This is a genomic window from Sphingobium sp. PAMC28499 (assembly GCF_004795815.1).
Classification (GTDB): Bacteria; Pseudomonadota; Alphaproteobacteria; order Sphingomonadales; family Sphingomonadaceae; genus Sphingobium; species Sphingobium yanoikuyae.
Window position 1 is genome coordinate 512,501 of sequence record NZ_CP039248.1, and the last position, 112,874, is coordinate 625,374.

Here is a 112,874-nt window from a genome sequence, read left to right on the forward strand (position 1 = left end):
GATCGGCATCCAGTGGGGGGCGATCGGCCTGGCCTGGGCATGGCTGGGCGCCTTCCCGATCCTGACCATCGTCACCGCAAGGCTCGCGGGCGGGCCGATGGGGCTGCGCGCGATCGATCTGATCCGTGCCGCCGCACCGGGGCTCGGCTGTGCCATCCTGATGGCTGGCGTGGTGCTGGTGATCGACCGCCTGCTGCCGCCGCTCGCCGCGCCGATCCGGCTGGCCATCCTGGTGCCGGCCGGCGGCATCGCCTTCCTGGCGGCGCTGATGCTGTGCGCGCGCGGCACGTTGATGGAGCTGGTGCGCCTGATCGTGCGCCGCGCGCCGCCGGTGCAGGCGCCCGCCTGACGGACCGGCGGACGCCCGACCTTCCTCAGGCGGTCTGGATATAGTCGCGCAGGGCGGCGGCTTCCGATTCGATATTGTCGATGCGGAACTTCACCAGATCGCCGATCGAGACCAGACCGATCAGGTCACTGCCCTTCACCACCGGCAGATGGCGGATGCGCCGCTTGGTCATCAGCGACAAAGCGTGGATCACCGGCATCTGGTCGTCGATGGTGATCGCGGGCCGGGTCATCACATCGGCGACCGTGTGGTTCAACGCCTCTGCCCCTTGCTGGGCCAGACGATAGACGACGTCGCGTTCGGAAAAGATGCCGACCACCTGACCGCCATCGACCACCGGCACGCAGCCGATGCGCCGATCCGCCAGCAAGGTCACCACCGACAATACGCTGTCGGTCGACTGGACCTGGACGACGTCGCGCCCCTTGCCCTGCAAGATTGCCGCGATGGTCATGGCCGCTCTCCTTTTGTGGACTTACTGTCTCTGCGCTTGATGATCCCACTTTCGCGGCGCAAAGAAAAGGGAGGAGAGCAAGAGAATGACAGAGAAAAAGGGCCTGGACGATCCCCGGATCGCGGCAATCGCCTGGTCGCGATTCCGCCGGATCATGCTCTGGATGGCGCTGATCGGCGCATTATGCGTCGGCGCGGCCTTGCTGTTCCTGCGGCTATGGACCGGGCCGATGCCGGTTCACATGATCATCGCCACCATATTGGGCGTCTGGTTGACCTTCATGCTGGGAACGGGCTTGATGGCGCTCGTCTTCCTCTCCGCCGGGACGGGGCATGACGACCAGGTAATGGACCGGCTGAAGGACGAGGTGCCGCTTGACGATTGATCCCCATCGCGAAGTGATATTGCGGGTCGTGCCGCGCCCGGCCGACATCAACAGCAATGGCCATATCTTTGGCGGCTGGGTGCTGAGCCAGATGGATATTGCCGGCGGCATCGTCGCGGGGCGAATCGCCCAGGGCGCGGTGGCGACGGTCGCGATCGAGAGCATGAAGTTCATCTCGCCGATCCTGATGGGCGACCTGGTGTCGGTCTATGCGCAGGAAGAGAAGCGCGGCCGCACATCGGTGGCGATCCGCATCGACGTGGTGGCGACTCGCGGTGGCGGCGCGGAAACGGTGGCGCTGACCAGCGGCGTCTTCACCTTCGTCGCACTGGATGAGACCCACCGGCCCCGCCCCATTCCCGGCGACTGAAGCTCAGCGCAGTTTCTGGTCGTAGCTGTAGCTGATTTCGCCATTGGCGGGAATGGTGGCGCGCCAGACCCAGCTATTGCCGCGGCGCTCCATCTGCGTCGGACGCGGCGCGATGTCGTGGGGAATGAGGATTTCCGCCGTCGCATCAAACGGCCGCGCATTGGTGAGGGTCAGCGTCCAGCGCCGCGCCTTGGCCGACTGGCCGCCGATGAGCGCCAAGATGCGGACATCGGAGCTCTGGGCGATGTCATAATCGACCCGTTCCCCTTCCGCCTTGTCGCCAATGTCGGTTTCGCCCGCGAGCAGGCGCTGGCCATCGATCGTCTCGAACAGGGCGACCCGGCCCGAAGGCATGGCGAGTCCCAGGCCGTCCGCCTTGCGATTCTGCAATCGCAAACGCAGCGTCATCGGGCGTGACCGGCCATTGCCGTCGCGATAGTCGATGGTCGCAGCATAAAGGCGTTCGACCAGCACTTCGGGCTGGCGCAGCAACGCGACCTGCTTCTGTCCCCTGGCCGCAACGTCGACGGTCATCGGGACGCGATAGAGTTTGAGGTCACCGACATCCTCCGGCGGCGGCGGCGGCGGAGGAGGAGGAGGCGGTGGTGGCAGGGCAGCCATCATCGGCGCGGGTGCGCGCATCGATGTCACGACAATTTCCTGCGCCGAATCCATCATCGCCTCGGTCTGCGGCATGTCGATCGGGAACAACGCCCACTGCGGATGGGTGCTGGTGATGTCCATCGGCCAGCAGCGCAGCTGCAGCGGTCCGCCGGTCGAACGGGGTTGCACCTTGCGCCCCTGTTTGTTGGGCTGGCCGGCGATGACGCTGAGCCGGGCGTCGGCAAAGCCGGTGACGCCGCCATTGGCCACGGTCAGCCAGGCCATGAGATCGAGATGGCGGCCATCATCCTGCATGTCGGCGACATAATTGGCGGCCCAGTCGAAGCCCTCGGCCAGATAGGTGAGTTGCAGCGTGACGCGGGCGGACCGGGCGCTGGTGGCGATCACCGATAGCGTCGGACGCGGCGACAGGTCGGTCGGCACGCGCGGATAGAGCATGCGTTCAGGCAGACCGCTGCACCCCAGCGCCTCATAGCCCTGCGCCGTCTGGACGATGACGCCGCCCATCGGCCCGGCGCTGATGATCGCATCCTGCTCGCTGACCTTGCCGGTCTTGCGGTCGGTGCGGCGCAGGGTGACGCTGCGCTTGAGATAAGCGTCGACCAGACCGGCGGGCGAGAGCAGCCGGGCATCGCGATTCTTCTCCCGCACGCCCTGCGGCATGCCGGAGAGGATGGCGGTTTCGGGCATCAGCCCCTCTGCCACCCCCTCGAACCGCACCACCGAGTCGCCCTTCGGCAGGTCGATGATGCGCGTTTCGTTGATCAGCGCATAGCCGCCAGGCCATTTGGGATCGATCGCGCCCTTGGCGCGATCGGGCTGGCGATAGACGGTGACCGAGACCGAATCGGCCTTGGCCGAAACCACCGTCCCCGCCCGCGCTGGCGCGATGCCGAGGCAAAGTAGGAGAAGGACAAGGACGCGCAACAGCACGGCGCCGGCCCGGTCAGTAGCGCGAATCGAAGGTGACGCTGAGATCGACCGAGCCATTGGCCGGCACCGGCACGCTCCATTCCATCCGGTCGGCGGAGACGCGCTTGCCTTCGAGGCTTTGTGCGGTAACGCGGGTGTCGCCCCACAGCCCCTGCTGGGCGAGGTCGACCGTCACCGCTTCGGGCCGGGCATTGGTGAGCGTGTAGCGCATCCGCGTTTCCCAGCGCTGGCTGCCCTTCTTCGTGCGCTGCTCGACGGTCGGGCGCACCTTGACGTCGAATGCCTCGCCGGTGCGCAGCGCCATGGAGGAGCCCATCGGCGTATGGTCGATGCTGTTTTCGCCGATGAACTGCGGATCACCGCGCGCGTCGCGCATATAAACGCGGATCGTGCCGGCCGGCAGCTGATCGCCAAGGCCGCCCTGTTTCGAGGTCGAGAATTTGAGCACGCTCGACGCGCTCACCGGTTCGGTCGAACTGCCCATCCAGCTATTGAGATATTCATAGGTGGCACGCGCCGGCGCGCCCTTCACATCGAGGAAGCTGACCTGCTTCTGCTGGGCATTGGCGATGGTCGTGCGATCAGCCAGCGGATAGAGATAATAGTCGCCCAGCCGCTCGCGCGGGCCGCTTTCGGTGCCGGCCTGATCGATCGCGCCGCTCCCCCCCGTTCCCGGCGACTGCCACCAGTTATGCCTTCCGCCGCCATTGGCCGGATTGCCGGCGACCAGGATGGTCTTCGCATTGGTGAAGCTCGTGCCCGTATTGTTGGTGAGCGTGACCCAGCCCTGCATGTCCATCGCGCCCTTGGCCGCGTCGAACAGCGCGACATAGTCGGCGGTCCAGCCCAGATTGGGCGTCAGATAGGATAATCGGGCGGGCACGGTGCCGCCGCGCGCGGCCTCGATCGTCACCGACAGGGTCGGGCGCGCACGCAGATTGGGCGGCACCCGGTCAAAGATCACCCGGACCGGCAGGCCATCGTCGCGCAGCACCTCGATCCGCGAACCGATCTGCATGACGATGCCGCCATTGGCCGCGAGTATCTTGGCGCGCTCGCGCGTCTCGGCGCCGGTCGCGGGGTTGGTGCGGACCAGCGTCACCTCCTGCCCCACCGCCTTGTCCATCAGCTTGTCGGGCGAGAGCAGGTCGAAATCGAAATTCTGCTCGACGATGGAAAAGCCGGGGCCGGAGAGATTGACCGTCTCGGGCCGGATGCGGGCCGAGACGTCGGGAAATTCGATGCGGTTGCGGCCGGCATTGACGCTCAATTGCCGGTCATCCTGCACCAGCGACGGACCGCCATTATAGATGGTGACGGCGACATCGCCCTGGGCAGTGGCGCCGGTGGGATCGACAGCAGCGGTCTGGGCAAAGGCGGCGGCCGGCAGCAGCAGCGCCAGACCGGTCAACAGGCGGACAGTCGTCATCAGGTCTGCACTCCCAAGACCTTGAAGAGAGCCTGATTCACGTCATCGGTGAAAGCGCAAAGCGCTTCCGCCTCAAACGATCAGGCTCTCATGCGACGATCTTCTGCCCCAAGCGGCTATATTTGCAAACAAAAAGGGCGGCGCCGGGATGGCACCGCCCTTTTTGCTTTAGGGGTTGCTCGAAAGCCGCGCTTATTCGGCGGCTTCGGTCGCCGGACGGGCGCGACGGGTGCGCTTGCGGGGCGCTTCCTCGGTCACGTCCGTGTCGCTGTCATTATCGGCGCGGGCGATCGAGGGCGGCAGGATGCTGACATCCAGGCCTTCATTCGCTTCGGTCGGCGCGGCATCGGCCTTGCGCGGACGGCCACGGCGCGGCTTGGGCGCTTCGGCGGCCGGTTCGGCCGCGAGTTCTGCGGGCTGTTCGGCTGCCACCGGCTGCTGCTCGGCGCCCTCCTCGGCCACCGGGCGGTCGCGGCGGTTGCGATCGCGACGGTTGCGGTCGCCCCGGTCGCCCCGGTCGCCCCGATCATTGCGGTCACCGCGATCCTGGCGCTCGCCGCGCGGTTCGCGACGGTCATAATCGCGTTCGGCGCGCTCGGGCTGTTCGGTGCGGCCCTCTTCGGCGCCGTCCTCATTGCCCTCGAACTCTTCGCCCTCATCGTCGAAATTCTCGTCATTCCGGCGGAAGCGCTGCTGCTGCTCCTCCTGGCGCGAACGATTGTCGGCCAGCACGCGGAAATAATGATCGGCGAACTGCAGATAATATTCGGCGTTCACACGGTCGCCGGCCATCTGGGCATCGCGCGCCATATTCTTGTATTTCTCAAGAAGCTGGGCCGCATTGCCGCGGGCGCGGTTGTCGATACGGTTGCCGTTGTCGCCACCACCCCGGTTACCGCCATTGGGACGACCGTTGTTGTTATTATTCCGGCCGCGATTGCGGCGACCGGCCTGCCGGTTGTTGATCAAGACATGATCCTTGCGTTCGCTATGATAATATTCACTGAAAACACTGTTCAGCTGCTATCCCCAAGCACCGCCCCTTCCGTGGGGCCGGATGTGGCTCCGCCAGACATGATCCGAACCGGACCACGCCCTCAGCCACCAGAGGCGCTTGCGCAGCAGCGCCATCTTGACTTTCAGGAGCAGGAAAATGCCTTATCCATCAATGGCCTGATAAGGCCATGTCGCCGGAATAGCGGTTTTCCTGATCCCGATGTAATGGCATTCACGCGATAAACCAAGCAATTTTCGCTGTGGTGGCGTGAAATCCCGCCTTCTTATTCGCCCGGCGTGGCAACGAGGCAGCGATCATGCCCCGCAAGGTCACGGCGCAGCGAGACGCCCAGCCCCTGTGCCCGCAGCAGCGCCGACACGCTTTGCCCCTGATCATAGCCGATCTCGATCGCGGCCATGCCGCCCGGCGCGATCAGCGCGGGCAGTTGCGGCGCGATGCGGCGATAATCGTCCAGCCCGTCGGCGCCAGCAAACAGCGCGCTGGCCGGATCATGCAGCACATCGCCGGCGAGTGGCGCGTCGGTCGCGATATAGGGCGGGTTGATCAGCAGCAGGTCGAATGGCCCGGTCACGCCGGCCGCCCAATCGCCCAGCTGGAAGCACGCGCGCGTCCCCATGCCCAGCCGATCGGCATTGCCCTGCGCCACCGCCAGCGCGGCGGAAGACGCGTCGATGCCCAGCCCTGTCGCATCGGGCCACTGGTCGAGCGCGGCGAGCAGCAGCGCGCCCGATCCGGTGCCCAGATCCAATATGGTCGCAGGCGCACGATCACGGAAGTGATCGACCGCCGCCTCGATCAGCGTCTCGCTGTCGGGGCGCGGGATCAATACGTCGGGCGTGACGGTCAGGCTGATCGTCCAGAAATCACGGCTGCCCAGAATATGGGCGATCGGCGCGCCGGCCAGCCGCTGCTGCAAATGGACAGCGAAAGTGACAGGGACAGACAGATCGCGCTGGCGCAGCAACAGGTCGTTGCGACCGATGCCCAGCGCATGGGCCATCAGCAGTTCGGCGTCGAGCCGGGGGGTGTCGCTGATCGTGCTTAAGCTGACAGTGGCGTCGCGCAGCGCATCGGCGACGCTCACGCCACCCCGTCCAGCTGGGCGAGGCGCGCGGCCTCATCCTCGGCCACCAGCGCGTCGATCACTTCGGCAAGGCCCGGCCCTTCCAGGATTTCGGGCAGGCGGTGCAGGGTCAGGTTGATGCGGTGGTCTGTCACGCGGCCCTGCGGGAAATTATAGGTGCGAATGCGCTCCGACCGGTCGCCCGATCCGACCATCGCCTTGCGCGCGCCGGCCTGTTCGCTCTGGGTCCGCTCCCGCTCCGCCTCATAGATGCGGGCGCGCAGCACCTGCATCGCCTTGGCCTTGTTCTTGTGCTGCGAACGCTCATCCTGCTGGGTCACGACGATGCCGGTCGGCAAATGGGTGATGCGCACGGCGGAATCGGTGGTGTTGACGTGCTGGCCACCGGCGCCCGACGCGCGGTAGATGTCGATCTTGAGGTCGCTATCGGCGATCTGGACATCGACCTCCTCCGGCTCGGGCAGGATCGCAACGGTCGCGGCGCTGGTATGAATGCGGCCGCCGCTTTCGGTGACCGGCACGCGCTGGACGCGATGGACGCCGCTCTCGAACTTCAGCTTGGCGAAGACGCCGGTGCCGTTGATGCTGGCCACCACTTCCTTGAAACCGCCCTGTTCCGAAGCGTTGGCGGAGATCATCTCCATCTTCCACCCCTGGGTATCGGCATAGCGCTGATACATGCGAAACAGGTCGCCGGCGAACAACGCCGCCTCATCCCCGCCGGTGCCGGCGCGGATTTCCAGCATCGCCGGGCGGGCATCGGCCGAATCCTTGGGCAGCAGCTGCAGCGCCAGCGCGCGCTCGGCATCGGGCAACTGCCCCTTGAGCAGCTGCATTTCCTCCTGCGCCATTTCGCGCATCAGCGGATCGGCATCGCTGTCCTCGCCGCCGGCCATCTGTTCGAGCGCACGCAGTTCCTGACGCAGCCGGCGCACTTCATGCGCGGCCCGCGCCACCGGCTCGATCTCGGCATATTCCTTGGACAGTTTCACGAACGCATCGGGCGCGAGGTCGGCGCGCGTCATCGACGCCTGCACCTCGTCCCGGCGCGCCTCGATCTGCGCGATGCGTTCGGCGGAAATATGCATCAGAGCGCCGTCACCGTGCCGATCAGCGCATCCAGTGCGACCGCCTGCTGCTCGCCCGTGCCCAGGTTGCGGACCGCCGCCTCGCCCCGCGTCAGTTCGTCGTCGCCCAGGATGATCGCCCAAGAGGCACCCGACGCGTTGGCGCGCTGCATCCGCTTCTTCATATTGCCGCGATAGCCCATGTCGCAGGCGATGCCGGCGCGGCGCAGATCGGCGATGATGCCGGTCGCCTTTGCTTCGGCCGCCTCGCCCATCGGGATCAGCACGATCTGCGGCTTGTCGATCGCCGGCTGGTCGATCAGCATCGCCAGCCGCTCGATCCCCGCTGCCCAGCCGACCGCCGGGGTCGACGGCCCGCCCAAATTCTCGATCAGGCCGTCATAGCGGCCACCGCCCAGCACCGTGCCCTGTGCGCCGAGGCGATCGGTGATGAACTCGAACGCGGTGTGGCGATAATAGTCCAGGCCGCGCACCAGCCGCGAATTGCGTTCCCAGGCGACACCGGCAGCGTCGAGGCCGCTCGTCACCTTGTCGAAGAAGCTGCGCGCCTCGTCGGTCAGATAGGCGTCGATGTCCGGCGCGCTGTCGGCGATCGGGCGGTCGCGCGGATCCTTGGAATCGAGGATGCGCAGCGGATTCTTTGCCAGCCGGTCGATGCTTTCTTCCGACAGCTCGCCGCGATGCGCCTCGAAATGGGCGATCAGCGCGGCGCGCCAGGCTTCGCGGCTTTCCGCGTCGCCCAGCGTGTTGAGGTTCAGGGTCACGCCCTCCGACACGCCCAGCTCGCGCAGCAGCTGGTCGGCCAGCACCAGCAGTTCGACATCGGCCGCCGGCTCGCCCGCACCCAGGATTTCGGCGTCGAGCTGGTGGAACTGGCGGAAACGGCCCTTTTGCGGGCGTTCATAGCGGAACAGCGGGCCGTGGGTCGCGACCTTCAAGGGCGCATATTGCTGCCAGCCCTCGGTAATATAGGCACGCGAAATGCCGGCGGTGAATTCGGGGCGCAGGGTGATGCTGTCACCACCGCGATCCTCGAACGTGTACATTTCCTTCGACACGACGTCGGTGCTTTCGCCGAGCGATCGGGCGAACACCGCGGTCGATTCAAAGACGGGTACTTCAACCCGCTGGAATCCATAGAGTTTGCGCACCCGGTCAAAGGTGGCGACGACATGGGCGAAGCGTTCCTGGAACGCCTCCGCCGTGCCGCCCAACATGTCCTGCGTTCCGCGCACCGGGCGCGGCGTTTCGATCTTCGCCATGGGGCAGCGCCTTTAACGATAATCGCGGCCCAAGGAAACGCGCTTTTTATGGCGGCATAAGGGGTGGACGCGGGCGATTCGCCCCGCCATGCTTGGGACAGACGGGCCGTCCGGCCCCCGTTCCTTTTCTGGAGACCGTCATGATCCGCAGCCTTGCTGCCGCCCTTTGCCTTTCGACCGCGATTGCCAGCCCGTTGCTGGCGCAGGATGTCATCCGTTCCAAGCCGACCGCCCTGCCCGTCGACAGCGCCAAGCCGATGCCCAAGGATGTCCCCTATCCGGGCGGCACGATCCGCCTTGACGTCGACGCCACCGACACGGTGCAGCGCATCTACCGCGTGAAGGAAACCATTCCGGTCGCGTCGAGCGGCCCGATGACCCTGCTGATGCCCGAATGGTTGCCCGGCAATCATGCCCCGCGCGGTCCGATCGAGAAGCTGACCGGCCTGACCTTCACCGCCGACGGCAAGCCGATCAGCTGGAAGCGCAATCCGCTCAACGTCTATGCGTTCGAGATCGACGTGCCGGCCGGCACCAAGCAGGTCGTGGCGCAGTTCCAGTTCCTGTCGGCGACCGCGACCAACCAGGGCCGCGTCGTCGTGACGCCCAAGATGCAGAATATCCAGTGGGAAGATGTCTCGCTCTACCCGGCCGGCTTTTATACCCGCCAGATCCCGGTGCAGGCCAATGTCACCTATCCCGCCGGCTGGCAGGCGGCGACCGCGCTGCGCGGCAAGCGCACCGGCGACACCATCGCCTATGACGTGATCGACTATGAGGCGCTGCAGGACTCGCCGGTCTTTGCCGGCACCCATTTCAAGGCGGTGGACCTGGGCCATAACGTCACGCTGAACATCGTTGCCGATGATGCCGACGAACTGGTGTTCAACACTGACCAGATCGCCAAGCACAAGAAGCTGGTGGCCGAAGCCGGCGCCGCATTCGGCACCTATCATTTCGACCATTATGATTTCCTGCTGTCGATCACCGACGAGATGGGCGGCATTGGCCTGGAACATCATCGCTCGTCCGAGAATCAGGTCGAGCCGGGCTATTTCAAGAAGTGGGATTCGGGCGAGGCGCTGCTCGACCGCAACCTGCTGCCGCATGAATTCACCCATAGCTGGGACGGCAAGTTCCGCCGCCCCGACCTGCTGTGGACGCCCAATTTCGACGTGCCGATGCAGGACAGCCTGCTGTGGGTCTATGAAGGCCAGACCCAGTTCTGGGGCTATGTGCTGGGCGCGCGTTCGGGCATGTTCTCCAAGCAGGAGACGCTGGATGCCTATGCCCAGATCGCGGCGAAGCTGGACACCACGCGCGGCCGCGAATGGCGCCCGATGGTGGACACCACGAATGATCCGATCATCTCGGCCCGCCGTCCCAAGGGCTGGGCCAACTGGCAGCGGTCGGAGGATTATTATAATGAAGGCCTGATGATCTGGCTGGAAGTCGATGGCATCCTGCGCCAGCAGACCAGGGGCGCCAAGGGCATCGACGATTTCGCCAAGGCCTTTTTCGGCATCAAGCCGGGCGACTGGGGCCAGGTCGTCTATAATCGCCAGGACGTGATCGACACGCTGAACGGCGTCGCCCCCTATGACTGGGCCGGCCTGTTCCACAAATATGTCGACAGCCCCACCACGGAAACGCCCAAGGGCGGCTTCACCCTGGGCGGCTACAAGCTGGTCTATACCGATACGCCCAACGCCATCACCAAGGCGGCCGAAGGCGCACAGAAGACGGTCGACCAGAGCTTTGGCGTGGGTCTGACGGTCAAGAATGACGGCGATATCGCGGCGGTGATCTGGAACAGCGCGGCGTTCAAGGCCGGTCTTGCGGTAGGATCGAAGATTATTGCGGTGAACGGCAATGAATATTCGGCCGACGCATTCAAGACGGCGCTGACCGAGGCTAAGGACGCCAAGAAGCCGATCCAGCTTATCCTAAAGCAGGACAAATATTATCGCACCCTGACCCTCGCTTATTCGGATGGCCTGCGCTATCCGCACCTTGAAAAGACCGGCACCGGCGAAGGCAGCCTCGACAAGCTGCTGCAGCCGCGCACCTGAAGATTTCCAAGCAACCGCATGTAAAAGGCGAAGATGCATGAATATTGACCTGATCCCCGTCGGCGAAGATCCGCCAAACAGCCTGAACGTCATCATCGAGGTGCCGGTTGGCGGCGAACCCGTGAAGTACGAGTTCGACAAGGCCTCGGGCGCGCTGTTCGTCGATCGCATCCTGCACACGCCGATGCGCTATCCGGCGAATTACGGCTTCGTGCCGCACACCCTGTCGCCCGATGGCGATCCGCTCGACGCGCTGGTCATCGCCCGTTCGCCGTTCGTGCCCGGCTCGGTCGTGCGTGCGCGCCCGATCGCCGTGCTGAACCTGGAAGACGAAGCCGGCGGCGACGAGAAGCTGGTCTGCGTGCCGGACAACAAGACCTTCCCTTATTATAACAATGTCGGCGAGAAGGACGATCTGCCCACCATCGTGATGGAGCAGATCGAGCATTTCTTCACCCACTATAAGGATCTGGAAAAGACCAAGTGGGTGCGCATCGGCACCTGGGGTGGCGCGGAAGACGCCAAGCGGATCACGCTGGAAGCGATCGAACGCTATCAGGCCGAGAAGAAGAAGGGCTGAGTCCCTTCTCGGTATAGCCGATTGAAGAGGGCCGCGCGGAACATCTCCGCGCGGCCCTTTTCTTATGGGTCTAGATTAATCGATCGGCCTCCAGGGCGAGGGCCAGCGGATCGCGGCCGCGCGGGGTGCGGGCGTGGAGCCGTGCGTCAGCCTCCACCAGCCGAGCGACGCCCATGTCGAGCTGCGCTTGCGGCAGGGTGAAAGGCAGGCGCAGGAAGCGTTCGAACGCACCATTGACGCCGAAGCGCGGCCCCGCCGCAATGCGCACGCCATGATTGCCCGCCAGCGCGGCGAGCGCGCTCGCCTCCGCGCGGGGCAGTTCGGCCCAGAGCGACAGGCCGCCAGCCGGCGATTCCACCCGCCAGTGCGGCAGATGTTGTTCCAGTTGCGCCAGCAGATGGTCGCGCCGGTCGCGCAGCATCGCCGCGCGTGGCCCCAGCCCCTCGTCCGCGTCCATCAACTGGGCGACGGCGAGCTGCTCGACCACGGGGCTGGCCATGTCCATCGTCGTGCGGATGCGGCCGAGCGCGGCCACGGTCTGCGGATCGGCACGGATCCAGCCAACCCGAAGCCCGCCCCAGAAGATCTTGCTGGCCGACCCCAGGGTGATGACATGACGGCCGGACGGATCATGGCAGGCGACCGGCGGCGGCGGCGATCCGTCGAGCCCCATCGCCACCATCGTCTCGTCGATCACCAGCGGCGTGTGGGTGCGCATCGCCACCGCAACCAGCGCGCGGCGGGTCGCCGGGTCCATGCTGCGTCCGGTGGGATTGTGGAAATCGGCGATGATATAGGCAAAGCGCGGCGCGGTCTGGCGGAAGGCCGCGTCCATCGCGTCGATATCCCAGCCATGGACCGGCAGGCCGACCGGCACCGGCACGACATTGGCCCGCTGCAACGCCTGGATCGCATTATGATAGGTGGGATGATCGATCACCGCCCGATCACCCGGCCCCGCCAGCCATTGCAGCAGCAGCGAGAAACCCTGCTGCGCGCCGTTGGTGATCATGATCTGGTCGGGATCGGTCGGGCAGCCGCGCCGCTCATAATGGGCGGCGATCGCCCGGCGCAGCACCGGCAGGCCAAGCGGATCATAGCCCAGATCGCCCAGATAGGCGGGCAGCGCCTCGACCGCATGGGCATAGGCGAGGCCCACGCCCGGCGCGGCCGGCAGCGCGGCATGGGTCCAGTTGAGCAGATTGTCGCCGGTGACCCCGTCGATGTCGGGCGTCGGCGTTTCGACCCGGCCGGGTGGCAGGCGGGTGACGCTGCCCGACCCCTGCCGGCTTTCCAGATAGCCCTCGTCGCGCAGCCGGTCGAAGGCGGCGGCGATGGTGGTGCGGCTGAGCCCCAGCGCAGCGGCCAGTTCCCGTTCGCCCGGCAACCGGACATTGAGGCCGATCCGTCCGTCCAGCACCAGCATCCGCAGCGCCTGCGCCAATTGGCGATAGGCTGGCTCGGCACTGTCCTGCGCGCGCCAGGCGCCCAGCAACCGCAACAGCGAGGGAGGCCGAAGGAAGGAAGTGGACATGGCGATCAATCCAATCAGAGAGATTTGAAGGCCACTTACGCGCCATTGGTCCTTTTGTAAAAGGCCAATTTGGCTAGGTCTGATGCCCATGATGATGACCCGCCGCCTCTTCCAGCTCTTCTGGGGCCTTGTGCTCTACGGCTTTGCCATGGCGCTGATGCTGCGCGCCAATCTGGGGCTCGATCCCTGGGATGTGCTGCATCAGGGGCTGGCGCCCAAGCTCGGCCTCAGCTTCGGCATGACGGTCAACCTGGTCGGCGCGGTCGTGCTGCTTCTCTGGTGGCCATTGCGGCAGCGGCCGGGGATCGGCACGGTCTGCAACATTTTGGTGATCGGCACGGCGGTGGACATCAGCCTCCATTATCTGCCGACGCCGGACGGCTATGCGATGCGCGCCGCCTGGCTGGGTGCGGGGATCATACTGAATGGCATTGCCGGTGGCGCCTATATCGGCGCTGGCTTGGGGCCGGGTCCGCGCGACGGATTGATGACCGGCCTGTGCCGCCGCAACGGCTGGCCGGTCAAATGGGTGCGCACCGGCATCGAGATCGTGGTGCTGGCGACCGGCTGGATGCTGGGCGGCACCGTCGGCATCGGCACCATCGTCTATGCCGCGACGATCGGCTGGATCGTCCACCATGCCCTGCCCCTCTTCACGATCACGCCGCCCGAGCGCCCGGCGATCGCAGGATAAGTTGCCCCCTGACCGGCCGACAGAAACCCGTCGGCCGGTCCTTTTCCCGTTGAAAATGCGACGCACCTTCCTTGACCGGACCGGCCTTGACCGGACCGGGCAGTCGGGCATGATCCCGCCTCCGCCATTCCCGACGATCAAGGAGTCCCCGCCGATGCGCGCCTTCCTCGCCGCTGCCCTTACCCTGCCCTTCGCCGTCGCGGCCTCCGCCGCGCCGCCGGAGCAGGCGCTCGCTCCCCTCGCCTTCGAACAGATTGCGCCCGCCGGCACCAAGATGCCGCGCTTCAAGGTGGATGCCGCCTGGCCGGCCATGCCCGATGACCTGTTGCTGGGTCAGGTCAGCGGCGTTGCGGTCGGTCCGGACGATTCGGTCTGGGTCGTGCATCGGCCGCACAGCCTGACCGCGACTGACACCGGCCTCGCCGAATCGCCCGCCACCGCCGTCTGCTGCAAGCCGGCCCCGCCGGTGGTGCGCTTCGCCCAGGATGGCCGCTATCTGGGCGGCTGGGGCGGCGCCGACAGCGCGCCCACGGTCGACGGCGTCAATCAATGGCCCGCCAGCCTGCACGGCATCTTCGTCGACAAGGCCGGCAGCGTCTGGTTCGGCGGCAATGGCAAGGGCGACCATGTCGTCATGAACTATACGCCGGAGGGCAAATATATCCGCAGCTTCGGCCGGCGCGACAAGACCGGTGGCAATGACGCGACCGATCAGCTGGGCAACCCGTCCGACGTCAATCATTCGGACGGCATGGTGCTGATATCCGACGGCTATGTGAACCGCCGGGTGATCGGCTTCGACGACCGGACCAACAGCTACAAGGGCCGCTGGGGCGCCTATGGCAAGCCGCCGAGCGGCCCGGTGCTGCAAGGCGCGTTCGACCAGAGCCATGCCGTCGATCCTAGCCGGGTTGCCGATCCCAAGTCCGCCATCTTCAACAGTATCGTCCATTGCGTGGTGCCGACGAAGGACGGCCACCTCTATGTCTGCGACCGCAACAACAATCGCGCGCAACTGTTCAAGCGCGAGAAGGATGGCGGCCTGACCTTCGTGCGCGACCTGGCGATCGCGCCGGAAACCGGCGGCACCCACACCGTCACCGACATCGCCTTCTCGCCCGATCCGGAACAGACCTATCTCTATGTCGCCGACATGATGAACGGCCGCATCTGGGTGCTGGAGCGCAAGACCCACACCGTGCTTGGCGCCTTCGGCCGGATCGGGCGGCAGGCCGGGCAATTCACCTGGCTGCACAGCATTGATACCGACAGCGCCGGCAATATCTATGCGACCGAAGTGAATACCGGCCGCCGCGTGCAGAAGCTGGTCTTCACCGGCATCGAATGAAGGGAAACCTCGCAACGTGGCGACCGAACTCTACGACCTGACCGTCCCCGCCTTCCTGCGCGGCCTGCGCGTCCTCTCCACCCTGCTCGACAAGGGCGCCGCCTTTGCCGCCGAACAGCGGATCGATCCCGCCACGCTGACCGGCGCCCGCCTGATCGAGGATATGCGTCCGCTGACCGCGCAGGTGCAGCTTGCCACCGACAGCGCCAAGGGCGCGGTCATCCGCATCGGCGAGCTGGAGCCCTTCCCCCTGCCCGACACGGAGGAGACGTTCGCCGACCTGCAGGATCGCATCGCGCGGACCATCGCCTTCCTGGAATCGGTGCCACGCGACCGGATCGACGGGCGCGAGGAGGCGACCGTCACCCTCAAGACTTCGCGCGGTGAATTTTCCTCCACCGGGCGCAGCCATGTGCTGACCTTCTCGCTACCCAATTTCTATTTCCACCTGACGACCGCCTATGCCCTGCTGCGCCAGGCCGGCGTGCCGCTGGGCAAGCTGGATTATCTGGGCGGACTATAATCAGCCCGCGACCAGCCGGACATAGGCGCTGGAGACCCAGCCGCTGGTGCAGGGGCCGGCATAGGCCTGCTTGCGGTCGACCGGTTCGCGCACGCCGCAATCGGTCGGTGCCGCGCCTTCGGTCGCTGGCGGCGGGATCACCACGCCCAGCCATTTCTGGTCGATGCTGCGGGTGCAGACATGCACCCGTGCGCCTTCGGCCAGCTGCGCCAGCGCCTTCGCCTCGGCAAAGGGCGCGGACCGGACGCTCAATCCCTGCGGCCCGACACGGGTCGCCTGCCCCATCGCGCCGCAGGCATCCAGCCGGGGGCCATCCTCGCCGATCGTCACCGGCCGGGCCAGGGTCGCCTCGATCCGGGTTTCGGGCATCGCTTCGCGCGGGGCGCCGGCCAGCGAGCTGTTGGGCAATTCGTCGGCCACTTCGCTGCTGCGCGAGCAGGCGGAAAGCAGCATCAGGGCAAGGATCGGGACAACACGCATGAGCGCCTGATAAACCGCCCCAAAGCCGGGTGGAAGACGCCATGTTTCGCTTTAGTTTCGAGGCGCCATTCCCTATATGCTGGGTATGAGCGACGAACAGCAGAACAGCCCCAACAGCAATGAATATGGCGCCGACAGCATCAAGGTGCTGAAAGGCCTCGACGCCGTGCGCAAGCGGCCCGGCATGTATATCGGCGACACCGACGACGGGTCGGGCCTGCACCATATGGTGTTCGAGGTCAGCGACAATGCGATCGACGAGGCGCTGGCCGGCCATTGCGACCGGATCGTCATCACGCTCAACCCCGACAACAGCGTCAGCGTCGAGGATAATGGCCGCGGCATCCCGACCGGCATCCACAAGGAAGAAGGCGTGTCGGCGGCCGAGGTCATCATGACCCAGCTGCACGCGGGCGGCAAGTTCGAGAACACGTCGGACGACAATGCCTATAAGGTATCGGGCGGCCTGCACGGCGTGGGCGTATCGGTGGTGAACGCCCTGTCCGAATGGCTGGACCTCAACATCTGGCGTGACGGCAAGGAACATTGGATGCGCTTCGCCTATGGCGATGCCACCGCGCCGCTCAAGGTGATCGGCGATGCGCCCGAGGGGAAGAAGGGCACGCGCGTGACCTTCCTTGCCTCGACCGAGAAGGTGCCGGGCGATGGCGGCACGTTCAAGAACCAGACCGAATATGATTTCGACAAGCTGGAGCATCGCTATCGCGAGCTGGCTTTCCTCAACAGCGGCGTGCGCCTGTTCCTGGTCGATGCGCGCCATGAGGAGAAGAAGGAAGTCGAGCTTTATTATGAGGGCGGCATCGCGGCCTTCGTCAAATATCTCGACCGCAACAAGAATGCGCTGATGCCCGATCCGATCGCGATCGCCGGCACCCGCGACGACGTCACCATCGACGTCGCGCTGGAGTGGAACGATTCTTATTACGAGAATGTTCTCTGCTTCACCAACAACATCCCGCAGCGCGACGGCGGCACGCACTTGGCTGCCTTCCGCGCGGCACTGACCCGGACCCTCAACAGCTATGCCGAAAAGACCGGCCTGCTGAAGAAGGAGAAGGTGAGCCTCACCGGTGAGGATATGCGCGAAGGCCTGACCGCGATCGTCTCGGTCAAGCTGCCCGATCCCAAATTCTCGTCGCAGACCAAGGACAAGCTGGTCAGCTCCGAAGTGCGCCAGCCGCTCGAAAGCCTGATGGCCGACAAGATGGCCGAATGGCTGGAAGAAAATCCCGGCCACGGCAAGATGATCGTCCAGAAGGTGATCGACGCCGCCGCCGCGCGCGAGGCGGCCAAGCGCGCGCGCGAACTGACCCGCCGCAAGGGCGCGATGGACATCGCCTCGCTGCCCGGCAAGCTGGCCGACTGTCAGGAACGCGATCCCGCCAAGTCCGAACTCTTCCTGGTCGAGGGTGACTCGGCCGGCGGGTCGGCCAAGCAGGGGCGCAACCGCCACAATCAGGCGATCCTGCCGCTCAAGGGCAAGATCCTGAACGTCGAGCGCGCGCGCTTCGACAAGATGCTCTCGTCCAAGGAAGTCGGCACGCTGATCCAGGCGATGGGCACCGGCATTCGCGACGATTTCAACCTGGACAAGCTGCGCTACCACAAGATCGTCATCATGACCGACGCCGACGTCGACGGCGCGCATATCCGCACGCTGCTGCTGACCTTCTTCTATCGCCAGATGCCGCAGATCATCGAGGCGGGTCATCTCTTCATCGCCCAGCCGCCGCTCTACAAGGCGAGCCGTGGCCGGTCCGAAGTCTATCTGAAGGACGAAGCCGCGCTGGAGCAATATCTGGTCGACAATGGCGTCGACACGATGGCGCTGGAAACCACCGGTGGCGTGCGCACCGGCGACGATCTGCGCAGCCTGATCGACCATGCCCGCCGCATGCGCGCGGTGATGCGCTATGTGCCGCGTCGCTACGACCCGGCGATCATCGAGGCGCTGGGCCTGACCGGCGCGCTTGATCCCGAACTGTCCGAAGCACAGCTGGCCGAACGGCTGGCAACCGCCGTCGCCTGGATCGCCTCGCATGATCCCGAGGGCAAGTGGACCGGCCGCATCGCCGAGGGCGGCGGCTTCCATTTCGAACGGCTGTGGCGCGGCGTGACCGACCATCATGTCATCGAACATGGCTTCCTGGGCTCGGCCGAAGCGCGCAAGCTGCACGGCACCGCCAGCGAAGAGGCGGAAAGCTATGCCAGGGGCAGCCGCCTGGTTTCGGCCAAGGCCGTCGCCGCGCAGGATGAACTGGGCGAGGACGAATTGCCCGCCGTGTCGGCCAAGGGCGTCAACATCTCGCGCCCCAGCGAATTGCTGGAAGCGATCCTGACTGCCGGCCGCAAGGGCCTGTCGATCCAGCGCTACAAGGGTCTGGGCGAAATGAACGCGGAACAGCTGTGGGAAACCACGCTGGACCCGGACAATCGCTCGATGCTGCGCGTCGAGGTGGAACAGGCCGACGTCGCCGACGAAATCTTCACCAAGCTGATGGGCGACGTGGTCGAACCGCGCCGCGAATTCATCCAGGACAATGCGCTGAACGTCGCCAACCTGGACGTCTGATAAGGATGACGATGCCCGCCCGCGCCCCCACCCGGCCACCCAATCAGGATAATCTCTTGGGCGGCCGGGTGGTGGCGCGGGCCGGTGCGGCGCTGTGCGCCGTCAGGCGCACCCAAAAACCATGACCGATCTGCCACGCTGCAGCTGGGTAGGGCCGGACCCGCTCTACCGGGATTATCATGACGCGGAATGGGGCGTGCCCCAGCATGATTCGCGCATGCTGTGGGAAATGCTGATGCTGGAGGGGTTCCAGGCCGGGCTCAGCTGGATCACCATATTGCGCAAGCGCGAGGGGTTTCGCGCCGCCTTTGCCGGCTTCGATCCGGACAAGGTCGCCGCCTTCGGCCCCCATGATGTCGAACGGCTGATGGCCGATCCCGGCATCGTCCGCGCCCGCGCCAAGATCGAGGCGACGATCAAGGGCGCGCAAATCTATCGCGCGATGCGCGACGCCGGCGAGGATTTCGCCGCCTATGTCTGGTCCTTCGCGCCCGACGGGCCGATCATCGGCGACGGCAAGAGCTTCCCGACCCAGACGCCGCTGTCGGAGGCGATCTCCAAGGATCTGAAGAAGCGCGGCTTCAAGTTCGTCGGCCCGACCATCGTCTATGCCTGGATGCAGGCGATCGGCATGGTCGACGATCATGCCGCCCATTGTTTCCGGCGGGCCGGCGCGTGAAAGTGACGGCGATGGTGACAGGGCTGCTGGCCCTCGCCGCCTGCTCGGGCGATCCGGTGCCGCCGAACAGGGTCGACAATCGCACCGACAAGGCAATCGCCAACGCCGCCCCGGCGCTCAACCAGGCGATCGTCGCCAATGAGAATGCCGCGCCCGAACCGGCCCCTGCCCCGGCTGCGCAACCGGCGCCCGCCGCTGTTTCCCGTGAAACACCGCCTCCCCCGCCACCGCAGGAGGAGTATCGCGCGATCGGCACCGAGCCTTTCTGGGCGGTGATCGTCACCGGATCGGTCGCGACCTTGCAGCGGCCCGATCATCGTCCGCTGCGCTATCCCGTCACCCGCACCGACGATCCCCGCGCCATCCGCTTCATGGGCGATGGCTTTGCCATGACCGTCACCGAAGGCCCGTGCAGCGACGGGATGAGCGACGCCATCTGGTCCGACCGGGTGCAGCTTTCCTTCGGCGAAGGCGTGCTGAAGGGCTGCGGCGGCATCAAGGACGGCGGCGAATAGGCGGGATCGCCGCCATCGCTCGTCTAACCCGGCAAACAGGGAGCATGTGACGATGAGCGACCAGTCCAAAGCCGATGTTGCGCGGCGCAACTTTCTCCTGACCGCCGGAATCGCGCTCGCCGCGACCGGCACGACGGTCTCCGCGCAACTTTCCGTCCAGCCGCCCGTGCCGCCGAGCGGGCCGAAGAAGAAGCTGGGCATGCTGTTGTTCGACGGGTTCGAGCTGCTCGACGTGTTCGGGCCGCTGGAAATGTTCGGTATGCTCAAGGACCGGGTCGAGATTGTCATGATCGCCGACAAGGCCGGGCCGGTGCGCAGCGGCGCCGGACCGCAGACGATCGCCGACCATGGCTTTGCCGATGCGCCCAAGCTCGACATCGTGATGATCCCCGGCGGCCTTGGCACCCGGCGGGAGGTGAACAACCCCGATTTCCTCGCCGCCGTCCGCACGCTGGCGCAGGATACGCCGCAGGTCGCCACGATCTGCACGGGCTCCGGCCTGCTGGCGAAGACCGGGCTGATCGACGGGGTGAAGGCGACCAGCAACAAGATGGCCTGGGCCTGGGCGACGGCGCAGGGGGCCAAGGTCGCCTGGATCCCCCATGCCCGCTGGGTGGAGGACGGCAAGTTCATCTCCTCCTCTGGCATTTCGGCAGGAACGGACATGGCGCTGGGCCTGATCGCCAAGCTCTATGGCAAGGACATGGCCCGCTGGGTCGCCAACCGGACCGAATATCGCTGGCAGGAGGATGCCAGTGACGATCCCTTTGCCAGATTGAACGGGTTGCCGGGGGAAGCCCAAGCCTTACCCCGTCATCCCCGCGGAAGCGGGGATCCATTCGGCGCTACACAGGCGTGGGAGTGCTGAATGGATCCCGGATCAAGTCCGGGATGACGATAGTGGAGAGTGGTGGTTCCTACCCCCCTCAATCCGCGCGCATGGCCTCCGCCACCAGCGCCTCCGCCTCGATCAGCAGCGCATCCTCGGCATCGCGCTGCGCCACCTGTTCGCGGCCGATCAGGATCAGCAGCGGCACGGCGAGCGGGCTGACCCGGTCGAGCGGCATATGCAGCATGGTCGATGCCGCCCGGTCGATCAGGTCGCCCAGCCGCCCGACATCGGTCATCCGTGCCCGCGCATCGGCCCAGGCGGCCTTCAGCAGCAGATGGTCAGGCTGATATTTGCGCAGCACGTCATAGATGAGGTCGGTGGAGAAGGTCACCTGCCGCCCGGTCTTGCGCTTGCCGGGATGCTGGCGCTCGATCAGGCCGGAGATCACGGCGACATCGCGGAAGGCGCGCTTCAATAGGCTCGACTGCTCGACCCAGTCGACAAATTCATGGTCGAGGATATCGGCGGAAAACAGGCTCTGCGGATCGGTCACGGGCTTGAGGCCATAGACCGCCAGCGCATAATCGTTCGACACGAAGCCCAGCGGCATCAGCCCTTGGCTCTCCATCCGCCGGGTCAGCAACATGCCGAGCGACTGGTGCGCGTTCCAGCCCTCGAAACTGTAGCAGACCATATAATGGCGCCCCTCATGCGGGAAGGTCTCGACCAGCAATTGCCCCGGTTGCGGCAAGGCGGAGCGGGCGCGCTGCACCTCCAGCCATTCGCGCACATCATCGGGGAAGCGGTGCCAGGCGTCGGGTTCGGCCAGGAAATGGCGCACCCGGTCGGCCAGCCGGGTCGACATCGCCATGCGGGTGCCGCCCCAACTGGGGATGCGCGCGCTCTTGCTCGTCGCGCGGACCACCAGGTCGCTGGTGTCCATCCGCACCACCTCCAGCGCCATGCCGGAGAAGAAGAAGCTGTCGCCCGGCCGCAAGGTGGCGGCAAAGCCCTCCTCCACCGTGCCGAGCTTGCGCCCATTGGCGAAGCGTACCGCCAGCGCGGGCTGATCGACGATGATGCCGGCATTCATCCGGTGCTGCTGGATGAACTTCGGGTGCGACACCCGCCATGTGCCGTCAGCCTCGCGCACCAGCCGCTTGAACCGGTCATAGGCGCGCAGCGCATAGCCGCCGCCCTCGATGAAATGCAGGACATGGGCAAAGCCCTCGTCGGTCAGCGCGCTATAGGGGGTGGCGGAGCGGACCTCGGCCAGCAATTCCTCCTCGCGGAACGGCCCGGCACAGGCGATCGCCATCACATGCTGGGCCAGCACGTCGAGCGCGCCGGGGCGGAAATCATCGGCGTCCCGCTCCCCCGCCTCGACCGCGTCCAGTGCCGCCCGCGCCTCCAGATATTCGAAGCGATTGCCGGGGATCAATATCGCCTCCGACGCCATGTCGAGCCGGTGATTGGCGCGGCCGATGCGCTGGAGCAGGCGCGAGCTGCCCTTGGGCGCGCCCATCTGGATCACGCAGTCGACATTGCCCCAGTCGACGCCGAGGTCCAGCGAAGCGGTCGCCACCAGCGCGCGCAGCTTGCCCGCCGCCATCGCCGATTCGACCTTGCGCCGCGCCTCGATCGACAGGCTGCCATGATGGATGGCGATCGGCAGGTTCGCGTCATTGACCGACCATAATTCCTGGAAGATGAGTTCGGCCAGGCCGCGCGTGTTGCAGAAGACGAGCGTGGTCTGCCGCGCCGCGATCTCCGCCATCACCTGGCTCGCGGCATATTTGCCCGAATGGCCCGACCAGGGCACCCGCCCCTCCGGGATCAGGATGGTGACGTCGGGCTCCGCCCCCGCCTCCCCCAGCACCGGCGTCACCGCATCAATATCGCCATCGGGCGCCAGCCAGGCGCGATAGGCATCGACATCGGCCACCGTCGCCGACAGCGCTACCCGGCGCAGGTCCGGATTGATTGCCTGCAACCGCGCGATCGACAGGTTGAGCAGATCGCCGCGCTTCTGCGTGGCAAAGGCATGGACCTCATCGACGATGACGGTGCGCAGATGCTCGAACAGCAGCGCCGCGTCGGGATAGCTCAGCAGCAGCGACAGGGATTCGGGCGTGGTCAGCAAGATGTGTGGCGGCCGCACCCGCTGCCGCGCCTTGCGATCCGACGGGGTGTCGCCGGTGCGGGTCTCCACCCGGATCGGCAGCCCCATTTCCTCGATCGGCGTCAGCAGGTTGCGCCGCACATCGACCGCGAGCGCCTTCAAGGGCGAGACATAAAGGGTGTGCAGCCCGTCGGCGGGATTGTCGATCAGGTCAGCGAGCGTCGGCAGGAAGCCCGCCAGCGTCTTCCCCGCCCCGGTCGGCGCGACCAGCAGCGCATGCTCCCCCCGCTGCGCCGCCGCAAGCATGTCACTCTGATGCCGCCGCACCCGCCAGCCGCGCGATGCGAACCAGTCGGTGAGGATGGGAGGGAGCGCGGGCGGCATTGGGGGAGATGTAGGGGCTGTGGCGGATGGGGGGAAGTGGTGCATGCGTTCACCCCGCGCACCGGACATCGGGAATCGGGCATCGGGGGAAACCCCAATAGCCAATATGGCCGCCCCGACTAGGCTTCGTTCCGTCACGTCCATCGCGAACGAGGATACCAGCATGTCGACCCGCAAGAGCCCGCCCGAACTCAATCGCTATGTCCTGCCGATCCCGGAGCGCGTGCCGCCGCACGACACGCCGATGAACGCCAAGGAGGCGCAGAGCCCGCCGGCCAAGGAGTTTCTGCGCCCGCCGGCCGGCGCACCCAATGTGCTGATCGTGCTGATCGACGATATGGGCTTTGGCGCCAGCAGCGCCTTTGGCGGCCCCTGCCTCATGCCGACGGCCGAACGAGTCGGGAAGGAGGGCATCCGCTTCACCCGTTTCCACACGACAGCGCTCTGTTCGCCCTCGCGCCAGGCGCTGCTGTGCGGGCGCAATCATCATACGGTAAACATGGGCGGCGTCACCGAAGTGGCGACCGCCATGCCCGGCAATACCGGCCTGCGCCCGGATACCTGCGCGACCGTCGCCCAGATCCTCAAATATAATGGCTACAGCACCGGCGCCTTTGGCAAGATGCACCAGACACCGACCTGGGAAACCAGCCCGTCCGGCCCGTTCGACCATTGGCCGATCGGCGACGGGTTCGAGAAATTCTATGGCTTCCTGGGCGGCGACACCAATCAATATGCCCCGCCACTGGTCGATGGCGTGACCCCGATCGAGCCGCCCAAGACCATCGAGGAGGGCTATCACCTGACCGAGGATCTGGTCGATCAGGTGCTCAACTGGACCGGATCGTTGCAGACCTTCACCCCCGACAAGCCCTGGTTCGCCTATCTCTCCTTCGGCGCCACCCATGCGCCGCACCATGTGCCCAAGGAATGGGTCGACAAGTACAAGGGCAAGTTCGACCATGGCTATAACAAGCAGCGGGAGATCACCTTCGCAAAGCAGAAGGAACTGGGCGTCATCCCCAAGGATGCGGAACTGACGGCGCCGACCGAATGGCTGCCCGAATGGGACGAACTGACCGACGATGATCGCAAGGTGTCCTGCCGCCTGGCCGAAACCTATGCGGCCTTCGCCACCCATACCGACCATCATGTCGGCCGCCTGCTCGACACGCTGGAGGCACGCGGCGTGCTGGAAGACACGCTGGTCATCTATATCCTGGGCGACAATGGCGCGTCCGCGGAGGCGGGGCCTTACGGCACCTTCAACGAACTGGCCTACCAGAACAGCATCGGCATGACGACGGCGGACATCCTGCCGCGGCTCGACGAGATTGGCGGGCCCAATTCCTTCAACCACATGCCCTCGGGCTGGGCCCATGCGATGAACGCCCCCTATCAGTGGAGCAAGATCGTCGCGTCCCACTGGGGCGGCACCCGCGTCGGCATGACGATGCGCTGGCCCGAGAAGATCAAGGCCAAGGGCGAATTGCGCCACCAGTTCCACCATCTGATCGACGTCGCGCCGACCATCCTGGAACTGGCCGGGGTGCCCGAACCCGATTTCGTCAACGGCATCCAGCAAAAACCGCTGGAAGGCGTCAGCATGGCCTATCTGTTCGACGAGGCCGAGGCGGAGGACCGGCACACGACCCAATATTTCGAGATCGGCTGCAATCGCGGCATCTATCATGACGGCTGGACTGCCATGACGATGCACCGCCTGCCCTGGCCCGACAAGCGCGAGACGGTGGGCGAGATCGAGGATGACATATGGGAACTCTATGGCCCCGACGACTGGACCCAGGCGCATAATATCGCGGACCAGAATCCCGACATGCTGCGCAAGTTGCAGGACCGCTTCCTGATCGAGGCGGCCAAATATAATGTCCTGCCGCTCGATCCCCGCCAGCGCGAACGCTTCGACGCCCGTGTCGCCGGCCGGCCGGACCTGCTCAACGGCCGCACCTCCATGACCTTCCTGCCGGGGATGACCCGGATGAACGAGAATACGGTCCCGAACGTCAAAAACACCAATTTCACCGTCACCGCGAAGGTGGAACTGGGCGCGGAGCCGGCCAATGGCGCGATCATCGCCCAGGGCGGCAAGTTTGGCGGCTGGAGCTTCTACATGAAGGACGGCGTGCTCGCCTATGCCCATAACTGGGTGGGGCTGGAAACCTTCATCGTGCGCGCGGACGAACCGCTGGGCAAGGGTAGCCACGACCTGCTGCTCGACTTCGCCTATGATGGCGGCGGCGCCGGCAAGGGCGGCACGGTGACCTTCACCGCGAACGGCAAGGCGATCGGCACGGGGCACATCGAAAAAACCGTGCCGGCCATCTTCTCCTTTGACGACTTCATGGACATCGGCCACGACAATGGCGAGCCGGTGGTGGAAGATTATGGCCCGACCGGCGGCACCTTCACCGGCGCGATCGAAATGGTCCGGATCGACCTCAACGGCGAATCCCACCATGACCATGATCTGTCGCTGAAGGCGAAATACGCCAAGCAATAAGGGACGATGCCGGCGCACGGGGACATGCGGCCCCGTGCGCCGGTGCCGTTGTCGACCGAGATTCCGTCGATCTCGTTCGAAACAATCATACCCCGACAAGAAAGATTATATCACTCTCCGCTGGCCCCCTGCCCTGCTCCTGCGTTACACCATGAGCGGCACAGCAGAGGCCGCCAGATGCAGGAGAATGACATGACCGGCGAAACCCCGCCCCCCGTCACCGAAGCCGATCTGACCGGCGTCGAGCCGCCCCATAATCGCCGCCGCCCCAAGGCGCCGATCCTGGAGATTGACGGCCGCAAGCTGAAGCCCGCAACCCTGATGATGGGCCATGGCTATGACCCGACCCTGTCCGAAGGATCGCTGAAACCCCCGATCTTCCTCACCTCCACCTTCGCCTTCGAGAGCGCGGCCGCGGGCAAGCGTCATTTCGAGGGGGTGACCGGCATCCGACCCGGCGGCGCCGAGGGCCTTGTCTATTCGCGCTTCAACGGCCCCAACCAGGAAATTGCCGAGGATCGGCTGTCGGTGTGGGAGGAAGCGGAGGATGCCCTGCTCTTTTCCAGCGGCATGTCGGCGATCGCCACCACCCTGCTCGCGCTGGTGCAGCCGGGTGACGTCATCGTCCATAGCGCGCCCCTCTATGCCGCGACCGAATCGCTGATCGGCCGAATTCTCGGCCGATTCGGGGTGCAGTGGCTCGATTTCCCCGCCGGCGCGACCGAGGCGGAGATCAGCGCGGTGATCGAGAAGGCCAAGGGGCTGGGCCGCGTCGCCATGCTCTATCTGGAAAGCCCGGCCAATCCGACCAATGTGCTGGTCGATCTGGAGGCGGTGGTCGCGCGCCGCGACGCGCTGTTCGCCGGCGAAGATCATGTCCCGCCGATCGCGATCGACAATACCTTCCTGGGGCCGCTGTGGCACCGGCCGATCAACCATGGCGCCGACCTCGTCATCTACAGCCTCACCAAATATGCCGGCGGGCATAGCGATCTGGTCGCCGGCGGCGTGCTCGGCTCCAATGCGCTGATCAACAGCATTCGCCTGATGCGCAACACGATCGGTACGATCCTCGACCCGCACAGCGCCTGGATGCTGTTGCGGTCGCTGGAGACGCTGGAATTGCGGATGAGCCGTGCGGGCGAGAATGCGGAAAAGGTCTGCACCTGGCTGAAGGACCAGCCGCAGGTGGAGAAGGTCGTCTATCTCGGCTTCCCCGAGACCGAGCGGCAGGCCGACATTTATCGCCGCCATTGCACCGGCGCCGGCTCCACCTTCTCGCTCTATCTGAAGGGTGGCGAGGCGGAGGCCTTCGCCTTCCTTGACGCGCTCAAGATCGCCAAGCTGGCGGTGAGTCTGGGTGGCACCGAGACGCTGGCCAGCCATCCCGCCGCGATGACCCATTTGTCGGTGCCGGCCGAGCGCAAGAAGGCGCTGGCGATCGGCGACAATATGGTGCGCATCTCGATCGGCTGCGAGGATGCCGACGATCTGATCGCCGACTTCGCCCAGGCGCTGAAGGCGATAGGATAATGGAGCGCCTGCGCCCGGTCATCCTGATCGCCCAGCCCCATCTGGCGCCGCTGCTGCCAATCCTGGCGATGCAATATGACGTCATGGGGCTATGGGAGGAGGCCGGGCGCGCCCGCCTTGCCGAGGCGGAAATACTCGTCACCGCCGGCGAGTTCCGGCTCGATCCCGCCATGCTGGCGGCGATGACGCGGTTGCGGCTGATTGCCTGCTTCACCGTCGGCTATGACGGGGTCGACTTGGACTGGGCACGGGCGAACAACATCGCCGTCAGCCATGCGGGCGACGCCAATGCGGAGGATGTCGCCGACCATGCGATCGGCCTGATCCTCGCCCATCGGCGCCAGATCGTCAGCGGCGACCGGGCGTTGCGCGCGGGCGAATGGCTGCCCGGCGGCAAGACCATCACCCGATCGGTCGCCGGCGCCCGGCTGGGCATCGTCGGCATGGGCAGCATCGGCATCGCCATCGCGGCGCGCGCCGACGCCATGCGCATGACGCCCCGCTGGTGGGGGCCGCGCGACAAGCCCGGCCTTGCCTGGCCGCGCAGCGAGAGCCTGGCGGCACTGGCGGCCGAGAGCGACATATTGGTCGTCGCGGCGCGCGCGACCGACGACAATCGCGGCATGATCTCCGCCACCATCCTCGATGCGCTTGGCCCCAATGGCCTGCTGGTCAATGTCGCGCGCGGGCAGCTGGTGGACGAGGACGCGCTGATCGACGCGCTGCGCGCCGGCCGGCTGGGCGGCGCGGCGCTCGACGTCTATGCGCAGGAACCGACCGATCCGGCGCGCTGGGCCGATGTCCCCCATTGCATCCTGACCCCCCATACCGGCGGCGCGACCGACGCGGCGGTGGCGCAGATGGCGCAGATGCTGCTCGCCAATATCCGCGCCTTCGTGGCGGAGGAACCGCTGCCCAATCGCGTGCTCTGAACCAAGCCGCAACGCCGCGCGTTGAGCGCCGACACGGCCGACCGGGCCGGACGGGAGAGCGACAGGGATGGCCAGCGGGTCGAGACGATGGGTGGTGCGTGGGCTTGTGGGCCTGATCCTGCTTTGCGCGATCCTGCTGCTGGTCCTCGCCGCCTTTCCCTGGGGCTGGATGAAAGGCCCAATCGAGCGCCGCCTGTCCGACCGCATCGGCAAGCCGGTGACGATCGGCGCGATGGCGCGGGCGGACAGCCTGTCCTTCCACCCCATCGTCACCCTGCGCGACCTGCGCGTGCCGCAACCCGGCTGGGTCAGACCCACTTTGCCCGACCTGGCCCGGATCGGCGAGATCCGCGCCGGCTTTTCGGTCTGGGGCCTGCTGACCGGCGGGCCGGTGCTGGAGCGGCTGGAAGCGCGGCGCGCCCGGCTCCATTTCTATCGCGACGCGCAGGGGCGCGAGAATTGGAGCGGCGAGCGTAGCAAGGGCAGCGACAGGCGCGGCGGCCGTCCGGCACTGCACAGCCTGATCGTCGCCGACAGCCGCATCGCCTATCGCGACGACAAGCGCGGGCGATCGGTCGATGCTGCGCTGACCGTCGATCCGCGCGGCCTGCGCCTGTCAGGCAACGGCGATGTGCGCGGCCATGCCGTGATCGTCACCGCGACCGGCGGCCCGATCCTCGACAACCGGCCGGGCCAGCGCTGGCCGTTCGACGCGGCGATCAGCGGCGACGCGGTCGGCTTCACCCTCAAGGGCACGATGGATGGCCCGCTCGACATCGGCCATCTGCGCGGCGAGGCGACCGCCCATGGCACGGACCTCGCCCTGCTCGACGCCATCATCGAGGCCGGCCTGCCCGGCACCCAGCCGGTCCGGCTGACCGCGCGGGTCACGCGCGACCGGCCGGACTGGATCGTCGAGGGGCTGAAAGGCACGATCGGCCGGTCCGACATTGCCGGCCATGCCACCATCCGCAAGCGTGACGGCCGCACCCGGATCGACGGCGCGCTCAGCGCCGACCGCTTCGATTTCGACGATCTGGCGAGCAATGCCGGCAAGGCGAAGGCGGCGGCCAAGCGCGCAAGGCTCGGGCCGCGGCTGATCCCCGATACGGCGATAGACCTCGCCACCGTCGATCACACGGACGGCAAACTGGACCTTCAGGTCCGGCAATTGCTGTGGCCCGGCCCCAGCCCGTTCCGCTCGCTCCATGGCACGATCAGCCTGGAACGCAGCCAGCTGTCGGTCGAACCACTGACGCTGGGCCTCACACGCGGCACGCTGTCGGGCCGGATCGGCGTCGATCAGCGGAATGGCGGGCCTCTTCTGGATATCGCCATGGCGATGCGCAGCGCACGGTTGCTCGATTTCTTCCCCGACGCCCGGATCGACGGCGCGCTTATCGGCCGGGTCGCGATCAAGGGACGGGGCAGAACCATCCGTCAAGCGCTGGGCACATCGACCGGCACGATCGCGCTCGTCGCCCGCGACGGCCGCATCCCGGACCGCACCGCCGCGCTGATGGGGCAGGATGTCGGCCGGGGCCTGACCCTGTCGAAGCGCAAGGAAGCCGTCCTGCGCTGCATCATCACCCGGCTGGACGTGCGGGACGGTATCGCCCGGCCGGGGCCGGTGCTGATCGACACGTCCCGCGCCCAGACCCATGCCACGGGCACGATACGGCTGTCGGACGAGCGGCTGGCCCTCGCACTGAGCGGCGTGCCCAAGCAGGACAGCCTGTTGCGGCTGAAGGGCAGCGTGCCGGTCGGCGGCACGATCAAGACGCCCGATATTCAGCTGCCCAGGGACGCCCGATCGGCCAAGGGCATAATCCGGATGATCGGCGATGCGATCGGCGGCGAGAAGCAGCCGACCGTGGGCGACGCCGATTGCGACGCGCTCGCCCGCACAGCGATGCGGTGAATCCTAGCTCCAGTCCACCCGCGTCCAGCCGCGCTCGGCCGCCAGCCTGGCGAGCGGCGGGTGCGGGTTGGACGCGAAGGCCTCGTCGGCGAATTCCAGCATCGGCGCGTCCGACACATGGTCGGAATAGGCGCGGATATGCGCCTGGCTGCGGTCGATCGCCTCGGCTGCCATCCACGCCTTGATCATCCGCAGCTTGCCGGTGTCGTAGCAATTCTCGCCGGAAATCTTGGCGCGGACATAGGGCAGATCCTGCCCGACATGGTCGGTCGCGATCACCGTGTCGAAGCCCAGCCGCCGCGCGATCGCCTCGACATAGAGGCGGTAGGAGGCGGTGGCGAGCACCAGCCGATAGCCCGCCGCGCGGTCCTTGGCGATCTGCTCCAGCGCGCCGGCGCGGACATTCTTCGCCATCACCTTGTCGGCATAGCTTTCGATATGCGGCTGCAGCTTCGCCCGGTCGGCGCGGCCGCCGATCATCAGCCACTGGTTGGTTTCCTTGAGCGTCTGGCGGCTGATCAGCTTCACCACATAGGCCAGCATGACGAAGGGAATGAGCGGCAGGAAGATCAATCGCCAAGGCGCCATATGGGCGGCCACATGGATGAGAAAGCCGGTATAGGTGCCCGAAAAGGTCACCGTGCGGTCCATGTCGTAAATCGCCAACCTGTATGTCATGCCGTGTCCGAAACTTTTATCCCTGCCCGTCGTTCTGTCTGGCGGATGGGCCGTTTCGGCTTGCCGCGCAACCGATAATGGACCACTAATCCCTCCACATGAACAAAGCCGCTGATCTCGTTGAGGAAAGCCGCGACGACGGCGGCAAGGTCATACGCCTGTCCGGTACCTGGTCGATTGCCTGTTTGCACGACATGCCGAACCGGCTGGATGCCATTTCCGGCCCCATCGCCTGCATCGACGTCGCCGATATCGACCATATGGACACGATCGGCGCCTGGACCATCCATCGCACCGCCAAGCGGCTGGAGACGGAGGTCTGCGGCGGCAGCACGGACTGCAAGCGGCTGATCGGCGCGGTCGGCAAGATCGACGAGCCGGTCGATATCCGCCCGACCTATGTCTCTCCCTTGAATCGGGTTTTGGGCCAGATCGGCGAGGCGGTGATCAATTCCGTCAACACGCTGGTCGGCCTGCTCGGCTTCTTCGGCGGCGTGCTGGTCACGGTCTGGGGCCTGATCCGCCATCCCAGCCGCTTCCGCATCAATGCCGTGGTCCAGCGGTTCGAGGTGGTCGGCGTCTCGGCGCTGGGCATCATCGGCCTGATGAGCTTCCTGATCGGCATCGTCATCGCCCAGCAGGGCGCGGTCCAGTTGCGCCAGTTCGGCATGGAAATGCTGACCATCAACCTGGTCGGCCGCCTCACCTTCCGCGAACTGGGCGTGCTGATGACCGCGATCATGGTGGCCGGCCGGTCCGGCTCGGCCTTTGCGGCCCAGCTCGGCACGATGAAGCTGACCGAGGAGGTCGACGCGATGCGCACCATCGGCGTGTCGCCGATGGAGGCGCTGGTGCTGCCGCGCACCCTGGCGGTGGTGGTGATGATGCCGCTGCTCGGCTTCTATTCCTCGATCATCGCGATCATCGGCGGCGGCTTCCTGTGCGCCGTGTCGCTCGACATTCCGCCGATCACCTTCGTCCAGCGCCTGCGCGAAGTGGTGCCGATCCACGATCTGTGGGTGGGCCTGATCAAGGCGCCGGTGTTCGGCCTCATCATCGGCATCAGCGGCTGTTTCCAGGGCATGCAGGTCAAGGCCAATGCCGAGGAAGTCGGCCTGCGCACCACGGCGGCCGTGGTCCAGGCGATCTTCCTGGTGATCGTGCTCGACGCCTTCTTCGCCGTCTTCTTCACCTGGGTGGGCTGGAACTGATGACCACCGATGAACGCCAGGCCAAGGAAGAGCGGATCGAGCGCGCGGTCGCGTCGGACGATATCGCCATCTCGGTGCGCGGCCTGAAGAACAGCTTCGGCGACCAGACCGTCCACGAAAATCTCGACCTCGACGTGCGCAAGGGCGAGATATTGGGCGTGGTTGGAGGATCGGGCACCGGCAAGTCGGTGCTGATGCGGTCGATCATCGGCCTTCAGGTGCCCGACGAGGGCGAAGTCCATGTCTTTGGCGAGGATATGGTCGGCCGGCTGGACGATGACGAGGCGCTGGCGATCCGCAAGCGCTGGGGCGTGCTGTTCCAGGGCGGCGCGCTCTTCTCGACCCTCACCGTGGCCGAGAATGTCGAAGTGCCGATCCGCGAATATTATCCCAATATCGGCCCGGTGCTGCGCGACGAGATCGCCGCCTACAAGATCCGCATGACCGGCCTGCCGGCCGAGGCCGGCCCCAAATATCCGGCCGAACTGTCGGGCGGCATGAAGAAGCGCGCCGGCCTGGCCCGCGCCCTGGCGCTGGACCCGGACCTCTTGTTCCTCGACGAGCCGACCGCCGGCCTCGACCCGATCGGCGCGGCCGCATTCGACGACCAGACGCGCAAGCTGCAGGAGACGCTGGGCCTCACCGTCTTCCTCATCACCCATGATCTCGACACCCTCTATTCGATCTGCGACCGTGTGGCGGTGCTGGCCGACAAGAAGGTGATCGCGGTCGGGACGATCGACGAATTGCTGGCGCTCGATCACCCCTGGATCCAGGAATATTTCAACGGTCCGCGTGGCCGCGCCGCAACCGCGGCGGTCACGCGCGAACGCGGCAAGGCCGCTGCCGAAAAACAAGCGGACGGAAGGCAATAGGATATGGAAACCCGGTCCAATCATGTGCTGGTCGGCGCGGTCACGCTGCTGCTGCTGGCCGCCATCATGGCGGCGGCCTTCTGGTTCTCGCGCCTGTCGCAGGGCGACAACAAGGAATATGACATCTTCTTCAAGCAGTCGGTAAACGGCCTCGCCAAGGGATCGGGCGTCAATTATTCCGGCGTCCCTTCCGGCCAGGTCGAGAAGATCGAGTTGTGGAAGCGTGATCCCAGCTTCGTGAAGGTCCGCATTTCGGTGAAGGACGGCACCCCGGTGCTGCAGGGCACGACTGCGACCATCGCCGGCGTCGGCTTCACCGGCGTCAGCGAGATCGTGCTGGACGGCGCGGTCAAGGGCGCGCCGCCGATCCTCTGCCCGGCCGAGAATATCACTTCGGCCTGCCCCGACGGCGTGCCGGTGATCCCGACCAAGCCGGGTGCTTTGGGCGAACTGCTCAACAATGCGCCGCAGCTGCTGGAACGGCTGTCGACCCTGACCGAGAAGCTCACCGAGCTGCTCAACGACAAGAATCAGCAGTCGATCTCCGGCATCCTCGCCAATCTCGACCGGGTGACCGGATCGCTGGCCGATCGCAGCCCGGAAATCGCCGCGACCCTCGCCGAAGCGCGCATCGCGGTGCAGCGCACCGGCGTCGCCGCGCAGCAGATTGGCGAGCTGGCCGCGACCACCAATGGCCTGATCAACGACGAAGGCCGTCCGCTGATGGCCGACCTGCGCAAGAGCGTCGCCTCCGCCAGCCGCAGCATCGACACGCTCGACAAGACGATCGCCGAAGCGCAGCCGGGCGTGCATGCCTTCAGCAACCAGACCATGCCGGAAGTGAACCGCCTGGTTCGCGACCTGCGCGAAATGTCGCGCGCCTTCCGCGGCGTCGCCGAAAAACTCGACCAGCAGGGCGCGGGCTCGATCGTCGGATCGCCCCAGCTGCCCGACTATAAGCCATGAAAGGGAGCCGGATGATGGTCCACAAGAAACTGGGTGGCGGATCGCTGGCGCTGGCCGCTGCAATCGCCCTGTCCGGCTGCGTCTCGATCGGCAGCAAGCCGCCGCAGCAGCTGCTGACGCTCGACGCCGCGCACAAGGTGCCGACCGGCGCGCAGAGCAATGCCGGCGGCGGCCGCAGCCTGATCATCGTCGATCCCGAAGCCGCGCGCGTCATCGACACGGTGCGCGTGCCGGTGCAGGTGACGCCGACCTCGGTCGCCTATGTCACCAAGGTGCAGTGGGCCGAAACGCCCCGCCATCTGTTCCGCCGCCTGCTGGCCGAGACGGTGGCCGCGACGACGGACCGGATCGTGCTGGACCCCGGCCAGTTTTCCGGTGACGGCGGCCAGCGCCTGAGCGGCGAGCTGATCAGCTTCACCATCGACCAGGCCAGCAACAATGCGGTCGTCACCTTCGACGCGGCGCTGATGACCCCGGCCGGCGTCGCGATCGCGCGCCAGCGCTTCACCGCCAGCGCGCCGGTCGGCGGCAAGATCGACGCCGGCAGCGTCGGCGCGCCGCTCAACAGCGCCGCCAACAAGGTGGCGACCGACGTCGCCGCCTGGGTCGCGGCGCAGAAGGACTGATCGGCCCGGCCGGGGTGTGAACGCCCCGGCCGCCGCCTTTCCCTTATCCCTCCAGGCTCTTGCTCGCCTGCTCGGTCACGTCCTTGGACAGGCCGGGCTCGTTCAGGATGCGCTGCAGTTCCGCCCGCATCAGTGCGGCGCGGCCTTCATCGAAGCGCTTCCAGCGGCCAAGCGGCGGCACCAGCCGGGCGGCGGTCTGCGGATTGAGCTTGTCGAGCGCGATGATGCAGTCCGCGACCAGCCGATAGCCCTTGCCCGACTTGTGGTGGAACGCCCACTGGTTGCCGGCAAAGGCGCCGTAGAGCGACCGCACACGGTTCGGGTTATTGAGCGTGAACGCCTTGTGCTGGCCCAGCTGCGCAACCAGTTCCACCGTATCGGGATGGAAGGCGAAGGCCTGGGTCTGGAACCATTTGTCCAGGGTCAGCGCATCGTCGCTGTAGCGATTATAGAAAATGTCGAGCGCCGCCTCCCGTTCCGGGCTGGTGCCGCTTGCCAGCGTCGCCAGCGCCGACTGGCGTTCGGTCATGTTGTCGGCCTCGCTATACTGGGCATAGGCGATCGCCGGGCCGTCTTCGGCGCCCGAGGCGACCAGATAGAGCAGCGCGACATTGCGCAGCTTGCGCGCGCCCTTGGCGGCCGGAGAGACCGCGAAGGCGTTCGCCTTGGTTCTGGCATGAATATCGCGCCACAGCGGCTCCAGATCGGCGCCCAGACGCGTCTGGAGGGCATCGCGGGCGGCATGGATGGCATCCGGGTCCACCTGCTTCATCTGATCGCCCAGATAGGCTTCGCTCGGCAGGCGCACCGCCTCCGCAACAAAGGCTGGATCGAGCAGCGGATCGGTGATGGTGTTGCGCACCGCGTCGACCACCGCGGTCACGTCGACGCTCTGGCCCGCCACCTGGCCGACCAGCACATTCACCATCAGTTGCTGCATCGCCTCATAACGGGCGAAGGGATCATCATCATGCGCCGACAGGAAGGCAAGGTCGGCCTGGCTGCGATTGGTCTCGACGATCACCGGCGCGGAAAAGCCGCGGTTGATCGACAGGATCGGCAGGCTGGCGAAATTGTCGAACGTGAAACGCTGCTGCGCCTCCGTCAGCATCAGCAACTGGTCGCCATGATGGCTGCCGGTCGCCGGATCATAGAGCGCGACGCGCAGCGGGATCGCCATCGGCCGCTTGTCGGGCTGGCCCGGCGTCGGCGGCACGCTCTGTTCCAGCAGCAGTTCGGCGGTGCGGCTGACCGGATCATGGCTCAGCAGCGCGCGGACATGGGGCGTGCCCGCCTGCTCATACCAGCGGCGGAACTGGCCAAGGTCGATCTCGCCGCCCTCCTCCATCGCGCGGACGAAATCCTCGCAGGTCGCCGCCTCGCCATCATGCCGGTCGAAATAGAGGTCGGTGCCGGCGCGGAACCGCTCCGCGCCCAGCATCAGCGCCATCATGCGGATCAGCTCGGCGCCCTTGTTATAGATGGTCGCGGTGTAGAAGTTGCTGATTTCCATATAGGATTCGGGCCGCACCGGATGCGCCAGCGGGCCGGAATCCTCCTGGAACTGGGCCGCGCGCAGGATGCGCACATCCTCGATCCGCTTGACCGCATGGCTGCCCATGTCGGCCGAGAAATTCTGGTCGCGAAAGACGGTGAAGCCTTCCTTCAGCGACAGCTGGAACCAGTCGCGACAGGTGACGCGATTGCCCGACCAGTTGTGGAAATATTCATGCGCCACCACGCCCTCGACGCCATCATAGTCGATGTCGGTCGCGGTCTCCGGATCAGCGAGAATATAGCGCGAATTGAAGATGTTGAGGCCCTTGTTCTCCATCGCGCCGAAATTGAAGTCGGCCACGGCGACGATGTTGAACACGTCCAGATCATATTCGCGGCCATAGACGCGCTCGTCCCAGGCCATGCTGTTCTTGAGCGCCTGCATCGCATGATCGGTGCGCGGCAGATCGGCCTCGCGCACCCAGATGCCCAGCGCCACTTCGCGCCCGCTCATCGTCACGAAGCGATCTGCGTTACAGGCGAGGTCGCCGGCCACCAGCGCGAAGAGATAGCAGGGCTTGGGGAAAGGATCATTCCACAGCGCCCAATGGCGGCCGCCCTCCAGATCGCCCTGCTCGACCGGATCGCCATTGGCGAGCAGGATCGGGTAGCGCGCCTTGTCGGCGGTCAGCTTCACGCTGTAGCGCGACAGGATATCCGGCCGGTCGGGGAAGAAGGTGATGCGGCGAAAGCCCTCCGCCTCGCACTGGGTGCAGAGCAGCCCGCCGCTGGCATAAAGGCCCATCAGCTTGCTGTTGCTCTCCGGCGCCAGCTCGACCAGCACCTCGACCTTGTGCGTCGCGCCGCCGAGGGGGACGACCAGCGCGCCGGCCTCCAGCATCCATTCCGTTTCGTTGAGTGTGCGGCCGTCGACCTTCACCGCCAGCGGCACCAGTCCGTCGCCGTCGAGTCGCAGCGGCCGGTCATGGTCGCCATTGCGCGCCACCGACATGTCGGACCAGACCCGCGTCCGCGCGGCATCCAGGTCGAAGTCGAGGGCGATGTCGGGGATCAGCCAGTCGGGCACGCGATAATCGGCGCGGCGGATGATGGCGGGAGCGGCGGCTTGGGTGGATTGGATATCGGCCATGGCACCAGCCTAGTGCCTGATTCTGTGAGGGGGAAGCGCTTTGCACATCCCCCTCATCCGGAACCGAACCGATGCGGCGTTTTTAGATCCGCTCGCCCGACAGGCGCTGGCACAGCATGTCCAGCTGGTCGAGCGTCGAATAGCGCAGCGACAATGTGCCCGGCCCATCACCGCTGTCGGCAATTTCGACCTTCAGGCCGAGAATATCGGCCAGATGCTGTTCCAGCGCGGCGATATCGGCATCCTTGCCACCGGGAGTTGCGCCGCGCGACTTGGGCTCGGCATCCTCGCCTTTCTTGGTCTTGCGCACCAGTTGCTCGGTCTCGCGGACCGAAAGCCCCTTCTGCTCGACCATCAGCGCCATCGATTCGCAGCCCGGCACGCCGATCAGCGCGCGGGCATGGCCCATGCTGATCCGCCCGTGCGACACCGCCTGCTGCACCGGATCGGGCAGGTCGAGCAGGCGCATCAGATTGGCGATATGGCTGCGCGACTTGCCGACGATGCGGCCCAGCGCTTCCTGGCTATGATGGAATTCGCCGATCAGCTTGCGATAGGCCTCGGCTTCTTCGATCGGGTTGAGGTCCTCGCGCTGGATATTCTCGACCAGCGCGATTTCCAGCGTTTCCTGCTCGTCGAAGTCGCGCACGATCGCCGGGATGCGATGCAGCTGCGCCTTCTGCGCCGCGCGCCAGCGCCGCTCGCCCGCGACGATCTGGAAGCCGCCGCCATGGGGACGGACGATGATCGGCTGGATCACGCCGCGCTTGGCGATGCTGTCGGCCAGCTCCTGCAGCGCGTCCTGGTCGAAATGGCGACGCGGCTGTTCGGGGTGCGGCTGGATCAGCGCGACCTCGATATTCTGCACCGCCTTGCTCGACGGCGCGGCGCTGTTGGCGCTCGCCGCCACCGGCTCTTCCCGGCTGACATCGCCCAGCAGCGCCGACAGGCCGCGGCCCAGACCGTGCGGCCGCTTTACCGGCTTCTGCTTTTCCCCAATTTCGTCGCTCAAGCCGCTACCTCCTGTCGGGGAAGACGCGCGATCAGTTCGCGCGCCAGACGCATATAGGCTTCCGACCCCGAACAGCGGAAATCATAGATGAGCGCCGGCACGCCATGGCTCGGCGCCTCGGACAGGCGCACATTGCGCGGAATGACGGTGGTGAAGACGAGGTCGCCCAGCACGGCGCGCACATCGTCGGCGACCTGATCGGTCAGCCGGTTGCGACGGTCATACATGGTCAGCGCCACGCCCAGGATCGACAGGCCGGTGTTGAACCGGCTGCGGATGCGCTCGACCGTCTGCAATAGCTGGGACAGGCCCTCCAGCGCGAAAAATTCGCACTGCAGCGGCACCAGCAGCGATTGCGCCGCCACCATCGCATTGACCGTCAGCAGGCCGAGCGAGGGCGGGCAGTCGATCAGGCAGATGTCCCAGCGCCCGGCGGGCGCCTCGGACAGCACCCGCTCCAGCCGGTGGGTGCGCTGCTCATAATCGATCAGCTCAATCTCCGCCCCGGACAGATCCTGGGTCGCCGGGATCAGGTCCAGCTTGGGCACGCGGGTGGTGACGACCGCCTCGTCCAGTTCGCAATTGCCGACCAGCAGGTCATAGCTCGACCGTTCGCGGTCGGCATGATTGACGCCCAGCCCGGTCGAGGCATTGCCCTGCGGATCAAGATCGACCAGCAGCACGCGCAGCCCCGTCGCGGCCAGGCCGGTCGCCAGATTGATAGCCGTGGTGGTCTTGCCGACTCCGCCCTTCTGATTGGCGATGGCGATACAAATCATCCTCGACCCTTCTTTTTGACAGGTTTGACGGATCGCGCGACGATGATGGCGCTGTCGGCGTCGGTCACGCTGCGTTCCACATGAAACGCACCTTGCCATGCCGGACGCGCGGTCTCCAGTTCATTCTGCGCATTTCGTCCCTTGGGCAGCACCCAAATCGTCTTTTCATCGGACAGATGCTGCGCCGACTGGAGCAATTTGGGCAGCGGCGCATAGGCGCGGGCGCTGATGACGGCCGACTTGGTCGACGGCGCGACCTCGACCCGTCCGCCAAAGACGGAGGCGTTGGTCAGCCCCAGCTCTGCAATCACATCATTGAGGAAGTCGATCCGCTTGCGGCGCGATTCCACCATGATCAGCGGCCGGTCGGACATGCTGGCAACGACCATGCCGGGCAGGCCAGCGCCCGAGCCGAGGTCCATCCAAGGCCCCTCGCCTGCATCCTTGGCGTGCAGAAGCAGCTGGGCCGAGTCGACGATATGCCGCGCCCAGACATGAGGGCGGGTCGATTCGGCGATCAGATTCTGCTCGTCCATCGCGGACAGCAAAAGCGACACATAGCGCTCCAGCCGATCCCATGTTTCACGTGGAACATCAAAATGCGCATCGAGCCAGGCCCGCGCTTCGTCTTCGGTCATGCTGCCTTCCGCCGCACATGGACAAGGATGGCGGCCAGAGCCGCCGGGGTGATGCCGCGGATACGGCCCGCAGCGGCTAGCGTGTCGGGACGCGCCCCGTCCAGCCGCTCGATCATCTCGGTCGACAGGCCGCCGACGCTGGCAAAGTCGAAGTCCGCCGGAATGGCCACGCGCTCGTCCCGACGCAGGGCGGCAATCTCCGCATCCTGTCGTTCGAGATAGGGCGCGTAATGGGCGTCCTCCAATATCTCGGCGCGCAGGTCCGCCGGCGCCTCTGCCAGGCTTGGCGCCAGCGTCACCAGCAGCTCCGCCTGCACTTCCGGGAAGCGCGCCCATTCGAACAGGCTGCGCCGCGCGCCATCCTGCCGCACCGCTGCCCCTGCCCGCGCCATCTCGGTCGCGGTAAAGGGGCGCGCCAGTTCCGCTTCGATCGCGGCGCGCGCACTGGCCCGTGCGGCGAAGCGCGCCGCCCGATCCGGACCAATGATGCCATGGGCCAGGCCGATGTCGCCCAGCCGCGTCTCGGCATTGTCGGCGCGCAGCCGCAGCCGATATTCGGCCCGTGCGGTCAGCATCCGATAGGGTTCGGTCACGCCCTGCAGCACCAGATCATCGATCATCACGCCGATATAAGAACTGGCCCGGTCGAGGATCATCGGCGCCTCGCTTCGTGCTCGCGCCGCGGCATTGGTGCCGGCGACCAGCCCCTGGGCGGCTGCCTCCTCATAGCCGGTCGTGCCATTGATCTGCCCCGCGCAGAAGAGGCCGGGCAGCGCCCGTACCTCCAGGCTGGCATCCAGCGCGCGCGGATCGATATGGTCATATTCGACCGCATAGCCCGGCACGACGATTTCTGCCTGCTCCAGCCCGCGCATCGACCGTATCATGGCCAGCTGTACATCGGCCGGCAGCGAGGTGCTGATGCCATTGGGATAGACCAGCGCGTCGTCCAGCCCTTCGGGCTCCAGGAAAATCTGATGGCCGTCGCGATCGCCGAAGCGGATCACCTTGTCCTCGATCGACGGGCAATAGCGCGGCCCCCGCCCCTCGATCGCGCCACTGAACAAGGGCGATCGCCCCAGCCCTTCGCGGATGATCGCATGGGTCCGCTCATTGGTGCGGGTGATGGCACAGGCCAGTTGCGGCAGCGGGCGATGATCCGACAGCGGCGACATGGTCCAGCCCTCGCCGTCCGACGCCTGCTCCTCCAGCACCGCCCAGTCGATGGTGCGGCCGTCGATGCGCGGCGGCGTCCCGGTCTTCAGCCGGCCGATCGGCAGGCCGATCTCGCGCAACTGCACCCCCAGCGCGGTTGCCGCCCGCTCGCCAGTGCGACCCCCGACATCCACATCCTCACCCCGGAACAGCTTGCCGCTCAGGAAGGTGCCGGTCGCTAGCACGACCGAGGGCGCCTCCAGCGTCTGGCCATCGGTCAGCGTCAGGCCCGCCACCGCCCCTTCGCGGACGATCAGGCTGACCGCCTCGCCCTCGACGATCTCAAGGCCCGCCTGGGCGTCGAGCATCTGATGGATCGCCGCCTTGTAGCGCTTGCGGTCGGCCTGCACGCGCGGCCCCTGCACGGCGGCGCCCTTGCTGCTGTTGAGCATGCGATAATGGATGGCACCGGCGTCAGCGGCACGGCCGATCAAGCCGTCGAGCGCGTCGACTTCACGGACCAGATGGCCCTTGCCCAGACCGCCGATCGCCGGGTTGCAGGACATGGCGCCCACGGTCGCCCGCTCGAAGGTCAGCAGCGCCACCGCCGCGCCCTTGCGCGCTGCCGCAGCGGCCGCCTCGCAGCCGGCATGGCCGCCACCGACCACGATCACATCATAGCTTGTTCGCATGGCGGCCCCATATCAGATTCAGGGGCCTGCGGTCAAAAGCGTTCCACGTGGAACATCGTACTATTAGCCATCACACGCGGAAATTTCGCTTACTTCCCGATACAGAATCCCGAGAAGAGACGGTCGAGCATATCCTCGGTCCCCGCCTGTCCGGTCAGCGCATCGATCGTCCGCCGCCCCAGGCGCAATTCCTCCGCCAACACCAGCAGGTCACGGGCCGCGCCTGCGGCGAGCAGATGGTCGTGCAGTTGGCGCACGCCCTCCCGTTGCCGCGCATGCAGGGCATAGTCGCCCTCGCCCGGCAGCAGCGTCGCCGCCCGATCGAGCAGCATCGCCACCAGCGCGTCCATCCCCTCGCCCGTTCGCGCCGATAAGCGAAGACCCGGCCGCTCGAAACCGTACAGCGCGACATCGCTCTGCGCCGCGATCAGCAGCGCATCCTCGCGCGGTGCCTCGTCCGGCTCGCCCAGCCACAGGATGATGTCCGCCGCCTCCAGCGCGGCGCGTGCGCGGTCGATGCCGATCGCCTCGATCGCGTCGCCGGTCTCGTCGCGTAGTCCAGCCGTGTCGGTGAACAGGAAGGCGGTGCCGCCGATCGCGGCGGGCACTTCGATCCGGTCGCGGGTGGTGCCGGCAATGTCGGACACGATCGCCGCCTCGCGCCCCACCAGCCGGTTGAGCAAGGTCGACTTGCCGGCATTGGGCGGCCCGGCCAGCACCACCCGGATGCCGTCGCGCAGCCGCTCGGCCGAAGGTGCCGCCAGCAACGCACCGACATCGTCCGCCAGTGCCATCACCCCTTGCCCGATCCGCGCCTCGATATCGGCGTCGGGCACATCATCCTCATCAGAGAAGTCGAGCGCCGCCTCGGCCATCGCCGACAGGTCGAGCAGCCGCATCCGCCAGCCGTCGATCCGCTGCGAAAAATGGCCTTCCATCATCGCCAGCGCCGCACGCCGCTGTTGCTGCGTCTCCGCCGCCAGCAGGTCCGCCAATCCCTCAACCTCGTTCAGGTCCATGCGGCCATGGGCAAAGGCGCGGCGAGTGAATTCGCCCGGAGTTGCGCGGCGCAACTGTGGCATTGCCTCCAGTGCCGCTTCGACCGCTGCGATCACCGCGCGGCCGCCATGGCAATGGAGCTCGGCCATATCCTCGCCGGTGACGGTACGCGGCCCCGGCAACCACAAGAGCAGCGCCCGGTCGAGCGGCGTACCGTCGCGCGGATCGCTCAGCAGCGCCAGGCTCGCCATGCGGGGGGTGGGCAGTCGCCCGGCCAGTGCCTGCAACGCCGCGCCCGCCATCGGGCCGCTGACGCGCACCACGCCAATCCCCGCCGGCGGCGCACCGCTCGACAGGGCGAAGATCGTCTCGCTCACTTAATCCTTCTTGTCGCCATTCTTGCCTGCCATGCCGGACAGGCCGATATCCATCATCTGCTTGAACAGCCGCACGCCGGCATCGCCCATCGGCGAGAAGCTCTTGAACAGCGTCTCCATCTGCTCGACGCTGCCAATGCCATCCATGCTGTCCAACATGGTCTTGATATATTTGTCGTGGATGGGGCTGACGTCCGGCAGGCCCAGAAAGGCGCGCGCCTCGGCCGGGGTGCAATCCACGTCGACGGTCACTTTCATCTGCTGCCCTTCCCTGTCGCGGTCATCCGCCTGTCGCTCCATCTCATGCCGCAAACAGGCCGGCGATGGCAAATTTTTTGGGCGCGACAGCGCGCTTGCACCCCTCGCCCAAGGCGCCAATATGCGCCTCGACCAACAGACTCCCCAAGGCGGAAGGATATCCCATGGCAGACTATATTCCGATCAAGACGCTGGAAGGCGACGGCCAGTTCGACGCCTATGTCGCCACGCCGGACAGCCCGGCCAAGGCCGCGATCATCGTCATCCAGGAGATTTTCGGCGTCAATGAGGGCATACGCCGCAAGTGCGACAGCTGGGCCCGCGCCGGTTATCTGGCGATCGCGCCCGACCTGTTCTGGCGCATCGATCCGCATATCGAGCTGGACGCTGACGTCCCCGAACAGATGCAGCAGGCGCTCGACTATATCCCCCGCTTCAACCAGGATCAGGGCGTCCGCGATATCGAGGCGACCATCCGCGCCGCGCGCGCCATGCTGGAAGGCCCGGCCAAGGTCGGCGTCGTCGGCTATTGCCTGGGCGGTCGCGTCGCCTTCATGACCGCCTGCCGCACCGATGGCGATGCCTTTGTCGGCTATTATGGCGTGGGCATCGACGGGTTGCTGGGCGAACAACATGCCATCGGCAAGCCGACCATGCTACATATTCCCACCAATGACGGCTTCGTCCCCGCCGATGTGCAGGCCAAGATGCATGACGGGCTGAAGGACAACCGCCACGTCACCCTGCATGACTATGAAGGGCTGGATCATGGCTTCGCCGCCGAGATGGGCGATCGCCGCGTCGAGGAAGCCGCGCAGCTGGCCGACCGCCGCACCGCCGACTTCTTCGCGCAGGCGCTCGCCTGATGTCGGACGAAGCATACCGGATGATCGTCCGGGCCCATGGCGGCCCCGAGGCGATCGAACGCGAGCGTTTCGATCCGGGCACGCCCGGTGAAGGCGAGGTGTTGATCGCGCAGGATGCGGTCGGTCTCAACTTCATCGACACCTATTATCGCACCGGCCTCTACCCCGCCGCCCTGCCCCTCACGCTGGGATCGGAAGGTGCGGGCCATGTCGTTGCGGTGGGTGCGGGCGTCAGTGGCATTGCCGTGGGCGACAAGGTCGGCTGCGCCGCCGGCCTGGGCGCCTATGCCACCCACCGCATCGTCCCGGCCGATCGAGTCGTGCGCATCCCCGATGCAGTCAGCACGCGCGACGCCGCCGCAATGATGCTCAAGGGCATGACCGCCTGTTATCTGGCCGAGGACATGATCGACCTGCTGCCCGGCGATGTGGCGCTGGTCCATGCCGCCGCCGGTGGTGTCGGATCGGTGCTGGTGCCCTGGCTGCGCGACAAGGGCGTGGTCGTGATCGCCCATAGCGGATCGCCCGAAAAGGCGGCCAGGGTCGAAGCCGACCACAGCCTGTTCGGCCCGCTCGACGATCTGGCGGCGCAGGTGCGCGACCTGACCGACGGCAAGGGTGTCGCCGTTGCCTATGATGGCGTCGGCAAGGATAGCTGGGCCGCATCGCTCGCCAGCCTCCGCCGCCGCGGCCTGCTGGTCAGCTATGGCAATGCATCGGGCGCGGTGCCGCCTATCAGCCTGCTCGACCTCAGCCGCAACGGCTCGCTCTATGTCAGCCGCCCGACCCTGTTCGACTATGTCGCGACGGCGGAAGATCTGGCCAACACCGCCGAACGCCTGTTCGACCGGATGGCACGCGGGATCGTGTCAGCGCAGATCGGCCAGAGCTTCGCTCTCGCCGACGCCGCGGACGCCCATCGCGCGTTGGAAGGGCGCCAGACGACCGGCAGCACCATCCTGATCCCCTAAGCCTCTGGCTCATCTACATAATCTCATCAGGGGCGGCATGACACATGCCGTCCCTTTTTTTGTGCAGGCGGTCTGCCTGCCCTTCCCTATTGATCGTCATTTGCAGTATCCGACAGGAGATGCATCCGTCCCGGAAGAACAAGAACATGCCCCGATTGGCCCAGTGGATCCTGTTGCCATGGTGGACCCTGCAGCTGGCGACTGGGGCCAAGTCCTTTCTCGACAATCCGCTGATCGGTTCGTCCCGGCTCAATGCGCTGGGCCTCCATGTCGGGCGCGTCAGGCTCGCCCAATGGATGACAGCCCGTCGTCGCTCGCGTCTCGCCGCAAATCTTTCCGCAGCCGATCGTCATGCCTTTGATCGTGACGGTTTCATCGAGATTCGCGACTTCCTGCCGCCGGAGCAGTTTGCTGCCCTGCGCGAGCAGATTGCGGCCTATCAGGCTGTTCCACGTGAAATGGTGCAGGGTCATACCATCACCCGTCGTTACGCGCTGGACGGGGCTGCACGGCGCGCCATGCCCGCTATGGCCCGCTTTCTCGATCATCCCCGCTGGCGCGCGCTGGCGCGCTATGCCGCCGGCTTCAACGTCGAGCCGCTGATCTACATCCAGACCATTCTCACCCATCGTCGGGACGGCGCGCCCGATCCGCAGACCCAACTGCACGCCGATACCTTCCATCCCGCGATGAAGGCCTGGCTGTTCCTGGAGGACGTCCCGGCCGAAGGCGGCCCCTTCACCTATGTGCCCGGATCGCATCGACTGACCCCCGCGCGCGCGGCGTGGGAGAAACAGCGCAGCCTGACAGCGCGATATGGCGATTGCCGTCTGTCGGCGCGCGGCTCGCTGCGGATCGACGAAGCGGAACTGGCCGGTCTTGGCCTCCCCCCGCCGCGCCAGTTTCCGGTCCCTGCCAACACATTGGTGATCGCCGACACGTTCGGCTTCCATGCGCGGGGCGAAGCGGCGCAGCGTTCCACCCGCGTCGAACTCTGGGCCTATGGCCGGCGCAACCCCTTCCGCCCGCTGGTGGGGCTCGACATTTGGAGCCTGCCCGGAATCACCGAACGGCGCATCAACCTGCGCTGGGGGCTGCGCGATGCCGTGGCACGCTGGATCGGCCACCCCTGGCGGCCCGCAGGCATGAAAAGGCCCGCCGACGACTGAGCGTGGGCGGGCCGATCGCGATAGCGTCGATCAGATCGATCAGAAGAGCGTCAATATGCCCACCGACCGATCCATGATGCCGTCATAGATCATCGAGCAGGCCACATAGACGATCACCGCCAGGCCAAGATAGGCCAGCCAGCGGAAGCGCTCGATATATTTGGCGATGATGTTCGCCGCGATGCCCATCATCGCCACCGACAGGATCAGGCCGATGATCAGGATGCCGGGATGCTCCCGCGCGGCACCGGCCACGGCCAGCACATTGTCCAGGCTCATGCTGACGTCGGCGATCGCCACCGACCAAGCGGCGGCGGCAAAGCTCTTGGCCGGGCGCACGCCCGACACATCATCGTCGCTCGGATCGTCAGGCGTATGCGCGCCGGCATTGGGCCGCAGCTCGCGCCACATCTTCCAGCTGACCCACAGCAGCAGCAGGCCGCCCGCCAGGATCAGGCCGACAATCTGCATCAGCTGGCTGACCACCAGTGCGAAACCGATGCGCAGCACCAGCGCAGCGATGATGCCGATCAGGATGACTTGCTGGCGCTGCTTGGGCGGCAGGCCGGCGGCCAGGGCACCGACGACGATCGCATTGTCGCCAGCCAGCAGGATATCGATCATCAGCACCTGGCCAAAGGCGGCCAGGGCGCTGGGCGTCCCGATATTGCTGAAGTCGTTGACGATATGCTGCCAGATATCCGCCGGGGAACCGAGTCCCTGGGCGGCCGAAGCGGCGGTGGCGATAAGGTCGAGCATGACGGCCTAACGTCCCTGTATGTGAAAATGAAGAAAGCCGGACCATATACATGGCCCGGCTCTCACCGCAAAATATATGGCAGGGTGGCCGCACATCCGCGCAGCCGCCGCCGCGCTTACTGGTTCATGGTCGCGAAGAAATCCTCGTTGGTCTTGGAATCCTTCATCTTGTCGAGCAGGAATTCCATCGCGTCGACCGTGCCCATCTGCATGAGGATGCGGCGCAGCACCCACATCTTGCTGAGCGTCGGCTTCTCGACCAGCAGTTCCTCCTTGCGGGTGCCGGACTTGCCGACGTCCAGCGCCGGGAAGATGCGCTTGTCCGCAACCTTGCGGTCCAGCACGATTTCCGAGTTGCCGGTGCCCTTGAACTCTTCGAAGATGACTTCGTCCATGCGGCTGCCCGTGTCGATCAGCGCGGTCGCGATGATCGAGAGCGAGCCGCCCTCCTCGATGTTGCGCGCGGCGCCGAAGAAGCGCTTCGGGCGCTGCAGCGCGTTGGCGTCGACACCGCCGGTCAGCACCTTGCCCGACGACGGCACGACAGTGTTGTAGGCGCGGCCGAGGCGGGTGATCGAGTCGAGCAGGATGACGACATCCTTCTTGTGCTCGACCAGGCGCTTGGCCTTCTCGATCACCATTTCGGCGACCTGGACGTGGCGGGTGGCGGGCTCGTCGAAGGTCGAGGAGACGACCTCGCCCTTCACGCTGCGCTGCATGTCGGTGACTTCTTCCGGACGCTCGTCGATCAGCAGGACGATCAGGAAGACTTCGGGATGATTGTCGGTGATGGCCTTGGCGATGTTCTGCAGCATCACCGTCTTGCCGACGCGCGGCGGCGCGACGATCAGCGTGCGCTGGCCCTTGCCCTGCGGCGAGACGATGTCGATGACGCGGGCCGACTTGTCCTTGATGGTCGGGTCCAGCGTGTCGAGGCGCAGCTTCTGCTCGGGATAGAGCGGGGTCAGGTTGTCGAAATTGACGCGATGGCGGACAACGTCCGGATCATCGAAATTAACCGACAGCAGCTTGGTCAGGGCGAAATAGCGCTCGCCATCCTTGGGCGCGCGGATCTCGCCCTCGACCGTGTCGCCGGTGCGCAGGCCGAAGCGACGGACCTGGTTGGGCGAGACATAGATGTCGTCGGGGCCGGCCAGGAAATTCGCCTCCGGGCTGCGCAGGAAGCCGAAGCCGTCCGGCAGCACCTCGATCGTGCCCTCACCCATGATCTGCGCGCCATTTTCGGCCTCGGCCTTCAGGATGGCGAACATCAGATCCTGCTTACGCAGGGTCGATGCGCCCTCGACGCCCAGTTCTTCCGCCATGGTGACGAGGTCGGCGGGAACTGTCTTCTTGAGGTCCTTGAGATGCATTGCGAGTCGGTCCGATGGAGTGAGGGATAGAATAGCCGGGTAAGAAAGGAGATTTTGCCCGGTCAATGTCTCGGGAAAGCCTCGCGCCGGACGGGCGAGGGGAATAGTCGGCGTTTAGCGAGCGCCCGGCCCTCAAGTCAAGCGAGGACATTTCCCTATTCCGCCTGAAATCATGGGCGATCCGGGGATTTTCGACAGGTGGTGCCCCATCTGCGGCGATGGACGACATATCCTGCCCCATGATATGATGAGACATAAAATATCGGAAGGATGAGGAAATGCGTTATTTCCGTGCCCTGATGGCGATCGCCACGGGCGCGCTCACTGCGCTGCCACTCGCCGCGCAGGACAGCCCCCCGCTCGATCCCGACATACCCCCTACCGTCGTCCGCACCGGCCCCTCGCTCGACGACCGAGTCACCATTCCCATCAATATCGACGGCAAGGGGCCGTGGAACTTCGTGATCGACACCGGCTCCCAGCGCACGGTCATCGCCCGCGACCTGGCCGACCGGCTCGCCCTACCCAATCGGCGGATCGTCACCATCCTCAGCATGACCGGCAAGGCGGAAGTGCCGACCGTCGCCGTGCCCCGGCTCGGTTTCGGCGCGACCACGGTGGACGATATAGAGGCACCGGTGCTGAACGGCGAGCATCTGGGCGCCGCCGGGTTGCTCGGCCTCGACAGTCTGCATGCCAAGCGGGTGCTGCTCAATTTCCGCACCGGCCGGATGGAGATCAGCGAAAGCCGCCGCCTGCCCCCGCGCGATCCCGATGCAATCATTGTCGAGGCGCGCCGGCGCAAGGGGCAGCTGATCCTGCTGGATTCCGACGTCAACGGGATGAAGGTGAACATCATCCTAGATACCGGCGCCAATTTCAGCGTCGGCAATCTGGCGCTGCGCGACAAGCTCGTGCGCAAGAAGCGCGCCCCCAAGCTGCTGCAGGCGAGCCTGATCAGCGTGACCGGCGACACGCTGACCGGCGATGTCGGGCGGCTGGATTTCGTGCGCATGGGGCGGGTCAAGCTGACCGGCGTGCCGGTGCTGTTCGCCGAGGCCAGCCCCTTTGCCGAGCTGGGCCTGGCCGACAAGCCCGCGCTGATGCTGGGGATGAACGCACTGCGGCTGTTCGACCGGGTGGCGATCGACTTCGGCCGGGGCAAGGTCGATTTCCTGCTGCCCGATACCGGCGCGCTCGATCCGGTCCGGCTGGCCGCCTCAGCGCCCCGTCAGGGACGCTGAGGCACGGGATCAGGGATTGTCGGGTCGCTGCTGCTGAGCCGGCTGGCGCTGGCGCGGCGTGCGGCCCAGCACATTGTCGATCCACTGCTGGTCCAGGCGCGGCGGCGCCGGGCGATCGGCCGGATCGGGCTGGGCCGCCTCCTCGCCATCCTCCGCCTCGCTGCCGGCCGGCCGGGCACGGTCGATCGGCAGGCCATTTTCATCGACCATCATGCCGCCTTCCATGCCGTTATCCGGCTGGCCGTAATAGGCTTCCTCGTCCGGCTCCAGCTGCCATTCGGGCAGGGTGACCTGGGTCTCGAACTGCTCCACCGGCCGCTTGGCGACGGCGATCTTCATATAATCGGCGAAGGCGTGGGCCGGCGCGCGACCGCCATAGAGCGAAGGCACCGCCTTGGCGTCATCGCGGCCGACCCAGACGCCGGTGGTGATGCCGCTGGAAAAGCCTAGGAACCAGCCATCCTTGCCGCTGTTGGTGGTGCCGGTCTTGCCCGCGACCGGGCGTCCGATCTGCGCCGCCTTGCCGGTGCCGGTGCTGACCGCGGTCTGCATCAGGTCGGTCATGCCCGCCGCGACCCAGGGCGCCACCAGCACGCGGCTGGTGTCATCCTGATGCTGGTAGAGCATCCGCCCGTCGGCGGTCGTCACCTTGGTGATGCCATAGGGGGTGACTGCCACGCCCTTGCGCGCGATCGAGGCGAAGGCGCGGGTCATGTCGATCAGTCGTACGTCCGACGTGCCCAGCACCATCGAGGGGTGGGTGTTGATCGGCGTGGTGATGCCGAAGCGGCGCGCCATATCGGCGACGGTCGGGAAGCCGACCTCCACGCCCAGCTTCGCCGCGACCGTGTTGATCGAATAGGCAAAGGCCGTGCGGATATCGATCGCGCCGGCAAAGCGGCCATTGCTGTTGCGCGGGCTCCAGCCATTGATCGTCACCGGCTCGTCGGTGACGCCGGTATCAGGCGTATAGCCTGCCTCCAGCGCCGCCATATAGACGAAGATCTTCCAGGCCGAACCGGGCTGGCGCACGGCGGTCGTCGCGCGGTTGTAGTTGGAGGTCACATAGTCGAGCCCGCCGACCATGGCGCGCACCGCACCGTCGCGGTCCAGGCTGACCAGCGCGCCCTGCATGCCGTTCGACACATTGGCCTTCACCGCAGCGGTCGCCGCATTCTGCATGCCAAGGTCAATGGTGGTATAGACTTCCAGCGGCTCATTGGGCTCGTCGATCAGCGTATCGAGCTGCGGCAGCGCCCAGTCGGTGAAATAGCGCACGCTGTTCTGCGGCGGCTCGGGCGCCATGCGCACGCCAGCCAGATTGGCATTGGCATGCTCGGCAGCGCTGATCTTGCCATTTTCCTGCATCAGGTCGAGCACCACGCCGGCGCGGCCGATCGCGGCCTCGGCATCGGCGGTGGGGGAATAGCTGGACGGCGCCTTCACCAGGCCGGCGATGATCGCCGCCTCGGGCAGGTCCAGGCTCTGCGCGGGATGGCCGAAAAATTTGCGGCTGGCAGCGTCGATGCCATAGGCCCCGCCGCCGAAATAGACCTTGTTGAGATAGAGTTCCAGGATCTGCTGCTTGGAGAATTTGCGCTCCAGCGCCATCGCCAGCACCATCTCGCGGACCTTGCGGCCCCAGCTATAGCTGTTGTTGAGGAAGATGTTGCGCGCGACCTGCTGGGTGATGGTCGACGCCCCCTGCCAGCGCCGGCCGCTGCCGCGCCGTTCCAGCGCGACCCAGGCCGCGCGTGCCATGCCGACCGGATCGACGCCGGGGTGCATGTAGAAACGGCGATCCTCGGTCGACACCATCGCATCGACCATGACCGAGGGGATCTGGTCATAGCTCAGCCAGCGACCGAAACTCGGCCCCAGGGAAACGATGACCGACCCGTCCGCCGCATGGACGCGGATCATCTGGCCGTTGGGGGAGGATTTTAGGCTGTTATAGTCGGGCAGCGACTGCATCGCGATGAACACGGCGACGCCGATCGCGACCAGACCGGCAAAGGCGCCGACCAGACCGATCTTTAGCCCGCGCACCAGCCATTTCTTCGCCTTGCCCGGCGCCTTCTTGCTCTTGTCAGATCGTGCCATTTGCCGCCCCGGATACGCGCTATTACCGGCCCGGACCAGCGCAAATCAGGGCGCTCGTCCGGAAAACTCCCCGGTCTGTAAGGATGATGCGGCTTTACCCGCGATGAATATTATCGGTGGAGGTCCGAACAAGCCGGGGCGGGCAGGACAGACTGCCCCCGCCCCGCACCAGTCCGTCCCTATGACGCTCTTATTCCGCGTCGTCGCGCGACTTGAAATCCAGCGACGCGCTGTTCATGCAGTAACGCAGGCCGTTGACGCCGGGACCATCAGGGAAGACATGGCCCAGATGCCCCTCGCAGGTGGCACAACGCACCTCGGTGCGGATCATGCCATGGCTGGCGTCGCGAATTTCCTCGACCGCGTCGATATCGACCGGTGCGGTGAAGCTGGGCCAGCCCGACCCGCTGTCATATTTTTCCTCGGCATCGAACAGCTCCGCGCCGCAACCGGCGCAATAATAGACGCCGTCGGCCTTGTTGCTGTTATATTTGCCGGTGAAGGCCCGTTCGGTGCCCGCTTCGCGCAGCACATGATATTGTTCGGGGGAAAGGCGCGCACGCCATTCGGCTTCGCTCAGGTCCAGCTTTTCCATGGTCGCAATATGGCGTCCGCCGAAGCCCTTATCAAGTCCGCGATCAGGCCCGCTCGCGCGCCGCCTGTCGGGCGATCGCCAGCAGCTCGTGCCGCACCAGCAGATCGCCCAGCCCCTTGCCGCCGCGGCTGGACCGTTCGGCCTGGGCCAGACGCTGGATGACGCGCGCGATGCCGGTCGCGTCCCATAGCCGCACCTGGCGGGTGACCAGGCCCTTCTCCTTCCAGAAGACCGCCTTGCCGGCCGATTCCACCGCCGCCTCCAGCCGCCCGCTGCTGTCGAAATCGGCGCGGATATTGGCGATCAGCATGGCACGGGTCAGCAGCGGCCGGATCACCGACGCCATGGCCGCGCCGATCTCCGTCAGATTGTTGAGTTCCTTGTGCATCGCCCGGAGGTCGCCGCCCAGCACCGCATTGACCAGCGGCGCGGCATCGGAATCGGGATTGTCGGCCGACAGCGCATCCAGCGCCTCCGCCGTCGCCTCGCGCGGCTGTTCCGGCGCGGCGTCGAGATAGAGGACCAGCTTCTCGATCTCGATTCCCATCAGCGCCCGGTCGCCATTGGCCAGGTCTACGATGCGGCGCGCCAGTTCCTGCGGCAGGCGCAGGCCGTTCTCGCGCGCCGTCGCCATCGCGATCTGCTCCGCCTCGCGGGCATCGGGCTGATAGGAGATGAAGGCCATGCAGCCCTTGTGGTCGAGCGCCAGCTTGACCAGCTTCGACGTCGCCTTGAGCGCGCCCGCGATCGCGATCACCGGATTGCCCGCTGCCTCCGCCTCCAGCAACGCCGTCACCGCCGGCAGCGATTCATCGCCCATGTCGTTGATGCGCACCCAGCGCTTGTCGCCGAACATGGAGAAGGACGCCGCCTCGTCGGCCAGCCGTGCCGGATCCTCGCGCAGCGTGGCCACGTCCAGGTCAACCCGCTCGGCCCCCGGCCCCATCGCCCGCTCCAGTCGCCTGGCGAGCGCCGTGCTGCCCGCCTCGTCAGGACCATAGAGCAGGAAGAAGCGGATATCCGACGGCGGCGCGTCGAGCGCCTTTTCTATCTGGCCGCGATTGGCTTTCACTGGCCGGTCGACGCCGCCGGCGATGAGGCCGACGATGGCGCCGCCTGGGCGCCTTCCTTGCGCGTCGCATACAGCGCCAGGCGGGTGACGATCTGGTCGGCCACGATCTCCGACAGCCGCTCCAGCGCCGTATCTTCGGCCGCGATCGTCGCATATTCGCTCGACGTCGCGTTGATGCCGGCGTCCGACCCGGCGCTGTCGTCCAGCACCTGCGCGCCGGTCGCTTCATCGATCAGCTGATAGCGCGCCCGCAGCGTGCGCCGCTCACGGGTGATGGCGGCGTCTGACCGCAGACCGAAACCGCTGATCTGGTCGTCCAGCTTCACCACCAGCTTGTAGCTGGGGCCGGAACCATTGCTGATCGCGCCAAGCCGGTCGTTGAGCGCGTTGCGCATCAGCCAGCCGCCCTTGCCCGCAATATCCTGCACCTCGACATGGCCCAGCCCCTGCGCCACCGCGCCATGGCTGCCGCCGCCATAGACCGGGCGCAGCCCGCAGGCGGTAAGAAAGGTCAGGGCGACGAGGGGAAGGATGCGCTTCATGGGCATGATCCTTATCCCGTCACCCCGCCCTTGTCGAACCAAAGGTCGGGGTGACGGGCACAGGTCAGATGACCAGATTGACCAGACGGTCGGGCACCACGATCACCTTCTTGGGGGTGGCGCCGTCCAGCGTGCGAACGACGTTCGGCGCGGCCAGCGCCAGCTTTTCCAGTTCGTCCTTCGGCGTGCCCTTGGGCACGGTGATGGTGTCGCGCAGCTTGCCCATCACCTGGCAGGCGATGGTCACTTCATCCTCGACCAGCAGCGCCGGATCGACCGCCGGCCAGGCGGCTTCGGCGATCAGGCCCGGCTGCGCCATCTCGGCCCAGCCCTCTTCGGCCAGATGCGGGGTCATCGGCGCGACCAGCAGCGCCAGCGCGCGGATCGCCGCGGTGCGGCTGGCCGACGGCTTGGCCTTCTCGATCGCGTTCACCAGCTCATAGATCTTGGCGACGGCCTTGTTGAAGCCCAGCGCCTCGATATCCTTGGCAACGCCGTCGATCGTCTGGTGCAGCTTGCGGTCGAGCGCCTTGTCCTGGCCTTCCGCCGCCGCATCCGCTTCGCCGAACAGGCGCCAGACGCGGTTGACGAAGCGCCAGCTGCCCTCGATGCCAGCCTCGGTCCAGGGCAGGTCGCGCTCGGGCGGGCTGTCCGACAGCATGAACCAGCGCACGGCGTCGGCGCCATATTGTTCGATGATGTCATCGGGATCGACGACATTCTTCTTCGACTTGGACATCTTCTCGACGCGGCCGACCGTGACCGGCGCCCCGCTCTCGATATGGATATAGTCGTCGCCGGACTTCTTGATTTCCTGCGGCGACAGCCAGCTGCCATCGCCGGCCTTGTAGGTCTCATGCGTCACCATGCCCTGAGTGAACAGGCCGGTGAAGGGCTCGGCAAAGCCGAGCTGGCCCATATGCTGCAGCGCGCGGGTCCAGAAACGGGCATAGAGAAGATGCAGGATCGCATGTTCCACGCCGCCAATATATTGGCCGACCGGCAGCCACTGCTCGACGGTCGCGCGATCGAACGGCTTGTCGTCGGGCTGGCTAGCGAAGCGGATGAAATACCAGCTCGAATCTGCGAAGGTGTCGAGCGTGTCGGTCTCGCGCCGCGCCGCCTTGCCACAGGACGGGCAATCGACATGCTTCCAGGTCGGGTGGCGGTCCAGCGGGTTGCCGGGAATGTCGAAGGTCACATCCTCGGGCAGCTTCACCGGCAGCTGGTCCTTGGGCACGCCCACCACGCCACAATCATCGCAATGGATGACCGGGATCGGGGTGCCCCAGTAACGCTGGCGCGACACGCCCCAGTCGCGCAGGCGGAACACGGTCTTGCCCGCGCCCCAGCCTTCGCCCTCGGCGCGGGCGATGACGGCGGCCTTGGCGGCTTCGACGGCCATGCCGTCCAGGAAGCGCGAATTCACCAGATGGCCGGGGCCGGTATAGGCCTCGTCATGGATCGGCTTGTCGGCTTCGCCATCCAGCGCGACGACACGCTCGACCGGCAGCATATATTTGCGGGCGAAGTCGAGGTCGCGCTGGTCATGTGCGGGCACGCCCATGACGGCGCCGGTGCCATAGTCCATCAGCACGAAATTGGCGATGAAGACGGGCAGGTGCCATTCCGGATCGAACGGATGCGCGACCGTCAGCCCAGTGTCAAAGCCCAGCTTCTCCGCCGTTTCCAGCTCGGCGGCGGTGGTGCCGCCTTCCTTGCACTTCTCGATGAAGGCAACGGCATCGGGGTTGTTCGCGGCGACGGCCTGCGCGACCGGGTGGTCGGCCGCGATCGCGACGAAGCTGGCGCCGAAGATCGTGTCGGGGCGGGTCGAATAGACCTCGATCGCGCTGTCGAACGGCGCGACCGGCTTGAAGCTGAACTGCAGGCCGACCGACTTGCCGATCCAGTTTTCCTGCATCAGCCGCACCTTGTCGGGCCACTGGTCGAGCGTCTGGAGGCCCTCCAGCAGATCGTCGGCAAACTGGGTGATCTTGAGGAACCACTGGTTGAGCTTGCGCTTCTCGACCAGCGCGCCCGAGCGCCAGCCGCGCCCGTCGATCACCTGCTCGTTCGCCAGCACGGTCATGTCGACCGGATCCCAGTTGACCTGGCTTTCCTTGCGATAGACCAGGCCGGATTCCAGCATGTCCAGGAACAGCGCCTGTTCATGGCCATAATAGTCCGGCTCGCAGGTCGCGAGTTCGCGGCTCCAGTCGATCGCGAAGCCCAGCTTTTTCAGCTGCGCGCGCATATTGGCGATGTTGGACCGGGTCCATTCGCCGGGATGCACCTTCTTTTCCATCGCCGCATTTTCGGCCGGCATGCCGAACGCGTCCCAGCCCATCGGATGCAACACTTCATGGCCGGTCATCCGGCGGAAGCGCGCCAGCACGTCGCCCATCGAGTAGTTGCGGACATGACCGATATGGATGCGCCCCGACGGATAGGGGAACATCTCCAGCACGTAGCTGCGCGGCTTCGTCGAGGCATCATCCGCCTTGAAGCTCTGCTTCTCGTCCCAGACGGCCTGCCAGCGGGCGTCGGCCTCCAGCGGGTTGAAGCGCCTTTGCATGTCATGTCCTTACAAATGCAAGCGGGCTGGGCTCTGTAAAAGCCCAGCCCCGATGGTTTGAAAACAGGGCGTTACCGTATCAGTCGCGCCCGAAAGGGGTGGTTCAGCCGATCGCCATGCGACGCAGGTCGCGCGCCTTGGTCAGGATGATCTCTTCCAGCTTCTGCACCGTCGCGGCCTGCACCGGGGCATCGACCCACTGGCCATTCTGGTTGACCTGGCGGCTGGCGGCCACGCGCAGCGCGTCGGCGCGCAGATCCTGGTCCAGGATCGACACGGTGACCTTCATCCGTTCACTCGGCGTGTTGGGATTGGTATACCAGTCGGTGACGATGACGCCGCCGTTGGAATCGGTCTGCACCATCGGCATGAAGGACAGCGTGTCCAGGCTGGCGCGCCACAGATAGGCGTTGACGCCGATGGTGGTGACCTTCGACGCGGCCAGATCGGCCTTGGGCCGTTCCTTCGCGCCGCCCCCGCATGCGGCAAGCGGCAGGAGCGCAGCCAGCAGAAGACCGGAGGAAAGGGTAACGGGAAGGCGACGGACCATCAGGCATGTCCTAGCTTGAAAAAGACGAAAAACGCCCCGCTTCTATAGTCGACGCGCGCCATTGGGCAAGGGGGCGCGCGGGTCCGACACGCCACGGATCGTCGCAACCCGTCCTCGGAGTCTGTGTGCTCTGTGCAACAGCTCAGACAAAAAGCGGATAGCGCCTCTGGTCAATGGCGCTTTTTGGTGTCTAATGCGTCTTGAAAAATAACCGGTGGGGAAGAGATTCGAATCATGCGCGTGAAACGGGGACATTTGGCATTGGCAGGCTCGGCGATCGCCGTCGCTGGCTTCATGCTGTCGCCCGCTTTTGGCGCCGCAACCGATCTCGTCCGCATGCGTGAGGAAGCCCCGGTATCGCTCGGCGCGCTGGGCAGCATTTCTTCCTTCACCCCCACGACCAAGGATTCGCGCCTGGCTGCGGCCTATGCGAAGATCGCCGCCTCGGCCGGTCGCCAGAATTTCCGTTTCACGCCGACCAGCGGTTCGCTCAGCGGCCAGCGCTCGATCACCGTGATGGTGCGCGCCAGCGACGTCGATCGCGTTGCCGCCAACCGCTCGGTGGTCCCGGTCAACATCGCGCCCGTCAGCTTCAGCCTGAACGGCGAGCATGGCTGGCGCAAGTTCGCCCTGCCGGAAAATACCGGCCGCAAGGCGCTGGACCCGGTGCCGGTCGAAACCATGGTCGATGCGAAGAATTTCTCGCTGGATGACGGCAAGAAGGATCGCTTCAGCACCAAGGTGCTGCTGGAAAGCCGTCGCGAGCCGACGGCGACCGTCCGCAACCCGAGTGCGGACAAGGATTATTCGCTGGATCTGGCCAGCTCCTATTCGCTGACCCGCAACCTGAACGTGACGGCGGGCATCCGCTACAACAACAGCGTTGCCGGCCGCCTGACCCCGATGACCGACGAGCGCCAGGACAACCAGGCCGTCTATCTGGGCACCATCTTCAAATTCTGATCGCCTGAAAGGGCAGGGATACGCATGATCGGCATCGCCTGATGCCGATCGATCCAATGCGTCAGCAGTAACTGCCACCACCCTTGGCGCAGAGCATGACCGGCTCGGTCTCGATCAGGCGCAATGACTGCACCATGTCGGCAGTGCCCTGCTTATATTTCAGGAAATGCGGTGTCTTGAGATGCGCCTGATAGGCCGCGTCACTGGCATAGACTTCCAGCAGGCGGATGCTCGCTGGCTTTCCGGCGATCGCCACCGCCGACAGCGACAGCACGCCCGGCTCCTGCGCCACCGATGCGGCAATCTCCTCGCGCAGATAGGCCTTATAGTCCTCGATTTGCGCCGGATCGATCTCCAGCTCCGCGATCCGCACGATCGGCTTGTCCGGCGCGGCCTGCGCCTTGGCCTGTCGCCCGGCCCCGACGCCAAGCATGAAGGCGGCCAGCGTCAATGCGCCCACCGCCGCCTTAGTCCTGCGCATCGTCGAACAGCTTGCGGGCGATGCCCAGTGCGGTCATCGCCGGCGGCCAGCCGGCATAGAAGGCCAGATGGGTGATGGTCGCGATGATCTCCGCGCGCGTCAGCCCATTGTCCAGTGCCCGCTGCAGGTGAAAGGGCAGCTCATTGCCGCGATAGAGCGAGATGAGGCTGGTGATGGTGATCAAGCTGCGGTCGCGCGGCGACAGTGCCGGATCGGCCCAGACTTCGCCGAACAAAGTCTTGTCGGTCATTTCCGCCAGATGGGGCGCCAGATCGCCAAAGGATCGGCGCGCGTCGGTGGGTTCGGTCATGTCGGGTCTCCGCAAAATGGATGGCGTCTCTCCAACCTACCCGACTTATCCACAGGCTATTAGGCCCGCATCCGCGCTAGGCCCCATGACCCCAATTCATATATGGTCGGTCAGTCCGTCGATCGCCGCCCAGCCCGCCGCGCCGATCCCGCGCAGCATATGCCGGTGCTTTGCCCTGACCCCGCCCAGCGCGATCACCGGCGCCTTCGCCTGCCGCGCGAGCGTCGCAAAGCCGATCCGCCCCAGCGCCCCGGCACCAGGATGCGACCGGGTCGGGAACAGAGGAGACAGAAAGACCATATCCGCGCGCGCCGCCGCCTGAAGCTCCTGCCGGTCATGCGCCGCCTGGCTGTGGATAAGTCTGTGGAAATTTTTCGCCCCATCCCGCCCATGCCAGCCATCCGCGCGCCAGGCCGCCGCCGTTCGCGCGTCGCCCGCCAGCATCAGCACCAGCCCCCGCCGCCGCGCAATTGCCCGCAATGCCTCGAACAGCGCGCGCCGTTTCACCGCTTCGGTATGATAATGGCGAAAGACGATTCCCGCGCGCCCGTATGGCAAGCGCGCCGCCGCCGCCAGCAACGACGCATCCTCCACCCGCTCATCGGTCATCAGCCATAGGCCGGGCAGCTTTTTGCGGTGGCGGGCGTGCATGGCCATCGCCTATAGCAGCCGCCATGACCACCGACATCCCCGAAGCTGCGGCCCGCCTCGCCACCCTGCGCGACCAGATCGACCGCGCCGCCCGCCTGACCCAGCGCAGCGCCGACGACATCAACCTGATCGCCGTGTCCAAGACCCAGCCGGCCGAAGCGATCCTGCCGCTGATCCACGCCGGCCAGCGCGTCTTCGGCGAAAACCGTGTCCAGGAAAGCCAGGACAAATGGCCCGCCCTGCGCGAGCAATTTTCGGATCTGGCCCTGCATCTGGTCGGCCAGCTCCAGTCCAACAAGGCAGCCGATGCTGTCGCCCTGTTCGACGTCATCCATTCGCTCGATCGCCTTTCGCTGCTGAGCGCGCTCGCCAAGGCGATGGAAGCCGCGGGCAAGCGCCTGCCCTGCTTCATCCAGGTGAATATCGGGGCCGAGGAACAGAAGGGCGGCTGCCCGATCGCCGATGTGCCGGCGCTGATCGCCGCCGCGCGCGACGCCGACATCCCCTTGCTCGGCCTGATGTGCGTGCCCCCGGCCGATGTCGAGCCCGCCCCCTATTTTGCCCTGCTCGCGAAAATGGCGCGGGAAGAGGGCCTCCCGCGCCTGTCGATGGGCATGTCGGGCGATTTCGAAACCGCCCTGATGCTGGGCGCCACCGACATTCGCGTCGGCACCGCCCTGTTCGGCGAACGTGCCCCCGTCAGCCGCCCCGTCCCCCGGAGTGGCCTGGGGATGATCAGAAACGCCCCCGCAAGGTAATGCCATAGGTGCGGGGTTCGGCCAGATAGGCGGAGATCAGCTGGTTCGCCATCGGCGCGCCCTGCGCGAACTGCCCGGTGGTCGATGTCGCCGGGCTGCTCGACTGGAGCGGGCTGCTGAAGGCGACCTGGGTATAATCCTGGTTGAAGATATTCTGGCCCCAGAATTCGACCGCCCAGCGCTGATCCTTGCCCCGCAGGCCGACGCGCGCATTGAACACCGCAAAGCCATCCTGCGCCTTTTCCGGGAACAGGTCGGACCCGGTATTATAGTCGCTCATCATGCGGCCATCGATGTAGAAGAGCGCGGACAGGCCGTTCGACCCGATATCCGGCGTCCAGGCCATGCTCGCGGTCGTCACCAGTTGCGGCGCATTGCTGTTGATCGATCCGGGCAGCAGGAACAGTGCCGGATCGAGCGGCACGCTGCCATCGCCGCTGCCGACCAGCCGCTTGGCAAATTTCGCCCGTGCATAGGTCAGGCCGCCGGTCAGGCGGAAATGGCGCACCGGTGAAGCGGTCAGTTCCAGCTCCACGCCCTGGCTGATCAGGCCCGGCCCGACATCGCCGGAATCGCAGGTCCGCGCCGCCGACAGGGCGCTGTCACAGCCATTGATATTCTGCACGACGAAGCTGGTGCCATTGAAGGTGTTCAGCTGGAAATTCTTGAACTCCTGGCGAAAGGCCGCGATGTTCGCGCTCCATTTCGGCTGAGTATATTTGAGGCCGATTTCAAAGGCATCGACCTTCTCTGCGGCAAAGCGCAGGCTCGTCACATCGGCATTGGTGCGCGGCGCATAGACCGCCGGCACGGTATTCAGGCCGGTCGATCCCAGCTGGAAGCGGTCGAGGTTGAAGCCGCCCGCCTTATAGCCCTTGGAATAGCTGCCATAGACCAGCATCTCGTCGATCGGCTTCCACGACAGCACCGCCGTGCCGCTGAACTCGCCGTCGCTGATCTTGTCGTTGAGGTCGAGCGCATTGAGCGTGGTCGAGCCATTGCCAAGGCAACCGAGCGTCAGGATGCCACCCGCCAGCGCCGCCGCACTGCCCAGCGACGCATTGGTCGCCAGCGTCGGCAGCGAAGAGGCCTGCAACGCCGCGCAGGTCGCGTTGTTGTTATTGAAATCCGAAGAGAATTTCTTCGATTCATGGGTGTAGCGCAGGCCCAGGGTCAGATCGAGCCGCTTGGTGATGTGGATGATATTATGGGTGAAGAGCGCCCAATTCTCGCTCTTCTGGCGATAGATGGAGGCAACGTCGCCGGTGCCTTCCGGGATCGCCGCCAGCGCGCGCAGGCCATTGCCAAGACCGGTGGAGATCGCCCCCGCCTGCGCCGCCGCAACGCCGGCCGGCAGTCCGGCATTGATCAGCGCGGCAGTCAGGCCGGCGTTGAGATTGGCCTGCGTGCCGCCGATCAGCGCCGACGTGGCAAGACCGCTGCCGCAGGCTGCCAGTTGCGCTGCGGTGAAGTTGCTGTTGACGCCCGCACCCGCCATCAGGCGACAGGCGGCAAAGCGGCCATAGTCGGCGCCGAAGCGGATATTATCTTCCAGCGTCAGCTTCTCATTGGCGTAATAGCCGCCCACCAGCCAGTCGAGCGCCTCGTTGAAGGCTGAACCCTGCGCCCGCAATTCCTGGGTGAAGGTCTTGAACTGGCGATAGGTGTTGGGATCGCGATAGAGAAGGTCAGCGCCCGAATAGTCATAATCGCCATAGTCGCGGGATTTATAGTCGCGATAGGCGGTGATGCTGGTCAGTTTCGCGCCGCCCAGATCATAGTTGATCTCGCCCGACACGCCCCAATCCTTGAGCTTGCTGACATAGTCGCGCCCTTCGGTGATGGTCAGCTCGCGATCATAGGGATCGGCGGGGAAGACGCTGCCCTGCCCGGCCAGGATCGCGCCGATGCGGTTGAACGGTGCCGTGCTATAGCCGCCGCCGGTCGCCGGCCGCCGCTCGCGCGTCTCGACATAGGCCGCGCCACAGCAGCTTTCGTCGCGATTGGTATAATCGCCGATCAGCCGGATCGACAGGGCATCACTGGGTTCGATCAGCGCCTGACCACGCAGGAAATAGCGGTCGCGATCATTGGTATCGCCAACCTTGTTGCCGCTGGCATCGACCAGATCGTAGAAACCGTCGCGCTTGGACCAGACGCCGTCCAGGCTCAGCGCGATCCCCTTGGCGATCGGGCCCGTGATGCGCCCGGCCAGGCGCCAATAATCATAATTGCCATAGGTCGCCTCGGCCATGCCGCCCAGGGTGAATTCCGGCGCCTTGCTGACGATGTTGATCAAACCGGCCGACGCATTGCGGCCGAACAACGTGCCCTGCGGCCCGCGCAGCACCTCGACCCGCTCGATCTCGCCCAGATCATTGAGGCCCGCGCCGGTACGCGAACGATAGACGCCGTCGATGAACACCGCGACCGAGCTTTCCAGGCCAGGATTGTCGCCGACCGTGCCGATACCGCGAATACGGGCCGAACCATTGGCCTCGGTCCCGGTCGAAGAAACCAGCAGGGACGGCGCCAGTTGATTGAGCGCGCGAATATCATTGGCGCCGCTATTCTGCATCGCCTGCTGGCCGACCGCCGATACCGCGATCGGCACGTCGGACAGTGGGCTGGCGCGGCGGGTCGCGGTGACGATGATGTCGACGCTTTCGGTGTCCACCGCCGCCTGCGGCGCGGCATCCTGGGCATGGGCAAGCGGTATGGCGCCCACCAGCGCGACGGCACCGGCGGACAGCAGCCAAAGGCTCTTGTGCATCATGATGTGCATCCTCTCCTGGCCCGCCTGGCTTTTTGCCGGGTCGGGACTATGCGCGATTATGCTGCCACAGTCGGAATAACGCAATATATCGCGTGATTCCGGGCTTTTTCCGCAGTTGCGTGATGATGGCTGCATGGCCCTGTTGCCTAGCAGCAACAATTTAACGCCCGGTTTCCGTAGCGTTTGCTTACGTCAGCGGAAAGCGCAGCAATCGGTCGGAAACGGGTATCAACGCCATTGCACCCGGCCCGACGGCCTTTTGTATCTCGCCATGGCCCGCATCCAGCCCGCCGGTCAGCGCGCCGAGCGCCGGCAGGATCAGCTTGGTCGGCGATCCGACGAAGCAGCGGCGCGACACATGCCGGCCGCGCAGCGACAGGCGCAGCTTGGGGTGGAAATGGCCCGATATCTCTGGCCGGGGGTCGGTCGCGTCGGCCTCATGCCGCAGCCAGACGCCGTCCACCTCCGCCTCCACCGCACGGCGTCCGCCCGGCATCTGCGCCACGCCGACGTCATGATTGCCGGTTATCCACAGCCAGTCGAGCCGTTCGGTCAGCCCCTGCAATCGCGCCCGCGCCCGCGGGTCCAGCCGCGCCGCGCCATCGGCATCATGAAAACTGTCGCCCAAAGACCAGATTGCCCGCGCGCCGGTGCGCGCCACCAGCGCCTCGATCATGTCCAGCGTCGCCGCGCTGTCATGCGGCGGCAGGAACTGGCCGAAACGCGCATACCAGCTCGCCTTCTCGAAATGCAGGTCGGCCACCAGCAGCGCGCCATGCGCCGGCCAGAACAAAGCCGCCTCCGGCAAAGCCAGGAAATCATGACCTGCGAACGAAAGGGGAACCATCGCCCGGCTATGCGCCCTCTTCGCCCGGCTTTCAAGTATGCGCGCCAGCGCCTATAGGGCTCCCCATGTTCACCGTCGCAGCCCTCTACCGTTTCGCCACCTTCGCCGACCCGCAGGCAACCGCTGCCGACCTGCGCGCGCTCTGCGCCGATCTTGGCACCTGCGGCACGCTGATCCTGGCGCGTGAAGGCATCAATGGCACGGTCGCGGGCACGGCCGACGCGATCGAGCGGCTGGTCGCCCATATCCGTGCCCTGCCCGGTTGCGCCGATGTCGACGTCAAATATGCAACCGCCGACAGCGCGCCCTTCGGCAAGATGAAGGTCAAGGTGAAGGCGGAGATCGTGACCCTGGGCGCGGGCGACCTCGATCCCGCCCATCAGGCCGGCGTGCATCTCGACCCCACGGACTGGAACGCACTGATCGCCGATCCCGACACCGTCATCATCGACACCCGCAACGCCTATGAGGTGGCAGTCGGCACGTTCGAGAATGCGATCGACCCGGCCACCCGCTCCTTCCGCGAATTTCCCGCCTGGTTCGACGATTTCGCCGCCAAGCTGCGCGACGAAGGCCGCAGCCCCAAGATCGCGATGTTCTGCACCGGCGGCATTCGCTGCGAAAAATCGACCGCGCTGGTCAAGGCGCGCGGCTTTGATGAAGTCTATCACCTCAAGGGCGGGATCCTGCGCTATCTGGAGGAAATGCCACAGGCGCAAAGCCGGTGGCAGGGCGACTGCTATATCTTCGACGAGCGGGTCGCGGTCGGCCATGGGCTGAAACAGGGCCATTATGCCACCTGCAGCGCCTGTGGCCTGCCCTATCCGCGCGATACCGACCATGACTGCCTCGGCGACGCCGACGGCGCCTGGCCGCATCGGGGCTAATCCGCGCTTTCCACCAATTCGACCATCTCGAACTGATAGGATGTCCAGCCCCGCATCCGCGCGCCGTCGGGCGCGGCGGCGCGCTTCTTCTTCGCCTCGGCCAGCGAGCGGGTGTGGCCCCAGAAGACCTCGGTCTTGCCATTTTCCAGTATGGCCACGATCCGCCAATAATGGGTGAAGGGGTCGGCGGTCGGCCCGATCTTCTTCACATAGCCGTCCGGCATGGTGGCCGTCAGATAGCGTTTCCGGCGCGCCATCGGTTCAGGCCTGATAGCGGTGCAGACCCGCCCCATGCGCCTTCAGCCAGGCGCGCGCCGGGCGCGGATCCTCGCCATAGATGCGGGCATGGGCCGCGTGGAAGGCCGGGCTATGGTCCATGTGCAGCAGATGCGCCAGCTCATGCGCCACGGTCGATCGCCGCACCCAGGCCGGCGCCAGGATCAGCCGCCAGCTATAGCGGATCGCCCCGGTCGATGTGCAACTGCCCCAACGGCTGCGCGTGTCGCCGGTGCCGACCGAGGCAACGATCAGGCCATGATCCTGCGCCATCGCCAGCGTCTCCGCCTCCAGCACCGCCTTGGCCCGTGTCCTCAGCCAGCGCAGCACCCGCGCACCGACCGATTCCGCCGCCCCGCCCAGGATCAGCCGGTCGCCCTCCAGCCGGATCGTGCGGGTCGCCCCCGCGATCCAGCAGATGCGCACCTCGCGCCCTTCCAGCGGGAAGGTCGCGCCATCGCCCAGCAGCGTCACCGCCGGCGTCACCGCCATTTGCGCCCGGACCCAATCCTCATGCCCCTGTGCCCAGCCGAGCGCGCGCTTGAGGTTCGCCCGCGCCGGCAGCGACAGCCGCAATTCGCCGCGCAGCCCGTCGATCGTCAGCTTGTAGGCGCGCGCCCGTGCCGACCGGCGCACCCGCACCGGCATGGCGACGCCGTCGATCAGGATTTCTGCCTCAGAGCTCTCGGTCGACAAGATGATGTTCCCAATCGCCGGCATCGGCCTCCGCCACGGTCCAGCCGCGTACGGATTCCTTGGCCCGATGCACCGCCTCGCGATCGCCGCAGACCAGATAATGCCAATCGGGCAGCGGCAGCCCCGCCTCGCGCAGCCGATAGGCACAGGTGCGCGGCAGCCAGCTGATCTGCTTCACCTTGGCCGGGGTCAGCCGCACGCAATCGGGCACGAACCGCCGCCGGTCGGGATAGTTGGTGCATTGGCCGCTATGCCGGTCGAGCAGGCGACAGGCGACATTGGTCGGATAGATGCGGCCCGTGTCCTCATCTTCCGCCTTGTGCAGGCAGCATTTGCCGCAACCGTCGCACAGCGCTTCCCATTCGGCGCGGTTCAGCTTGTCGAGGGGCTTGTCCCAGAAGTCCAAATGTCACTTGACCCATTTTTCGAGAAAGGCGCGCACGATATCCGGCGCACCCTCGTCCACGTCCGGCGTGCCCGGATCATCGACCGGCACCAGCGCGATCGGCTTGCCGTCCGGCCCGAACAGATAGGGCGTGCGGCTGTGGCTGACCAGATAGTCGCTCGCCCCTTCCGGCTTTTCCGCATTGTAGAGGACGACGAAGTCCTTGGCCACCTTTGCGATCTGCTCCGGCGTGCCGGTCAGGCCGACGAGGCGCGGGTGGAAGGCCGCGACATAGGTTTTCAGTACCGCCGGCGTGTCCCGCTTGGGATCGACGCTGATGAAGATCGGCTGCACCTTCGCGGCCCGTTCGGGTGCTTCCTTTTCGAAGGCGCTGAACGCCTGCATGATCCGCTGCAGATCGACCGGGCAGACATCCGGGCAATAGGTATAGCCGAAATAGACGATCCGATACTGGCCCTTATAATCGTCCCAATGCACGGTCTTGCCGTCCTGGTCCGTCAGGGTGAAGGACGCGCCGATGCGCGCACCGACCAGATTGCCCTGCTCGCTCTCGCCGCTTGATGCGTTGCCGCCAGCCCCCATATTGCATGCCGTCAGCAAGGCCAGAAGCGGCAGGGCGAGCGAGATCAGCGCTTTGTTCATGGTGTCGCCTGCCATGCCTTGCTATGGGCCGATTTGCAAATCGAACGGGGCGCGCGACGATGAAGATTGGGATGAAGAGCGGACTTTCCACCTGGCTGTTTCTGGCGCGGCCTGCCGCCATCACCCTGGCACTGATGGCCCCGGTTGCGGCCCAGGCCCAGTTTTCCAACAATTACAACTTCCTCAAGGCGGTGAAGGACGCCGACGGGGAAAAGGCAACCGACCTGCTGCAGAAGCCGGGTTCGACCGTCATCAACAGCCGCGACGTCACCACCGGCGAAACCGCGCTGCACATCGTCATCGGCCGCCGCGACACGACATGGCTCAACTTCATGCTGTCAAAGGGCGCCAATCCGAACCTGGCCGACAATAATGGCACCACGCCGCTGTTGCTCGCCGTGCAGAACCGGTACGAGGAAGGCGTGCGCCTGCTGCTCGCCCGCGGCGCCCAGGTCGACAAGACCAATGGCAGCGGCGAAACCGCCTTGATCCGCGCGGTGCAGCTGCGCGACATCGGCCTGGTCCGCCTGCTGGTGGCGCAGGGCGCCAATGCGGACAAGCGCGACACCATCGCCGGCATGTCCGCCCGCGACTATGCCGAGCGCGACAGCCGCACCCCCGGCCTGGTCGAAGCGCTCGATTCCGCCAAGACCAACGCCGCCGCGCCCAAGGGCCCGGTCCAGGGTCCGGTCTTCTGATATGAAAAAGGGCGGCCAGGCCGCCCTTTTCTTTAACCCTTACCAGCCCAATTCCGCCGCATAATCCGGGTCGGCCAGCGCCGACAGACGGCGGGCGGCGCGGCGGGCGAAGCGCAGCGTCTCTGCCTTGCGCCGGGCGGCGGCCAGCGGCTCGAACGGCGCGGCCCGCACCAGTTCGGCATCATATTGGTCGGCGACGATCAGGCCGGTGCGAGCCGGCCACAGCGCCTCGCTGTCGAATAGGCTGACGTCGAAGCCCGATGGCACCGCCCAGAAATAGCGGTCGCAATAGTCGAAATAATCCGGCCATTTCATGTCGCCCAGCAGGTCCGCCCGGCTGCACTTGATCTCGACGATGGTCAGGCGCCCGGCGCTGTCGATCGCCATGATGTCGGCCCGCCGGCCATTGGGCAGCGGCACTTCCAATATGCCGTTCATGTCATGGCGGTGGAACAGGCGCAGCGTGCCGCGCGCAACCGCCAGTGCGGTTCCGTCGGTCAGCGGTGAACAGCGATCGGCGTCTTGGGCGGCGTCTTGAATGGTCATGGCACCAAACTAGAACAGGAAGGGAACAAAAGAAAAGACCGATTCGGACATGGGGTCCGAACCGGCCTTCAAAAGGGCGTCACTGTCGCGCGGTGAGCGCGGATCAGCGATAGAAGACGTGATTGTCGATCGACGCCAGCTTTGTCTTGCCCCAGCCCGGCGACACGCGGCGAGCGTGGAAGAACAGCGCGCCTTCGGCCTGGCTGTCCCAGCTATCGTCCAGAGCGATCTGCGCGATCGCAACAGCTTCGCGCCAGGAATCGCTGGCGATATTGATCGGCGGCATGCCGTGACCACGCACGAAGCTGAACTGGCTCGGCTGGTAGACGACGCCACACAGGCTGCTAGCGAAGCGACCCGACTTGGCGCGGTTGATGATGACGCGGGCAACGGCCAGCTGGCCCTCCAGCGTTTCACCCTTGGATTCGAAATAGACCGCACCGGCCAGGCACTTCATGTCGCCTTCGACATCCTCGGGAGCGCCTTGCGCATCAACCAGGGCTGCCAGGGTCTCGGCCTTGGGCTCGATATCGGTCGAAAAATTGCTGCCAGCCTTGGAGCCGGAATCCAGCGACTGCGCGACTTCCTGCGGCGCAGCGAAAACGACGGCGGGCTTGGTGCCGGCCGTGGGTGCGCTAGTCAGCGCGGCGGTTTCCGGAAGAGAAACCGTGGACAGGGAGGCCTCGCTGGCGCTCGACATGTCCGACGCCGTAACAGCCGCAGCGGCCGACAGCGTAAATGCCGCGATGATCGCGGCCTTCAGACGAAAACTCATTATTGCTCAAAATCGTGCGGTTATTGGCCAGAAACGTCGATTGTAACCGATATTCTGTGACGTTCGGCCGCCCCCCGTCTGCGTGTTTACCGGCCCGCCCCCCATGGACGAATGCAGGCAACCTGCGCGTTCAGCGTCGGCTGCCATTGCCCGCGCGCGTGCAAGGAGTCAACGATCAGCAGATCGTTTCAGCGGCGAACCGTTCCGCATCCGCGATATCAAGCTCCACCAGCCACAGGTCGGGGTCCGATCTGCGCCGGCGTTCGGCATAGGCGGCGAACGCCTCCGGCCCCTCTTCCGCAGGGGGTCCACAGCGCATCAATGCATGGCCGCCGCGAAAGTTCGATACCCGTTCGAAAATTGCGGATTCCCGCCCCTTGTCCATCACCTGGACCAGGATGACGCCGCTCATTGCATCGCCCTTGGCCAATATCATGGCAAAGCCACCGGCGGCATTCACCCGCTTCACCAGCGCGCCGACCAGCATCGCGCTGGTCAGCCGCGCGGCCGGACTATCCTCAGCCATGATATCCCGGCAGCGATGACAGCGGAATCTGCGACCGCATGAAGGTGCCGGTGCCCCGGCCCACCTCTTCCCCGTCCGAATCGAGGATGCTCGCCTCGGCGACATAGACGCGACGCTTGCCGCTGATCCAGCGCCCTTCAGCGCGCAGCTTTCCGGGGCCGATCGGCCGGGTGAACAGCAGGTTGAAGGCGGTGGTCAGCAGGAAACGATCGCTGACCAGACTGTTGGCGGCATAGAAGGCCGCATCGTCCAGCATCTTGAAATAGACGGTGCCATGCACCGCGCCGGCGGCATGGAAATGCCGCTCGTCGACCTCGAAATCGATCACCGATCGGCCGGGCTCCGGCACGCGCAGGGTCGACAGGAACAGGTCGTTGATCGGCGCGCTGTTGTAGAGATGCTCCAGCGCGCGAAAATGCGCCGCCTCGCCACTGGCGAGCGCGGCGGCCTCAGGCGGCGTCACGCGCCTCACCACCGGCCAGCAGCGCGTGCAGCGCCTCGGCCGACTTGGCACCGCGCAGGCGCGTCACCTGCGCCTCGTCGCGCAGATAGCGCGATACACGCGCCAGCGTCTTCAAATGCTCGGCACCGCTGTCCTGCGGCGAAAGCAGCGCGAACACGACATCGACCGGCGCATCATCGACCGCGTCGAACGGCGCCGGCGGATCGAGCAGCACGACCACGCCGCACATGCGATCAAGGTCCGGCAGCTTGGCATGGGGAATGGCAACGCCGCCACCGAAGCCGGTGGAGCCCAGACGCTCGCGCTCCAGAAGCGCGTCGGCGGCCGCTTCGGCATCGACGCCATAGGATTGCGCCGCCAGAGCCGCGATCTTCTGGAACAGCATCTTCTTGCCGTTCACAGTCACCTCGGTGGCCAGCGCGTCCGGCGAGACAATATCGTTGAAATGCACCATTTTACTTCCGGGGGCAGCCGAGGCGCGCCCAGCCTGTCGAAAAAAATGCGCGTTGCTCGGAGAAACTAAAGCCCGGCCCCATAGGCCGCCTGCACCCGGAGGTCAACAGGCGGCCCGGCTTGGCAGGGGGTCAGCCGCGCGGCTCGACCCAGCCGATCGTGCCGTCCTGACGGCGATAGACCATATTATAGGCCGACGTGCCGGCATTGAGGAACAGCAGCGCATTGGTGTTGCGCAGGTCCAGCATCATCACCGCGTCGGACACGCTGGCCTCGGGAATGTCGACCCGCGTTTCGGCAACGATCAGGGGCGCGTCGGCCGCTTCGGCCTCCTCGTCGGCGGCACCGGCGAAGATCGTATAGCCCGCGCCGTCGATATCATCGACGCTGTAGCCATTGGCGCGCTGCGCTTCGGCCGCGGCGGCCTGGATGCTGCGGTCCTTCAGGCGGCGCATATAGCGGCGCAGCTGCTTCTCGATCCGGTCCGATGCCTGGTCGAAGGCGGGATGCGCCTCCTGCGCCTCGCCGGCGCCCTTCAGGATCAGGCCGGTCATCACATGGCAGACGATATCACAATGGAAGGCGCCATGCGGGGCCGGTCGGAAGGTCACCTGGGCGGAAATCGTGCGGGAGAAATATTTCTCGGCTATCGCTTCCAGCCGGTCGCTGACGTGCTGCTTGAGCGCCTCGCCCGTCTCGACCTGATGCCCGGAAACACGGATATCCATATGCCTTCTCCTTATTCTTGCCGGGACGCCGGATCAGCGGCCCGGTTGGCACGTGGCAAACGCCGGCAGGTTCAGGCCGGCGGCGCCTCCTCGAGCCAGAGCGGCTTATCCAGCTTCGCGACGAAAGCGGCATGCCTCTCCAGCTCCTCCGCGCTCGCCGTGAAGACGCGCGCGGGACGAACAGGGCGAACAACGGCGGTTTCCGTCAGTTCCACCCTGACGATCTCTTTCTCTTCCTCCTGTGCAAGACCCAGGCCGATCTGACGGCCGCCGGTCAATTCGACATAGAGCTGCGCCAGCAGTTCGGCGTCGAGCAGCGCGCCATGCTTGACGCGGTGGCTGCGGTCGATGCCGTAACGGGTGCAGAGCGCGTCCAGGCTGTGCTTGGCGCCGGGATGCAGGGTGCGGGCGATCGCGACCGTGTCGATCATCCGGTCCATCGACACGGCGTCGCGCGCGCACAGCTTCAATTCGTGATTGAGGAATCCGAAGTCGAAGCGCGCATTGTGCGCGACCAGCGGGCTGTCCTCCAGGAAATCCATCAGCTCGGCCACGCCCTCGCGGAACAGCGGCTTGTCCGACAGGAACTGGCTCGACAGGCCATGCACCGCCTCGGCGGCGGAGGGCATGTCGCGCTGTGGATTATAATAGGCATGGAAGGTGCGGCCGGTCGGCACGCGATTGATAAGCTCTATGCACCCGATTTCGACCAGCCGATCGCCGGATGCCGGATCAAATCCCGTCGTTTCGGTGTCGAAAATGATCTCGCGCATCGCCCTTTTGAACCGACTCTCTATGACTCTACTTATCTGCCTGTCCGGGCGCCAAGGCAAGCGACCAGACGCCTGACCTGTGCCCGGGTTGCGGCAAATGTCGTACCCGTGTTGATGATATAGTCTGCCCTTAGCCGCTTTTCAGCATCGGGCAGCTGCAAGTGCAGGATTCTACGAAATTTTGCCACCGTCATGCCCGGCCGGGCCAGCACCCGCCGCCGCTGTTTCCAGGCGGGCGCACTGACGACGATGATCCCCGCCATGCGCCGGTGGCCACCCGTCTCGAACAACAGAGGCACGTCCAGAATCACGAATTTGCGCGACCGATGGCGTTTGAGGAATCGCCGACGCGACTCGCCGACGGCGGGATGGACGATCGCCTCCAGCGCCTTCAATTCGGCGGGATGACCGAACACCGCTGCGCCCAGCTTCGTCCGGTCAACGCCCTGCGGCCCGGTGGTGCCGGGAAAACGCGCTTCGATCGCCGGGATCAGCCGGCCGCCCGGCCCCTGCAGCCGATGCACCTCGGCATCGGCATCGAACACGGGCACGCCCTCGCGGCGAAACATCGCCGCAACCGCCGACTTGCCCATGCCGATCGAGCCGGTGAGGCCGTAGATCTTCACCCCGTCGCCGTTCAGTCCGCCGCCAGCAGCAGCGCGCGCAGTTCCGCGTCCAGTTCGCGCGGTGCCTCCGCATCGAAGAAGATGTCGAACGCCAGCGCCGCCTGGCCGATCAGCATTTCCAGCCCGTCCAGCGTCTTGAGGCCCCGGTCGCGCGCCGCCTTCAGCAAGCCCGTCTCCAGTGGCGCATAGACGATGTCATAGACGGTCGCGCTCGCCGGCAGCGGCGACAGGTCCAGATCCAGCGCCGGCTGGCCGACCATGCCCAGCGACGTGCTGTTGACCAGCAGGTCGGCGGCCGGCAGCGCATCGGTCATGCCGATCACCTTGCCCTTCACCCCGGCCCGGTCGAGCAGCGCCTGTCCCTTGGCCGGATCGCGCGCCATGATCGTGATCTCCGGCACGCCCAGGCTGGTGAGCGCGAACAGGATCGCCCGCGCCGCGCCGCCCGCGCCGATCAGCACCGCATGGCGCCCCTTCCACTTGTCGCGCAGCAGCGGCTGCAGGAATCCGCCGGCATCGGTGTTGGTGCCGATCAGCGGCCCGCCGGTCTCGCTGGCGATGGTGTTCATCGCACCGATCCGGTCGCGCACTCCACCCGGATCATCAGTATAGTCCATCACCGCGATCTTGTGGGGAATGGTGACATTGCAGCCCAGCCAGTCGGGATCGGCCCGGCGCTGCAGGAAATAGGCGGACAGCCCCTCGGGCGTCACATGAGTCTTCTTATACTCCGCCTCGATATCCAGCGCCTGCAGCCAGAAATTGTGGATAAGGGGCGATTTGCTGTGGTCGATCGGATCGCCGATCACCTCGGCATAGGGGAGCTTGTCGGTCATGACGCCAGAACGCCCCTTATGCGCAGGAAGTCAAGCAGCGGCAGCAGCGGCAGGCCCTGGATGCCGAACTGGCTGCCTTCCACCCTGGCGAACAATTGCGCGCCCGGCCCCTCGATCCGGTAGCAGCCGACGCACCATTGGCATTCATCCCAGTCGCCCTCCAGATAGGAGTCGATGAATCCGTCGGACAGGGTCCGCACCGTCATCCGCACCCGCTCGACATGGCGCCAGATCGGTTCATTGTTGAGCACGATCACCGCTGCGCTGTGGAGATGATGCACCCGGCCCGACAGCAGGCGCACGATGCGCGCGGCATCCGCCTTGTCGATCGCCTTGTCGATCATCGTCCCGTCGTCGAGAGTCAGGGTCTGGTCACAGCCCAGCACCAGCGCCCCCGGCACCCGGCGCGACACCTTGAGCGCCTTCAGCTCCGCCAGCGCATCGGCCAGCGCGCGGCCATCATGGCCATCGGCGCGCAATGCTTCCTTGGCGGCCTCTTCATCCACACCCGGTGACAGCGCCTCGAACGGCACGCCGGCCGCGCTCAGCATGGCGCGCCGGCTGGCGCTCTGCGAGGCTAGGACGATCATGCTTCATTTCCTTCCGCCAGTTCGCGGTCGTTGAACAGGTTGATGATGGCGGCGGCCGCTTCCTCGATCGACCGGCGGGTCATGTCGATCACCGGCCAGCCATTGTCGGCGAACATGCGCCGCGCAAAGGCCAGTTCCTCCTGCACCTTGTCGCTATCCACATAGGCGGTCTCGGGCGCCTGGTTGAGCGACAGCAACCGGTTGCGCCGTATCTGGATCAGCCGCTCGGGACTGATGGTGAGGCCCACCACCATCGGATGCTTCAGGCCATAAAGGCTGCGCGGCGGCGGCGATTCCGGCACCAGCGGGATGTTGGCGGTCTTGTAGCCGCGATTGGCGAGGTAGATGGAGGTCGGCGTCTTCGACGCGCGCGACACGCCCGCCAGGACGATATCGGCCTCCTCCCAATTCTCGTGCCCCACGCCATCATCATGGGCGATGGTGAACTGGATCGCCTCGATCCGCGCGAAATAGGCTTCGTCGAGGATATGCTTGCGGCCCGGCCGGGTCCGGGTTTCCTGTCCCAATATGTTGGACAGGGCATCGGCCACGCTGTCGAGCGCGGCGACATGGGGCAGGCCAAGCGCGCGGCAGCGCGTTTCCAGCCGCCGCCGCAGCACATGGTTGGTGAGCGTGAACAGCACCAGGCCGGGATGGGCGGATATCTCCTCCATGATCCGGTCGAGATGCACTTCGGATCGGACCATCGGCCAGAAATGGCGGATCGCCTCGACATTTTCGAACAGGCCGATCGCCGCCTTGGCGATATTCTCCAGCGTCTCGCCGGTGGAGTCCGAAAGCAGGTGAAGATGGATACGTGACACAGGCATATCTCTGTGAGTCCCCTGTGGATAAAGCAAGGGATAGAGTTGTGGATAACTTTGCAGCCCCATTTCGTCCCCAGAAAGCGGAATCTTATCCACAGCCTCTCAACAGGGCCGGAATCTTATCCACAGCCTGTGGGTAATGGGGATGATTCAGATGACTCGCCGCGGAATCGCGTGACTCCAGGAGTCAAGCTGTTGGCAAAAGCGGGGACAGCGCATAAACCCCCGAACCAACAGCCCAACAACCTCAACATTCCTTTTTAAATATCTTTATAAAGTAGAGAGTTCATGACGGGTCCCGACGCTCACGCCGGCGCAGTCAGCGCCAAGCCGCTCCTTTCCGTATTGCGCGGCGCGGTGCCGCCCGTCCCGCCGATGTGGCTCATGCGCCAGGCCGGCCGCTATCTGCCGGAATATCGCGCACTCCGGGCCGACAAGGGCGGCTTCCTCGAACTGGTCTATGACAGCGCCGCCGCGGCAGAGGTCACGCTCCAGCCGCTGCGCCGCTTCGGCTTCGACGGCGCCATCCTCTTTTCCGACATATTGATCGTCCCCTATGCCATGGGACAGGATCTCTGGTTCGAAGCCGGTGAAGGCCCGCGTCTCGCCCCGATCCTGGCGGAGACCGACCTGTCGGCGCTGAAACCCGATTTCAGCCGCTATGAGGCTGTGTATGAAACGGTGCGGCAGGTGAAGGCCGCGCTGGACCCGTCGGTGACCTTCCTGGGCTTTGCAGGCAGTCCCTGGACGATCGCCACCTATATGGTCGCGGGACAGGGCAGCAAGGACCAGGGCGCCGCGCGTCGCATGGCGTATCAACAGCCCGATCGCTTCGCCGCGCTGATCGACGCCATCGTCGATGCAACCGTCATCTATCTCTCCGGCCAGATCGAAGCCGGCGTGGAAGCGGTGCAATTGTTCGACAGCTGGGCCGGCAGCCTCGCCCCGCTCCAGTTCGAACGCTGGGTGATAGAGCCCAATGCCGCGATCGTCCGCAAATTGAAGGCGCTCCATCCCGACATTCCGGTGATCGGCTTTCCCAAGGGCGCCGGCGCGAAACTGCCGGCCTATGCGATCGGCACCGGCGTCGATGCGGTGGGTGTGGATGAAACCGTCGACCCGCATTGGGCGAACCAGGCGCTGCCGGCCGGGCTTCCGGTGCAGGGCAATCTCGATCCGCTGGCGCTGATTGCCGGCGGTCAGGCGGTGGAACAGGCTGTGGATAACTTGCGCGCCGCCTTTGCCGGCCGGCCCCATATCTTCAACCTGGGCCATGGCATATTGCCCGATACGCCGATCGCCCATGTCGAGGCGCTGATCGCCTATGTGCGCGGAACGGAGACACGCTGATGCCCTATCTCGGCGCTGCCTATCTGTGGGTGAAGGCCGCCCATGTCATCTTCGTCATCTTCCTGATGGCGGGGCTGTTCATGATGCCGCGCTTCTTCGTCTATCATCAGGAAACCGTGCCGGGCTCGGCGGAGGACCAGCGCTGGATCGAGCGTGAGACGCGCCTGCTCAAGATCATCCTCAACCCGTCGCTGATCCTCACCTGGGTCTTCGGCCTGATGCTGATGGTGGAAATCGGCGCCTGGCATTTCGGCTGGTTCCACCTGAAGCTGCTCTTCGTCCTCGCACTGTCGGGCTATCATGGCTGGATCGCCAGCTATGCGAAGAAGCTCGCACGCGGTCAGCGCAGCCTTGCCGACAAGCAGTTGCGCATGTTGAACGAGGTGCCCGGCATCGCCGCAGCGGTGATCGTCATCATGGTGATCGTCCGCCCCTTCTGACGGTCGTAGCGTAAAGCGTCCGAAAAGATCGGGCGCTTTACTTGGCCTCTGGCGCAAGTCTTCGGACTATGCTTTGCCTCCGCCGGTCCGCATCCTGCGGACTTTCTGTGGGGGTATCATGATTCGTCTGTTTTTGTGCGCGGCCGCGTTGGCCGCGCCGATGGCGGCTGCGCAGCAGCCTGCCGTCACCATCGCGCCTGCCGTCGATGGCAATGTCCTGCGCGCCGGTGCCAAGGTGCCCGTTCGCACGCTGGTCGAACTCACCACCAAGAAGAAGGCGGTGAAGGTCGGCGATCGCGTCAATATCGAGACCGCCGAAGCCGTGATGGTCGGCAATAATGTGGTGATCCCCGCCGGCACGCCCGGCATCGCGGAAATCACCAGCGTCCGGAACAAGGGCATGTGGGGCAAGTCCGGCTTCATCGAGGGCCGCGTGCTCTATGTCCGGCTGGGGGGCCGGCAGGTGCGCTTGACCGGCACCTTCAATGACAAGGGCGTGACCGGCACCGCCGGCGTCGTCGGTGCGATCGCGCTGATCCCGGTCGCCGGCTTCTTCACCACCGGCACCAGCGCCAACATTCCGTCGGGTTCGATCATTCCCGCTTTCCTCGACGAGGATCTCGCCTTCTCGGTCGACAGCGCGGCGGCAGCGCCTGCGCCGATCGCCGCGACCCCGGCTCCGGTCGAAGCCGGCACCGCTGCTCCGGCCGCTGGCGCACTTTGATCGACAGGGGGATCGGGGCCTTCGCCCCGGTCCCTCGGGCTGCTGTCCTACGCCGCCATGACCATGCTATAGCCGGGGTGTCGCCGATCGGGTGACAGGCGAATAGGATCGCCCCCGCGCAACATAATGTCAAAATGTGCGGGAAATGTGCGAAGTTAAGCGGAAGGCGCCCATGAATGACCCGCGCATCTGGTTCGGCCCCAAGCGTATCGGCTGGGGCTATGGTCCCCGCACCTGGGAGGGCTGGGCGGTGATCGGCCTGTTCGTCCTCGGCTGTGTCCTGCTCAAGCGTCTGAGCTGAGGTCAGGCCGGCCCTTTAGACCAGATCGACCGCGATATTGTCGATCAGCCGCGTCTTGCCCAGCTTCGCAGCGCCCAGCAGCCGTGCGGGACGGTCGAGCGTCGCGATCGGCTCCAGGCTGTCGGCGTCGCACAGGGTCACATAGTCGATCGGATCGAAACCATGGGTCGCCAGCGTGGCGATTGCCTTCGCCAGTGCCGCCTCGACCGGCTCGCCCTTCTCGATCTGCCGCTTCGCCTCACCCAGCGCGCGCGGCAGCGCCAGCGCATCCTTGCGCTCCTGTTCGCTGAGATAGGCGTTGCGCGACGACAGCGCCAGGCCATCCTCGGCCCGCTGGGTCGGCATGCCGATGATCTCGATGTCCAGATTGGTGTCGGCAACCATGCGGCGGATCACGGCGAGCTGCTGATAATCCTTCTCGCCAAAGATCGCGACATCGGGTGCGACCTGGTTGAACAGCTTGGTGACGACCGTGGCGACGCCATCGAAATGGCCCGGCCGCGCCGCGCCATCCAGCCCTTCGCTCACCCCCGACACCCGGATATTGGTGGCATAGCCGGCCGGGTACATGACCTCGACGCTCGGCGCCCACAGGATGTCGACGCCGGCGGCCTGCAGCAGCTGCGCGTCCTTCGCCTCGCGTCGGGGATAGGCGTCCAGATCCTCGTTCGGGCCGAACTGGCGCGGATTGACGAAGATCGACACCACGACATGGCGGCCATGGCGGCGCGCTTCCTCGACCAGCGCCATATGCCCGTCATGCAGCGCGCCCATGGTGGGGACCAGCGCCAGTTTCTTTCCGTCGGACTTCAGCGCGGCGACGGCGGCACGCAGGGCGGGAAGGTCACGGAGAATTTGCACGGGACGAGGGGCTCCGATAAGGGCAGGGACACAGGGGCGTCCTGCTAGGCTTCGCGCCACGGGACCGTCAAGAATCTAGAGCGACAAACACGGGGTTATCAAGGTCCGATGGCGAACGCGCAAACGCACCTCATCGTCTTCGCCAATGAAAAGGGCGGAACCGGCAAGTCGACGACCGCCGTCCACACGGCGATCGCGCTGACCGCGCTCGGCCATAGCGTCGGCCTGATCGATCTCGACCCGCGCCAGCGCACCGTCACCCGCTATATGGAAAACCGCGCCGAAACCGCGCGCCGCCGCGGCATCGATCTGTCGGCACCCGACTTTGCGGTGTTTCAGGGCGACAATGTCGCTGCGCTAGACGAACAGGCGGCGGCGGTTGCGGAGGGCAAGGATTTCCTGATCGTCGACACGCCCGGCCGCGACGATGATTTCGCCCGGCACATGGCGGCCCGCGCCAACACGCTGGTCACGCCGATGAACGACAGTTTCGTCGATTTCGACCTGATCGGCCAGGTCGATGCCGAAACCTTCCGGGTGCGCCGCCTGTCCTTCTATTCCGAACTCATCTTCGAAGCGCGCAAGTCGCGGGCCAAGGCCGATGGCGTGTCGATCGACTGGGTCGTGCTGCGCAATCGCGTCCAGCATCATGACGCCCGCAACAAGAAGCGCGTCGGCGATGCGCTAATGGAATTGTCGCGCCGGGTCGGCTTCCGCGTCATTCCCGGATTGTCGGAACGCGTGATCTTCCGCGAGCTCTTTCCCTCGGGCCTGACCCTGCTCGACAAGGGGCATCTAGGCGATCTGGGCATCAGCCACATCGCAGCGCGCCAGGAACTGCGCGAGATGGTGGCCGGATTGGCCCTGCCGACCGGCGATCATGCCGCGTCCGTGGACATGCTCGGCGCCGCCTGATGGGGCTGATCGCGCTGGTGCTGATCGGCCTGGCGGGCTGGCTCATCTGGACCGGGAGATTGCAGCGCATGTCGACCAAGGATGGCATGGCATTGGGGGCGGCGCTGGTCGGCGCGGTGCTGGCGGCCAAGGGCAAGCCGGCGCTCGGCGCGCCGATCCTGCTGGGCGCGGCCCTCTTCTTCGCGTCGCAGGGCAAGGCGAAGAAGGGCGCTAACCGCGCCAGGCGCAAGGCTGCGCCGCCGGTGCAGACTGACAGGGCCGACGTGGAGGGCGCGCGCGCCCTGCTCGGTCTGTCGGCGGATGCCCGCGCAACCGACATCCGCGCCGCACATCGCCGCCTGATCGCCTCGGTCCATCCCGACAAGGGTGGAACCGAAGCGCTGGCTGCCCAGATCAATGCCGCGCGCGACCTGTTGCTGGCTGACCTTGCCGAGCGGGATCGTCCGTCCGCCGGCTGATTGCCCCAGAAAGGACTATATGGCCCACCGCTTCCACCCGACCCTGCTGCGCGAATATGACATGCGCGGCGTTGTCGGCCCGATGCTCGGGGAAGCGGACGGCTATGCGCTGGGGCGCAGCTTCGCGACCTGGGTGCGGCGCGCCGGTGGATCAGCGGTCGCGGTCGGCTATGACGGGCGGCTGAGTTCGCCCATGCTGGAGGGCGCGCTGGTGCGCGGCCTCACCGACAGCGGCGTCGATGTGCTGCGCGTTGGCCTCGGTCCCACCCCGATGCTCTATTATGCCGAGGCCGAACTGGACGTGGCGGGCGCCATCCAGGTGACCGGCAGCCATAATCCCGCAGACCAGAATGGTTTCAAGCTGGTCCTGGATCATGCGCCCTTTCATGGCGAGGCGATCCAGCAGCTCGGCGCGATGGCGGCGGCCGGCGACTGGCTGGCGGGCGAAGGCCGGGTGCGCGATGTCGATATCATGCCGGCCTATGTCGAACGTCTGGTGCGCGATTTTGACGGCGCCGCCTGGCGGATCGGCTGGGACGCGGGAAACGGCGCCGCAGGACCGGTCGTGGAGAAGCTGGTGCAACTCCTGCCTGGTGAGCATCATCTGCTCTTCACCGATGTAGACGGCAATTTTCCCAACCATCATCCTGATCCTACCGAAGAAGCGAATCTGGCCGATCTTCGTTCCCTTGTCCTCTCCAGGAAGCTCGATTTCGGCGTGGCTTTCGATGGCGATGGTGACCGGATCGGCGTGGTCGATGGCCTAGGCCGGATCATCTGGGGTGACCAACTGCTCGGCCTGTTCGCGCAGGTCGTGCTGAAGGATCGTCCCGGCGCCCCGATCGTCGCGGATGTGAAGGCCAGCCAGGCCCTGTTCGACGAGATTGCGCGGCTGGGCGGTGAGCCGGTGCTGTGGAAGACCGGGCACAGCCATATCAAGTCCAAAATGAAGCAGATTGGCAGTCCGCTGGGTGGCGAGATGACCGGCCACATCATGTTCGCCGATGATTTTTACGGTTTTGACGACGGACTCTATGCCGCCGTTCGCCTGATCCGCGCGGCGGCCCGGTTGCGCCGCACCGTCACCGACCTGCGCGGCGACATGGTCGAAATGGTCAACACGCCGGAAATCCGCATTGCCGTGCCGGAAGACCGCAAGTTCGCGATCATCGAAGACCTGCGCGACCGCCTGGTTGCATCCGGCGCAATCGTGGAATCGATCGATGGCGCTCGCGTCCGCACTGTCGATGGCTGGTGGCTGCTGCGTGCGTCCAACACCCAGAATGCGCTGACCGCGCGGGCGGAGGCGTCGGATGCCGCGGGATTGGCGCGTCTGCTGGCCGAAATCGAATCCCATTTGCGTGATTCGGGTGTCGATCAGCGATTGCAAGCGGCGAAATAGCCTGTCGCAGCGCGCAAAATTGATATCGCTATCATTATTTCATGCGGAATTTCCCTTAGGGAAACATGGTTTTATGACACCGGTTGCATGAAACGCAATCGCGCCATCATGTTTCGCATTTGCGACGAACGCCGCCTGGCCGCAAAAGGAACTCGCCTTTCAGGCATCCTCTCCTAAAACTTCATAGCCGTCCCTCGGGGCGGCTTTTTTTTTGACCTGTGACGTTGGGGCAACAGGGCGGCACTTGCCGTAGCGTCCAGCCGGCCGAAATCCGGGCAATTGAGCGAAAAATCGCGGAAATCCGTCATTGGCGCCTGTAGAAATCGTCGGGATAGCTGTTATGCGCATGGTTCCATAAGTCGCATGAGGCGTTTAAGCGCCCGCACCAAATGGCCAAATGAGTTTTTAGCAGAGGAAACGCCATGTCCCTTCGCCGTCGCATTCTTCCCACCATCCTGCTGACCGGCGCGATTGTCGCACCGATGCCGGCGCTGGCCGGTGGCTTCTATCTTCAGGAACAGTCGCCGGTGGAAACCGGCCGCGCCATGGCTGGCGGCGCCGCTGCAGGTGACGATCCCTCGACCATCTATTTCAACCCTGCCGCCATGACCCAGCTGTCGGGCGTCCAGGTTTCGGCCGGTGTCAACGCCCTGATGGCTTCCGCTCATCAGACCAACCGTGGCAGCTATCGCTCGGTCCCCGGTTCGACCGCCCGCGTGCCGGTGACCGGCAATGACGGCGGTCAGCCGTTCGAAAGCGTCATCCCGGTCCCCAATTTCTACGCCTCGGCGCAGGTCACCGACCGGCTGTGGCTGGGGCTGGGCGTCAACGCGCCCTTCGGCCTGAAGCTGGAATATGATGACGGTTTCTTCGGTCGCTATGACTCGATCTACACCGACCTCAAGACCTACAACATCCAGCCGTCGGCCGCGTTCAAGCTGAACGACAATTTCTCGATCGGCGGCGGCGTCGACGTGCAATATGTGAAGGCGAACCTGACCAACGCGCTGCCGCAGGTGTCGCCGCTGGTCACCACCGACGGCTTCACCAAGCTGAAGGGCGATGACTGGACCGTCGGCTGGAACGCCGGCCTGTTCTACACCAACGGCACCACCAATGTCGGCGTCCACTATCGGTCGGGCATCAACCACAAGCTCAAGGGCACCCAGACCATTTCCGGCCTGGTGACGCCGCTCAGCGCCGCCAATGGCGAGTTCGATGCCTCGGCACCGCTGGACCTGCCCGATATCGTCACCGTGTCCTTCATGCACAAGCTGACGCCGAACCTGCGCGCGATGATCACCGGCAAATGGTATGGCTGGTCCAGCTTCAAGGGGATCGAGGTCACCTCGGCCACCGGCACCACCAACAAGGAACTGGATTACAAGGACAGCTACAGCGTCAGCCTGGGCGGCGAATATGATTTCAGCCCCGCCTTCACGCTGCGCGCCGGCACCATGTTCGACCGTTCGCCGACCAATCCGCAGCATCTGACCACCCGCGTGCCCGATGGCGACCGCGTGTGGCTGACGGGCGGCGCGACCTGGAATATCTCGCCGGCCTTCGCGCTGAACGTCGCCTACGCCCATACCTGGGTGGAAAAGGCGAACATCATCCGCCCGGACAGCTATTTCCCGTCGCCGGCCACCGTCACCGCCACGACCCTGGCACAGACCAGCGGCAATGCGGACCAGGTTGCCGCATCGCTGACCGCGCGCTTCTAAAACGCCGCGTTAATGCTTATAGGGGGCTCCAGAGATCTGGAGCCCCTTTTCATGTCCGAACATAATCCCGGCCTGCGCCCCTGGCGCGACATCGCCCGACGGCAGTCGCGGCAGATCATGGTCGGCAACGTCCCCGTGGGTGGCGGCGCGCCGGTCACGGTGCAGACCATGACCAACACGCTGACCCATGACGTCAAGGCGACGATCGACCAGATCCGTCGCTGCGAGGATGCCGGCGTCGACATCATCCGTGTGTCTTGCCCGGACGAGGAATCGACCGCGGCGCTCAAACAGATCGTCCGCGCCGCGCGCGTGCCGATCGTCGCCGACATCCATTTCCACTATAAGCGCGCGCTGGAAGCCGCCGATGCCGGTGCTGCCTGCCTGCGCATCAATCCCGGCAATATCGGTTCGGCCGCGCGGGTGAAGGAAGTGGTGGACGCCGCCAAGGCCAATAATTGCTCGATCCGCATCGGCGTCAACGCCGGCAGCCTGGAACGCGACCTGCTCGAAAAATATGGCGAGCCTTGCCCGGAAGCACTGGTCGAAAGCGCGCTCGACCATATCAAGCTGCTGCAGGACCAGGATTTCCACGAATATAAGGTTGCCGTGAAGGCGAGCGACGTGTTCCTGGCGGTCGCGGCCTATATGCAACTGGCCGATGCGGTCGATTGCCCGCTGCATCTGGGCATTACCGAAGCCGGCGGCCTGATCGGCGGCACGGTCAAGAGCGCGATCGGCATCGGCAATCTGCTCTGGGCCGGCATCGGCGACACGATCCGTGTCTCGCTCTCGGCCGAGCCGGAAGAGGAAGTGCGGGTCGGCTATGAGATGCTCAAGACGCTCGGCATCCGCACCCGCGGCGTCAAGGTCATCTCCTGCCCCAGCTGCGCGCGGCAGGGCTTCGACGTGATCCGCACCGTCCAGGCGCTGGAGGAACGGCTGCAGCATATCAACACCCCGCTCTCGCTTTCGGTGCTGGGTTGCGTCGTCAACGGTCCGGGCGAAGCGCGCGAGACCGATATCGGCCTCACTGGCGGCGGCAATGGCAAGCATATGGTCTATCTGTCGGGCGTCACCGATCACACGATCCAGGATGCCGACATGGTCGACCATATCGTCAGGCTGGTCGAGGCCAAGGCGGCCGAGATCGAAGCCGCGGCGAGTGACACGGGACAGGTCCAGGCGGCGGAATGACGGACAGCGCCGACCGGTCCGCCATCGCCCATGGCGCAAGCGCCACGGGTGCGCAGGCGGTCGGCGCGTCCGCTATTGGGACATTGGCTCTGGGCGCGATCGCATTGGGGGCAATAGCGGTTGGCGCCCTGGCCATCGGTCGCCTGCGCATCGGCAAGGCACGGATCACCCGGCTTCATATCGACGAATTGCATATCGGCAGGATCGTCGGCCCCGGTCGCGACTGATCCCTTCATCCGTCGATGGATCGTCCGCTTTCTTCTCCCCGCAGCCCGTCCGTGCTGCTGCCCTTCCTCATCTGCTGCCTTGGCGTCGCGCTCTTTTCGGTGATGGACGCGGCGATGAAGGGGCTCAGCCTCTCGATCGGCCTTTATAATGCGCTGCTCTGGCGTGCGATCACCGGCAGCCTGCTCGGGCTGGTCCTGATGCTTGCCACCCGCCAGCGCTGGCCCAACCGTTCCGTGCTGCGCCTGCATCTGCTGCGCGGCGTGGTGGTCGCGCTGATGGCCAGCTTCTTCTTCTGGGCGATCATGCGTCTGCCACTGGCCGAAGCCATTGCCCTCTCCTTCATCGCTCCGCTGATTGCGCTCTATCTTGCGGCCTTGCTGCTCAAGGAACGGATCGGGCGGCAGGCGATCGGCGCCTCGCTACTCGGCCTGGTCGGGGTAGGCGTGATCCTGTCGGGGCGGATGCGCGGCGACTATGATGGCGACGCGCTGATGGGGGCGGGCGCGGTGCTGCTCTCGGCGATGCTGTTCGCCTGGAACCTGATCCTCCAGCGCCAGCAGGCGCAGCTTGCCTCGCCGATCGAGGTCGCCTTCTTCCAGCATCTGGTCATGCTGGGCGTGTTCACCATCGGCGCGCCGGCCTGGGCGATCGTGCCGACCGGATCGGCGGTGCCGCTGGTGCTGCTGGCCGCCATCCTGGCCTTCACCTCTCTCGCCGCGCTCGCCTGGGCCTATGCGCGTGCAGAGGCCCAGCGGCTGATCCCGGTCGAATATACCGCCTTTGTCTGGGCCGCGATCTTCGGCTGGCTCGCCTTTGGCGAACAACTGACGCTCACCACCCTTGCCGGTGCCTTGTTGATCGTCGCCGGCTGCCTTATCGCCGCGCGCACGAAACGGGCGGATATCGCCCATGTGGAAGCGGGAGCGGCATGAGCCAGGTCATCATCAGGGACGCGCAATCGACGGATATCGATACCATCGCGAATTTCATCCTGGCGCTCGCGGACTATGAGAAGCTGGCCCATGAAGTGAAGGCCGACCGCGAGACGCTGGCCCACTATCTGTTCGGTCCCCGGCCGATGGCGGAGGTGCTAATCGCCGAGCATGATGGCACGCCGATCGGCTTTGCCCTCTTCTTCCACAATTTCTCGACCTTCGAGGGGCGTCCGGGCCTCTATCTGGAGGATCTGTTCGTCCTGCCCGAAGCGCGGGGGCTCGGCGCCGGCAAGGCGCTGCTCGCCCGTCTCGCCCGATTGGCGATCGCGCGCGACTGCGCCCGGCTCGAATGGTCGGTGCTCGACTGGAACGCGCCGGCGATCGCCTTCTACCGGGCGATCGGCGCCCGGCCGATGGACGAATGGACCGTGCAGCGCGTCGACGGCGATGCGCTCAGCGCCCTCGCATCGCATCCTGCAGGCTGACGCCCAGCAGCACGATCGCAAAGCTGCTCAGGGCAATCACGACAAAGGCGGGATAGAAAGAGGCGAACATGGCGACATCTCCTTTCGCCGCCCATTTTGCGCCTGTGCCCCAGGCCCGCGACATACGCAATGTTGCGGATGGGGCGGGACGAGCCGATGGGCCGCAGGCTTGACGAGGACTCCTGGCTCGGCGCATTGTGCCGGAACGGAACATTTGGGGGACATTTGACCATGGCTGTCAGCCGCGGAGCCAAGCGCGCGCCGGAATGGCGCGAAATGCTCAAGCGCAGCATCGTGCGCAGCGGCGCGCTGATCGGGGCGATCTCGCTGTTTCTGGCGACCCTGTTCCTGGCGCTGGCGCTGCTGAGCTATCAGCCCAGCGACCCGTCGATGAACACGGTGGCGGGCGATCATGTCGCCAATATCATGCGCGCGCCCGGCGCCATGGTGGCCGACATGCTGCTGCTGCTGTTCGGCGTGCCGATCGCGCTGCTGCTGCCGCTGATGGGGATTACCGCCCGTCGCCTGTGGGGCGATCATGAGATGATCGGGTGGAAGGCGCAGTTCGGCAAATGCCTGGTCGGCATCATCCTGATCGGCATCGCGCTCGCCCTGTTCCAGCCCGATCCGCTGGTCGGCCTGCCCTCCGGCTGGGGCGGCATGATCGGCCTTGTCACCGCCAAGGGGGTGATGAGCCTGACCGCCCAGGCGCCGGCCGCGCAGGGCTGGATCATCGGCATATTGGTGGTCGTGGCCATGCTGGCAGGCCTGTTCGTCTGGTATCGCAGCCTGGCGCTGGAAAAGCCGATCTTCACCATCCGCCGCCCGACCCTGCCCCGGCTCAGCCTGCCGCGTCCTTCGCTCGCCTTTGCAGGACAGGGAGCAGCTGCCGATCTGGACGAGGATGATGACGGTCCGGTCGAACGGGTGATCGCGCCGCGCAAGCAGGTGTCGAACGAGCCCAAGCCGCCGATCACCATCCAGGCGCCCAAGCCCGCCCCGGTGCAGCGCTCGACCGCGCCGGTGTCGCAGGATGATCTGTTCGGCCACAGCTCGCTGCCGTCGGCCGACCTGCTCAACCCCATCCCTGCCAATCAGGGGCAGAAGATCGACAAGGCGGCGCTGGAACGCAACGCCCGCCTGCTGGAGAGCGTGCTCGACGACTTCCATGTGAAGGGCAATATCGTCGAGGTTCGCCCCGGACCCGTCGTCACCATGTATGAACTGGAGCCGGCACCGGGCATCAAGGCGAGCCGCGTGATCGCGCTGGCCGACGATATCGCGCGCAACATGTCGGCGCTGTCGGCGCGCGTCGCGACCATTCCCGGCCGCACCGTCATCGGCATCGAACTGCCCAACACCAATCGTGAGGGCGTGTCCTTCCGCGAACTCATCACCAGCGAGCAGTTTGGTGCGGAAGCGACCCTGCCGATCATCCTGGGCAAGAATATCTCGGGCGAGCCGATCATCGCCGATCTGGCGCCGATGCCGCATCTGCTGATCGCAGGCACCACCGGTTCGGGTAAGTCTGTCGGCCTCAACGCCATGATCCTGTCGCTGCTCTACCGCATGACGCCGGACCAGCTGCGCCTGATCATGATCGATCCCAAGATGCTGGAACTGTCGACCTATGACGACATTCCGCATCTGCTCGCGCCGGTCGTGACCGAACCGAGCAAGGCGATCCGCGCGCTCAAATGGGCGGTCGAGCAGATGGAGGATCGCTATCGCATGATGGCGTCGATCTCGGTCCGCAACCTCGCCAATTACAACGAGAAGGTTCGCGCCGCCAAGGCCAAGGGCAAGCCGCTCGGCCGCCGCGTCCAGACCGGCTATGACCCCGAAAGCGGCAAGCCGATCTATGAGGAGGAGCAGCTGGATTTCCAGCCGCTGCCGCAGATCGTGGTGGTGGTCGACGAGCTGGCCGACCTCATGATGACGGCGGGCAAGGAAGTCGAATTCCTGATCCAGCGCCTGGCGCAGAAGGCGCGTGCTGCCGGCATCCACCTGATTCTCGCGACCCAGCGGCCTTCGGTCGACGTCATCACCGGCGTCATCAAGGCGAACCTGCCGACCCGCATCAGCTTCTTCGTGACCAGCAAGATCGACAGCCGCACCATCCTGGGCGAACAGGGGGCCGAGCAGCTGCTGGGCAAGGGCGACATGCTCTACATGCATGGCGGCAAGGGCCTGATGCGCGTTCATGGTCCCTTCGTTTCGGACGATGAAGTGCGCGTGGTCGCCGACCATTGGCGCGCGCAGGGTTCGCCCGATTATATCCAGGCGGTCACGGAAGAGCCGGAAGAAGGCAGCTTCGCGCTCGACGGCGTGGACCTGGGCGATGACAGCCCGGACGCGCAGCTGTTCCGCAAGGCCTGTCAGCTGGTGTTCGAGAATCAGAAGGCCTCGACCAGCTGGCTGCAGCGCCAGCTGCGAGTCGGCTACAACAGCGCCGCACGCCTGATCGAACGGATGGAGGAAGAAGGACTGGTCGGTCCGCCCAACCATGTCGGCCGCCGTGAAGTGCTGCGTGACGAGAATGGTAATCCGCTCTGACGCTACGAAATGCCTGTTTTCCTTGAGCGATTGCGTTCCGTGCAACCATGCTTGCTGCCTTCGCATTTGTCGTGACAGGGGCTTTGGGACATTAGGAACAGGCCTTTCAGGCATCCTCTCCTAAAAACTTTTCAGGCTGATCTTCGGATCAGCCTTTTTTTTGTCCGCGAATCGGTCTAGGCAGGCGTCGCTGCTGCCGCGCCGATAAACATAATTGGAGCGGTGCCGCCGGTAAGACCGGCATGGCGAGGCGGGAGCACGGGGGATCGAGCCAGCCATTTCACGGCCGCTCTCCCCCGTCTGGTCTTTCCGATCGATCCTTCCCTTCGATGGAACAGCAAGGTTCACAGCGGGTTCAAGCCCCACTCCCTATGCCCCCTTTTCCGAACAACCCGGAGATGATTGCATGAAGCGCATCCTCGCGCCTGTCGCCCTGTCCCTCGCCACCGCGCTGGTTGCGGTGCCGGCGGGCTATGCCCTTGCCCAGCAGGCGGCACCGTCCGACCTCAATCAGGTCAACGCCTATATCCGCGCCGTCACCACCCTGACCGCCGATTTCAGCCAGACCGACCGCAATGGTCAGGTGCTGACCGGCAAGCTGACCCTGAAGCAGCCGGGCAAGATTCGCTTCCAATATGAAAAGGGCGTGCCGTTGCTGATCGTGGGCGATGGCAAGGCGCTGACCCTGATCGACTATGAAGTGCGCCAGGTGCAGCGCTGGCCGATCGGCAATTCGCCGCTGGCCGCTCTGATCGACCCGACCAAGGATCTGTCGAAATTCGGCACCGTCGTGCCCACCGGCGACCCGACCGTGCTGAGCGTGCAGGCAAAGGATCCCAAGCGGCCCGAGTTCGGCACCATCACCATGATCTTCAAGCGCAAGCCCGCGTCGCCGGCCGGGCTGGAGCTGTATGGCTGGGTCGCGCTCGACGCACAGAATAATCGCACGGCGGTGCGCCTGTCGAACCAGCAATATGGCGTGCCGGTCGCCGATTCCGCCTTCCGCTGGACCGATCCGCGTCCGCGCGGCCGTCCGAACGGCTAGGGCGGGCCACAGGAACGATGGGCTGAAAACTTTCTGCCATCGTTCATCTGCCGCTCATATCGGATCGCCTAGATAGAGATCACGGCGAGAGACGCAGACCGGGATTTCCCCCCTGTTACCCGGCACACCGCTCCCGTCGCAAAGCGCTTCAAGGGCGCGATCGAGACCCCCGTTCCACGCCCCCGGAGCGGGGGTCTTACTTTGTCCGGCGCTTGCGCGCGGGCGCGCGGCACCCTAGGTGCTTTTCATGGCCGATACCCTTTCGATTGCATCCTGGAACATCAACAGCGTCCGCGCCCGGATCGACATCGTCGAACGCTTCCTGACCGAAGAAGCGCCCGACATTCTCTGCCTGCAGGAAACCAAGGTAGTGAACGAGATTTTCCCCACCGACATGTTCAGGCGGCTGGGCTATGTCCATCAGGTGCTGAACGGCCAGCGCATGCATCATGGCGTTGCGATCATGAGCAAGGTGCCGATCCACGAGGATGACCGGTTCGACTGGCAGGCCAATGGCGAAGCCCGCCATGTCGGCATCCGCCTCGACAATGGCGTGCGGATCGAGAATGTCTATGTCCCCGCCGGCGGCGATGTCGCCGACCGCACGGTCAATCCGAAATTCGGCCAAAAGCTCGACTTTATCGAGCGGATGATCGAGTGGTCCGGCGCGCTCGACAACAAGCCGACGATCCTTACCGGCGACTTCAACATCGCGCCGCTGGAATGCGACGTCTGGAGCCACAAGCAGCTGCTCGATGTGGTCAGCCATACGCCTCAGGAATGCGAATTGCTGGGCCGGTTGCAGGCGTCGAACGATTGGGTCGATATCGGTCGCCATTTCCACCCTGCCCCGGCGCGTCTCTACACCTGGTGGAGCTATCGCGCGAAGGATTGGGCGGCATCGGATCGTGGCCGTCGCCTCGACCATATGTGGATGACCAAGGATGTCGCCGACAAGGCGGTCGCCCACCGTGTCGTCGAACCCGCGCGCAGCTGGGAAAAGCCGTCCGACCATATCCCGATCATCACCGAGTTCGCCTTCTGATGAACGGGCGGGATGCTGCCCGCGCCATCGATGCGCTGCGTCGCGGCTGGGCGATCCGCCTGACCGCGCCCGATGGAGCCATCCGGCTGATGGCGATCGAGGGCGCGGATGCGGTGACGCTGGCCGATTTCGATCCGCAGGGGCAGGCCGATATCCTGATTTCTGCCGCCCGCGCCGAGACGCTGAAGCTCGCCAACCAGCTGGCGGCGGCCGATCCGGACCTACCAGTGCTGATCGAACGGGCGCCGTGGATCGACGCGGATGTCGCGACCTCGATTTCCGATCCGGTGCTGGACCTCGCCTCGCCGCTCAAGGGGCCGTTCCGCGCGCGGGCCTTGCCGGCGCCCAAGGCGGCCAAGGCGGCGCTGCGCCTGGCCCGGCTGGCCGGTATCCTGCCCGCCTATTTCCTTACCGAAGGCGACGGCCCGGTCGAGGCGGAAGTCAGCGCCGATGATGTCGGCGATTATGACGATGCCATTCACCTCGCCATCGCCACCCGTGCCCGCCTGCCGGTATCGGCGAGCGAGAGCGCGGAGATCATCGCCTTCCGCAGCCCCGACGAGCCGCGCGAGCATGTCGCGCTGGTGGTCGGCAAGCGTGACGCATCGCCCCCGGTCATCCGTATCCACAGCGAATGCCTGACCGGCGATGTGTTCGGCAGCCTGAAATGCGATTGCGGCCCGCAGCTGCATCAGGCGCTGCACCAGATCGCCGACGCACAATGGGGCGTGCTGCTCTATCTGCGGCAGGAAGGGCGCGGCATCGGTCTCGTCAACAAGCTGCGCGCCTATGCGCTGCAGGATCAGGGCTTCGACACGGTCGACGCCAATGTGCGGCTTGGCTTCGCGATCGACGCGCGCGATTTCTCGGTCGCGGCGCGGATGCTCGACCTGCTCGGCATAGGCGGCGTGCGCTTGCTCACCAACAATCCGCAGAAGGTTGCCGGGTTGCAGGCGGCCGGGATCGAAGTGGTCGAGCGGTTGCCGATCATCCTGCCCGCCAACCCGCATAATGAACGCTATCTCGCCACCAAGCGCGACCGGACCGGCCACCAGCTATGAGCGTCATCCATGTCGATGTCGCCGCCGGGCGACTGCGCTTCGGCGATCTCGACATGGCCTGCACCATCGGTCGCAGCGGCGCCTGCCTGGCGGCCGACAAGCGCGAAGGCGATGGCTGCACCCCCTTGGGCAATTGGCCGATCCGGGCGGTGCTGCTGCGCCCCGGCAAGGTTTCTGCCGCCCGTATCGCCCTGCCCTGGCGCTGGACCCAGGCGGGGGATGGATGGTCGGACGATCCGGCCGATCCCGCCTATAACCGTCCCGTGCGCCTGCCCCGGCCCTTCTCGACCGAAAGCCTGCAGCGCAGCGACGACGCTTATGACGTGATCGTCATCCTGGGCCATAATGATGCGCCGCCGGTGCCGGGCATGGGCAGCGCCATCTTCTTCCATCTGTCCGAAGGGCGCCCGACCGCCGGCTGCGTCGCGGTCGATCGCGACGACATGTTGCGCCTGTTACCTTTGCTGTCGCCCGGCGACGTCATGACCATTGCCTGAGAATTTAGGCGCCTGAGTAGCGATCAGGCGCGCTCCAGTGCCTCGCCCACTTCGCCGCCGGCCGCCTCCAGCAGCCGCCGCTCCAGCGTCTGCAACCGGGCCTTGCTCTCGATCTTCCCGCCCAAGAGGTCGGTGACATAGAAGGTGTCGACCGCGCGCTCGCCATAGGTGGCGACATGGGCGCTGTGGACCGTCACTTTCGACTGGAACAGCGCGTTGGCCAGGCTGAACAGCAGCGCTGGCCGATCGCGGGCATTCACCTCGATCACGGTGAAGCGGTTCGACGCCTTGTTGTCGATCAGCACATTGGGCTCGATGCGGAAGGCTTCGGCGCGGGTGCGGGGCAGCGGGCGCGCTTCCAGCTTGGTAATCATGCGGTGGCGGTTCGACAGGGAGTCCTCGATCGCTGCCTTGATCCGCGCCAGCTGCTCGGGACTGTGGAAGGCGCCGCCCAGCGGATCCTGCACCAGGAAATTGTCGATCGCGACGCCATCGCGCGTCGTATGGATGCGCGCGTCGATGATGTTGCCGCCGGCCAGATGGATGGCGCCGGCGATGCGGTAGAACAGGCCCGGATGGTCGGTCGCATAGACGGTGACCAGCGTGGCACCACGTTGTGGATAATATTGCGCGGCGATCGACAGCGAGGAGTCGCCCGCTTCCAATATATGCCGCGCATTATGGACCAGGATATCGTCCGGTTCGGCGATCCAGTAGCTTTCGGGCATGCGGCCGCTGAAGGCGGCGAAGGTCGCCTCATCCATGCCCAGCGCCTGGCGCAGCGCCTCCTGCTTGGCGGCAACCCGCTCGCTGCGGCCCTTCTGCTTGTGGCCCAGGCGCAGCACTTCCTCGGCCGCATCATAGAGGTCGCCCAGCAACTGCCGCTTCCAGCTGTTCCAGACGCCCGGCCCCACCGCGCGGATATCGACCACGGTCAGGCATAGCAGCAGGCGCAGTCGCTCGGGGCTCTGCACCACCTCCACGAAATCGAGGATCGTCTTGTAGTCGGCCAGGTCGCGCTTGAAGGCGGTGGCCGACATCAGCAGGTGATAACGCACCAGCCAGGCGACGGTCTCGGTCTCGGCGGCGGTCAGGCCCAGGCGCGGGCAGAGATGCTCCGCCACTTCCGCACCCAATATGCTGTGGTCGCCGCCGCGCCCCTTGGCGATGTCATGCAGCAGCACCGCGACATAGAGCACCCGGCGCGACAATATCTTGCCCATCAGCTCGGTCGCCAGCGGATGATCGGTCGCCAGTTCGCCTTTCTCGATCCGGGCCAGCAGGCCGACGGCGCGGATGGTATGCTCGTCCACAGTATAATGATGGTACATGTCGAACTGCATCTGCGCCACGACGCGACGGAAATCGGGGATGAACCGGCCGAACACGGTGGACTCGTTCATCCAGCGCAGCACCGTTTCCGGGTCGCGCGGGCTGGTCAGCACATCCATGAAGGCGGCATTGGCGCGCGCGTCCTTGCGCACCTTGGCGGTGATCAGGCCAGCGTCGCGGCTGGCCGCGCGCATCGCGCTCGGATGAATCTGCAGCCCATGCCTGTCGGCCACGGCGAAAATCTCGACCAGGCGGACCGGATCGGCCTGGAAGAAATCATCGCTCGGTAGCGCCAGCCGCCCGCGATCCAGCACGAAACCGTCCAGCTTCTTGGGTCGGCGGAAAATTGACGGAATATAGCGGCGTCCGCGCTCGGCCAGCTGGTCGTCCAGATGCGCCAGGAACACCGCGGTCAGGTCGCCGACCGCCTTTGCATTGAGGAAATAATAGCGCATGAAGCGCTCGACCCCGGATCGTCCGGCCCGCGCGGTGAAATGCATCCGCGTCGCGGTTTCGAGCTGCAGGTCGAAGGTCAGCCTGTCTTCGGCCCGCCCCGTGATCATGTGCAGATGGCACCGCACCGCCCACAGGAAATCCTCGGCCTTCTGGAACTGGCGCAGTTCGCTCTGCGTCAACAGGCCGACATCGACCAGTTCGGCGACCGATTTCACCCGGTTCACATATTTGCCGATCCAGAACAGCGTGTGCAGGTCGCGCAGGCCGCCCTTGCCTTCCTTGACATTGGGCTCGACGACATAGCGGCTGTCGCCCATGCGGCGGTGGCGCTCGTCGCGTTCCTCCAGCTTCTCGGTGACGAAGGTGCGGGCGGTGCCCTGCATGATCTCGCTGTCGAAGCGGACCGCCACTTCCTCGTAAAGCGCCCGGTCGCCCCACACATAGCGTGCTTCCAGCAGGGCGGTGCGCACGGTGAGATCGGCCTTGGCCATCCGCATCGTCTCGTCGATTGAACGGCTGCTATGGCCGACCTTCAGCCCCAGATCCCACAGCGAATAGAGCATGGATTCGATGATCTGCTCGGTCCAGCCGGTCGGCTTCCAGGGAGTGATGAAGCCGATGTCGACATCGCTGTGCGGCGCCATCTCGCCCCGGCCATAGCCGCCGACGGCGATCAGCACGATCCGCTCGCCCGTGCTGCGGTTGCCGGCGGGATAAAGATGATGGGTGGTCGCGTCGTAGAGCAGCCGCAAGATCTGGTCGATCAGGAAGGCAAAGGCCGTCACCGCCTCGCGCCCGCGCGTCGGTTTCGCCTCCAGCCGGCGCGCGACATCCTCGCGGCCATGTTCCAGAGCGGCCTTGAGTTCCTTGACGATCAGCCCGCGCAGCTTGATCGGATCGCCCCGGTGCTCCTGCGCCAGGGCGTTGATGCTGTCGGAAATCGCGCGCCGGTCAATGATCGCGCGGCGCGACCCCAAGCTGGGGAACTGCATGACCATGGCTCTCGTCTACTCGTGGTGACTGGCGGCGGCCAGTTGTTTCAAACGATATATGTGATCGAGTGCCTCACGCGGGGACAGGGCGTCGGCATCGATGCCATCCAGTGCGTCGCGCAGCGGATCGACCACCTCTTCGATCTGCGTCGCGACGCTGGCGAACAGCGGCAGGTCGTCCAGTCCCGCGGCAATGCCACCGGTCTTCGCCTTGCCTGCCTCCAGACGGCCCAGCACATCCTTGGCGCGCTTGAGCACCAGGGGCGGCAAGCCGGCCAGCCGCGCCACCGCCAGGCCATAGCTGCGATCAGCCGGCCCTTCGGCCAGTTCGTGCAGCAGCACCAGGTCGCCCTTCCATTCGCGCGCCCGCACATGGTGCAGCGACAGCGCATCGAGCGTTTCGGACAGGCGGGTCAGTTCATGATAATGGGTGGCGAACAGGCAGCGGCAGCGATTGACCTCATGCACCGCCTCAACCACTGCCCAGGCGAGCGCCAGCCCGTCATAGGTGGATGTGCCGCGCCCGACCTCGTCCAGGATGACGAAGCTATGCTCGGTCGCCTGCGCCAGGATCGCCGCGGTCTCGACCATCTCGACCATGAAGGTCGACCGGCCGCGCGCCAGATTGTCGGAGGCGCCGACGCGGCTGAACAGGCGGTCGACCAGGGTCAGCGTCGCCGATTCCGCCGGTACGAAGGCGCCCGCCTGGGCCAGGATGACGATCAGCGCATTCTGCCGCAGGAAGGTCGACTTACCGCCCATGTTCGGGCCGGTGACCAGCCATAGCCGGTCGGTCGCGACCAGCCGGCAATCATTGGCGACAAAAGGCTGGCCCTGCGCGCGTAGCGCATCCTCGACCACCGGATGGCGCCCGCCGACAATGTCGAGGCAGGGGCCAACCCCGTCCTCGACCACGAAATGGGGCCGTTGCCAGCCGCCTTCGGCCGCCCGTTCGGCTAGCGCAGCAGCGACGTCGAGCCGCGCCAGCGCATCGGCGGCACGGGCGATGTCGGCCTTGCGGTCCAGCACCGCCTCGATCAGCGTTTCGAGATGGGCGGCCTCGGCCACAAGCGCATGGGCGCCGGCCTGCGCCACCCGTCCGGCCTGTTCGTGCAGGTCGATCGAGTTGAAGCGCACGACCCCGGCCAGCGTCTGGCGATGGGTGAAACCGCTTTCGGGCTGCATCAGCTGGTCGGCGGCGCGGGCCGGCACCTCGACATGATAGCCCAGCACGCCATTATGGCGGATCTTGAGCGCGCTGATCCCGGTCTGCTCGCGATATTGCGCCTCCAGTGCGGCAATCGCGCGGCGACCATCGCCCGCCAGGCGGCGCAGTTCGTCCAGCGCCGGGTCGAAGCCGTCGGCGATATAGCCGCCATTATTGGTCTCGGTCGGCGGGCTCGGTACCAATGCGCGCGCCAGCGCATCGACCAGCGCGCCATGCCCGTCGAGCGCCGGCAGCAATTGCGTCAGCAGCAGTGGCTGATCGGCCAGCCGCCCCAAGCGCTCGCGCAGCAAGCGCGCTTCGCCCAGGCCGTCGCGCAATTGGCCGAGGTCACGCGGGCTGCCCCGGCCGACGGCGACACGGCCGAGCGCGCGGCCGATGTCGGGCAGCGCGCGCAGTGCTGCCCGCAACTGACTGCGCAGCGTCGCGTCATCATGGAACAACTGCACCAGGCCCAGCCGCGCGTCGATCAGCGGCGCATCCATCAGCGGCGCCGACAGATCCTGTGCCAGCAGCCGGGCGCCGGCCCCGGTGACGGTCCGGTCGACCGCGCCCAGCAGGCTGCCCGCGCGGGTGCCGCCGGTGGTTGCGACGATTTCCAGGCTCTCGCGCGTCGCCGCGTCGATGGCGACATGGGCGCCGCTGGTCTTGCGGAGCGGCGGCGCCAGGAAGGGCAGCGTGCCCTTCCCCGCATGGTCGAGATAGGAAATCAGCCCGCCCATCGCTGCCAGTTCGGCGCGGCTGAACTGGCCAAAGCCATCCAGCGTCGCGACCGCGAACAGGCGCTTGAGCGCGTCTTCGGCACGGGCGCTGGAAAAGGCCGCCTTGTCGAACGGATGGCTGTTGGCGACCTCCAGCGTCGAACCTTCGGCAATCACCACTTCGCTCGGCCGCAACCGGGCGAGTTCGGCGGGCAAGTCGCCCGCCCGCACCGTCATCGTCTCGAACCGGCCGGTCGAGATGTCGGCGGCGGCCAGGCCCAGCTCGCCTTCCCCACCGGTCTGGGCGAGCGCCACCAGCATATTGTCGCGCCGGCTGTCGAGCAGGGTTTCCTCGGTCAGCGTGCCGGCGGTGACATAGCGGACGATGGCGCGTGCCACGAGCGCCTTGCCGCCCCGTGCCTTGGCCTCGGCCGGCGTCTCGGTCTGTTCGGCGATGGCGACGCGATGGCCGCCCTTGATCAGTCGGGCCAGGTAGGATTCGGCGCTATGCACCGGCACGCCGCACATCGGGATCGGCTGCCCGGCATGTTCGCCACGGCTGGTGAGCGCAATGTCGAGCGTCGCGGCCGCCATCTTGGCGTCATCGAAGAAGAGTTCGAAGAAATCGCCCATGCGGTAGAAGAGCAGGCAATCCTGCGCCTCTGCCTTGAGGGTGAAATATTGTGCCATCATGGGGGTAGGCTGGGTGGTGGTGGAGGTCGAATTGGCCATGGGGCAAGCGGATAGCCTGATCGCTCCGCTGAAACCAGAGCTTCGCCAAAGGGCAGGAAAATTGCGCTTCTCGCACTTGCCCACAAGATAATCTTGCCGCTAGGGCGGCGCTATTGTTCCATTATGTGGGTATCGCGATGACCGAAAAGTCAAATGTGGAATTTTCCGAGCGCGAGGCGCTGTTCTTCCACGCGACCGGCCGCCCCGGCAAGATCGAGATCATCGCGTCGAAGCCGATGGCGACGCAGCGCGATCTCTCGCTCGCTTATTCGCCCGGCGTCGCGGTGCCGGTGCGCGCGATCGCTGAAGATCCGGCGACCGCCTATGATTATACCGCCAAGGGCAATCTGGTCGCGGTCATCTCCAACGGCACGGCGATCCTGGGCCTCGGCAATCTCGGCGCGCTGGCGTCGAAGCCGGTGATGGAGGGCAAGGCCGTCCTCTTCAAGCGCTTCGCCGATGTCGATTCCATCGACATCGAGCTGAAGACCGAGGATGTCGATCGCTTCATCGACGCGGTCGAACTGATGGAGCCGAGCTTCGGCGGCATCAATTTGGAAGACATCAAGGCGCCCGAATGCTTCGTTATCGAGACGACGCTCAAGGAACGGATGAACATTCCGGTCTTCCATGACGACCAGCATGGCACCGCGATCATCGCGGCGGCGGGCGTCATCAATGCCGCGCTGCTGACCGGTCGCGACATGAAGGACATGAAGGTGGTGGTGAACGGCGCGGGTGCCGCTTCCATTTCCTGCACCGAGCTGATCAAGGCGCTGGGCGTCCCCAATGAAAACGTCATCATGTGCGACAGCAAGGGCGTCATCTATCAGGGCCGCACCGAGGGCATGAACCAGTGGAAGTCGGCCCATGCGGTCAAGACCGACGCGCGGACCCTCACTGAAGCGGTCAAGGGCGCCGACGTGTTCCTGGGCCTTTCGGTCGCCGGCGCCATGTCGCAGGATATGGTGAAGTCGATGGCGGCCAATCCGATCATCTTCGCCATGGCCAATCCCGACCCGGAAATCCTGCCGCCCGACGCGCACGCAGTCCGTCCCGACGCGATCGTCGCCACCGGCCGCTCGGACTTCCCCAACCAGGTCAACAATGTCCTGGGCTTCCCCTTCATCTTCCGCGGTGCGCTCGACGTGCGGGCGACCGGCATCAATGAGGCGATGAAGCTGGCCGCCGCCAAGGCGATTGCCGACCTGGCGCGCGAACAGGTGCCTGAGGAAGTGGCCAAGGCCTATGGCCGTTCGCACAGCTTCGGCCCCGACTATATCATCCCCGCGCCGTTCGATCCGCGTCTGATGGAAGTGGTGCCGGCCGCCGTCGCCCAGGCGGCGATGGATACCGGCGTCGCACAGAAGCCGATCGCCGACATGGCCGCCTATCGCGATTCCCTGAAGGCGCGGCTCAACCCGACCACCTCGGTTCTCACCAGCGCCTATGAACTCGCCAAGGCCAACCCCAAGCGGGTCGTCTTTGCCGAGGCGGAAGAGGAAGTGGTGCTGCGCGCCGCGATCCAGTTCCGCGAGCTGGGCTATGGCATCCCCGTGCTGGTCGGCCGCGATCATGTGCGCGACAAGCTCAAGGAACTGGGCGTCCAGGATCCCGACAGCTTCGAACTGCACAACAGCGTCAATTCGCCGCTGGTGCCCGAGATGGTCGACCTTCTCTATGCCCGGTTGCAGCGGCGCGGCTATCTGCGTCGCGACTGCGAGCGGATGGTCAATCGCGACCGCAACATCTTCGGATCGCTGCTGGTGAAGATGGGCGTGGCCGATGCGATGATTTCCGGCGTCACCCGGCCCTATGGCCAGACCCTGCGCGAGGTGAAGCGGGTGATGGATCCGGCTGCGGGCCGTACCCCCTTCGGCATCCATGTCATGGTGACCAAGGACAAGACCGTCTTCCTGGCCGACACCACCGTCCATGAACGGCCTTCCGCGTCCGAACTGGCCGACATTGCCGAGGGCACGGTCGCGGTCGCGCGGCGCATGGGCCATGACCCGCGCGTGGCCTTCCTGTCCTATTCCAATTTCGGCAATCCCCCCGGCGCCTTCCTCGACAATGTGCGCGATGCGGTGAAGCTGCTCGACCAGCGCGACGTCGATTTCGAATATGAAGGCGAAATGACACCGGATGCGGCGCTCAATCCGACCGTGATGAAGAATTATCCGTTCAGCCGCCTGTCCGGCCCAGCCAATGTGCTGGTCATGCCGGGGCTGCAGTCGGCCAACATCTCGGCCAAGCTGCTGCGCGAACTGGGCGGCACGTCGATGATCGGTCCGGTGCTGGTCGGCATGGAAAAGTCGGTGCAGATTGCGACCATGTCGTCCAACGCGTCCGAACTGCTGACGCTGGCCGTGCTGGCCGCGGGCGGCATCGCACTCTGATGATCGTGGCGGGGCACCAGCCCCGCCCCTATCCGCTACGACCGGTTGGTTTCTGACCGGTTTCGCTTGCCTTGCGCCATCGTCTGCTGGAAGACCATGGCATGAACAGCGTAACCATGATCGACAGTGCCACCTTCCGCCGCGTCCTGGGCCATTATCCGACCGGCGTGTGCGTCGTTACCGCGTCCGCCGAGGATGGCGCCCCGGTCGGCATGGTGGTCGGCTCCTTCACCTCGGTGTCGCTCGATCCGCCGCTGGTCGCCTTCTTCCCGGCCAAAAGCTCGGGCAGCTGGCCGCGCATCCAGCAGATCGGCCGCTTCTGCGTCAATGTCCTCGCCAGCGATCAGCAGCCGCTCTGCCGCCAGCTGGCGGCACCTGGCCCTGACAAGTTCGCCGGCGTGTCGCACCGCGTATCCGACAATGGATCGCCCATCATCGACAATGTCGTCGCCTGGATCGATTGCAGCCTGCATGCCGTGCATGAGGCCGGCGATCATTATATCGTGCTGGGTGAAGTGGTCGCACTGGAAGTGGAACGGCCCGACCGGCCATTGCTGTTCTTCCAAGGCAATTATGGCGAATTTTCGCTGCTCGCATGAGGAACGGGCGGCGCGACACCGTCTGATCGGGCAAGAGGGCAAGAAAAAAGGGGTAAAGCTCGTTAAAAGGCCGTAATGATCCATACATGGGTCAGAAACATCACGGCTCCTTAACGTCTGCCGTCTATCATCGTCCCCATTCCGGATCGGACTGATCATGACTGCGCTGCTCATCACCATCGACACCGAATTGTCCGCCGCGTTGCACCAGCGCGGCGTCGGTCTTGAGCAGAATCTGCGCCAATCGATCTGGGGTGAGACGGCAGCCGGTGCTTTCGGCATCGGCTGGCAGATGGACCTGATGGACCGCCATGGCCTCAAGGGCGTTTTCTTCCTCGATCCCCTGCCGGCGCTGATCCACGGCCCCACCTTTCTCCAGCCCATCGTCGCGGCCATCGTCGGGCGCGGGCATGAAGTGCAGCTCCATCTGCACAGCGAATGGCTGGCCTGGGTCAAAGATTCGCCGATCGAAGGGCGACAGGGCCGCAATATCGGCGATTTCAGCCTGGCCGACCAGATCACCCTGCTCGGCCTGGGTCGCGACCTGCTGGAACAGGCGGGCGCCCCGCGGATCAGCGCGTTCCGGGCCGGCAATTTCGGCGCCAATGACGATACGCTGCGGGCGCTGGCGGCGATCGGCATCGGCTGGGACAGCAGCGTCAATCCGGCCTATCTTGGCCAGGGATGCGGCATCAGCATGGACGCCGGCCAGATCGGCGCGGTTCGCGCCCAGGGGCTGGTCGAACTGCCCGTGTCGGGGATCGCCGATCGCCCCGGCCATTTTCGCCCGGCGCAGATCTGCGCCATGTCGGCCGCCGAAATGCGCGCCGGCATGCGCCACGCCGCGCAGGAAGGTCATGATGCCTTCGTCATCGTCACCCATAGTTTCGAAATGCTCTCGCGCGATCGGATGCGTCCGAACCGCACGGTGATGCGCCGGTTCGAGCAATTGTGCCGGACTGCCGCCGCGACGCCGGGCATGCGTCCTGCCGGCTTCCATGATCTGTCGCCCGCGCTCGCCGATGCCCCCGCGCGCATGCTGACCCGCGTGCCGCCCAACCGGCTGCGCACCGGCCTGCGCATCGCGCAACAGGCCTGGGCGACCTGGCGCTACGAACATCGGCTGGTGCCTGCGTGAGCCGCCTGCCCTGCGCGATCGTCATCGGCCTGGAAAATGCGATCAGCCTGACCATCGTCCGGGAACTCGGCCGCCATGGCGTGCCGGTCCATGGCGTCGGGCCGGCAAGCGGGATCGCGGCGGCATCGCGCTATTGCACGGACAGCACCGATCGGCCGTCAGGTCCGGCGGCCGATTGGCTGCCCGACCTGATCGCCCGGACCGGCGCCTGCGCCGTCTTCGCCATTTCGGAGACCGATCTGCTCGATCTGGCGCTGCTGCCGCCGATGATCGGCGATTGCCATATATTGGTCCCGCGCGCCGAAGCGCTCAACCAGGTGATCGACAAGCGCCGCACCCTGGCGGTCGCATCGGCGCAGGGCCTGTTGATACCGCGAACCTGGCAGCCGATGGCGGGTGACGATTTCCAGGCCCATGCCGCATCCATGCCCTATCCGCTGGTCGCCAAATGGGCCAATCCGCCGGCGGTGATGCCGTTGCTTGAGCGGGCCGGGCTGGAATGGATCAAGGCGGAATATGTGCGGACGCCGGATGCGTTGCAGGCGCTGCTTGCCCGCTATCGTCCGGTCGGTATCTGGCCGATGATCCAGCAATATTGCGGCGGTGTTGGTTTGGGGCAGATGCTGTTCATGGCCGATGGCGATGCGACCCTGCATTTCCAGCATCGCCGGCTGCACGAATGGCCGCCCGAAGGGGGCGTATCGACCCTGTGCCGTGCCGAACCGCGCGACCGCCACGGGCAACAGATGGCATTGTCCGAACAATTGCTGCGGGCGCTCGGCTGGCAGGGGCCGGCCATGGTCGAATATCGCTATGATGCAGCCAGCGGTCATTATTGGCTGATGGAGGTGAACGGCCGTTTCTGGGGCAGCCTGCCGCTGGCCGGCCATTGCCATGCCCATTTCGCCTGGGAAGCCTATCGCCGGGCGGTGCTGGGTGAAACGGATGCGGCGCCCCTGCCCCGTGATACCCTGCGCGCCCGCTACATGGTGCCGGAAACCAAGCGCCTGCTGCGATTGCTGATGGGGGGAAAGATCGCCGATCCCTTCTTCCGGGCCAGCCCATGGCGCGACCTTGCCACCTATCTGCTGGGCTTCCTAGACCCGCGCATGCGCTATTATGTCTTCAGCTTCAGCGATCCCCGGCCGCTGCTGCGCGATCTGGGGCAGATCGTCAGGAAGGCGTTGCGCCGGGATAAGTCCTGACCAGCGCCGTCACCGCCTGCTCGATCCGCTGCAGGCAATGCGCCATGTAGCGATCGTCCAGGCCATAGGGATCGTGCAGATGCGGCATCATCGGTTGCGTCCATGTACCGAGCAACTGACGTGGCAGGTGCGACAGGCGCGGATCGGCAGCCAGCCGATGCAGTTGCCGCACTTCCATCGCCAGCAGCAGGTCGCCCGGCTGTGGCTGATAATCCGTCCTGTCGAGCGCCTTGTGGGCGGACAGGTCATGGCCCAGGGCCTGCGCCGCCGCGATTGCCGGATCATGGGCCGGTCGTCCGGTGGTGGTCGACAGGCCGAAGGAGGCCGTGCGGGCGCCGGCCTTGCGGGCCACCACATCGGCAAAGGCGCTGCGACAGATATTGCCCTGGCAGACGAAGACCAGCCGACGGACCTCGGCCGGGTCGGGGCGCAGCGTGGCCGATTGCCCCAGCGCGAGCTGCGGATAGGACAGGGCCAGGCGCACCAGACCGCGAAATGTACCGAAACGTGGGTTGATCATGCGCCGGTGCCGATGGGGAGCAGGGAATCCATTGAAAGGACCTTAGCCCAAACAGGTTGCGATTTCCCTCCCCCTGTGGCTAGCCGCAAAGATGCGATCAACAAAGGACAGCCCGCAGGGAAGCGATTCCACCATTGCCGATGTCGCCGCTGCCGTGGGCGTCTCGATCCGAACGGTATCACGGGTTCTCAACCAGTCGCCCAAGGTCAATGCGGAAACCCGCGAGCGCGTCCAGAAGGCGATTGCGGCGCTCAACTTCCGTCCCTCCATGCGCGCCCGCGCCTTCGCCATGGGCCGCTCCTTCCTGATCGGCATGGTCCATAATGATCGCAACGCGCTGGTGCTCGACGCCGTGCAGCGCGGTATCGTGGGCGAAGCGGGCCGGCGCGGCTATGAACTGGTGGTCCATCCCACGCCCATGGATGCCGCCGCATCGGTCGAGGATGTGCTGCAATTCGTCCGTCGCTCGCGCACCGACGGTCTGGTGGTGCTGCCGCCGGTATCGGGCATTGCCGGACTGCCCGAAGCGCTGGCGCGCGAGCATATTCCCGCCGTTGCCCTGTCAGCCCTGCCGATCACCGGCTATGCCGATGTGATCCTGTCGCCCGAGCGCGAGGCGGCTGCACAGGTGGCGCACTATCTGCTGGAGCTTGGCCATCGCCGCATCGCGATGGTCGGCGGCCCGGCCAACGCCATTTCCGCGCAGGAGCGCCGGGCGGGCTTTGTCGAGGCGCTGGCCGCCGCCGGTGTCACTTTGCTGGATGAGGCGGAGGGGGATTATGGCTTCCAGTCGGGGCTTGCCGCCGCCGAGCGCTTCCTGTCGCTGCCGACAGCGCCCACGGCGATCTTCGCTGCCAATGACGTCATGGCTGCCGGCGTCCTCAAATGCGCCGGAATCCGGGGCGTTGCCGTTCCGCAGTCGTTGTCCGTCGTGGGCTTCGACGGCAGCCTGCTGTCGCATGTCGTATCGCCGGCGCTCACCACCATCTGGCGCCCCTTTGGCGACATGGCGCGGATCGCGACCCAGCAGCTGATCGACCGGATCGAGGGGCAAGCCGTGACCGCCGAACGGCCCCCGCCGCTGCGCCTGGTGGAGGCGGAATCGAGCGGTCCCGCCCCCGCCTGACCGATCAGAGCCGATAGGCGCGGCGCACCAGGCCCACGGTCAGTTCCTGCGCCAGCTCGGCCGCTTCCCAGTCGGCCAGCCGATGTTCGGCGACCAGTCGTGCCAGGAAGGCGCAGTCGATGCGGCGGGCGACATCATGCCGCGCCGGAATCGACAGGAAGGCGCGGGTGTCGTCGTTGAACCCGACCGTATTGTAGAAGCCGGCGGTCTCCGTCGTCATCTCGCGGAAGCGGCGCATCCCTTCCGGGCTGTCATGGAACCACCAGGCCGGGCCCAGCCGCAGGCAGGGATAATGGCCGGCCAGCGGCGCCAGTTCGCGGGCATAGGTGGTTTCGTCCAGGGTGAAGAGGATGATGGTCAGGTTGGCGTCGTTGCCGACCACGTCCAGCATCGGCTTGAGGGCACCGACATAGTCGGTGCGCATCGGGATGTCGGCGCCCTTGTCGCGGCCATGGCTGTGGAACAGCGCGGCATTATGGTTGCGGCAGGAACCGGGATGGATCTGCATCACCATGCCGTCCGCCTGGCTCATCTTGGCCATTTCGGTCAGCATCTGGGCGCGGAACAGCTCGGCATCGTCGGCATCGGCCGAGCCGCCGACGATCTTCGCGAACAGCGCCTCGCATTCCATCGTCGACAGATTGGCGGTGCGCGGCGTCGCAAAGCCATGGTCGGTCGCGGTCGCGCCCATGGCGCGGAAATCGGCGCGCCGCTTGGCATGGGCGGCCAGATAGCCCTGCCAGCTTTCGACATCCTCGCCGGTCATGTCGCCGAAGCGGACCAGCGCGTCGCGAAATTCCTCATGCTCGGGATCAATCACCGAATCCGGACGATAGGTGGTGACCACCCGCCCCTGCCAACCGGATTCCCGGATCGCCTGATGATGGCGCAGATCGTCGTCCGCGCCTTCGGTCGTCGCCAGCAATTCGATATTGAACCGCTCGAACAGCGCGCGCGGACGGAAGGCGTCGGTGGTGAGCGCCGCATTGATCGCATCATAGACCTGGTCGGCGCTCTGCGCATCCAGTGCCATGTCCAGCCCGAACACTTCGGCAAAGACATGCTCCAGCCACATGCTCGACGGGGTGCCCCGGAACAGATGATAATGGCTGGCGAACAGGCGCCATGCTGCGCGCGGATCGGTATCGGGCAGGCCGCCGCGATGCGGCACGCCCAGATCGTCCAGCGCGATGCCCTGCGAATAGAGCATGCGGAACAGATAATGGTCGGGCGCCAGCAGCAGTTCGGTCGCGTTGGACCAGGGGGCATTGGTGGCGAACCAGGCCGGGTCGGTATGGCCATGCGGGCTGATGATCGGCAGGTTGGCGACTTCGGCATAGAGCGCGCGGGCGATCGAACGGGTCGTGGGATCGGCGGGAAACAGGCGGTCGGGCGACAGGGTAAGCGGATGCATGGCGATCTCCTTGTCCGCCGGTTACCGCCTTGTGCCAACGCTGGCAATGCCCTATTCCAAACCCATGTCGATCCTTGCCGAAACCGCCCCGCTGCTGGCCCTTCAGGTCGCACCCGAAGATGATGTCGCCGTTGCGCTGCACCCGCTGGGGGCAGGGCAGACCGTGCGCGTCGGCATGGTCGATGTGCCGTTGCGCGATCCGGTCCCGGCCGGGCACAAGTTTGCGCTCCACGATATTGCGGCCGGGGCGCCGGTCCGCCGCTATCGCGCGCCGATCGGTTTGGCGACGCAGGCGATCCTGGCTGGCGAGCATGTCCACAGCCATAATCTCCACACCGCGCTTTCGGGCGAACTGGCCTATCGCTTCACCGGTGCGCAGCCGCAGCCGCTATCCCCGACGGACCGGCCCGTTCCGCATTTCCGCGGCTATGTCCGCGCCGACGGCAGTGTCGGCACCCGCAACGAGATCTGGATTCTTCCGACCGTCGGTTGTGTCGGCCGATTGGGTGAGCGGCTGGCGATGAAGGGGGCGGCGCTGGCGGAGGGGCGTATCGATGGCGTCCATGCCTTCAATCACCCCTTTGGCTGCTCGCAACTCGGCGCCGATCTGGACGGCACGGCCGCGATCCTCGCCTCTCTGGCGCTCAATCCCAATGCCGGCGGCGTATTGCTGCTCGGGCTGGGCTGCGAATCCAACCAGCTTGATGCGCTGCTGTCGCGCATTCCGCCTGATCGCCGTGCCCGGCTGCGCACCGTCCGCGCACAGAGCGAAAGCGACGAGTTCGAGGCCGGCATGACGGCGCTTGCTGAACTGATCGATCTCGCCAGCGCGGATCAGCGGCAGGATGTGCCGCTTTCGGCGTTACGCCTGGGGGTCAAATGCGGTGGCTCCGATGCGATGAGCGGGCTCACCGCCAATCCGCTGATCGGTCGCATGGCCGATGCCGTGGCCCAGGCGCAAGGCAGCGCGATCCTGACCGAAATCCCGGAGATTTTCGGCGCGGAGACGCTGTTGATGCAGCGCGCCGAGAATGAGGCGGTGTTCGATCGGCTGACGCAGGTGGTCAATCGCTTCAAACGCTATTTCCTCGACCATGGCGAGCCGGTGTCGGAAAATCCCAGTCCCGGCAATATTGCCGGCGGCATCACCACGCTGGAGGAAAAATCGCTGGGCGCGGTGCAGAAGGGCGGGATCGCCATCGTGACCGACGTCATCGATTATGGCGACCGGATCAGCCGCACCGGCCTCACCATATTGGAAGGCCCCGGCAATGATGCCGTGTCGACGACGGCGCTGGCGGCGGCTGGCGCAACCCTGACCTTATTCTCGACCGGTCGCGGCACGCCACTTGGCAGTCCGGTACCGACGGTCAAGATCGCGTCGAACAGCGCGCTGGCCGATCGCAAGCCGGGCTGGATCGATTTTGACGCCGGACGCGTCCTGCAGGAAGGGATGGATGCCGCGGCCGATGCGCTGCTGGCGCATATCGTCGCGATTGCCAGCGGGGCGCCGGCCCGGAACGAGGTGAATGACGAACGCGCCATCGGCATCTGGAAGCGCGGCGTAACCCTTTAGTTTTTCGCCCAAGGATCAATGGGCATTGCGGCGAACCGTCCGTGCGGGACCGGAGGACGCCGGCAGAATAAGCCCGGCGCCGCGCCATCAGGCGGGCACCGGGCCAGTTCCTCAGCCGTTCAGCTTGTCCTTGACCGCCTTGGCGGGGGTGAAGCCGAGCTTCTTGGAGGCAGCGATCTGGATGGTCGCGCCGGTCGAAGGATTGCGGCCTTCACGGGCGGCCGACTCCTTGACCTTGAACTTGCCGAAGCCGTTGAGCGAGATTTCTTCGCCCTTGGCAGCAGCATCGGCGATCGCGGCAAACACGCCATCGACCAGCTTGCGGGCATCGGCCTTGGTGATGTTGTGGGCCGAAGCCAGGGTGTCGGCGAGGTCGCTGTTGTTCATGGAATAGGCTTTCCTTTGTTGTTGGCGCGCATTGCATAGCTGGCACGAAAGCCAAGGTCCATCGGTCCTGAGCGTCCGATTGCGCTTAAAAGTGCGGTTAATGCGGCGTTTCAGACGCTTTGCGCATGCGCGCATGCCAACCGGCCGGTCAAAGGCCGATATTGCGGCCTGAGCGGCCGGATCATCATCAATGGAAAGGTGGCGGAGACGGAGGGATTCGAACCCTCGGTAGCCCCTTAAGGCTACGACGGTTTAGCAAACCGCTGGTTTCAGCCACTCACCCACGTCTCCGCACGAATTTGCCTACCGGAAACCGGGAGGCAGTGGCTAGGCGACGGGCTATAGCGACGGCTTTGATCCATGGCAACGGTCCAAATGTGCGATTTTTCATGCGGATTTGCACAATCGGATTCAATCTGGCTTAGAATCGACTCCGGTGGGCGTTCGTTCATTGTCGTTTCAGCTTGGCGACGGATAATCTGACGGATGTTTTCAAGAGCGGGCTTCGGGGAGTATCGGGTAATGATCGGCAGCATGGGGCGCACGGGCGCCCGCTTCGCACGGGTGGGTGCCCTGATGGCGGCGCTCGGCGGGCTTCTGCTGGCGCCGGTCGCCAGCGCGCAGATTCGCACGGTCGATCCCAACACGGCGATCGATTCCGATCTTGCGCCGCCGCCGGTCCAGAACAGCACGCCGACCGATCCCGGTGTCGATTCCAGCCTGCCGCCGCCAGCCACCTCGACCGATTCCGGCACCTATAATGCCGCCCCCGCTGCCGGCGGGGCGACCGCCACCGGCGCACCGGTCACCTCCAATTCGCCGCCAGCCGCGATGGCGCCGGGCGAATCCTATCAGGAAGATGATCTGATCGGCGCGGCCGAAGGCGTGTTCGGCAAGGGCGCCGAGGGCCTGGCCGGCATCATCGAGAAGATCCTCAAGGATCAGGGCCAGCCCAATGCCTATATTTCCGGGCGTGAGGCGTCCGGCGCCTTCGTGGTCGGCCTGCGCTATGGTTCGGGCACGCTCAACCACAAGATCGAGGGCAAGCGCGAAGTCTATTGGACCGGTCCGTCGATCGGCTTCGACGTCGGCGGCAATGCCGCCAACACCTTCGTCCTGGTCTATAATCTCTATGACAGCCAGGATCTCTACCACCGTTTCCCGGCGGCCGAAGGCACCGCCTATCTGGTCGGTGGCTTCACCGCCAGCTATCTGCGCTGGGGCAGCGTGGTGCTGATCCCGATCCGCCTGGGCGTCGGTTATCGCCTCGGCGTCAATGCCGGCTATATGAAGTTCAGCGAAAAGCGGACCTGGCTGCCCTTCTGACGGTCATAGCAGGGAGAGTTGGGCGCCCGCGTCGCCACTCTCCCCCGCTTCTCCCTCGCCTTCCAGATTATGCACGCCCAGGCCCAGCAGCCGGGCCCCCATGCGCAGCGGCAATTGCGCCTTCAGCAGCGCGCGACCAGCGTCCACCAATTGTTCGACCGACCGGACCGGCGCGGCAAAGCTGCGCGACCGGGTGATGATGCGGAAATCGGCGAACTTCACCTTCAGCACCACGGTCCGGCCATAGGCCTGCGCCTTCTCGATCCGGGCCCACAGGCTTTCCGCTATCCGCTCGATCTCGCGCAGCAAGGCCTCCTCGGCGACAAGGTCCTCGAAGAAGGTGTCCTCGACGCTGACCGACTTGCGCTCCTGCCGCTCATGCACCGGGCGGTCGTCCTCACCGCGCGCGGCACGATAATAGAAGAGCGCGCTGCTGCCGAAATGGGTCTGGAGGAAGGACAGATCGCGATCGCGCAGGTCGGCGCCGGTCTCGATCCCCAATTTGTGCATTCGTTCGGCGGTAACCGGACCGATGCCGTGAATCCGCCGCACCGGCATGCGCGCCATGAAGTCGGCGCCTTCCGCCGGCCGCACCACGCACAGCCCGTCGGGCTTGTTCTGGTCCGACGCCAGCTTGGCGATCAGCTTGTTGTAGGACACCCCCGCCGATGCGGTGAGGCCCGTTTCCTCCTGGATCAGCCGCCGGATTTCCCGCGCCACCTGCGTCGCCGACGCGATGCCCGGCTTGTTCTGCGTCACGTCCAGATAGGCCTCGTCGAGCGAGAGCGGCTGGATCATGTCGGTAAAGCGCGCGAAGATCGCGCGGATCTGGGCAGATACGCTGCGATAGACTTCGAAGCGCGGCTTCACGAACAGCAGATCGGGGCACAGCCGCCGCGCTCTTGCACCCGGCATCGCCGATCGCACGCCGAATTTCCGCGCTTCATAGCTGCAGGTGGCGACGACGCCGCGTGGACCGCCGCCACCCACGGCGATCGCCTTGCCGCGCAGGCTGGGATCGTCGCGCTGTTCGACCGACGCATAAAAGGCGTCCATGTCGATATGGATGATCTTGCGCAGCGCGGGCGGCGGGGCGTCCATGGCCGGCCTTATGCCACCATGGGAACGAAAGGGAAACAGTCGGGCGTGTCAGCCCTTCTTCTTGCCCTTTTCATCCTTGGCCATGGCCAGCAGCGCGGCAAAGGGGCTGGCCTGATCCTCGGTCAGCACCCCGGCCTCGCGCAGATAGCTGTCGGCCTCCGGCGCGCGCGGATAGGGTTCCATCGCCAGCGCCACCGTCTCGGCCACCGCTTCGCCCATGTCGATGACATTGCCGTCATAGCCGATCGTGTCGCAATCCTCCGCGTCCAGCTCCAGCTCCTCGCCCTCGGGCAGGTCGCCACTCTCGGGCACGAAGCGCAGCAGGAAATCGGTATCGATGGTTTCGGGCACCGGCAGGCCGGTGGCGACGCAGGGCTGGGCCAGGGCGGCGCGGACCCGGCCGCGCGCCAGGATCGTGCTGCCCTCCGCGCTCAGCCGATAATCCGCCTCCAGCCGGTCGAGCGCCAGCAGCGCAAAACGGCGCATCAGCGCGGCGCGCTCGCCCTCATCGGCGCTGATGGTCACCAGGCTGTCACCCAGCTTGCCCAGCTGGTCGGCGCGCACGGGGCGCGAAAATTCGATCATGTCGCTCATCCAAGGTCTCCAGCCAGCAAGGCGTCGCGGGTCAGGCAGGCCAGCCTTGTCCAGCGCGCGCGCAGCGCGCCCTCGACATGGGCCAGGGCGTCCGTCGACGGGGCGTCACCGCGATACAGGTTTCGGCGCAGCGCATCCTCTAGATCGCCCTCCCCCGTCAAGGCCGCACGATAGGCCGCCAGTCTCCCGCCCAGCGCGCTCATCATCCGGCCGATATGCTTGCCGACGACAACATCGCCAATCCCTTCCTGGCGCAACTGGCCGTCCATGTCGTCGACGAACAGCTCGGTCAGCCACACGCTCTCCTGCGCCGCGCCCAGCGCCTCCAGCCGCATCAGCACCTGCGCCAATATCGCGACGATCATGTCGAACCGGCCGTCCAGCGCATCGGGTACACCGCCCTGCAGATACCAGTGTGGCTGCCGTCCCTCGGCCACCACCGCATGATAAAGCGGCATCAGGCCCGCCTTGGGATCATCGCGGCCCAGCAGGCGCTGGAGGAAGGAAGGACGGGATTGGGACATGGGTTGCCGTCTTTTCGTGATGGAATGTGGGCCAGCGGGCTTCGCGGGCGCGTGCGCCCCTTGCCGGGGCCTGCGCATTTCCATATTGATCGCTGGGCCGCCCGATGCAATGGCGGCTTTCTGTTTCTTGGGTTCGCGGGCCCGTCCCCGCAGGAGAAGACCATGCGCAAGTTTAGCCGCCAGTCCCGCCGCGGGCGTTTCCTGCTGGCTCTGGGCCTCGGCGCGATCGTGATCAGCGCATCGGGCTGTACCCGCATCCGCACGCATCAGGGCTATCAGGTCGACAAGCTGCTGGTGGACTCCGTCCAGCCCGGCATCGACAATCGTGCCTCGGTCGAAGGCACGCTGGGCCGTCCCAGCTTCGTCGCCCAGTTCGGCGAACAGGACTGGTATTATGTGTCGCGCGACATGCGCTCGCTCGCCTTCTCCAACCCCAAGCCGGTGTCGCAGACCGTCCTGCATGTCCGGTTCGATCCGGCCGGCAACGTCGTCGCGGTCGATCGCATGGGCCTGGAGCAGGTCGCGCACATCTCGCCGACCGGCGACAAGACCCCGACGCTGGGCCGCCATCGCAGCCTGTTCGACGAGATTTTCGGCAATATCGGCGCTGTGGGTGCCATGGGTGCCGGCTCGGCCGGTGGTGCCGGTCCGGGCGGCGGCCCGAACGGCAGCTGAGGCTGGCCGCACTGCGAAGACATTGGCGCCGTCCTGTCCATCATGGACCGGGCGGCGTTTTTGTTCGGGCGGGATGAGCTGGCCAGCGGATCGACAGCGGTTCGACCTGCGATAGACACAAAAAAAACCGCCGTTTCCGGCGGTTTTTGCTTCCTTCCTCACCGAAGGAAAATGGTGCCAGAAGAACTCTCGGTCGGGCGACCTAACCGGTGAAATTCACACTAAATTCATAGACTTTCGAATTCGCCAACGACATCATTAGCATGATTTCAATTCGTGGAAAAGGCTGGACAACTATGGACGTGATGTTTCAGTCACCGAAGCCGCTGATTAATTGCGGCTCCGTTCAGCACTGTGGATTATGCGGACTACAGGCCAGTGTGGGAAGAGCCGGCATCATTAGTAGCGATACTGCGTGCCTATGATGAGGGCAGCGAGAGTATGCGATTTTTGTCGAGGGCTCGGATAGTGCATAGGAGAGTAAGGAAGGGCGCACACCAGCACTAATTTGGCAGAATTGTGATTTTTGGATTTCCAAAGTCGGGAAATCGCTGATTCATAGGGAGCCAGCCTTTCTGGAGGCTGGATGTTGATCACGGTTGAGAAATGATCCGGGTTTTCTCCGAGAAGTGGTACCGACTCACTTTTGCTGATGCGCCCCTTCATGTTACACTTACTAATCGCGCCTGGAGCAGATCGAGGCTTGCGCGGCCATACATTTGTCGCTTGATTAGCTTAAGACGCGTGATCTGTCTCTTGGTCTAGCCGTTTGACCAAGGTGAGACGATTGCGTTTCGGACAGTCGGAAGGTCTTTTTCGACGCCATTGACGAATGATCCGACGAGGCCGCCCTTCGCCATCTCAATCCAGTCATCGAGCTTTGCTGCCCACTTTGATCGGATCATAGATTGGAAGTCGCCGATTGCCTTGCGCGCCGCTACCAGTTCAGGGACGTTCTCCTTGATAACCGCCACCAGAATCGCTTCGGATTTGGCGAGTCTATCCCACGCCGATGTCATCAGGCGCGCAAGGACTCGCGCCGAGTGCGAGCGTTCGAGGCCAGTTTTATCGGACCTTACGGCGAGACGCCGCCGTTGGGC

At 65.6% G+C, this 112,874-nt stretch carries 109 protein-coding genes and 1 tRNA gene (1 of these 110 cut by a window edge); 53 read left to right on the forward strand and 57 right to left on the reverse strand.

All coding sequences use genetic code 11. From position 1 onward, the window contains the following. On the forward strand, positions 1-349 hold the final stretch of the coding sequence (locus E5554_RS02480; RefSeq protein WP_010335727.1) for a lipopolysaccharide biosynthesis protein. It extends 1,139 nt beyond the left edge of the window; the window shows 349 of its 1,488 coding nt (coding positions 1,140-1,488); its start codon lies beyond the left edge, outside the window; its stop codon occupies positions 347-349. Between the two features lie 25 nt (positions 350-374). Here E5554_RS02480 and E5554_RS02485 read toward each other — a convergent pair whose 3' ends face one another. Continuing rightward, positions 375-803 (reverse strand): CBS domain-containing protein, encoded by a 429-nt coding sequence (locus tag E5554_RS02485; protein WP_004209125.1) that lies wholly within the window; start codon positions 801-803, stop codon positions 375-377. 85 nt (positions 804-888) lie between these two features. Between E5554_RS02485 and E5554_RS02490 the strand changes: the two genes are divergently transcribed. Both E5554_RS02490 and E5554_RS02495 read left to right on the forward strand, forming a co-directional pair. Then, the gene (locus E5554_RS02490; protein ID WP_004209126.1) at positions 889-1,188 is read left to right on the forward strand and encodes a hypothetical protein; all 300 of its coding nucleotides are present in this window, start codon (positions 889-891) and stop codon (positions 1,186-1,188) included. Beyond that, the gene (locus E5554_RS02495; protein ID WP_004209127.1) at positions 1,178-1,558 is read left to right on the forward strand and encodes an acyl-CoA thioesterase; all 381 of its coding nucleotides are present in this window, start codon (positions 1,178-1,180) and stop codon (positions 1,556-1,558) included. Before E5554_RS02490 ends, E5554_RS02495 begins: the two co-directional genes overlap by 11 nt. A gap of 3 nt (positions 1,559-1,561) precedes the next feature. Here E5554_RS02495 and E5554_RS02500 read toward each other — a convergent pair whose 3' ends face one another. The 6 genes from E5554_RS02500 to hisS form a co-directional block, all read right to left on the reverse strand. Then, complete coding sequence (locus tag E5554_RS02500; protein WP_136185887.1) at positions 1,562-3,115, reverse strand: hypothetical protein; 1,554 nt, start codon at positions 3,113-3,115, stop codon at positions 1,562-1,564. A gap of 13 nt (positions 3,116-3,128) precedes the next feature. After that, positions 3,129-4,544 carry a DUF4139 domain-containing protein gene (locus tag E5554_RS02505; protein WP_136185888.1) on the reverse strand — a complete coding sequence of 472 codons (1,416 nt, stop codon included), beginning with the start codon at positions 4,542-4,544 and terminating at the stop codon, positions 3,129-3,131. A 192-nt stretch (positions 4,545-4,736) separates the two neighbouring features. After that, a complete protein-coding gene (locus E5554_RS02510) occupies positions 4,737-5,513 on the reverse strand; it encodes a DUF4167 domain-containing protein (RefSeq protein ID WP_136185889.1) in 777 nt (258 codons plus the stop codon). Positions 5,514-5,824: 311 nt separating this feature from the next. Next, positions 5,825-6,646: a peptide chain release factor N(5)-glutamine methyltransferase gene (prmC, locus tag E5554_RS02515; RefSeq protein WP_136185890.1), complete on the reverse strand. Its 822-nt coding sequence runs from the start codon at positions 6,644-6,646 to the stop codon at positions 5,825-5,827. Further along, the gene (prfA, locus tag E5554_RS02520) at positions 6,643-7,737 is read right to left on the reverse strand and encodes a peptide chain release factor 1 (protein WP_169863384.1); all 1,095 of its coding nucleotides are present in this window, start codon (positions 7,735-7,737) and stop codon (positions 6,643-6,645) included. Before prfA ends, prmC begins: the two co-directional genes overlap by 4 nt. Continuing rightward, positions 7,734-8,996 carry a histidine--tRNA ligase gene (hisS, locus tag E5554_RS02525; RefSeq protein WP_136185891.1) on the reverse strand — a complete coding sequence of 421 codons (1,263 nt, stop codon included), beginning with the start codon at positions 8,994-8,996 and terminating at the stop codon, positions 7,734-7,736. The genes prfA and hisS overlap by 4 nt, the downstream gene beginning before the upstream one ends. Before the next feature lie 140 nt (positions 8,997-9,136). Here hisS and E5554_RS02530 point away from each other — a divergent pair, with 140 nt between their 5' ends. Both E5554_RS02530 and ppa read left to right on the forward strand, forming a co-directional pair. Then, positions 9,137-11,068 carry a M61 family metallopeptidase gene (locus E5554_RS02530; protein ID WP_136185892.1) on the forward strand — a complete coding sequence of 644 codons (1,932 nt, stop codon included), beginning with the start codon at positions 9,137-9,139 and terminating at the stop codon, positions 11,066-11,068. Between the two features lie 37 nt (positions 11,069-11,105). Beyond that, positions 11,106-11,648 (forward strand): inorganic diphosphatase, encoded by a 543-nt coding sequence (gene ppa, locus E5554_RS02535; RefSeq protein ID WP_004209136.1) that lies wholly within the window; start codon positions 11,106-11,108, stop codon positions 11,646-11,648. 70 nt (positions 11,649-11,718) lie between these two features. Here the strand turns inward: ppa and E5554_RS02540 are convergent, their stop codons facing one another. Beyond that, a complete protein-coding gene (locus tag E5554_RS02540) occupies positions 11,719-13,182 on the reverse strand; it encodes a PLP-dependent aminotransferase family protein (protein WP_136185893.1) in 1,464 nt (487 codons plus the stop codon). An 88-nt stretch (positions 13,183-13,270) separates the two neighbouring features. Here E5554_RS02540 and E5554_RS02545 point away from each other — a divergent pair, with 88 nt between their 5' ends. The 3 genes from E5554_RS02545 (at position 13,271) to E5554_RS02555 (ending at position 15,747) form a co-directional block, all read left to right on the forward strand. Next, positions 13,271-13,876, forward strand: coding sequence for a hypothetical protein (locus E5554_RS02545; RefSeq protein WP_136188228.1), 606 nt, complete (start codon positions 13,271-13,273; stop codon positions 13,874-13,876). 154 nt (positions 13,877-14,030) lie between these two features. After that, entirely contained in the window at positions 14,031-15,224 is a 1,194-nt protein-coding gene (locus E5554_RS02550) for a hypothetical protein (protein WP_136188229.1), read from the forward strand. A gap of 16 nt (positions 15,225-15,240) precedes the next feature. Continuing rightward, the gene (locus E5554_RS02555) at positions 15,241-15,747 is read left to right on the forward strand and encodes a DUF1993 domain-containing protein (protein WP_136185894.1); all 507 of its coding nucleotides are present in this window, start codon (positions 15,241-15,243) and stop codon (positions 15,745-15,747) included. On the opposite strand, the gene E5554_RS02560 is transcribed toward E5554_RS02555, so the two are convergent. Continuing rightward, positions 15,748-16,227 (reverse strand): hypothetical protein, encoded by a 480-nt coding sequence (locus tag E5554_RS02560; protein WP_010335740.1) that lies wholly within the window; start codon positions 16,225-16,227, stop codon positions 15,748-15,750. It abuts the gene before it with no gap. An 85-nt stretch (positions 16,228-16,312) separates the two neighbouring features. Here E5554_RS02560 and gyrB point away from each other — a divergent pair, with 85 nt between their 5' ends. From gyrB to E5554_RS02580, 4 genes are all read left to right on the forward strand, one after another. Continuing rightward, positions 16,313-18,820: a DNA topoisomerase (ATP-hydrolyzing) subunit B gene (gene gyrB / locus E5554_RS02565; protein ID WP_136188230.1), complete on the forward strand. Its 2,508-nt coding sequence runs from the start codon at positions 16,313-16,315 to the stop codon at positions 18,818-18,820. 121 nt (positions 18,821-18,941) lie between these two features. Continuing rightward, positions 18,942-19,499, forward strand: a complete 558-nt coding sequence (locus E5554_RS02570) for a DNA-3-methyladenine glycosylase I (protein ID WP_136185895.1) — start codon at positions 18,942-18,944, stop codon at positions 19,497-19,499. After that, positions 19,475-20,014: a membrane-like protein gene (locus tag E5554_RS02575; protein ID WP_136185896.1), complete on the forward strand. Its 540-nt coding sequence runs from the start codon at positions 19,475-19,477 to the stop codon at positions 20,012-20,014. Before E5554_RS02570 ends, E5554_RS02575 begins: the two co-directional genes overlap by 25 nt. Positions 20,015-20,066: 52 nt before the next feature. Further along, positions 20,067-20,882: a DJ-1/PfpI family protein gene (locus tag E5554_RS02580; RefSeq protein WP_247594357.1), complete on the forward strand. Its 816-nt coding sequence runs from the start codon at positions 20,067-20,069 to the stop codon at positions 20,880-20,882. A gap of 58 nt (positions 20,883-20,940) precedes the next feature. Here the strand turns inward: E5554_RS02580 and E5554_RS02585 are convergent, their stop codons facing one another. Continuing rightward, on the reverse strand, positions 20,941-23,352 hold the full coding sequence (locus tag E5554_RS02585) for a ligase-associated DNA damage response DEXH box helicase (RefSeq protein ID WP_136185897.1): 2,412 nt from the start codon (positions 23,350-23,352) through the stop codon (positions 20,941-20,943). A gap of 163 nt (positions 23,353-23,515) precedes the next feature. Here E5554_RS02585 and E5554_RS02590 point away from each other — a divergent pair, with 163 nt between their 5' ends. The 4 genes from E5554_RS02590 (at position 23,516) to E5554_RS02605 (ending at position 30,259) form a co-directional block, all read left to right on the forward strand. After that, entirely contained in the window at positions 23,516-25,873 is a 2,358-nt protein-coding gene (locus E5554_RS02590; protein WP_136185898.1) for an arylsulfatase, read from the forward strand. A 192-nt stretch (positions 25,874-26,065) separates the two neighbouring features. Beyond that, the gene (locus E5554_RS02595; RefSeq protein ID WP_210729792.1) at positions 26,066-27,406 is read left to right on the forward strand and encodes a cystathionine gamma-synthase family protein; all 1,341 of its coding nucleotides are present in this window, start codon (positions 26,066-26,068) and stop codon (positions 27,404-27,406) included. Further along, positions 27,406-28,338: a 2-hydroxyacid dehydrogenase gene (locus E5554_RS02600; RefSeq protein ID WP_136185900.1), complete on the forward strand. Its 933-nt coding sequence runs from the start codon at positions 27,406-27,408 to the stop codon at positions 28,336-28,338. Before E5554_RS02595 ends, E5554_RS02600 begins: the two co-directional genes overlap by 1 nt. A 67-nt stretch (positions 28,339-28,405) precedes the next feature. Next, positions 28,406-30,259: an AsmA-like C-terminal region-containing protein gene (locus tag E5554_RS02605; protein ID WP_210729793.1), complete on the forward strand. Its 1,854-nt coding sequence runs from the start codon at positions 28,406-28,408 to the stop codon at positions 30,257-30,259. A gap of 3 nt (positions 30,260-30,262) precedes the next feature. Here the strand turns inward: E5554_RS02605 and E5554_RS02610 are convergent, their stop codons facing one another. Continuing rightward, positions 30,263-30,937: an HAD family hydrolase gene (locus E5554_RS02610; protein WP_048938038.1), complete on the reverse strand. Its 675-nt coding sequence runs from the start codon at positions 30,935-30,937 to the stop codon at positions 30,263-30,265. A gap of 98 nt (positions 30,938-31,035) precedes the next feature. On the opposite strand from E5554_RS02610, the gene E5554_RS02615 reads away from it, so the two are divergent. The 4 genes from E5554_RS02615 to E5554_RS02630 are packed head-to-tail and all read left to right on the forward strand — an operon-like array spanning position 31,036 to position 34,615. After that, positions 31,036-32,148: an ABC transporter permease gene (locus E5554_RS02615; RefSeq protein ID WP_010335752.1), complete on the forward strand. Its 1,113-nt coding sequence runs from the start codon at positions 31,036-31,038 to the stop codon at positions 32,146-32,148. Then, positions 32,145-33,023 carry an ABC transporter ATP-binding protein gene (locus tag E5554_RS02620; protein ID WP_086012837.1) on the forward strand — a complete coding sequence of 293 codons (879 nt, stop codon included), beginning with the start codon at positions 32,145-32,147 and terminating at the stop codon, positions 33,021-33,023. The genes E5554_RS02615 and E5554_RS02620 overlap by 4 nt, the downstream gene beginning before the upstream one ends. A gap of 3 nt (positions 33,024-33,026) precedes the next feature. Beyond that, entirely contained in the window at positions 33,027-33,989 is a 963-nt protein-coding gene (locus E5554_RS02625; protein WP_136185901.1) for an MlaD family protein, read from the forward strand. 14 nt (positions 33,990-34,003) lie between these two features. Further along, positions 34,004-34,615 carry an ABC-type transport auxiliary lipoprotein family protein gene (locus E5554_RS02630; protein ID WP_136188232.1) on the forward strand — a complete coding sequence of 204 codons (612 nt, stop codon included), beginning with the start codon at positions 34,004-34,006 and terminating at the stop codon, positions 34,613-34,615. Between the two features lie 43 nt (positions 34,616-34,658). Here the strand turns inward: E5554_RS02630 and pepN are convergent, their stop codons facing one another. The 7 genes from pepN to E5554_RS02665 form a co-directional block, all read right to left on the reverse strand. Continuing rightward, positions 34,659-37,262, reverse strand: coding sequence for an aminopeptidase N (gene pepN / locus E5554_RS02635; protein WP_136185902.1), 2,604 nt, complete (start codon positions 37,260-37,262; stop codon positions 34,659-34,661). 82 nt (positions 37,263-37,344) lie between these two features. Then, on the reverse strand, positions 37,345-38,274 hold the full coding sequence (locus E5554_RS02640; RefSeq protein ID WP_010335757.1) for a ParB/RepB/Spo0J family partition protein: 930 nt from the start codon (positions 38,272-38,274) through the stop codon (positions 37,345-37,347). After that, positions 38,271-39,053 carry a ParA family protein gene (locus E5554_RS02645; protein WP_037508856.1) on the reverse strand — a complete coding sequence of 261 codons (783 nt, stop codon included), beginning with the start codon at positions 39,051-39,053 and terminating at the stop codon, positions 38,271-38,273. The genes E5554_RS02640 and E5554_RS02645 overlap by 4 nt, the downstream gene beginning before the upstream one ends. Further along, complete coding sequence (rsmG, locus tag E5554_RS02650) at positions 39,050-39,691, reverse strand: 16S rRNA (guanine(527)-N(7))-methyltransferase RsmG (RefSeq protein ID WP_136185903.1); 642 nt, start codon at positions 39,689-39,691, stop codon at positions 39,050-39,052. Before rsmG ends, E5554_RS02645 begins: the two co-directional genes overlap by 4 nt. After that, positions 39,688-41,538 carry a tRNA uridine-5-carboxymethylaminomethyl(34) synthesis enzyme MnmG gene (mnmG, locus tag E5554_RS02655; protein ID WP_136185904.1) on the reverse strand — a complete coding sequence of 617 codons (1,851 nt, stop codon included), beginning with the start codon at positions 41,536-41,538 and terminating at the stop codon, positions 39,688-39,690. The genes rsmG and mnmG overlap by 4 nt, the downstream gene beginning before the upstream one ends. Positions 41,539-41,627: 89 nt before the next feature. Continuing rightward, a complete protein-coding gene (mnmE, locus tag E5554_RS02660) occupies positions 41,628-42,914 on the reverse strand; it encodes a tRNA uridine-5-carboxymethylaminomethyl(34) synthesis GTPase MnmE (protein ID WP_136185905.1) in 1,287 nt (428 codons plus the stop codon). Next, on the reverse strand, positions 42,915-43,172 hold the full coding sequence (locus E5554_RS02665; RefSeq protein ID WP_004209166.1) for a DUF6489 family protein: 258 nt from the start codon (positions 43,170-43,172) through the stop codon (positions 42,915-42,917). A 164-nt stretch (positions 43,173-43,336) separates the two neighbouring features. Between E5554_RS02665 and E5554_RS02670 the strand changes: the two genes are divergently transcribed. The 3 genes from E5554_RS02670 (at position 43,337) to E5554_RS02680 (ending at position 46,178) form a co-directional block, all read left to right on the forward strand. Next, the gene (locus E5554_RS02670) at positions 43,337-44,038 is read left to right on the forward strand and encodes a dienelactone hydrolase family protein (protein ID WP_136185906.1); all 702 of its coding nucleotides are present in this window, start codon (positions 43,337-43,339) and stop codon (positions 44,036-44,038) included. Then, positions 44,038-45,009 (forward strand): quinone oxidoreductase, encoded by a 972-nt coding sequence (locus E5554_RS02675; RefSeq protein ID WP_247594359.1) that lies wholly within the window; start codon positions 44,038-44,040, stop codon positions 45,007-45,009. Before E5554_RS02670 ends, E5554_RS02675 begins: the two co-directional genes overlap by 1 nt. Before the next feature lie 146 nt (positions 45,010-45,155). After that, positions 45,156-46,178, forward strand: a complete 1,023-nt coding sequence (locus E5554_RS02680; protein WP_168708668.1) for a phytanoyl-CoA dioxygenase family protein — start codon at positions 45,156-45,158, stop codon at positions 46,176-46,178. A 39-nt stretch (positions 46,179-46,217) separates the two neighbouring features. On the opposite strand, the gene E5554_RS02685 is transcribed toward E5554_RS02680, so the two are convergent. Together E5554_RS02685 and rho are read right to left on the reverse strand one after the other, a co-directional pair. Continuing rightward, positions 46,218-46,937 carry a YjbE family putative metal transport protein gene (locus E5554_RS02685; RefSeq protein ID WP_004209170.1) on the reverse strand — a complete coding sequence of 240 codons (720 nt, stop codon included), beginning with the start codon at positions 46,935-46,937 and terminating at the stop codon, positions 46,218-46,220. Between the two features lie 116 nt (positions 46,938-47,053). Beyond that, positions 47,054-48,310 carry a transcription termination factor Rho gene (gene rho / locus E5554_RS02690; RefSeq protein WP_004209171.1) on the reverse strand — a complete coding sequence of 419 codons (1,257 nt, stop codon included), beginning with the start codon at positions 48,308-48,310 and terminating at the stop codon, positions 47,054-47,056. A gap of 278 nt (positions 48,311-48,588) precedes the next feature. Between rho and E5554_RS02695 the strand changes: the two genes are divergently transcribed. After that, positions 48,589-49,554, forward strand: coding sequence for a retroviral-like aspartic protease family protein (locus E5554_RS02695; protein WP_136185908.1), 966 nt, complete (start codon positions 48,589-48,591; stop codon positions 49,552-49,554). Positions 49,555-49,563: 9 nt separating this feature from the next. Here the strand turns inward: E5554_RS02695 and E5554_RS02700 are convergent, their stop codons facing one another. The 6 genes from E5554_RS02700 to E5554_RS02725 all read right to left on the reverse strand — a co-directional run bounded on the left by E5554_RS02700 (position 49,564) and on the right by E5554_RS02725 (position 56,994). Continuing rightward, positions 49,564-51,657 carry a PBP1A family penicillin-binding protein gene (locus tag E5554_RS02700; protein WP_136185909.1) on the reverse strand — a complete coding sequence of 698 codons (2,094 nt, stop codon included), beginning with the start codon at positions 51,655-51,657 and terminating at the stop codon, positions 49,564-49,566. A gap of 190 nt (positions 51,658-51,847) precedes the next feature. Then, positions 51,848-52,252 (reverse strand): peptide-methionine (R)-S-oxide reductase MsrB, encoded by a 405-nt coding sequence (msrB, locus tag E5554_RS02705; RefSeq protein WP_004209174.1) that lies wholly within the window; start codon positions 52,250-52,252, stop codon positions 51,848-51,850. A 43-nt stretch (positions 52,253-52,295) separates the two neighbouring features. Further along, the gene (gene holA, locus E5554_RS02710) at positions 52,296-53,324 is read right to left on the reverse strand and encodes a DNA polymerase III subunit delta (RefSeq protein WP_136185910.1); all 1,029 of its coding nucleotides are present in this window, start codon (positions 53,322-53,324) and stop codon (positions 52,296-52,298) included. Then, on the reverse strand, positions 53,321-53,866 hold the full coding sequence (lptE, locus tag E5554_RS02715) for an LPS assembly lipoprotein LptE (RefSeq protein ID WP_136185911.1): 546 nt from the start codon (positions 53,864-53,866) through the stop codon (positions 53,321-53,323). The genes holA and lptE overlap by 4 nt, the downstream gene beginning before the upstream one ends. A gap of 64 nt (positions 53,867-53,930) precedes the next feature. Further along, positions 53,931-56,444: a leucine--tRNA ligase gene (leuS, locus tag E5554_RS02720; RefSeq protein WP_136185912.1), complete on the reverse strand. Its 2,514-nt coding sequence runs from the start codon at positions 56,442-56,444 to the stop codon at positions 53,931-53,933. Between the two features lie 103 nt (positions 56,445-56,547). Beyond that, a complete protein-coding gene (locus E5554_RS02725; RefSeq protein ID WP_004209178.1) occupies positions 56,548-56,994 on the reverse strand; it encodes a DUF3576 domain-containing protein in 447 nt (148 codons plus the stop codon). Positions 56,995-57,228: 234 nt separating this feature from the next. Here E5554_RS02725 and E5554_RS02730 point away from each other — a divergent pair, with 234 nt between their 5' ends. Next, entirely contained in the window at positions 57,229-57,957 is a 729-nt protein-coding gene (locus E5554_RS02730) for a hypothetical protein (protein WP_004209179.1), read from the forward strand. A 61-nt stretch (positions 57,958-58,018) separates the two neighbouring features. Here the strand turns inward: E5554_RS02730 and E5554_RS02735 are convergent, their stop codons facing one another. The 3 genes from E5554_RS02735 to E5554_RS02745 all read right to left on the reverse strand — a co-directional run bounded on the left by E5554_RS02735 (position 58,019) and on the right by E5554_RS02745 (position 59,399). Then, positions 58,019-58,438: a putative quinol monooxygenase gene (locus tag E5554_RS02735; RefSeq protein ID WP_247594360.1), complete on the reverse strand. Its 420-nt coding sequence runs from the start codon at positions 58,436-58,438 to the stop codon at positions 58,019-58,021. Beyond that, complete coding sequence (locus tag E5554_RS02740) at positions 58,425-58,748, reverse strand: carboxymuconolactone decarboxylase family protein (RefSeq protein WP_010335771.1); 324 nt, start codon at positions 58,746-58,748, stop codon at positions 58,425-58,427. Before E5554_RS02740 ends, E5554_RS02735 begins: the two co-directional genes overlap by 14 nt. Positions 58,749-58,844: 96 nt before the next feature. Next, the gene (locus tag E5554_RS02745) at positions 58,845-59,399 is read right to left on the reverse strand and encodes a thiamine phosphate synthase (RefSeq protein ID WP_210729794.1); all 555 of its coding nucleotides are present in this window, start codon (positions 59,397-59,399) and stop codon (positions 58,845-58,847) included. A gap of 23 nt (positions 59,400-59,422) precedes the next feature. On the opposite strand from E5554_RS02745, the gene E5554_RS02750 reads away from it, so the two are divergent. Continuing rightward, positions 59,423-60,157 (forward strand): YggS family pyridoxal phosphate-dependent enzyme, encoded by a 735-nt coding sequence (locus E5554_RS02750; RefSeq protein WP_136185914.1) that lies wholly within the window; start codon positions 59,423-59,425, stop codon positions 60,155-60,157. Here E5554_RS02750 and E5554_RS02755 read toward each other — a convergent pair. Together E5554_RS02755 and pdeM are read right to left on the reverse strand one after the other, a co-directional pair. Then, entirely contained in the window at positions 60,135-62,930 is a 2,796-nt protein-coding gene (locus tag E5554_RS02755) for a TonB-dependent receptor (RefSeq protein ID WP_210729827.1), read from the reverse strand. The two genes, E5554_RS02750 and E5554_RS02755, sit on opposite strands and share 23 nt — an antisense overlap. Before the next feature lie 190 nt (positions 62,931-63,120). Next, positions 63,121-63,780, reverse strand: a complete 660-nt coding sequence (pdeM, locus tag E5554_RS02760; RefSeq protein ID WP_136185916.1) for a ligase-associated DNA damage response endonuclease PdeM — start codon at positions 63,778-63,780, stop codon at positions 63,121-63,123. Between the two features lie 65 nt (positions 63,781-63,845). Here pdeM and E5554_RS02765 point away from each other — a divergent pair, with 65 nt between their 5' ends. Next, positions 63,846-64,667, forward strand: coding sequence for a rhodanese-related sulfurtransferase (locus tag E5554_RS02765; protein WP_136185917.1), 822 nt, complete (start codon positions 63,846-63,848; stop codon positions 64,665-64,667). Here E5554_RS02765 and E5554_RS02770 read toward each other — a convergent pair. From E5554_RS02770 to E5554_RS02785, 4 genes are read right to left on the reverse strand one after another with little or no spacing between them, the layout of a single operon-like run. After that, positions 64,664-64,924 carry a hypothetical protein gene (locus E5554_RS02770; protein WP_004209188.1) on the reverse strand — a complete coding sequence of 87 codons (261 nt, stop codon included), beginning with the start codon at positions 64,922-64,924 and terminating at the stop codon, positions 64,664-64,666. The genes E5554_RS02765 and E5554_RS02770 overlap by 4 nt on opposite strands. A gap of 4 nt (positions 64,925-64,928) precedes the next feature. Next, positions 64,929-65,639, reverse strand: a complete 711-nt coding sequence (locus tag E5554_RS02775; protein ID WP_037519365.1) for a SprT family zinc-dependent metalloprotease — start codon at positions 65,637-65,639, stop codon at positions 64,929-64,931. Further along, entirely contained in the window at positions 65,620-66,045 is a 426-nt protein-coding gene (locus tag E5554_RS02780) for a YcgN family cysteine cluster protein (protein ID WP_004209190.1), read from the reverse strand. Before E5554_RS02780 ends, E5554_RS02775 begins: the two co-directional genes overlap by 20 nt. A 3-nt stretch (positions 66,046-66,048) precedes the next feature. Further along, entirely contained in the window at positions 66,049-66,702 is a 654-nt protein-coding gene (locus tag E5554_RS02785; protein ID WP_136185918.1) for an SCO family protein, read from the reverse strand. Positions 66,703-66,746: 44 nt separating this feature from the next. On the opposite strand from E5554_RS02785, the gene E5554_RS02790 reads away from it, so the two are divergent. Continuing rightward, on the forward strand, positions 66,747-67,385 hold the full coding sequence (locus tag E5554_RS02790) for an ankyrin repeat domain-containing protein (protein ID WP_136185919.1): 639 nt from the start codon (positions 66,747-66,749) through the stop codon (positions 67,383-67,385). A gap of 39 nt (positions 67,386-67,424) precedes the next feature. On the opposite strand, the gene E5554_RS02795 is transcribed toward E5554_RS02790, so the two are convergent. The 11 genes from E5554_RS02795 to E5554_RS02845 form a co-directional block, all read right to left on the reverse strand. Continuing rightward, on the reverse strand, positions 67,425-67,931 hold the full coding sequence (locus E5554_RS02795) for an MmcB family DNA repair protein (protein ID WP_136185920.1): 507 nt from the start codon (positions 67,929-67,931) through the stop codon (positions 67,425-67,427). 103 nt (positions 67,932-68,034) lie between these two features. Beyond that, the gene (locus E5554_RS02800; protein ID WP_063975995.1) at positions 68,035-68,706 is read right to left on the reverse strand and encodes a cell wall hydrolase; all 672 of its coding nucleotides are present in this window, start codon (positions 68,704-68,706) and stop codon (positions 68,035-68,037) included. A gap of 175 nt (positions 68,707-68,881) precedes the next feature. Beyond that, the gene (locus E5554_RS02805; protein WP_004209195.1) at positions 68,882-69,232 is read right to left on the reverse strand and encodes a DUF1491 family protein; all 351 of its coding nucleotides are present in this window, start codon (positions 69,230-69,232) and stop codon (positions 68,882-68,884) included. Continuing rightward, positions 69,225-69,695, reverse strand: a complete 471-nt coding sequence (locus tag E5554_RS02810; protein ID WP_017499440.1) for a PaaI family thioesterase — start codon at positions 69,693-69,695, stop codon at positions 69,225-69,227. The genes E5554_RS02805 and E5554_RS02810 overlap by 8 nt, the downstream gene beginning before the upstream one ends. Continuing rightward, positions 69,682-70,149 carry a PTS sugar transporter subunit IIA gene (locus E5554_RS02815; protein ID WP_017499439.1) on the reverse strand — a complete coding sequence of 156 codons (468 nt, stop codon included), beginning with the start codon at positions 70,147-70,149 and terminating at the stop codon, positions 69,682-69,684. Before E5554_RS02815 ends, E5554_RS02810 begins: the two co-directional genes overlap by 14 nt. Before the next feature lie 130 nt (positions 70,150-70,279). Then, a complete protein-coding gene (gene raiA / locus E5554_RS02820) occupies positions 70,280-70,876 on the reverse strand; it encodes a ribosome-associated translation inhibitor RaiA (protein WP_010335785.1) in 597 nt (198 codons plus the stop codon). A 71-nt stretch (positions 70,877-70,947) separates the two neighbouring features. Further along, complete coding sequence (dnaQ, locus tag E5554_RS02825; protein ID WP_004209199.1) at positions 70,948-71,649, reverse strand: DNA polymerase III subunit epsilon; 702 nt, start codon at positions 71,647-71,649, stop codon at positions 70,948-70,950. Between the two features lie 32 nt (positions 71,650-71,681). Then, positions 71,682-72,275, reverse strand: coding sequence for a dephospho-CoA kinase (coaE, locus tag E5554_RS02830; protein ID WP_136185921.1), 594 nt, complete (start codon positions 72,273-72,275; stop codon positions 71,682-71,684). Between the two features lie 11 nt (positions 72,276-72,286). Next, on the reverse strand, positions 72,287-73,111 hold the full coding sequence (gene aroE / locus E5554_RS02835; protein ID WP_037519251.1) for a shikimate dehydrogenase: 825 nt from the start codon (positions 73,109-73,111) through the stop codon (positions 72,287-72,289). Continuing rightward, positions 73,108-73,701: a nucleoside triphosphate pyrophosphatase gene (locus tag E5554_RS02840; RefSeq protein WP_136185922.1), complete on the reverse strand. Its 594-nt coding sequence runs from the start codon at positions 73,699-73,701 to the stop codon at positions 73,108-73,110. The genes aroE and E5554_RS02840 overlap by 4 nt, the downstream gene beginning before the upstream one ends. After that, entirely contained in the window at positions 73,698-74,525 is an 828-nt protein-coding gene (locus E5554_RS02845; protein WP_026108809.1) for a pyruvate, water dikinase regulatory protein, read from the reverse strand. The genes E5554_RS02840 and E5554_RS02845 overlap by 4 nt, the downstream gene beginning before the upstream one ends. 291 nt (positions 74,526-74,816) lie before the next feature. Between E5554_RS02845 and hemE the strand changes: the two genes are divergently transcribed. The 4 genes from hemE (at position 74,817) to E5554_RS23440 (ending at position 77,343) form a co-directional block, all read left to right on the forward strand. Then, entirely contained in the window at positions 74,817-75,878 is a 1,062-nt protein-coding gene (gene hemE, locus E5554_RS02850; RefSeq protein WP_069338958.1) for a uroporphyrinogen decarboxylase, read from the forward strand. Then, positions 75,878-76,318, forward strand: coding sequence for a CopD family protein (locus E5554_RS02855; RefSeq protein ID WP_010335790.1), 441 nt, complete (start codon positions 75,878-75,880; stop codon positions 76,316-76,318). The genes hemE and E5554_RS02855 overlap by 1 nt, the downstream gene beginning before the upstream one ends. A gap of 118 nt (positions 76,319-76,436) precedes the next feature. After that, on the forward strand, positions 76,437-77,042 hold the full coding sequence (locus E5554_RS02860) for a hypothetical protein (RefSeq protein WP_136185923.1): 606 nt from the start codon (positions 76,437-76,439) through the stop codon (positions 77,040-77,042). Between the two features lie 172 nt (positions 77,043-77,214). Beyond that, positions 77,215-77,343, forward strand: coding sequence for a hypothetical protein (locus E5554_RS23440; protein ID WP_281729017.1), 129 nt, complete (start codon positions 77,215-77,217; stop codon positions 77,341-77,343). A gap of 15 nt (positions 77,344-77,358) precedes the next feature. Here E5554_RS23440 and panC read toward each other — a convergent pair whose 3' ends face one another. Next, positions 77,359-78,204: a pantoate--beta-alanine ligase gene (gene panC / locus E5554_RS02865; RefSeq protein WP_136185924.1), complete on the reverse strand. Its 846-nt coding sequence runs from the start codon at positions 78,202-78,204 to the stop codon at positions 77,359-77,361. A gap of 108 nt (positions 78,205-78,312) precedes the next feature. Between panC and E5554_RS02870 the strand changes: the two genes are divergently transcribed. The 13 genes from E5554_RS02870 (at position 78,313) to E5554_RS02930 (ending at position 91,752) form a co-directional block, all read left to right on the forward strand. Next, on the forward strand, positions 78,313-79,119 hold the full coding sequence (locus E5554_RS02870; protein WP_004209209.1) for a division plane positioning ATPase MipZ: 807 nt from the start codon (positions 78,313-78,315) through the stop codon (positions 79,117-79,119). Further along, on the forward strand, positions 79,119-79,577 hold the full coding sequence (locus E5554_RS02875; RefSeq protein WP_004209210.1) for a hypothetical protein: 459 nt from the start codon (positions 79,119-79,121) through the stop codon (positions 79,575-79,577). The genes E5554_RS02870 and E5554_RS02875 overlap by 1 nt, the downstream gene beginning before the upstream one ends. A gap of 19 nt (positions 79,578-79,596) precedes the next feature. Beyond that, a complete protein-coding gene (locus tag E5554_RS02880) occupies positions 79,597-80,979 on the forward strand; it encodes a phosphomannomutase/phosphoglucomutase (RefSeq protein WP_136185925.1) in 1,383 nt (460 codons plus the stop codon). A 422-nt stretch (positions 80,980-81,401) separates the two neighbouring features. Next, positions 81,402-82,703 (forward strand): OmpP1/FadL family transporter, encoded by a 1,302-nt coding sequence (locus E5554_RS02885; RefSeq protein ID WP_004209213.1) that lies wholly within the window; start codon positions 81,402-81,404, stop codon positions 82,701-82,703. Between the two features lie 51 nt (positions 82,704-82,754). Beyond that, positions 82,755-83,900 (forward strand): flavodoxin-dependent (E)-4-hydroxy-3-methylbut-2-enyl-diphosphate synthase, encoded by a 1,146-nt coding sequence (gene ispG / locus E5554_RS02890; RefSeq protein WP_136185926.1) that lies wholly within the window; start codon positions 82,755-82,757, stop codon positions 83,898-83,900. Continuing rightward, entirely contained in the window at positions 83,897-84,127 is a 231-nt protein-coding gene (locus E5554_RS02895; protein WP_004209215.1) for a hypothetical protein, read from the forward strand. Before ispG ends, E5554_RS02895 begins: the two co-directional genes overlap by 4 nt. Positions 84,128-84,142: 15 nt before the next feature. After that, positions 84,143-85,060 (forward strand): DMT family transporter, encoded by a 918-nt coding sequence (locus tag E5554_RS02900; RefSeq protein WP_168708669.1) that lies wholly within the window; start codon positions 84,143-84,145, stop codon positions 85,058-85,060. Beyond that, positions 85,057-85,548: a GNAT family N-acetyltransferase gene (locus E5554_RS02905; protein WP_063975986.1), complete on the forward strand. Its 492-nt coding sequence runs from the start codon at positions 85,057-85,059 to the stop codon at positions 85,546-85,548. Before E5554_RS02900 ends, E5554_RS02905 begins: the two co-directional genes overlap by 4 nt. A gap of 231 nt (positions 85,549-85,779) precedes the next feature. After that, positions 85,780-88,104: a DNA translocase FtsK 4TM domain-containing protein gene (locus E5554_RS02910; RefSeq protein WP_136185927.1), complete on the forward strand. Its 2,325-nt coding sequence runs from the start codon at positions 85,780-85,782 to the stop codon at positions 88,102-88,104. Between the two features lie 406 nt (positions 88,105-88,510). Further along, the gene (locus tag E5554_RS02915) at positions 88,511-89,149 is read left to right on the forward strand and encodes an outer membrane lipoprotein carrier protein LolA (protein WP_004209221.1); all 639 of its coding nucleotides are present in this window, start codon (positions 88,511-88,513) and stop codon (positions 89,147-89,149) included. Between the two features lie 247 nt (positions 89,150-89,396). Further along, positions 89,397-90,194: an exodeoxyribonuclease III gene (gene xth, locus E5554_RS02920; RefSeq protein WP_136185928.1), complete on the forward strand. Its 798-nt coding sequence runs from the start codon at positions 89,397-89,399 to the stop codon at positions 90,192-90,194. Beyond that, a complete protein-coding gene (gene ribA, locus E5554_RS02925) occupies positions 90,194-91,255 on the forward strand; it encodes a GTP cyclohydrolase II (protein WP_136185929.1) in 1,062 nt (353 codons plus the stop codon). The genes xth and ribA overlap by 1 nt, the downstream gene beginning before the upstream one ends. Next, a complete protein-coding gene (locus E5554_RS02930) occupies positions 91,252-91,752 on the forward strand; it encodes a L,D-transpeptidase family protein (protein ID WP_136185930.1) in 501 nt (166 codons plus the stop codon). The genes ribA and E5554_RS02930 overlap by 4 nt, the downstream gene beginning before the upstream one ends. A gap of 23 nt (positions 91,753-91,775) precedes the next feature. Here E5554_RS02930 and E5554_RS02935 read toward each other — a convergent pair whose 3' ends face one another. Next, on the reverse strand, positions 91,776-94,538 hold the full coding sequence (locus E5554_RS02935; RefSeq protein WP_037490690.1) for a [protein-PII] uridylyltransferase: 2,763 nt from the start codon (positions 94,536-94,538) through the stop codon (positions 91,776-91,778). Between the two features lie 9 nt (positions 94,539-94,547). Further along, a complete protein-coding gene (gene mutS / locus E5554_RS02940) occupies positions 94,548-97,190 on the reverse strand; it encodes a DNA mismatch repair protein MutS (RefSeq protein WP_136185931.1) in 2,643 nt (880 codons plus the stop codon). 137 nt (positions 97,191-97,327) lie between these two features. Here mutS and E5554_RS02945 point away from each other — a divergent pair, with 137 nt between their 5' ends. From E5554_RS02945 to E5554_RS02960, 4 genes are all read left to right on the forward strand, one after another. Beyond that, entirely contained in the window at positions 97,328-99,589 is a 2,262-nt protein-coding gene (locus tag E5554_RS02945; protein ID WP_037509024.1) for an NADP-dependent malic enzyme, read from the forward strand. 101 nt (positions 99,590-99,690) lie between these two features. Further along, positions 99,691-100,188, forward strand: a complete 498-nt coding sequence (locus E5554_RS02950) for a flavin reductase family protein (protein ID WP_136185932.1) — start codon at positions 99,691-99,693, stop codon at positions 100,186-100,188. 157 nt (positions 100,189-100,345) lie between these two features. Continuing rightward, entirely contained in the window at positions 100,346-101,326 is a 981-nt protein-coding gene (locus tag E5554_RS02955) for a hypothetical protein (RefSeq protein ID WP_136185933.1), read from the forward strand. Continuing rightward, positions 101,323-102,531 (forward strand): carboxylate--amine ligase, encoded by a 1,209-nt coding sequence (locus E5554_RS02960; protein WP_136185934.1) that lies wholly within the window; start codon positions 101,323-101,325, stop codon positions 102,529-102,531. Before E5554_RS02955 ends, E5554_RS02960 begins: the two co-directional genes overlap by 4 nt. On the opposite strand, the gene E5554_RS02965 is transcribed toward E5554_RS02960, so the two are convergent. Further along, entirely contained in the window at positions 102,500-103,051 is a 552-nt protein-coding gene (locus E5554_RS02965; protein ID WP_136185935.1) for a phosphotyrosine protein phosphatase, read from the reverse strand. The two genes, E5554_RS02960 and E5554_RS02965, sit on opposite strands and share 32 nt — an antisense overlap. Before the next feature lie 91 nt (positions 103,052-103,142). Here E5554_RS02965 and E5554_RS02970 point away from each other — a divergent pair, with 91 nt between their 5' ends. After that, the gene (locus E5554_RS02970; protein WP_136185936.1) at positions 103,143-104,177 is read left to right on the forward strand and encodes a LacI family DNA-binding transcriptional regulator; all 1,035 of its coding nucleotides are present in this window, start codon (positions 103,143-103,145) and stop codon (positions 104,175-104,177) included. A gap of 4 nt (positions 104,178-104,181) precedes the next feature. Here the strand turns inward: E5554_RS02970 and uxaC are convergent, their stop codons facing one another. After that, on the reverse strand, positions 104,182-105,591 hold the full coding sequence (gene uxaC, locus E5554_RS02975; RefSeq protein WP_136185937.1) for a glucuronate isomerase: 1,410 nt from the start codon (positions 105,589-105,591) through the stop codon (positions 104,182-104,184). Positions 105,592-105,637: 46 nt separating this feature from the next. On the opposite strand from uxaC, the gene E5554_RS02980 reads away from it, so the two are divergent. Further along, the gene (locus E5554_RS02980; RefSeq protein WP_136188236.1) at positions 105,638-107,167 is read left to right on the forward strand and encodes an altronate dehydratase family protein; all 1,530 of its coding nucleotides are present in this window, start codon (positions 105,638-105,640) and stop codon (positions 107,165-107,167) included. Between the two features lie 111 nt (positions 107,168-107,278). Here the strand turns inward: E5554_RS02980 and E5554_RS02985 are convergent, their stop codons facing one another. Both E5554_RS02985 and E5554_RS02990 read right to left on the reverse strand, forming a co-directional pair. Then, positions 107,279-107,554: an HU family DNA-binding protein gene (locus E5554_RS02985; protein WP_004209236.1), complete on the reverse strand. Its 276-nt coding sequence runs from the start codon at positions 107,552-107,554 to the stop codon at positions 107,279-107,281. Positions 107,555-107,753: 199 nt separating this feature from the next. Next, a tRNA-Ser gene (locus E5554_RS02990) sits at positions 107,754-107,845 on the reverse strand. Between the two features lie 231 nt (positions 107,846-108,076). Between E5554_RS02990 and E5554_RS02995 the strand changes: the two genes are divergently transcribed. Continuing rightward, positions 108,077-108,880: a DUF1134 domain-containing protein gene (locus tag E5554_RS02995; RefSeq protein ID WP_010335812.1), complete on the forward strand. Its 804-nt coding sequence runs from the start codon at positions 108,077-108,079 to the stop codon at positions 108,878-108,880. Positions 108,881-108,883: 3 nt separating this feature from the next. Here the strand turns inward: E5554_RS02995 and dinB are convergent, their stop codons facing one another. The 3 genes from dinB to E5554_RS03010 are packed head-to-tail and all read right to left on the reverse strand — an operon-like array spanning position 108,884 to position 111,099. Then, positions 108,884-109,981 (reverse strand): DNA polymerase IV, encoded by a 1,098-nt coding sequence (gene dinB / locus E5554_RS03000; protein ID WP_136185938.1) that lies wholly within the window; start codon positions 109,979-109,981, stop codon positions 108,884-108,886. A gap of 48 nt (positions 109,982-110,029) precedes the next feature. After that, complete coding sequence (locus E5554_RS03005; protein ID WP_004209271.1) at positions 110,030-110,575, reverse strand: DUF177 domain-containing protein; 546 nt, start codon at positions 110,573-110,575, stop codon at positions 110,030-110,032. Continuing rightward, positions 110,572-111,099: a ubiquinol-cytochrome C chaperone family protein gene (locus tag E5554_RS03010; protein WP_136185939.1), complete on the reverse strand. Its 528-nt coding sequence runs from the start codon at positions 111,097-111,099 to the stop codon at positions 110,572-110,574. Before E5554_RS03010 ends, E5554_RS03005 begins: the two co-directional genes overlap by 4 nt. A 162-nt stretch (positions 111,100-111,261) precedes the next feature. Here E5554_RS03010 and bamE point away from each other — a divergent pair, with 162 nt between their 5' ends. Next, a complete protein-coding gene (bamE, locus tag E5554_RS03015; protein ID WP_004209273.1) occupies positions 111,262-111,774 on the forward strand; it encodes an outer membrane protein assembly factor BamE in 513 nt (170 codons plus the stop codon). Between the two features lie 761 nt (positions 111,775-112,535). On the opposite strand, the gene E5554_RS23165 is transcribed toward bamE, so the two are convergent. After that, positions 112,536-112,793, reverse strand: a complete 258-nt coding sequence (locus E5554_RS23165; protein ID WP_210729795.1) for a transposase — start codon at positions 112,791-112,793, stop codon at positions 112,536-112,538. Positions 112,794-112,874 lie beyond the last annotated feature (81 nt).

Bases quoted from the DNA above. Each gene is read 5' to 3' on its own strand.
- E5554_RS02485 (WP_004209125.1), bottom strand. From the start codon at position 803: ATGACCATCGCGGCAATCTTGCAGGGCAAGGGGCGCGACGTCGTCCAG.
- E5554_RS02490 (WP_004209126.1), top strand. From the start codon at position 889: ATGACAGAGAAAAAGGGCCTGGACGATCCCCGGATCGCGGCAATCGCC.
- E5554_RS02505 (WP_136185888.1), bottom strand. From the start codon at position 4,544: ATGACGACTGTCCGCCTGTTGACCGGTCTGGCGCTGCTGCTGCCGGCC.
- hisS (WP_136185891.1), bottom strand. From the start codon at position 8,996: ATGGCGAAGATCGAAACGCCGCGCCCGGTGCGCGGAACGCAGGACATG.
- E5554_RS02530 (WP_136185892.1), top strand. From the start codon at position 9,137: ATGATCCGCAGCCTTGCTGCCGCCCTTTGCCTTTCGACCGCGATTGCC.
- ppa (WP_004209136.1), top strand. From the start codon at position 11,106: ATGAATATTGACCTGATCCCCGTCGGCGAAGATCCGCCAAACAGCCTG.
- E5554_RS02540 (WP_136185893.1), bottom strand. From the start codon at position 13,182: ATGTCCACTTCCTTCCTTCGGCCTCCCTCGCTGTTGCGGTTGCTGGGC.
- E5554_RS02545 (WP_136188228.1), top strand. From the start codon at position 13,271: ATGATGATGACCCGCCGCCTCTTCCAGCTCTTCTGGGGCCTTGTGCTC.
- E5554_RS02550 (WP_136188229.1), top strand. From the start codon at position 14,031: ATGCGCGCCTTCCTCGCCGCTGCCCTTACCCTGCCCTTCGCCGTCGCG.
- E5554_RS02560 (WP_010335740.1), bottom strand. From the start codon at position 16,227: ATGCGTGTTGTCCCGATCCTTGCCCTGATGCTGCTTTCCGCCTGCTCG.
- gyrB (WP_136188230.1), top strand. From the start codon at position 16,313: ATGAGCGACGAACAGCAGAACAGCCCCAACAGCAATGAATATGGCGCC.
- E5554_RS02570 (WP_136185895.1), top strand. From the start codon at position 18,942: ATGACCGATCTGCCACGCTGCAGCTGGGTAGGGCCGGACCCGCTCTAC.
- E5554_RS02580 (WP_247594357.1), top strand. From the start codon at position 20,067: ATGAGCGACCAGTCCAAAGCCGATGTTGCGCGGCGCAACTTTCTCCTG.
- E5554_RS02585 (WP_136185897.1), bottom strand. From the start codon at position 23,352: ATGCCGCCCGCGCTCCCTCCCATCCTCACCGACTGGTTCGCATCGCGC.
- E5554_RS02590 (WP_136185898.1), top strand. From the start codon at position 23,516: ATGTCGACCCGCAAGAGCCCGCCCGAACTCAATCGCTATGTCCTGCCG.
- E5554_RS02595 (WP_210729792.1), top strand. From the start codon at position 26,066: ATGACCGGCGAAACCCCGCCCCCCGTCACCGAAGCCGATCTGACCGGC.
- E5554_RS02600 (WP_136185900.1), top strand. From the start codon at position 27,406: ATGGAGCGCCTGCGCCCGGTCATCCTGATCGCCCAGCCCCATCTGGCG.
- E5554_RS02605 (WP_210729793.1), top strand. From the start codon at position 28,406: ATGGCCAGCGGGTCGAGACGATGGGTGGTGCGTGGGCTTGTGGGCCTG.
- E5554_RS02610 (WP_048938038.1), bottom strand. From the start codon at position 30,937: ATGACATACAGGTTGGCGATTTACGACATGGACCGCACGGTGACCTTT.
- E5554_RS02615 (WP_010335752.1), top strand. From the start codon at position 31,036: ATGAACAAAGCCGCTGATCTCGTTGAGGAAAGCCGCGACGACGGCGGC.
- E5554_RS02625 (WP_136185901.1), top strand. From the start codon at position 33,027: ATGGAAACCCGGTCCAATCATGTGCTGGTCGGCGCGGTCACGCTGCTG.
- E5554_RS02630 (WP_136188232.1), top strand. From the start codon at position 34,004: ATGGTCCACAAGAAACTGGGTGGCGGATCGCTGGCGCTGGCCGCTGCA.
- pepN (WP_136185902.1), bottom strand. From the start codon at position 37,262: ATGGCCGATATCCAATCCACCCAAGCCGCCGCTCCCGCCATCATCCGC.
- E5554_RS02645 (WP_037508856.1), bottom strand. From the start codon at position 39,053: ATGATTTGTATCGCCATCGCCAATCAGAAGGGCGGAGTCGGCAAGACC.
- rsmG (WP_136185903.1), bottom strand. From the start codon at position 39,691: ATGACCGAAGACGAAGCGCGGGCCTGGCTCGATGCGCATTTTGATGTT.
- mnmG (WP_136185904.1), bottom strand. From the start codon at position 41,538: ATGCGAACAAGCTATGATGTGATCGTGGTCGGTGGCGGCCATGCCGGC.
- E5554_RS02665 (WP_004209166.1), bottom strand. From the start codon at position 43,172: ATGAAAGTGACCGTCGACGTGGATTGCACCCCGGCCGAGGCGCGCGCC.
- E5554_RS02670 (WP_136185906.1), top strand. From the start codon at position 43,337: ATGGCAGACTATATTCCGATCAAGACGCTGGAAGGCGACGGCCAGTTC.
- E5554_RS02675 (WP_247594359.1), top strand. From the start codon at position 44,038: ATGTCGGACGAAGCATACCGGATGATCGTCCGGGCCCATGGCGGCCCC.
- E5554_RS02680 (WP_168708668.1), top strand. From the start codon at position 45,156: ATGCCCCGATTGGCCCAGTGGATCCTGTTGCCATGGTGGACCCTGCAG.
- E5554_RS02685 (WP_004209170.1), bottom strand. From the start codon at position 46,937: ATGCTCGACCTTATCGCCACCGCCGCTTCGGCCGCCCAGGGACTCGGT.
- rho (WP_004209171.1), bottom strand. From the start codon at position 48,310: ATGCATCTCAAGGACCTCAAGAAGACAGTTCCCGCCGACCTCGTCACC.
- E5554_RS02695 (WP_136185908.1), top strand. From the start codon at position 48,589: ATGCGTTATTTCCGTGCCCTGATGGCGATCGCCACGGGCGCGCTCACT.
- E5554_RS02700 (WP_136185909.1), bottom strand. From the start codon at position 51,657: ATGGCACGATCTGACAAGAGCAAGAAGGCGCCGGGCAAGGCGAAGAAA.
- msrB (WP_004209174.1), bottom strand. From the start codon at position 52,252: ATGGAAAAGCTGGACCTGAGCGAAGCCGAATGGCGTGCGCGCCTTTCC.
- lptE (WP_136185911.1), bottom strand. From the start codon at position 53,866: ATGAAGCGCATCCTTCCCCTCGTCGCCCTGACCTTTCTTACCGCCTGC.
- leuS (WP_136185912.1), bottom strand. From the start codon at position 56,444: ATGCAAAGGCGCTTCAACCCGCTGGAGGCCGACGCCCGCTGGCAGGCC.
- E5554_RS02725 (WP_004209178.1), bottom strand. From the start codon at position 56,994: ATGGTCCGTCGCCTTCCCGTTACCCTTTCCTCCGGTCTTCTGCTGGCT.
- E5554_RS02730 (WP_004209179.1), top strand. From the start codon at position 57,229: ATGCGCGTGAAACGGGGACATTTGGCATTGGCAGGCTCGGCGATCGCC.
- E5554_RS02735 (WP_247594360.1), bottom strand. From the start codon at position 58,438: ATGCGCAGGACTAAGGCGGCGGTGGGCGCATTGACGCTGGCCGCCTTC.
- E5554_RS02740 (WP_010335771.1), bottom strand. From the start codon at position 58,748: ATGACCGAACCCACCGACGCGCGCCGATCCTTTGGCGATCTGGCGCCC.
- E5554_RS02745 (WP_210729794.1), bottom strand. From the start codon at position 59,399: ATGCACGCCCGCCACCGCAAAAAGCTGCCCGGCCTATGGCTGATGACC.
- E5554_RS02750 (WP_136185914.1), top strand. From the start codon at position 59,423: ATGACCACCGACATCCCCGAAGCTGCGGCCCGCCTCGCCACCCTGCGC.
- E5554_RS02755 (WP_210729827.1), bottom strand. From the start codon at position 62,930: ATGCACAAGAGCCTTTGGCTGCTGTCCGCCGGTGCCGTCGCGCTGGTG.
- pdeM (WP_136185916.1), bottom strand. From the start codon at position 63,780: ATGGTTCCCCTTTCGTTCGCAGGTCATGATTTCCTGGCTTTGCCGGAG.
- E5554_RS02765 (WP_136185917.1), top strand. From the start codon at position 63,846: ATGTTCACCGTCGCAGCCCTCTACCGTTTCGCCACCTTCGCCGACCCG.
- E5554_RS02770 (WP_004209188.1), bottom strand. From the start codon at position 64,924: ATGGCGCGCCGGAAACGCTATCTGACGGCCACCATGCCGGACGGCTAT.
- E5554_RS02785 (WP_136185918.1), bottom strand. From the start codon at position 66,702: ATGGCAGGCGACACCATGAACAAAGCGCTGATCTCGCTCGCCCTGCCG.
- E5554_RS02790 (WP_136185919.1), top strand. From the start codon at position 66,747: ATGAAGATTGGGATGAAGAGCGGACTTTCCACCTGGCTGTTTCTGGCG.
- E5554_RS02795 (WP_136185920.1), bottom strand. From the start codon at position 67,931: ATGACCATTCAAGACGCCGCCCAAGACGCCGATCGCTGTTCACCGCTG.
- E5554_RS02800 (WP_063975995.1), bottom strand. From the start codon at position 68,706: ATGAGTTTTCGTCTGAAGGCCGCGATCATCGCGGCATTTACGCTGTCG.
- E5554_RS02805 (WP_004209195.1), bottom strand. From the start codon at position 69,232: ATGGCTGAGGATAGTCCGGCCGCGCGGCTGACCAGCGCGATGCTGGTC.
- E5554_RS02815 (WP_017499439.1), bottom strand. From the start codon at position 70,149: ATGGTGCATTTCAACGATATTGTCTCGCCGGACGCGCTGGCCACCGAG.
- raiA (WP_010335785.1), bottom strand. From the start codon at position 70,876: ATGGATATCCGTGTTTCCGGGCATCAGGTCGAGACGGGCGAGGCGCTC.
- dnaQ (WP_004209199.1), bottom strand. From the start codon at position 71,649: ATGCGCGAGATCATTTTCGACACCGAAACGACGGGATTTGATCCGGCA.
- aroE (WP_037519251.1), bottom strand. From the start codon at position 73,111: ATGACCGACAAGCTCCCCTATGCCGAGGTGATCGGCGATCCGATCGAC.
- E5554_RS02840 (WP_136185922.1), bottom strand. From the start codon at position 73,701: ATGATCGTCCTAGCCTCGCAGAGCGCCAGCCGGCGCGCCATGCTGAGC.
- hemE (WP_069338958.1), top strand. From the start codon at position 74,817: ATGACGGGTCCCGACGCTCACGCCGGCGCAGTCAGCGCCAAGCCGCTC.
- E5554_RS02855 (WP_010335790.1), top strand. From the start codon at position 75,878: ATGCCCTATCTCGGCGCTGCCTATCTGTGGGTGAAGGCCGCCCATGTC.
- E5554_RS02860 (WP_136185923.1), top strand. From the start codon at position 76,437: ATGATTCGTCTGTTTTTGTGCGCGGCCGCGTTGGCCGCGCCGATGGCG.
- E5554_RS23440 (WP_281729017.1), top strand. From the start codon at position 77,215: ATGAATGACCCGCGCATCTGGTTCGGCCCCAAGCGTATCGGCTGGGGC.
- E5554_RS02870 (WP_004209209.1), top strand. From the start codon at position 78,313: ATGGCGAACGCGCAAACGCACCTCATCGTCTTCGCCAATGAAAAGGGC.
- E5554_RS02875 (WP_004209210.1), top strand. From the start codon at position 79,119: ATGGGGCTGATCGCGCTGGTGCTGATCGGCCTGGCGGGCTGGCTCATC.
- E5554_RS02880 (WP_136185925.1), top strand. From the start codon at position 79,597: ATGGCCCACCGCTTCCACCCGACCCTGCTGCGCGAATATGACATGCGC.
- E5554_RS02885 (WP_004209213.1), top strand. From the start codon at position 81,402: ATGTCCCTTCGCCGTCGCATTCTTCCCACCATCCTGCTGACCGGCGCG.
- ispG (WP_136185926.1), top strand. From the start codon at position 82,755: ATGTCCGAACATAATCCCGGCCTGCGCCCCTGGCGCGACATCGCCCGA.
- E5554_RS02895 (WP_004209215.1), top strand. From the start codon at position 83,897: ATGACGGACAGCGCCGACCGGTCCGCCATCGCCCATGGCGCAAGCGCC.
- E5554_RS02900 (WP_168708669.1), top strand. From the start codon at position 84,143: ATGGATCGTCCGCTTTCTTCTCCCCGCAGCCCGTCCGTGCTGCTGCCC.
- E5554_RS02905 (WP_063975986.1), top strand. From the start codon at position 85,057: ATGAGCCAGGTCATCATCAGGGACGCGCAATCGACGGATATCGATACC.
- E5554_RS02910 (WP_136185927.1), top strand. From the start codon at position 85,780: ATGGCTGTCAGCCGCGGAGCCAAGCGCGCGCCGGAATGGCGCGAAATG.
- E5554_RS02915 (WP_004209221.1), top strand. From the start codon at position 88,511: ATGAAGCGCATCCTCGCGCCTGTCGCCCTGTCCCTCGCCACCGCGCTG.
- xth (WP_136185928.1), top strand. From the start codon at position 89,397: ATGGCCGATACCCTTTCGATTGCATCCTGGAACATCAACAGCGTCCGC.
- ribA (WP_136185929.1), top strand. From the start codon at position 90,194: ATGAACGGGCGGGATGCTGCCCGCGCCATCGATGCGCTGCGTCGCGGC.
- E5554_RS02930 (WP_136185930.1), top strand. From the start codon at position 91,252: ATGAGCGTCATCCATGTCGATGTCGCCGCCGGGCGACTGCGCTTCGGC.
- E5554_RS02935 (WP_037490690.1), bottom strand. From the start codon at position 94,538: ATGGTCATGCAGTTCCCCAGCTTGGGGTCGCGCCGCGCGATCATTGAC.
- mutS (WP_136185931.1), bottom strand. From the start codon at position 97,190: ATGGCCAATTCGACCTCCACCACCACCCAGCCTACCCCCATGATGGCA.
- E5554_RS02945 (WP_037509024.1), top strand. From the start codon at position 97,328: ATGACCGAAAAGTCAAATGTGGAATTTTCCGAGCGCGAGGCGCTGTTC.
- E5554_RS02950 (WP_136185932.1), top strand. From the start codon at position 99,691: ATGAACAGCGTAACCATGATCGACAGTGCCACCTTCCGCCGCGTCCTG.
- E5554_RS02955 (WP_136185933.1), top strand. From the start codon at position 100,346: ATGACTGCGCTGCTCATCACCATCGACACCGAATTGTCCGCCGCGTTG.
- E5554_RS02965 (WP_136185935.1), bottom strand. From the start codon at position 103,051: ATGATCAACCCACGTTTCGGTACATTTCGCGGTCTGGTGCGCCTGGCC.
- E5554_RS02970 (WP_136185936.1), top strand. From the start codon at position 103,143: ATGCGATCAACAAAGGACAGCCCGCAGGGAAGCGATTCCACCATTGCC.
- uxaC (WP_136185937.1), bottom strand. From the start codon at position 105,591: ATGCATCCGCTTACCCTGTCGCCCGACCGCCTGTTTCCCGCCGATCCC.
- E5554_RS02980 (WP_136188236.1), top strand. From the start codon at position 105,638: ATGCCCTATTCCAAACCCATGTCGATCCTTGCCGAAACCGCCCCGCTG.
- E5554_RS02985 (WP_004209236.1), bottom strand. From the start codon at position 107,554: ATGAACAACAGCGACCTCGCCGACACCCTGGCTTCGGCCCACAACATC.
- E5554_RS02995 (WP_010335812.1), top strand. From the start codon at position 108,077: ATGATCGGCAGCATGGGGCGCACGGGCGCCCGCTTCGCACGGGTGGGT.
- dinB (WP_136185938.1), bottom strand. From the start codon at position 109,981: ATGGACGCCCCGCCGCCCGCGCTGCGCAAGATCATCCATATCGACATG.
- E5554_RS03005 (WP_004209271.1), bottom strand. From the start codon at position 110,575: ATGAGCGACATGATCGAATTTTCGCGCCCCGTGCGCGCCGACCAGCTG.
- E5554_RS03010 (WP_136185939.1), bottom strand. From the start codon at position 111,099: ATGTCCCAATCCCGTCCTTCCTTCCTCCAGCGCCTGCTGGGCCGCGAT.
- bamE (WP_004209273.1), top strand. From the start codon at position 111,262: ATGCGCAAGTTTAGCCGCCAGTCCCGCCGCGGGCGTTTCCTGCTGGCT.
- E5554_RS23165 (WP_210729795.1), bottom strand. From the start codon at position 112,793: ATGACATCGGCGTGGGATAGACTCGCCAAATCCGAAGCGATTCTGGTG.